At 61.3% G+C, this 105,235-nt stretch carries 89 protein-coding genes (1 of these 89 running past the window's edge); 45 read left to right on the top strand and 44 right to left on the bottom strand.

Annotated elements, in window-relative coordinates; genetic code table 11:
• Window positions 1-313: transposase (locus BLW21_RS15015; protein WP_139255233.1), on the top strand; the 313-nt coding region annotated here is incomplete at its 5' end.
• Between the two features lie 130 nt (window positions 314-443).
• Complete coding sequence (gene hrpB, locus BLW21_RS15010; RefSeq protein WP_092741501.1) at window positions 444-2,975, top strand: ATP-dependent helicase HrpB; 2,532 nt, start codon at window positions 444-446, stop codon at window positions 2,973-2,975.
• Between the two features lie 80 nt (window positions 2,976-3,055).
• On the opposite strand, the gene BLW21_RS15005 is transcribed toward hrpB, so the two are convergent.
• Entirely contained in the window at window positions 3,056-3,898 is an 843-nt protein-coding gene (locus BLW21_RS15005; protein WP_092741465.1) for an oxidoreductase, read from the bottom strand.
• A 213-nt stretch (window positions 3,899-4,111) separates the two neighbouring features.
• On the opposite strand from BLW21_RS15005, the gene guaB reads away from it, so the two are divergent.
• The 8 genes from guaB to BLW21_RS14965 all read left to right on the top strand — a co-directional run bounded on the left by guaB (window position 4,112) and on the right by BLW21_RS14965 (window position 14,524).
• Complete coding sequence (guaB, locus tag BLW21_RS15000; RefSeq protein WP_092741463.1) at window positions 4,112-5,584, top strand: IMP dehydrogenase; 1,473 nt, start codon at window positions 4,112-4,114, stop codon at window positions 5,582-5,584.
• Window positions 5,585-5,832: 248 nt separating this feature from the next.
• Complete coding sequence (locus BLW21_RS14995) at window positions 5,833-7,929, top strand: PP2C family protein-serine/threonine phosphatase (RefSeq protein WP_092741461.1); 2,097 nt, start codon at window positions 5,833-5,835, stop codon at window positions 7,927-7,929.
• 14 nt (window positions 7,930-7,943) lie between these two features.
• Entirely contained in the window at window positions 7,944-8,273 is a 330-nt protein-coding gene (locus BLW21_RS14990) for an STAS domain-containing protein (RefSeq protein ID WP_092741459.1), read from the top strand.
• A gap of 34 nt (window positions 8,274-8,307) precedes the next feature.
• The gene (locus tag BLW21_RS14985) at window positions 8,308-8,721 is read left to right on the top strand and encodes an ATP-binding protein (protein WP_092741457.1); all 414 of its coding nucleotides are present in this window, start codon (window positions 8,308-8,310) and stop codon (window positions 8,719-8,721) included.
• A 124-nt stretch (window positions 8,722-8,845) separates the two neighbouring features.
• Window positions 8,846-11,218: a peptidylprolyl isomerase gene (locus tag BLW21_RS14980; RefSeq protein WP_092741455.1), complete on the top strand. Its 2,373-nt coding sequence runs from the start codon at window positions 8,846-8,848 to the stop codon at window positions 11,216-11,218.
• A 289-nt stretch (window positions 11,219-11,507) separates the two neighbouring features.
• Window positions 11,508-12,896 (top strand): peptidylprolyl isomerase, encoded by a 1,389-nt coding sequence (locus tag BLW21_RS14975; protein ID WP_139255232.1) that lies wholly within the window; start codon window positions 11,508-11,510, stop codon window positions 12,894-12,896.
• Window positions 12,897-13,006: 110 nt separating this feature from the next.
• The gene (locus BLW21_RS14970; protein ID WP_092741453.1) at window positions 13,007-13,969 is read left to right on the top strand and encodes an AAA family ATPase; all 963 of its coding nucleotides are present in this window, start codon (window positions 13,007-13,009) and stop codon (window positions 13,967-13,969) included.
• A gap of 111 nt (window positions 13,970-14,080) precedes the next feature.
• A complete protein-coding gene (locus tag BLW21_RS14965; protein ID WP_092741451.1) occupies window positions 14,081-14,524 on the top strand; it encodes a hypothetical protein in 444 nt (147 codons plus the stop codon).
• Between the two features lie 114 nt (window positions 14,525-14,638).
• On the opposite strand, the gene BLW21_RS14960 is transcribed toward BLW21_RS14965, so the two are convergent.
• The gene (locus tag BLW21_RS14960; RefSeq protein ID WP_092741449.1) at window positions 14,639-15,523 is read right to left on the bottom strand and encodes an SDR family NAD(P)-dependent oxidoreductase; all 885 of its coding nucleotides are present in this window, start codon (window positions 15,521-15,523) and stop codon (window positions 14,639-14,641) included.
• 210 nt (window positions 15,524-15,733) lie between these two features.
• Here BLW21_RS14960 and BLW21_RS14955 point away from each other — a divergent pair, with 210 nt between their 5' ends.
• Window positions 15,734-16,312 (top strand): GNAT family N-acetyltransferase, encoded by a 579-nt coding sequence (locus tag BLW21_RS14955; RefSeq protein ID WP_175470988.1) that lies wholly within the window; start codon window positions 15,734-15,736, stop codon window positions 16,310-16,312.
• A 73-nt stretch (window positions 16,313-16,385) separates the two neighbouring features.
• Here the strand turns inward: BLW21_RS14955 and BLW21_RS14950 are convergent, their stop codons facing one another.
• Window positions 16,386-17,576: a hypothetical protein gene (locus BLW21_RS14950; RefSeq protein WP_139255231.1), complete on the bottom strand. Its 1,191-nt coding sequence runs from the start codon at window positions 17,574-17,576 to the stop codon at window positions 16,386-16,388.
• 206 nt (window positions 17,577-17,782) lie between these two features.
• On the opposite strand from BLW21_RS14950, the gene recA reads away from it, so the two are divergent.
• The 10 genes from recA to BLW21_RS14900 all read left to right on the top strand — a co-directional run bounded on the left by recA (window position 17,783) and on the right by BLW21_RS14900 (window position 26,497).
• A complete protein-coding gene (gene recA / locus BLW21_RS14945; protein WP_394331656.1) occupies window positions 17,783-18,943 on the top strand; it encodes a recombinase RecA in 1,161 nt (386 codons plus the stop codon).
• A 242-nt stretch (window positions 18,944-19,185) separates the two neighbouring features.
• Window positions 19,186-19,977, top strand: a complete 792-nt coding sequence (locus BLW21_RS14940; RefSeq protein ID WP_245711911.1) for a DUF3108 domain-containing protein — start codon at window positions 19,186-19,188, stop codon at window positions 19,975-19,977.
• Window positions 19,978-20,300: 323 nt separating this feature from the next.
• Complete coding sequence (locus BLW21_RS14935) at window positions 20,301-20,999, top strand: response regulator transcription factor (protein WP_245711914.1); 699 nt, start codon at window positions 20,301-20,303, stop codon at window positions 20,997-20,999.
• 39 nt (window positions 21,000-21,038) lie between these two features.
• A complete protein-coding gene (locus BLW21_RS14930; protein WP_092741439.1) occupies window positions 21,039-22,178 on the top strand; it encodes a sensor histidine kinase in 1,140 nt (379 codons plus the stop codon).
• 197 nt (window positions 22,179-22,375) lie between these two features.
• Complete coding sequence (locus BLW21_RS14925; protein WP_092741495.1) at window positions 22,376-23,089, top strand: RluA family pseudouridine synthase; 714 nt, start codon at window positions 22,376-22,378, stop codon at window positions 23,087-23,089.
• A 278-nt stretch (window positions 23,090-23,367) separates the two neighbouring features.
• The gene (gene rplM, locus BLW21_RS14920) at window positions 23,368-23,820 is read left to right on the top strand and encodes a 50S ribosomal protein L13 (protein ID WP_092741437.1); all 453 of its coding nucleotides are present in this window, start codon (window positions 23,368-23,370) and stop codon (window positions 23,818-23,820) included.
• A gap of 39 nt (window positions 23,821-23,859) precedes the next feature.
• Entirely contained in the window at window positions 23,860-24,246 is a 387-nt protein-coding gene (gene rpsI / locus BLW21_RS14915) for a 30S ribosomal protein S9 (protein WP_092741435.1), read from the top strand.
• 20 nt (window positions 24,247-24,266) lie between these two features.
• Complete coding sequence (gene rpsB, locus BLW21_RS14910) at window positions 24,267-25,034, top strand: 30S ribosomal protein S2 (RefSeq protein WP_092741433.1); 768 nt, start codon at window positions 24,267-24,269, stop codon at window positions 25,032-25,034.
• Between the two features lie 201 nt (window positions 25,035-25,235).
• Window positions 25,236-26,075, top strand: a complete 840-nt coding sequence (gene tsf / locus BLW21_RS14905; RefSeq protein ID WP_092741431.1) for a translation elongation factor Ts — start codon at window positions 25,236-25,238, stop codon at window positions 26,073-26,075.
• A gap of 164 nt (window positions 26,076-26,239) precedes the next feature.
• Entirely contained in the window at window positions 26,240-26,497 is a 258-nt protein-coding gene (locus BLW21_RS14900; RefSeq protein ID WP_139255230.1) for a hypothetical protein, read from the top strand.
• 13 nt (window positions 26,498-26,510) lie between these two features.
• Here the strand turns inward: BLW21_RS14900 and BLW21_RS14895 are convergent, their stop codons facing one another.
• The 6 genes from BLW21_RS14895 to BLW21_RS14870 form a co-directional block, all read right to left on the bottom strand.
• Window positions 26,511-27,548 (bottom strand): DUF3089 domain-containing protein, encoded by a 1,038-nt coding sequence (locus BLW21_RS14895; protein ID WP_092741427.1) that lies wholly within the window; start codon window positions 27,546-27,548, stop codon window positions 26,511-26,513.
• 168 nt (window positions 27,549-27,716) lie between these two features.
• Window positions 27,717-28,928, bottom strand: coding sequence for an SHOCT domain-containing protein (locus tag BLW21_RS14890; RefSeq protein WP_092741425.1), 1,212 nt, complete (start codon window positions 28,926-28,928; stop codon window positions 27,717-27,719).
• Window positions 28,929-28,951: 23 nt separating this feature from the next.
• Window positions 28,952-29,662, bottom strand: coding sequence for a magnesium transporter CorA family protein (locus BLW21_RS14885; protein ID WP_092741423.1), 711 nt, complete (start codon window positions 29,660-29,662; stop codon window positions 28,952-28,954).
• A 95-nt stretch (window positions 29,663-29,757) separates the two neighbouring features.
• Complete coding sequence (locus tag BLW21_RS14880) at window positions 29,758-30,003, bottom strand: hypothetical protein (protein ID WP_092741421.1); 246 nt, start codon at window positions 30,001-30,003, stop codon at window positions 29,758-29,760.
• Between the two features lie 171 nt (window positions 30,004-30,174).
• Complete coding sequence (locus BLW21_RS14875; protein ID WP_245711910.1) at window positions 30,175-31,167, bottom strand: YeiH family protein; 993 nt, start codon at window positions 31,165-31,167, stop codon at window positions 30,175-30,177.
• A 146-nt stretch (window positions 31,168-31,313) separates the two neighbouring features.
• A complete protein-coding gene (locus BLW21_RS14870; protein ID WP_092741419.1) occupies window positions 31,314-32,210 on the bottom strand; it encodes a LysR substrate-binding domain-containing protein in 897 nt (298 codons plus the stop codon).
• A gap of 164 nt (window positions 32,211-32,374) precedes the next feature.
• Between BLW21_RS14870 and BLW21_RS14865 the strand changes: the two genes are divergently transcribed.
• Window positions 32,375-34,435 (top strand): S9 family peptidase, encoded by a 2,061-nt coding sequence (locus BLW21_RS14865; protein ID WP_092741417.1) that lies wholly within the window; start codon window positions 32,375-32,377, stop codon window positions 34,433-34,435.
• A gap of 163 nt (window positions 34,436-34,598) precedes the next feature.
• Here BLW21_RS14865 and BLW21_RS14860 read toward each other — a convergent pair whose 3' ends face one another.
• Window positions 34,599-35,216 (bottom strand): fasciclin domain-containing protein, encoded by a 618-nt coding sequence (locus BLW21_RS14860; protein ID WP_245711909.1) that lies wholly within the window; start codon window positions 35,214-35,216, stop codon window positions 34,599-34,601.
• Between the two features lie 225 nt (window positions 35,217-35,441).
• On the opposite strand from BLW21_RS14860, the gene BLW21_RS14855 reads away from it, so the two are divergent.
• Window positions 35,442-36,932 (top strand): M28 family peptidase, encoded by a 1,491-nt coding sequence (locus BLW21_RS14855; protein ID WP_092741415.1) that lies wholly within the window; start codon window positions 35,442-35,444, stop codon window positions 36,930-36,932.
• Window positions 36,933-37,001: 69 nt separating this feature from the next.
• Here the strand turns inward: BLW21_RS14855 and BLW21_RS14850 are convergent, their stop codons facing one another.
• Window positions 37,002-39,161 (bottom strand): FUSC family protein, encoded by a 2,160-nt coding sequence (locus BLW21_RS14850; protein ID WP_092741413.1) that lies wholly within the window; start codon window positions 39,159-39,161, stop codon window positions 37,002-37,004.
• Between the two features lie 170 nt (window positions 39,162-39,331).
• On the opposite strand from BLW21_RS14850, the gene BLW21_RS14845 reads away from it, so the two are divergent.
• Together BLW21_RS14845 and BLW21_RS14840 are read left to right on the top strand one after the other, a co-directional pair.
• On the top strand, window positions 39,332-41,989 hold the full coding sequence (locus BLW21_RS14845) for a PAS domain-containing sensor histidine kinase (RefSeq protein ID WP_092741411.1): 2,658 nt from the start codon (window positions 39,332-39,334) through the stop codon (window positions 41,987-41,989).
• Between the two features lie 113 nt (window positions 41,990-42,102).
• Window positions 42,103-42,510, top strand: coding sequence for a response regulator (locus tag BLW21_RS14840; RefSeq protein WP_092741409.1), 408 nt, complete (start codon window positions 42,103-42,105; stop codon window positions 42,508-42,510).
• Window positions 42,511-42,522: 12 nt separating this feature from the next.
• On the opposite strand, the gene BLW21_RS14835 is transcribed toward BLW21_RS14840, so the two are convergent.
• Together BLW21_RS14835 and BLW21_RS14830 are read right to left on the bottom strand one after the other, a co-directional pair.
• Window positions 42,523-44,427, bottom strand: a complete 1,905-nt coding sequence (locus BLW21_RS14835; protein WP_092741407.1) for a MutS-related protein — start codon at window positions 44,425-44,427, stop codon at window positions 42,523-42,525.
• A gap of 45 nt (window positions 44,428-44,472) precedes the next feature.
• A complete protein-coding gene (locus tag BLW21_RS14830; RefSeq protein ID WP_092741405.1) occupies window positions 44,473-45,189 on the bottom strand; it encodes a hypothetical protein in 717 nt (238 codons plus the stop codon).
• Window positions 45,190-45,379: 190 nt separating this feature from the next.
• Here BLW21_RS14830 and BLW21_RS14825 point away from each other — a divergent pair, with 190 nt between their 5' ends.
• The gene (locus tag BLW21_RS14825) at window positions 45,380-46,174 is read left to right on the top strand and encodes an energy transducer TonB (protein WP_092741403.1); all 795 of its coding nucleotides are present in this window, start codon (window positions 45,380-45,382) and stop codon (window positions 46,172-46,174) included.
• Between the two features lie 107 nt (window positions 46,175-46,281).
• The gene (locus BLW21_RS14820) at window positions 46,282-47,844 is read left to right on the top strand and encodes a DNA integrity scanning protein DisA nucleotide-binding domain protein (RefSeq protein ID WP_092741401.1); all 1,563 of its coding nucleotides are present in this window, start codon (window positions 46,282-46,284) and stop codon (window positions 47,842-47,844) included.
• 160 nt (window positions 47,845-48,004) lie between these two features.
• Here the strand turns inward: BLW21_RS14820 and BLW21_RS14815 are convergent, their stop codons facing one another.
• The 8 genes from BLW21_RS14815 to BLW21_RS14785 all read right to left on the bottom strand — a co-directional run bounded on the left by BLW21_RS14815 (window position 48,005) and on the right by BLW21_RS14785 (window position 59,701).
• A complete protein-coding gene (locus BLW21_RS14815) occupies window positions 48,005-48,520 on the bottom strand; it encodes a DUF4442 domain-containing protein (RefSeq protein ID WP_092741399.1) in 516 nt (171 codons plus the stop codon).
• A 132-nt stretch (window positions 48,521-48,652) separates the two neighbouring features.
• Window positions 48,653-49,213 carry a PPC domain-containing DNA-binding protein gene (locus BLW21_RS14810; RefSeq protein WP_092741489.1) on the bottom strand — a complete coding sequence of 187 codons (561 nt, stop codon included), beginning with the start codon at window positions 49,211-49,213 and terminating at the stop codon, window positions 48,653-48,655.
• A 90-nt stretch (window positions 49,214-49,303) separates the two neighbouring features.
• A complete protein-coding gene (locus tag BLW21_RS14805) occupies window positions 49,304-51,283 on the bottom strand; it encodes a DUF3857 domain-containing protein (RefSeq protein ID WP_175470987.1) in 1,980 nt (659 codons plus the stop codon).
• A gap of 135 nt (window positions 51,284-51,418) precedes the next feature.
• Complete coding sequence (locus BLW21_RS14800) at window positions 51,419-53,374, bottom strand: DUF3857 domain-containing protein (RefSeq protein WP_175470986.1); 1,956 nt, start codon at window positions 53,372-53,374, stop codon at window positions 51,419-51,421.
• Complete coding sequence (locus BLW21_RS21220) at window positions 53,361-56,687, bottom strand: hypothetical protein (RefSeq protein WP_139255229.1); 3,327 nt, start codon at window positions 56,685-56,687, stop codon at window positions 53,361-53,363. Before BLW21_RS21220 ends, BLW21_RS14800 begins: the two co-directional genes overlap by 14 nt.
• 201 nt (window positions 56,688-56,888) lie before the next feature.
• Entirely contained in the window at window positions 56,889-58,130 is a 1,242-nt protein-coding gene (locus BLW21_RS14795; protein WP_139255228.1) for a DUF4097 domain-containing protein, read from the bottom strand.
• A 3-nt stretch (window positions 58,131-58,133) separates the two neighbouring features.
• On the bottom strand, window positions 58,134-58,883 hold the full coding sequence (locus BLW21_RS14790) for a hypothetical protein (RefSeq protein WP_092741391.1): 750 nt from the start codon (window positions 58,881-58,883) through the stop codon (window positions 58,134-58,136).
• A gap of 254 nt (window positions 58,884-59,137) precedes the next feature.
• A complete protein-coding gene (locus BLW21_RS14785; protein WP_092741389.1) occupies window positions 59,138-59,701 on the bottom strand; it encodes an RNA polymerase sigma factor in 564 nt (187 codons plus the stop codon).
• 204 nt (window positions 59,702-59,905) lie between these two features.
• Here BLW21_RS14785 and BLW21_RS14780 point away from each other — a divergent pair, with 204 nt between their 5' ends.
• Entirely contained in the window at window positions 59,906-60,460 is a 555-nt protein-coding gene (locus BLW21_RS14780) for a hypothetical protein (RefSeq protein WP_092741387.1), read from the top strand.
• A gap of 74 nt (window positions 60,461-60,534) precedes the next feature.
• Here BLW21_RS14780 and amaB read toward each other — a convergent pair whose 3' ends face one another.
• The 15 genes from amaB to dapF form a co-directional block, all read right to left on the bottom strand.
• A complete protein-coding gene (gene amaB, locus BLW21_RS14775) occupies window positions 60,535-62,133 on the bottom strand; it encodes an L-piperidine-6-carboxylate dehydrogenase (protein ID WP_245711908.1) in 1,599 nt (532 codons plus the stop codon).
• A gap of 92 nt (window positions 62,134-62,225) precedes the next feature.
• Complete coding sequence (locus BLW21_RS14770) at window positions 62,226-62,780, bottom strand: hypothetical protein (RefSeq protein WP_092741385.1); 555 nt, start codon at window positions 62,778-62,780, stop codon at window positions 62,226-62,228.
• Window positions 62,773-63,921: an AAA family ATPase gene (locus tag BLW21_RS14765; RefSeq protein ID WP_092741383.1), complete on the bottom strand. Its 1,149-nt coding sequence runs from the start codon at window positions 63,919-63,921 to the stop codon at window positions 62,773-62,775. Before BLW21_RS14765 ends, BLW21_RS14770 begins: the two co-directional genes overlap by 8 nt.
• A 119-nt stretch (window positions 63,922-64,040) precedes the next feature.
• Window positions 64,041-65,552, bottom strand: a complete 1,512-nt coding sequence (locus tag BLW21_RS14760) for a Do family serine endopeptidase (protein ID WP_245711907.1) — start codon at window positions 65,550-65,552, stop codon at window positions 64,041-64,043.
• A gap of 326 nt (window positions 65,553-65,878) precedes the next feature.
• Window positions 65,879-66,313: an Hsp20/alpha crystallin family protein gene (locus tag BLW21_RS14755; RefSeq protein WP_175470985.1), complete on the bottom strand. Its 435-nt coding sequence runs from the start codon at window positions 66,311-66,313 to the stop codon at window positions 65,879-65,881.
• Between the two features lie 198 nt (window positions 66,314-66,511).
• A complete protein-coding gene (locus BLW21_RS14750) occupies window positions 66,512-67,342 on the bottom strand; it encodes a hypothetical protein (protein ID WP_092741379.1) in 831 nt (276 codons plus the stop codon).
• A gap of 93 nt (window positions 67,343-67,435) precedes the next feature.
• Window positions 67,436-68,635, bottom strand: a complete 1,200-nt coding sequence (locus BLW21_RS14745; RefSeq protein WP_092741483.1) for a M20 metallopeptidase family protein — start codon at window positions 68,633-68,635, stop codon at window positions 67,436-67,438.
• 191 nt (window positions 68,636-68,826) lie between these two features.
• Complete coding sequence (locus tag BLW21_RS14740) at window positions 68,827-69,378, bottom strand: hypothetical protein (RefSeq protein ID WP_092741377.1); 552 nt, start codon at window positions 69,376-69,378, stop codon at window positions 68,827-68,829.
• A complete protein-coding gene (gene deoC / locus BLW21_RS14735; RefSeq protein ID WP_092741375.1) occupies window positions 69,344-70,045 on the bottom strand; it encodes a deoxyribose-phosphate aldolase in 702 nt (233 codons plus the stop codon). Before deoC ends, BLW21_RS14740 begins: the two co-directional genes overlap by 35 nt.
• A gap of 184 nt (window positions 70,046-70,229) precedes the next feature.
• Window positions 70,230-73,634, bottom strand: a complete 3,405-nt coding sequence (gene secA / locus BLW21_RS14730; protein WP_092741373.1) for a preprotein translocase subunit SecA — start codon at window positions 73,632-73,634, stop codon at window positions 70,230-70,232.
• A gap of 312 nt (window positions 73,635-73,946) precedes the next feature.
• Entirely contained in the window at window positions 73,947-75,125 is a 1,179-nt protein-coding gene (gene glf, locus BLW21_RS14725; protein WP_092741371.1) for a UDP-galactopyranose mutase, read from the bottom strand.
• A 175-nt stretch (window positions 75,126-75,300) separates the two neighbouring features.
• The gene (locus BLW21_RS14720) at window positions 75,301-76,494 is read right to left on the bottom strand and encodes a glycosyltransferase family 1 protein (RefSeq protein ID WP_139255227.1); all 1,194 of its coding nucleotides are present in this window, start codon (window positions 76,492-76,494) and stop codon (window positions 75,301-75,303) included.
• 216 nt (window positions 76,495-76,710) lie between these two features.
• Window positions 76,711-77,226, bottom strand: a complete 516-nt coding sequence (locus BLW21_RS14715; protein ID WP_092741369.1) for a GNAT family N-acetyltransferase — start codon at window positions 77,224-77,226, stop codon at window positions 76,711-76,713.
• Between the two features lie 10 nt (window positions 77,227-77,236).
• Entirely contained in the window at window positions 77,237-78,259 is a 1,023-nt protein-coding gene (locus tag BLW21_RS14710) for an ABC transporter ATP-binding protein (protein WP_092741367.1), read from the bottom strand.
• Between the two features lie 50 nt (window positions 78,260-78,309).
• The gene (dapF, locus tag BLW21_RS14705; RefSeq protein ID WP_092741365.1) at window positions 78,310-79,104 is read right to left on the bottom strand and encodes a diaminopimelate epimerase; all 795 of its coding nucleotides are present in this window, start codon (window positions 79,102-79,104) and stop codon (window positions 78,310-78,312) included.
• Window positions 79,105-79,224: 120 nt separating this feature from the next.
• Here dapF and BLW21_RS14700 point away from each other — a divergent pair, with 120 nt between their 5' ends.
• The 5 genes from BLW21_RS14700 to BLW21_RS14680 all read left to right on the top strand — a co-directional run bounded on the left by BLW21_RS14700 (window position 79,225) and on the right by BLW21_RS14680 (window position 84,772).
• Complete coding sequence (locus BLW21_RS14700) at window positions 79,225-80,109, top strand: class I SAM-dependent methyltransferase (protein ID WP_092741363.1); 885 nt, start codon at window positions 79,225-79,227, stop codon at window positions 80,107-80,109.
• A gap of 171 nt (window positions 80,110-80,280) precedes the next feature.
• Window positions 80,281-81,216 (top strand): Ppx/GppA phosphatase family protein, encoded by a 936-nt coding sequence (locus BLW21_RS14695; RefSeq protein WP_092741360.1) that lies wholly within the window; start codon window positions 80,281-80,283, stop codon window positions 81,214-81,216.
• A gap of 145 nt (window positions 81,217-81,361) precedes the next feature.
• Complete coding sequence (locus BLW21_RS14690; RefSeq protein ID WP_092741358.1) at window positions 81,362-82,429, top strand: Ldh family oxidoreductase; 1,068 nt, start codon at window positions 81,362-81,364, stop codon at window positions 82,427-82,429.
• Between the two features lie 108 nt (window positions 82,430-82,537).
• Window positions 82,538-83,029, top strand: coding sequence for a hypothetical protein (locus BLW21_RS14685; RefSeq protein ID WP_092741356.1), 492 nt, complete (start codon window positions 82,538-82,540; stop codon window positions 83,027-83,029).
• A 189-nt stretch (window positions 83,030-83,218) separates the two neighbouring features.
• The gene (locus BLW21_RS14680; protein ID WP_092741354.1) at window positions 83,219-84,772 is read left to right on the top strand and encodes a serine hydrolase; all 1,554 of its coding nucleotides are present in this window, start codon (window positions 83,219-83,221) and stop codon (window positions 84,770-84,772) included.
• A 159-nt stretch (window positions 84,773-84,931) separates the two neighbouring features.
• Here the strand turns inward: BLW21_RS14680 and BLW21_RS14675 are convergent, their stop codons facing one another.
• Window positions 84,932-85,978, bottom strand: coding sequence for an NAD(P)-dependent alcohol dehydrogenase (locus BLW21_RS14675; protein WP_092741352.1), 1,047 nt, complete (start codon window positions 85,976-85,978; stop codon window positions 84,932-84,934).
• A 169-nt stretch (window positions 85,979-86,147) separates the two neighbouring features.
• On the opposite strand from BLW21_RS14675, the gene BLW21_RS14670 reads away from it, so the two are divergent.
• Window positions 86,148-86,813, top strand: coding sequence for a cytochrome b/b6 domain-containing protein (locus tag BLW21_RS14670; RefSeq protein WP_092741350.1), 666 nt, complete (start codon window positions 86,148-86,150; stop codon window positions 86,811-86,813).
• 106 nt (window positions 86,814-86,919) lie between these two features.
• Here BLW21_RS14670 and BLW21_RS14665 read toward each other — a convergent pair whose 3' ends face one another.
• Together BLW21_RS14665 and BLW21_RS14660 are read right to left on the bottom strand one after the other, a co-directional pair.
• Entirely contained in the window at window positions 86,920-87,654 is a 735-nt protein-coding gene (locus tag BLW21_RS14665) for a DUF1990 domain-containing protein (protein ID WP_092741348.1), read from the bottom strand.
• Window positions 87,647-88,207: a DUF1990 domain-containing protein gene (locus BLW21_RS14660; protein ID WP_245711906.1), complete on the bottom strand. Its 561-nt coding sequence runs from the start codon at window positions 88,205-88,207 to the stop codon at window positions 87,647-87,649. Before BLW21_RS14660 ends, BLW21_RS14665 begins: the two co-directional genes overlap by 8 nt.
• Window positions 88,208-88,374: 167 nt before the next feature.
• On the opposite strand from BLW21_RS14660, the gene nfi reads away from it, so the two are divergent.
• A complete protein-coding gene (nfi, locus tag BLW21_RS14655) occupies window positions 88,375-89,058 on the top strand; it encodes a deoxyribonuclease V (RefSeq protein ID WP_092741346.1) in 684 nt (227 codons plus the stop codon).
• A 168-nt stretch (window positions 89,059-89,226) separates the two neighbouring features.
• On the opposite strand, the gene BLW21_RS14650 is transcribed toward nfi, so the two are convergent.
• On the bottom strand, window positions 89,227-90,132 hold the full coding sequence (locus BLW21_RS14650; protein ID WP_092741344.1) for a glutamate--tRNA ligase family protein: 906 nt from the start codon (window positions 90,130-90,132) through the stop codon (window positions 89,227-89,229).
• Window positions 90,133-90,280: 148 nt separating this feature from the next.
• Between BLW21_RS14650 and BLW21_RS14645 the strand changes: the two genes are divergently transcribed.
• The 5 genes from BLW21_RS14645 (at window position 90,281) to BLW21_RS14625 (ending at window position 95,971) form a co-directional block, all read left to right on the top strand.
• The gene (locus BLW21_RS14645; protein WP_092741342.1) at window positions 90,281-90,991 is read left to right on the top strand and encodes a pirin family protein; all 711 of its coding nucleotides are present in this window, start codon (window positions 90,281-90,283) and stop codon (window positions 90,989-90,991) included.
• A 132-nt stretch (window positions 90,992-91,123) separates the two neighbouring features.
• Complete coding sequence (locus tag BLW21_RS14640) at window positions 91,124-91,705, top strand: nitroreductase family protein (RefSeq protein ID WP_092741340.1); 582 nt, start codon at window positions 91,124-91,126, stop codon at window positions 91,703-91,705.
• Between the two features lie 213 nt (window positions 91,706-91,918).
• A complete protein-coding gene (locus BLW21_RS14635; RefSeq protein ID WP_092741338.1) occupies window positions 91,919-94,336 on the top strand; it encodes an alpha/beta hydrolase family protein in 2,418 nt (805 codons plus the stop codon).
• 54 nt (window positions 94,337-94,390) lie between these two features.
• The gene (locus BLW21_RS14630; protein ID WP_092741336.1) at window positions 94,391-95,323 is read left to right on the top strand and encodes a D-2-hydroxyacid dehydrogenase; all 933 of its coding nucleotides are present in this window, start codon (window positions 94,391-94,393) and stop codon (window positions 95,321-95,323) included.
• 84 nt (window positions 95,324-95,407) lie between these two features.
• Entirely contained in the window at window positions 95,408-95,971 is a 564-nt protein-coding gene (locus BLW21_RS14625; RefSeq protein WP_092741334.1) for a hypothetical protein, read from the top strand.
• Window positions 95,972-96,221: 250 nt separating this feature from the next.
• Here the strand turns inward: BLW21_RS14625 and BLW21_RS14620 are convergent, their stop codons facing one another.
• The 3 genes from BLW21_RS14620 to BLW21_RS14610 form a co-directional block, all read right to left on the bottom strand.
• Window positions 96,222-96,605, bottom strand: a complete 384-nt coding sequence (locus BLW21_RS14620) for a DUF3037 domain-containing protein (RefSeq protein ID WP_092741332.1) — start codon at window positions 96,603-96,605, stop codon at window positions 96,222-96,224.
• Window positions 96,592-97,377 (bottom strand): HipA family kinase, encoded by a 786-nt coding sequence (locus tag BLW21_RS14615; RefSeq protein WP_092741330.1) that lies wholly within the window; start codon window positions 97,375-97,377, stop codon window positions 96,592-96,594. The genes BLW21_RS14620 and BLW21_RS14615 overlap by 14 nt, the downstream gene beginning before the upstream one ends.
• A 243-nt stretch (window positions 97,378-97,620) precedes the next feature.
• Entirely contained in the window at window positions 97,621-98,793 is a 1,173-nt protein-coding gene (locus BLW21_RS14610) for an extracellular catalytic domain type 1 short-chain-length polyhydroxyalkanoate depolymerase (RefSeq protein ID WP_175470984.1), read from the bottom strand.
• A 250-nt stretch (window positions 98,794-99,043) separates the two neighbouring features.
• Between BLW21_RS14610 and BLW21_RS14605 the strand changes: the two genes are divergently transcribed.
• The 4 genes from BLW21_RS14605 to BLW21_RS14590 all read left to right on the top strand — a co-directional run bounded on the left by BLW21_RS14605 (window position 99,044) and on the right by BLW21_RS14590 (window position 101,535).
• A complete protein-coding gene (locus BLW21_RS14605; protein ID WP_092741326.1) occupies window positions 99,044-99,997 on the top strand; it encodes a 1-phosphofructokinase family hexose kinase in 954 nt (317 codons plus the stop codon).
• A 274-nt stretch (window positions 99,998-100,271) separates the two neighbouring features.
• Complete coding sequence (locus tag BLW21_RS14600) at window positions 100,272-100,673, top strand: NUDIX hydrolase (protein ID WP_092741324.1); 402 nt, start codon at window positions 100,272-100,274, stop codon at window positions 100,671-100,673.
• Window positions 100,674-100,801: 128 nt separating this feature from the next.
• Complete coding sequence (locus tag BLW21_RS14595) at window positions 100,802-101,089, top strand: hypothetical protein (protein ID WP_092741322.1); 288 nt, start codon at window positions 100,802-100,804, stop codon at window positions 101,087-101,089.
• Window positions 101,086-101,535 (top strand): type II toxin-antitoxin system VapC family toxin, encoded by a 450-nt coding sequence (locus BLW21_RS14590; RefSeq protein WP_092741320.1) that lies wholly within the window; start codon window positions 101,086-101,088, stop codon window positions 101,533-101,535. The genes BLW21_RS14595 and BLW21_RS14590 overlap by 4 nt, the downstream gene beginning before the upstream one ends.
• A 273-nt stretch (window positions 101,536-101,808) precedes the next feature.
• Here BLW21_RS14590 and BLW21_RS14585 read toward each other — a convergent pair whose 3' ends face one another.
• On the bottom strand, window positions 101,809-102,678 hold the full coding sequence (locus tag BLW21_RS14585) for a DUF4238 domain-containing protein (RefSeq protein WP_092741318.1): 870 nt from the start codon (window positions 102,676-102,678) through the stop codon (window positions 101,809-101,811).
• 189 nt (window positions 102,679-102,867) lie between these two features.
• Between BLW21_RS14585 and clpB the strand changes: the two genes are divergently transcribed.
• Window positions 102,868-105,235 carry the 5' portion of an ATP-dependent chaperone ClpB gene (clpB, locus tag BLW21_RS14580; protein WP_092741316.1) on the top strand. Its footprint extends 248 nt past the window's final position, so only the first 2,368 of its 2,616 coding nucleotides appear in the window; its start codon is at window positions 102,868-102,870; its stop codon lies beyond the right edge, outside the window.

The raw sequence follows: 105,235 nt of genomic DNA, 5'->3' as shown, positions 1-105,235 counted from the left end.
TTGCACCGTGCTACCGGAACTGCTGGCCGCCCTGCCCGAAAAGCCCGGCGCTGTGGTGGCCGATAAGGCCTACGACACGAACGCCGTGCTAGCGGCTGTGGCCGGGCAACACGCGCAAGCCGTGATTCCGCCTAAGGCCAACCGGATAGACCAGCGGGCCTATGATGAGAACCTGTATGCGGACCGCAACAAAGTCGAACGCTTCTTTGGCCGGCTTAAGGAGGCGCGGGGCTTTGCCATCCGCTACGAGAAAACCGCCACCTGCTTCTTAGCCGGCGCTCACCTGCTCGCCGCCCTCGATTGGCTCCGATGACTGTCCACACAGTCTAGGTTGAATTTCTCGCAGAGGTCCGCGGAGGGATGCGCAGAGGTTAAAAAGAGGCCCTCCTTTTACCTCTGCGCATCCCTCCGCGGACCTCTGCGAGAAAACAATGATTGAACCAATGCACCTTCCCGACCTGCCCATTACCGCCGCCCTGCCCGAGCTGCTCGCCACGCTCGAAACCCACCATGTGGCCGTGCTGCAGGCCCCACCGGGCGCGGGCAAAACCACCCTGGTACCGTTGGCACTGCTGGAAGCGGCCTGGTGCGCGGGCCAGAAAATAATTGTGCTGGAGCCCCGGCGGCTGGCGGCCCGGGCGGCGGCCACGCGCATGGCCCAGCTGCTGGGCGAACCCGTGGGCCAGACGGTGGGCTACCGCATGCGGCTGGAAAGCAAGATTTCTGCTAAAACCCGCATCGAAGTCGTCACCGAAATCATCCTCACCCGCCAGCTTCAGGACGACCCCGCGCTGGAAGGCGTAGCCGCGGTCCTATTCGACGAATTTCACGAGCGCAGCCTGCAGGCCGACCTGGGCTTGGCCCTGGCCCTCGATGCCCAACAGGTGTTGCGGCCTGATTTGCGGCTCTTGATCATGTCGGCCACGCTGGATGCCGACCGGCTGGGCCGCTGGCTGGCGGCACCCGTAGTGAGCAGCCTGGGCCGCATGTTTCCGGTTGAGACGCAGTACCTGAGCCCCCAACGGGCCGCCAGCGCCTCGCGCCGCCCCCACGAAAAGCTACAGGATTTGGTGCCGGTGCTCGTGCGCGAGGCCCTGCAAGCCCACCCCAGCGGCGACATACTGGTGTTTCTGCCCGGCCTGGCCGACCAGCGCCGGGTGGCCGCCAAGCTGGCCTCGCTACCCGACCATATCATTATCCACACGCTGCACGGCGAGTTGCCGGCCGAGCAGCAGGACGCCGCCCTGCGCCCCGCCCCGGCCGGCCGCCGCAAGGTGGTGCTGGCCACCAGCATTGCCGAAACCAGCCTTACTATTGAGGGCGTAAGCATCGTGGTAGATGGCGGCTTTGCCCGGATTCCGCGCTTCGAGCCGCGCACCGGCCTCACCACGTTGGGCACCGAGCCCGCCAGCCAGGCCGCCGCCGACCAGCGCCGGGGCCGCGCCGGCCGCTTGGGCCCCGGCACCTGCTACCGCCTCTGGACTGAAGCCGAATTCCGCGAGCTACCGCAGCACTTGCCGCCCGAAATCCTGACCGCCGACCTGAGCCCGCTGGCCCTAGAGCTGGCCTTGTGGGGTGCGTACGCGGCCGATAGTCTGCGCTGGCTGGACACGCCGCCGGCCCCGGCGCTGGCCCAGGCCCGCGAGCTGCTGGTGCGGTTGGAGGCTGTTACGCCGGCCGGGCCGCCCACCGCGCACGGCCGCGCCCTGGCGAGGCTGGGGCTGGCTCCGCGCCTGGCCCATCTGGTGGCCCGGGGGCAGCAAATCGGCCATGGGGCCACGGCCTGCGCGCTGGCTGCGCTGCTCACCGAGCGCGACATTCTGCGCCCCGCCGACGGCTCATTTGGCCCGCCCGACTTGCGCCTGCGCCTCGAAGCCCTGCACACCGGCCGTGCCCCGCTACCCGGCCTGCTGCCCGATGCGGCCGGCCTGCGCCGGGTGCGCGAGGCAGCCACCGTACTGCGTCAGCGGGCCGGCGCGAAGGGTGAAATCCAGCCTGATGCGGCTGGGCTGCTGGCCGCCCTCGCCTACCCCGACCGCCTGGCCCAGCGCGAAACACCCGAACGGGTACGCCTGCTCAGCGGCCAGCGAGCCACGCTGCCGGCCGAGTTCTTCGGGCAACAGGACCAGTTTTTTGCCGTGGCCGCCCTCGATGGCTATACTGCCCAGCCCCGCGCCAGCCTGGCCGCGCCCCTGAGCCGGGCCGAGCTGGAAGAGCATTTTGCTAGTCAGATAGAAACCCGCGACGAAGTGCGCTGGGATGAAGCCGCCGGCCGCGTAACAGCCCGCCGCCTGCGCCGCCTCGGGGCCCTAATGCTGTCCGATGTTCACTTGCCCAACCCCGACCCGGCCCTGGTAGCCGCGGCCCTGCTGAGCGCGGTGCAGGCCGGCGGAATAGCCGGGCTGCCCTGGAGCGAGGCGGCCGCGCAGCTGCGCGAACGGCTGGCTTTTGTCCATCATCACTTCCCCGGCAACTGGCCCGAGGTGTCGAATGAGGCACTGCTGGCGGAGCTAAACGACTGGCTGGGGCCCTACCTAACGGGCGTGAAGTCGATGGCTGAGCTGGGCCGGATTGACTTTCAGGAGGCGCTGCTGGGGCGGCTGCCGGGCGGCTGGGGCCAGCGCCAGGAACTGGACCGCCTCGCCCCCACCCACCTCGAAGTACCCACCGGCTCACGCATCCGCCTCGATTATGCTACACCCGAGACACCAGTGCTGGCCGTGCGCCTGCAGGAGGTGTTCGGCCTGCTCGACACGCCTACCGTGGGGGACGGCCGGGTCCCGCTCACGCTGCACCTGCTCTCGCCCGGCTACCGCCCGGCGCAGGTTACCCGCGACCTGCGCAGCTTCTGGACCAGCTCCTACTTCGAGGTGCGCAAGGAACTGCGCGGCCGCTACCCCAAGCACTACTGGCCCGAAAACCCGCTCGAAGCCCAGGCCGTGCGCGGCACCAAAAAGCAAAACGGCTTGCGTTGAGTGTAGAGCATAGAAAAAGCGTGTCATTCTGGGCGGAGCTCAGAATGACACGCTTTTTCTATGCTCTAAAAGAATAAAACCTAGCTTGGGAAATCGGCCGAATCACCGGTTTCTTCCACTTCGGCCAGTTCTTTTACCAAGGCGGTAAACTTCTCACGGGCACCTTTAACGGCGGCTTTGCCCAGCGGCAGGTGCAGGGGCGCGTCGCCCTCGGCGTGCACGAGGTCGTACATGATCTGGGCGGCGCGGTCGGGGTCGCCGGGCTGGTTGCCGCTGTAGCTCTGGATGCCTTTGAGGTTTTCGCCCACGGTGCTACGGTAGTCCTCAATATTGGTATCGACGTAGGTGGCCGAGGCACCGGCCCACTCGGTGCGGAAGCCGCTGGGCTCGATATTGGTGACTTTGATGCCGAGCGGCTTCACCTGCTGGGCCAGGCTTTCGCCGATGGCTTCGAGAGCAAACTTACTAGCGTTGTAAACGCCCACGCCGGGGAAGGTTTTCAGTCCGCCGATGCTGGTGATGTTGAGCACGTGGCCGCTTTTCCGCTCGCGCAAATGGGGCAGCACGGCTCGTAGCACGTGCAGCGGGCCGAATACGTTCACGTCGAACTGGCGGTGCACTTCTTCGGCATCGATTTCCTCGATGCTGCCCAGCGAGCCGTAACCGGCATTGTTTACGATAATGTCGAGATAACCGAGCTTGGCAATGGCATCGGCAATGGCTTTTTTAACCTGGGCCTCGTCGGTTACCTCCATCACAAAGCCATGGCCGTGGCCCTTGCTTTTTTTGGTAAACTCGTCGGCCTGCTCCTGCTTGCGGAAGGTGGCGGCTACTTTATCGCCCTTTTCGAGCAGCAAGTCGGCCAGGGAGGCCCCAAATCCGGAGCTGACGCCGGTAATAAACCAGTTTTTGGTAGTTGCCATGAGCTGATGTAGATAGGTAGTGGCCGCGCCGGAGTAGCGCGGCTGGGCCTTATAACTGCCAGAGCGGGCCCTAGGTTTTGCTGCCCGTAGCCCAAGGCCGGTTGTTACCTTTTAGGCTCCTTTCTGAAAAACCCGGTCGGCTCATAACCCGAAACCCAACTCTGCGCCTTAACTTTGACCCGCAACAAGCCACCTTCTTACTCTCTTGTTGCCATGGCCGACCACGCCGCCAAAATTGCCTTCGAGGCCCTTACCTACGACGATGTGCTGCTGCTGCCCGGCTACTCCGAGGTACTGCCCCGCGACGTTAGCACCGGCACCCCGCTCACCCGCCGCATCCGCCTGCAGCTGCCCTTCGTGTCGGCGGCCATGGATACCGTAACCGAGGCCGAAATGGCCATTGCCCTGGCCCAGGAAGGCGGTATCGGCATCATTCATAAAAACATGAGCATCCGGGCCCAGGCCGAGTTGGTGCGCCGCGTGAAGCGCTCGGAAAGCGGCATGATTCTCGACCCGTTCACGCTCACCGAAACTGCCACGCTGGCCGAGGCCAAGCAGCTGATGCGCGAGCACAACATTGGCGGCATTCCTATCATCGACGAGCAGCGCCACCTCAAGGGCATCCTCACCAACCGCGACCTGCGCTTCGAGAAGAACATGAGCCGGCCCGTGAGCGAGGTAATGACCACCATGCCGCTCGTAACGGCCAAAGCCGGTACCGAACTGGCCGCCGCCGAGGACATTCTGCAGGACTCCAAAGTGGAGAAGCTGCCCGTTGTTGACATGGAAGGCCGGCTGGTAGGTCTCATCACCTACAAAGACATCCGCAAGCGCCGCCGCACGCCCAATGCCAGCAAAGACGAGCAGGGCCGCTTGATGGTGGGTGCCGCCCTGGGCGTTACGGCCGACCTGATGGAGCGCGTCGCCGCCCTGCTGGAGGCCGGCGTCGATGTAGTAAGCCTGGATACGGCCCACGGCCACAGCAAGGGCGTGCTCGACGCCGTGCGCAGCCTCAAGCAGCAGTTTCCCGACCTCGAAGTTATTGCCGGCAACGTGGCCACCGCCGAGGGCGCCCGCGCCCTAGCCGATGCCGGGGCCGACGCCGTGAAAGTGGGCGTGGGTCCCGGCAGCATCTGCACTACCCGTATCGTGGCCGGCATTGGCGTACCCCAGCTTTCGGCAGTGCTCGAAGCGGCCCGCGGCCTCGAAGGCACCGGCGTACCGGTTATTGCCGACGGCGGCATCAAGTACTCGGGCGATGTGGTGAAGGCCCTGGCCGCCGGTGCCAGCACCGTGATGATTGGCTCGCTACTGGCCGGCACCGACGAAGCCCCCGGCGAGATGACCCTGTTTGAGGGCCGCAAGTACAAGAGCTACCGCGGCATGGGCTCGGTAGAGGCGATGGAGGAAGGCAGCAAGGACCGTTACTTTCAGGATGCCGAGGACGATGTGAAGAAGCTCGTGCCCGAGGGCATTGTGGGCCGGGTGCCCTACAAAGGACTGGCCGCCGAGGTGCTCTACCAACTAACGGGCGGCCTGCGCGCCGGCATGGGCTACTGCGGCACGCCCACCATCGAGGCGCTCCAGACGGCGCGCTTCGTGCGCATCACCGGAGCCGGCCTGCGCGAGTCGCACCCCCACGACGTGCAGATTACCCGCGAGTCGCCGAATTACAGCAGCCGCTAAAAGCCCGTCTTTAGTTTAAGTTTATGCCAATACCCCGGAGCCCCGCTTCCGGGGTATTCTTTTTAGTAACCAGCTGATACCAGCACCTTAACGCTGCCGGGCAAACGCGCTGGCCGGCCGACGCTGGGTCGGGTAATGGCCGGCTACCACGATGGAATTGTCCTAATAACAACGGGGCACGTATCTTGTCCTCCTATTTCCTTCCGCCGCACCCCTCGCCCGGGTCAGCTCTTCCTTATTTCGTCTGCATGTCCGTTCTTCGGAAACCTCTTCCCCTGCTGTCTGTAGCCGTGTTGTTGAGCTGGCTGGCGCTGCTGGCGGCCGCGCTGCTCTACGCGCACCCGGGGCTGGGCGGATGGCAGTTGCCTCAGACGGGCGGGATAGTTCTGGTATTGCAGGCCCTGTTTGTTGCTTTAGTTTTTCTGCGCGAGCGGATTGCCCCGGAGCGCCTGCGGGGAGTCGATTTCATTGGGCTATTGCGCCAGCTACTGCTGGGCTCGGCATTGCTGGCAGTAGCCGGCGTGGGGGCCCACAAATTGATGCAGTTATTGGTAGGCCCCGAAACCATTTCGGGCTCGGTGCTGAATACGGCATTCTATACGCTTAACCTGGGGCTGTTTGTGCTGCTACTGGCCCGTACAAACTATGCCTGGCGGGCACTGGTGCTGTTTCGGGCCACCGACCGATTGCGGCGGCAGTGGGTTGCATTCGAGGTAATGCTCGGTATTACGCTGTTGCTGCGGCTGCTGCCTTTCTCGCCTCCTGTCGCTTTATCATCGGCACTGCTGGGCGTGTTGGCCGCCTTTGGCGCTTACCTGAGCGGACGCCAGAAGTGGGTAGCCTACCTGAGCCGCCGCCAGAAGATTGAAGCCGTACTGCTGCAGCTGGCTGTAATCGGGGTGATGGGCGTTTTCGTGGCATACTTCACCTCCACGCAGCCTATACTGCGGTTGGTAGGGCCCGCCACCCAGAATAGTTTTCTGCTACTCAATGCCTTCTTCGCGGCGATGTACGCCCTAACGGGGCTGCTGGTAACGCTTTTCAACCTGCCCACGGCGGGCGTATTCGAGCAGAAGCGCGAGGAGATTTTGAGTATGCAACGCCTCACCCAGCTCATTCAGCGGGGCCAGACGACGGCCGAAGTGTACCAGATGTTCTTCGATTCAGCTATCCAGACCACCCGCGCCGATGCGGCCTGGCTGCACATTGAGGCCAACGCCGACGATGACCGCTACGACCTGTACCACCGGCTGCCCACCGACCAGGCCACCGCTATTCGGGAGTTGCTGACCGATTTCAACCTCGGCAACCTGGAATATTTCAACAACGACCTGTCGGGCGGCAGTTTTCGCCAGCTACACTTGCCCTTTGGCTCGCTGATGGTGATGCCGCTCAGCTCCAGCAAGCGCCAGTATGGCAATATTTACTTGTTGCAGGAACCAACGCAGGCCTTCGACCGCGAAAACCTGAGCATCCTGCAAACCTTCGCCAGCCAAACAGTACTAAGCATCGAAAACCTGCAGCTTATTCAGGCCTCGCTACGCACCCAGCGCGTGCAGGACGAGCTTAAGATTGCCTCGGCTGTTCAGGATAGCCTGATTCCAAAAAACCTACCGATTGATAACTGGTTTGAAATCAGCTCCTACGCGGTGGCTGCTACCGAAGTCGGGGGCGACTTTTACGACTTTTTGCACCTGCCGGGCCGACGACTGGCCGTGCTCATCGGCGACGTAAGTGGCAAGGGCGTTACGGCCGCTTTCCACGTGGCCCAGATGAAGGGCATTTTCCACGCCCTGATGCAGGAGAATCCGCTGGCCCGCACCGAACGGGAGAAATTTCCGGTGCCCAGCCAGTTCATGACCCAGGCCAACGACGCGCTGGGCCGTTGCCTCGAAAAATCGGCCTTTATTACGGCCTCGCTCTACATCATCGATTATGAGCATGGGGGCTTTGTGTTTGCCCGCGCCGGCCATTGCCACACGCTTTACTACCACTCCATCAAAGAGGAAGTATCGTACTTCCAGACGGCCGGGCTGGGGCTGGGCATCATCCGGCACGGTGGTTACGAGAAACACATCAAAAATCAGTTCTACGACTACAACCCCGGCGACGTAATGGTGATTTACACCGACGGCATTGTGGAAGCCCGCAACGCGGCCCAGGACGAATACGGCGAGGAACGCCTGCAGCGCATGTTGGAGGAGTCATATTATCTCGATGCCGACCAGATCAAGGCCCACATTCTGGCCGACCTGCACGAGTTCACCAGGGCCCAACCCATGCACGACGACCAGACGCTGCTCGTGATAAAATTCCGGTCGGCCCAACCCGAAGCCGGGCTTTAACGTAGCTTCAAGCCATGAAAATAACGCAACACACTACCGATACTACGCTCACGCTGGCCCTCAACGGGGAGTTGGACGCCAGCTCTTCCGTTTTGCTCGACACCGAGCTGAGCAAGCCTGAAATTCTGCGCACCCAGAAAGTGCTCATCGACTGCCAGCAACTGAACTATATCTCATCAGCGGGACTGGGGGTGTTCATCTCTCATTTGCAGACTTTCCAGGACGCCAATGTAAAGCTGGTGTTTTTCAATATGCAGGAAAAGGTGCGCAACGTATTCGAGATTCTGGGCCTCGATTCGCTGATGACCATTGTACCATCGGAAGCGGAAGCTACCGCCGTTTAAAGTTCCTAAACTGCTCTGCCCGCATCCCCAAGGCATGAAACAAGTCATTCGTATTAGCTGCAATCGTCGCAACTTAAAGGTGGTGCGCGATTTTGTGAGCGACTACTTGGCCGGGCAGCACCTATCGGAAGTACTCGTCAACCAGTTGGTATTAGCCGTTGATGAGGTGGTAGCCAACTTCATCATTCATGCAAATGCCGAAGATGAAAGGCAGTTTCTGGATGTGCGGATAGACGTGCGCGACCACGAGTTTGGCTTCGAGATTGAGGACGGGGCGCCTTCCAGTTACTCGCCTGGCTCGTATCAGGAGCCCGATTTGCGCGAATTTGTGCGCGTGGGCAAGAAGGGCGGCGTGGGCATGATGCTGGTCAACCGCATTATGGACCGGGTGGAGTACAGCACGACCGGTGAGCACACCGTCTGCCGCCTCTACAAGAGCCTGACCTGAACCAGCGGCACGGCCCGGGCAGCCTACCTCGGCCGCTGGGAAAAAATCCGTAAAATTGTAGTCCCCTCCTCCGGGCCGTTGGTCCGGCCCGGAACTACGCCCGCCGATTCCCTTCTTTCTTCATATGCACCACCGTTTTTTGTTTGCCGGCACTGCCGCGGCTGCCCTACTGGCCGGGTGCCAGGCTACCAAGCCCGCCACAACTGCCTCGGCCGCCACTGTTGAAACCCTGGGCACTACGGCCGTTCCAGCCGCGGAATTTGCCTACGTGTATCGTAAAAACAATGGCTCCGACCCTACCTTCGGCACCAAAGCCAGCGTCGAGGAATACCTCGACCTCTACACCAACTTCAAGCTGAAGGTGCTGGCCGCCGAACAGCGCGGCCTCGATACCACCCAGGCTTTCCGGCAGGAACTGGATGGCTACCGGCAGCAGTTGGCCCAGCCCTACCTCACCGAAAAAAGCGTAACCGACCAACTGGTGCGCGAGGCCTACGACCGCCTGAGCAAGGAAATCAGCGCCTCGCACCTGCTGGTAACCGTGGCCCCCGACGCGGCGCCCAAAGACACTCTCGCCGCCTACGAGAAGGCCATGAGCCTGCGCCGCCGCATTACGGAGGGCGGCGAGGACTTCAATGCAGTGGCCCGCGAGAATTCCGACGACCCTTCGGCCCGCGGTAGCAGCGGCAACGGTGGCAAGCTGGGCTACTTCACGGCCATGCAGATGGTGTATCCCTTCGAGTCGGCGGCTTACGCCACAACGGCCGGACAGGTATCGGCGCCGGTGCGCACCCGCTTCGGCTACCATTTGATTAAGGTGGACAACGTGCGGGCCGCCCAGGGCGAAATCAAAGTGGCTCACCTGATGGTGCGGGCCACGCCCGGCATGCCCGCCGCCGACTCGGCCACGGCCAAAAAGAAGGTGGACGAATTGTATGCCCGCCTGGCCCGTCGCAACGAAAACTGGGACAAGCTGGTTGGTCAGTTTTCGGAGGATGCCGGCTCGGCGCCCAACGGCGGCGAGCTGCCGGCCTTTGGCACCGGCCGCATGATTCCTTCGTTTGAGGAGGCCGCCTTTAAGCTGCAAAAGCCCGGCGATATTGCGCCGCCCGTGCAGACGCCCTACGGCTGGCACATCATCAAGCTACTAGAAAAGCAGCCCGTACCCTCGTTTGAAACCATGGAACCCACGCTCAAAAGCAAGGTTTCCAAAGATTCGCGCTCCGAGCTCAACCGCGCCGCCTTCCTCAAGCGGGTGCGCCGCGAAAACAACTTCGTGGAAGTGCCGGCCGTGAAGGAATACGTGCTGGCCAAGGCCGACACCTCACTGGTGAAGGGCCGTTTCGCTTACTCGGCTCCGGCCGCCGCCACCGGTAAAGCCAGCAAAACTATCACCGACAACGCGGCACTGTTCACCATTCAGGGCCAGCCTTACCTGGTGCAGGATTTTCTGACCTACGCCCAGCAGAGCCAGCGCCAGCGCCCGGCCGGGGCCGAGCCGCGCTTTGTTATGCAGCAGCTCTACGACCAGTACGTGGACCAGCGCCTGACCGAGTACGAAAAGTCCAACCTCGAAAACAAGTACGAGGACTACCGCATGCTGGTGAAGGAATACCGCGATGGTATTCTGCTGTTCCAGCTGATGGACGAAAAGGTGTGGAGCAAGGCCATTGAGGACACCGTGGGTCTGCAGCAGTTCTTCGCCGCCAACCAGGCCAGCTACCAGTGGGGCCCGCGGGTGCAGGCTACCGTCATCAGCGCGGCCACGCCTGTATTGCGGAGGCAGGCCCAGGACTACTTCCCCAACCCGGCTGAGTTAAAAACGACGGTTACAGCCAGCATCTACCTACCCGTTACGGAGGGCATTCCGGCCGTACTGAAGTTCCAGCCCCGTACTGCCACACTGCTGCCCGCCAGCAAAGCGGCGCTCGAAGAGCTGGCCGGCCGCATGCTGGAAGCCGACACTACGATGCTGGTGCATGCAACTGCTTCCAGCCGGGCCAAAGTGCCTGCCAAGCTAGCCGCTCAGCGCCAGGCTGCCGTGGAGCAGTACCTTGTTGGCCAGGGTGTGCGCGCTGGCCGGGTGAAGCTGATGAGCGGTAGCAGCAGCCAGGCCAAGCAGTATGCCACGGCTACCGATGTGCTGCTGCTGACCGTGCTGAGCCGCAACCCGACCCTGATTGAGCAGCGGCTCAACGAGAAAAGCCCGCTGGCCGTGCAAATTCAGCAGCGCAGCTTTGCCAAGGGCGAGAACAAGGTAGCCGACAAGTTCCTGACCAGCGCCCCCGGCCTGTACCAGACCGAAATGGATGGGCGCTTTTACGCGGTCATCATCGATAAGCAGCTGCCCGCCGGCCCCAAAGCCCTCAACGAAGCCCGCGGTCAGGCCACTTCCGACTACCAGAACTTCCTGGAAAAAGAGTGGCTGGAGCAGCTAAAGGCCCAGAATCCGGTAAAAATTAACCGGAGTGAGGTAGACAAGCTCATAACCAAGTAGTCGCCGCTTGTCCTGCTGAGCAACGCAAAGGACCTATACCGAAGCTAACTTCCAGAGAGAATAGCTTCGGTGTAGGTCCTTTGCGTTGCTCAGGAAGATAAATAGTAAGGCCCGGCGCCCTCCTGCCGATGCAACGTTTTACCCTAAAACGGGCTCCCGTAACCAGAGCAATGCGCGGTTTTTGCCGGTGCAAGGATTTATAACGAAATTTACGGGCGGCTTTCGGCGTTGAACCCTTTGCCAAACCTTTTCCAGGCATATTGCCGGGACGGGCATTAGAACCATATTCATGCGTATTTTTTTGCGAGTACCAGCCTTTAAAGCCCTGCTGAGCCTGACGTTGTTGGTTGTTTCTGCCTCGGCTGGCCACGCGCAGCTGGGCGTCGGCCGCCCGGTAGGCCGCACCATGGTCGACGGCATCATTGCCAAGGTCGACAATCAGATTGTGCTTAAGTCGGACCTGGAGGGTGTTTACAACCAGGAGCTGGCCCAAGCCGAGGGCAAGCCGCTACCGCCCGACACCAAGTGCAAGATTCTGCAGAGCCTGGCCCTCAATAAGCTGCTGCTGGCCAAAGCCGAAACCGACTCGGTGGTAGTGGACGATAACCAGGTGAAAAACGAGCTAGACCGCCGCATGGGCTATTTTGTGCAGCAGATTGGCTCGGAGCAGAAACTGGAGGAATATTACGGTAAGCCGCTCAAGCAAATCAAGGACGAGCTGCGTACGCAGGTGAAAGAACAGCTGATTCAGCAAAAAATGCAGGATCAGATTGCCGGCAAGGTGTCGGTGACGCCCCGCGAGGTGCGCCAGTACTTCGGCCGCATGCCCAAAGACAGCCTGCCCTATTATTCTTCAGAGGTAGAAGTAGGCCAGATTGTGAAGATAGCCCAGGTCAACAACAAGGTGAAGCAGGCCACTCAGGCCAAGCTCAACGAACTGCGGGCCCGCATCGTGGCCGGCGAGGATTTCGCCACATTGGCCAAGCAGTACTCGCAGGATCCCGGCTCGGCCGTGGAGGGCGGCTACCTGGGCTTTTTTAAGCGCCGCGAGCTGGTACCCGAATACGAGGCCGCCGCGTTGCGCCTGGAACCGGGTGGCATCTCGCCGGTTGTGGAGTCGCAGTTTGGCTTTCACGTCATCCAGCTTATCGAGCGCAAGGGCGACTCGTACAGCACGCGCCATATTCTGCTCAAGCCCGAAACCGGCACCACCGACACCAATGAGGCCTCAAAGGAGCTGGCCAAGCTGCGCCTGCGCGTTATGAGCGACAGCCTGACCTTCGCCAAGGCCGCCAAGGACAACTCCGACGACAAGCTGACCAGCGGCAACGGTGGCCTGCTGCAAAACCGTCGCGACGCCAGCACCTACCTGCCCCTCGACCAGCTCGACCCGGCCATTTTCTTCACCATTGATACGATGAAGGTAGGTAGCATCAGCCCGCCGCTGCCCTACCGCACCGAAGATGGCAAAGACGCCGTGCGCATTCTATACCTGAAATCGAACAGCCCGCCCCACCAGGCCAACCTCAACGACGACTACCAGAAGATTGCCGCCGCCGCCCTCAACCAGAAGAAAAACAAAGCCCTCGACGCCTGGTTTGCCCTCAACCGCGGCACCGTGTACCTCGAAGTAGACCCCGAGTACGCCGGCTGCCAGCTCCTGAATTCGATTAATTAGAGAAGTCAGGAGTTGGAAGCTAGGAGACAGAATGCCGTGCTTATACTATCGGCTTCTTTCTTGTACCAGATTCTAGCTCCTAGCTTCTAACCCCTAGCTCCTCCCCAAGAATGCTCTTCACCTCCGATAAAGAAGCCGCCGACGCGCTGGCTGCCGCTTACCAGCAGTTGCGCCGCGAAATCGGCAAAGTCATTATTGGGCAGGAAGACGTGGTAGAACTGGTGCTGACGGCCGTGTTTTCGCAGGGCCACTGCCTGCTGGTAGGTGTGCCCGGGCTGGCCAAAACGCTACTCATCCAAACAGTGGCTGACTCGCTGGACCTATCGTTCAACCGCGTCCAGTTCACGCCCGATCTGATGCCCTCCGACATTGTGGGCTCGGAAACGCTCAACAAGGAGCGTGACTTTCACTTTGTTCCGGGGCCGATTTTCGCCAACATCGTGCTGGCCGACGAAATCAACCGGACGCCGCCCAAAACCCAGGCCGCCCTGCTCGAGAGCATGCAGGAGTACGCCGTAACCGTGGCGGGCAAGCGCTACGCGCTGCCCCGCCCGTTCTTCGTGCTGGCCACCCAGAACCCCATTGAGCAGGAAGGCACCTACCCGCTGCCTGAGGCCCAGCTCGACCGGTTTATGTTCAACATCGAGCTGGACTATCCTAGCTATGAGGCGGAGCTGCAAATCGTAAAAAACACCACCTCGAACCGCCAGATAAAGGTGGAAAAGGTGTTGCATGCAGCCGAAATCCAGGCTTTCCAGCAACTGGTGCGCCGGGTGCCAGTAGCCGACAACGTGGTGGAGTATGCGGTGGGCCTGGTGCATAAAACCCGTCCGAATACTCCCCGGGCCGCTGCCCGCGCCAGCCAGCTGCTGGAGTGGGGCGCTGGTCCGCGCGCCTCGCAGCACCTCATTATGGGGGCCAAATGCCACGCGCTCATCCACGGTAAGTACTCGCCCGATATCGAGGACGTGCAGGCCGTGGCCCTGCCCATCCTACGCCACCGTCTCGTGCGCAACTTCAAGGCCGAAGCCGAGGGCATTACGGTGGACCAGTTGGTGAAAGAGTTACTTTGAACAGGTAGTAGGTGTTAGGGACTTAGGGCTTGAATGACGACTGTAGTCCTGCCCTTTATGCGTCCCAACATAGCATCTAAAACCTAAGCCCTTACTATCTAAGACCTAACCATGGAAGCAGCCGGTTACTACACGCAGTTTGAGCGCAACCTCGTCATCATCCTCAGCGGCCTCGATGCGGGCCTCAATATCAGCCCAACGGCCCTGAATGTATCGTTGCCGCTGGAAGTATACGTGCTGAGCCAGGTACTCAACCAGGGCGGCGGCCAGTTTCGCCTCTCCGAAAACCTTGCCCCCCGCGAGCAAGTGCGCGAGTTTCTGGCCCAGTTCCAGAGCCACGAAGCGCACAACGAAGCGCTGATGCAACGGATTCTGGCTGACAAAAGAAGCCTGATGCGCACTCCCGAAGGCCGCGTGCTGACCAAGGAAATGCTCATTCGCCGGCTCGAATACTTCAACGAAGCTGCCCGCCAGGTAAACGTGATGCGCAACCAGCACGCCCTTGGCAGCCCGCCCCAGTCGCGCTCCGGCGTAGGCCTACAAATCGTAAGCTAAGACCAGGTATTTCCGCTTTGCCGCTGTTGATAAACAGAACAGCCACCTCGCTTGAGGTGGCTGTTCTGTTTTTAGCCTTCCACAGAAATCCGTGCTAACTCGTGGTCCGGAAATTTAGGACATGGAAGCCGTAGCGTCTTCGCGCACTTTGGCATTGCCGGCTTTGCGGTGCGCTAACTTGAGGTGTTGCGGGGGCTGCTGCTTGAGGTGCGAAGGCACATCTTCGCCCGGCAGGCTCGTGGAAATCGTGACGCCACCATCGACGAAATAGGTAGCGCCGGTTACGTAGCTGGCTTCGTCGGAAGCCAGGAACAGGTACACGTTGGCAACTTCCTCGGGGGTACCGCGGCGACCCAGCGGCACGCCGTCGACAGTATTCTTCTCCATTTTCGCGTTCATCGGGCCGGTTTCCTTGTGGGTCCAGGCCGTATCGATGGGGCCGGGGCCGACGCAGTTGACGCGCACACCGTGCTTGGCCTGCTCCACCGCCAAACCCTTACTGAACGTCATTACCCACGCTTTTGTAGCTCCGTAAGGGGTAATCATAAGGGAACCCATGTGCCCGGCCTCGAAACCGGCCGACACAATAGTACCCTTGCTTTTTTGCAGCGCCGGCAGCGCCGACCGGGTCCTCATAAACACCGGGTAGATGTTGTTTTTAATCATGTACTCGAGTGCGTCTACCGGATACTTGTCCAGTTCGGCGGTGGCCGGGAATACGCCGGCATTGTTGATGAGTATATCGAGCCACCCGAACTCATCCACGGCCGCCTTCACGCAGGACTTGGCCGTATCCTGCCGCGAAATGTCGCCAAGGTAGCCGATGGCCCGGCCACCGCTGGCCAGGATTTCTTCTACCACGTCGCGCACGGGGTCCGAGTTTAGACCCACGACAACGACAGCCGCTCCTTCGCGGGCGAAGCGTTTGCAAATAGCTTCACCGATGCCCGAGCCGCCGCCCGTTACAATAGCTACTTTGTTCAAAAGTCTGCCTGCCATAACTGAGGTAAGTTTAGAAGCAAGAAAACAAACTTTGCCGGCCCGCCGCCGCGTAAATAGTGACTGATCGGTGGGTTGGTAAGGGTGTTTTTTGCACGACTATTACCGTGGTGGGTTTCCGGCGCCACGTTCTCCTCATCGATGTGGGCCACGCTTTGCGGCTCTGCGCTGCGTTTGTGCCGTCTGCTGTTCCAAATTATCAACGCCCCTTTGTCCGCCCCCACCTCTGCCCCCGACCCCGCCCCCCGGCTTACGCCCCGCCTGCTGCTGCGGCCCTACAATTTCGATGACGACAACAACGACGCGGCCGCTTTTTTTGCGCTGATTGCCGCCAACCGTAGCCGGCTGCGCCCGTCGTTTCCGAAACGCGAGGCAGCGGCCAGCTCGGTCGAGGCCAGCGCCCGGCTGCTGGCACAGTTCCGCCACGACTGGCGTACCGGCCGGCTCTACGTGCTTGGCATCTGGCACCACCCCGATGGCCGCTACCTCGGCGACATCAGCCTCAAGCCTAATTGGAATGCTCCCATCACCCTCGAAATCGGCTACTACCTGGATGCCGAGGCCGAGGGCCAGGGTTACGCCCGCGAGGCACTGGCGGCGGCCGTGGCCTTCGGCTTCAACACGCTTGGGGCCGCGCGCCTGCTCATTCGTTGCCTACCCGACAACCCGCGTAGCTCAGCTGTGGCCGAGGGGTTGGGTTTCCGCCTGCTACCGGTTCGCCCCCGCCCCTGGCTACAACGGGTACTGAGCGGTGGCCCGAATGTGCTGTATTATATACTGAAACGCTGAGTTGACGAGGCCAGCGGCTTGTACTATTGCGCTTGCAAAGGATGACCGGTAATTTCCCTTTGCAAGCGCATTCTTATTTCCTTACCCTGCCCCCAACATTCCCCAGCAGCCACTGCTGCCGGAAGTTAAGGTACACACCAAAGGAGAAATCGGTGGTTTTCTGCTGGAAATCATAAACCGGTTCGGCGCGCACAGTGAGGGCGGCAGCGTCGCCGAGCGAAAAGTCGCGCAGTAGCCGCAGGAACAACAGGCGGCGGTGCGGCTCTACGTAGCCGGGGTTCGAAACGGTGCGTGAAGCCGCCTGGTACAGGTCGCCGCCGAGGGGCGAAAGGAACCGCTGGCCCTGCCAGTAGCTGAGCATCACGTTCAGGAAGCGGGTTTCGGCCGTGGCGTTGAGGTACAGCCCCGTCCCGCGCTTATACGGCAGCTCGTAGGTAAACGACTTGTCGTAGAAGCCTACGCCATACGCCTGCAGGCGCAAAGCAGTTTGGCTATTGGGTAGCTGGTAACGGGCTTCGAGGCCGGTAGCGCCGTTGAAATAGGTTTGCAGCGGCTGGTCAACGGTATCAATCTGGCCGCCGCGGTGGGTAGCCGTGAACTGCACCGGCAGCGTAAGTAGCAGCGGGCTGCCTTCGGGCGTGAGGCGCACCGTGGCACTGAGGCCACCGGCAATTTCCTCCTGAAAGCTACTGTTGCGGTACTGTTGCCGCTGCCAGTCAACCCACACGTCGAGCAGTGCCAGCCGCGAGCCGCGGTAGCGGTACTGCAGGCCCTCTTCAAGTGGCCGCAGCATCACGCGCTCGAAATTGAGCAGCGGCTCGATATAGCCGTGGTTTAAGTGCGGCCGGATGTTGCCCAGCGTGATTTCGTGCGGCCCCTTAGCGTAGGTGGCCCGGAAGGTGGGGCGCACCTGCCGCAGCCGCGGCGTCCCGAAGTCCTTCCACAAGAACACGCCGCCTTCGAGGCGCAGGTTGGCCGTGGGGTAGTAAGCGAGCTGGGGGTTGAGTTGGGTGCCAAAGAGCGTATAGCCATCGGCAATAGAGTTGAAATACTCGTTGTCCTTGAAGAACGTGAAGGCTCGCAGGGAGAGGTGCAGGTCGCCGGCCGTGGGCGGAGTGCCATCGGCCGCGGGGGCCTCCGCAGGTCCCAGTAGGCTGGCGCCGAGGCGGCCGGCGCCCGGCATGCCGGCGGTAAAGGCTCGGTTATCGAGTTGGGCCAGCACCATAGTGCTGCTGCTCAGCCCGGCTAGCAACGTCAGTATCAAGGACCTGTAGGCGGGCTTAATTTCTAAAAATCTTAGCACAAAAAAATCTACTGAATTCAACGAATTTCTTTAGCATTGCGGGCACAAAATATAGTCGGCCGGCGTTACCAGATGCCAGCCCCCGGGGTCGCCTCAAGCGGTTGCATGGGCTGGTAAAAAGCCTTACTTTCACCAAACCTAAGCAAATCTACTTACCCCCTTTTCTGATGGCCTTAAACTCCAACAAAGCCGATAAGGCTGAGAAAGCTGACAAAGCCGACAAAGCCGATAGCAAAGACCTGACCCCGCAGCAACAGAAGCTGAAGGCGCTGGCGCTGACCCTCGAAAAGCTCGATAAGAACTACGGCAAGGGCACCGTCATGAAGCTCGACAACAGCCGGGTACTGCAGGACATTGAAGTTATCAGCACCGGCTCGCTCGGCCTCGATATTGCGCTCGGCGTGGGTGGTTTGCCCAAGGGTCGCGTGGTGGAAATATACGGCCCCGAGTCGTCGGGTAAAACCACGCTCACGATGCACTGCATTGCCGAAGCCCAGAAAAAGGGCGGCATTGCGGCCTTCATCGACGCCGAGCACGCCTTCGATCCGGTATACGCCCGCAAGCTCGGCATCGACACGGCCAACCTGCTGATTGCCCAGCCCGACAACGGCGAGCAGGCCCTCGAAATTGCCGACCAGTTGATTTCCAGCGGTGCCATCGATATCATCGTGATTGACTCCGTGGCCGCCCTCGTACCAAAAGGCGAGCTGGAAGGCGACATGGGCGACTCGAAGGTGGGCCTCCACGCCCGTCTCATGAGCCAGGCCCTGCGGAAGCTCACCGGCACTATCAACAAAACCGGCTGCTGCTGCATCTTCATCAACCAGCTGCGCGAGAAAATCGGCGTAATGTTCGGCTCGCCCGAAACCACCACCGGCGGTAATGCGCTCAAGTTCTACGCTTCGGTTCGCCTTGATATCCGCCGTATCGGCCAGATCAAGGAGGATAAGGACAACATCACGGGCAACCGCACCAAGGTGAAGGTGGCCAAGAACAAGGTGGCCCCGCCCTTCAAGGTGATTGAGTTCGATATTATCTACGGCGAAGGCATCTCCAAAGTGGGAGAAATCCTCGATCTGGGCGTCGATATGGGCATTATTGCTAAATCGGGCTCCTGGTTCAGCTACGATGGCAACCGCCTCGGCCAGGGCCGGGAGGGCGTAAAAACCATTCTGCAGGATAATCCCGAGCTGGCCGACAAAATCGAAGCCCAGATTCGGGCCAAGGTGAAGGGCAGCCCCGAGGAGGCCCTGGCGGCCTTGGATGAAGACCGCACCGTAGACGCCGAAGAAACGGTGGAGCCTGTAGAGGCTGAGGAAGAAGCATAAGCTTGTTTCTGCATTAAAAAAAAAGCTCCGCCGGTATCCGGGGGAGCTTTTTTTTTGATTGCCGGCAGCCGACTACCACGCGTGTCTGGCAACGTTGCCTTCGTTTCCCTGAGCCATATTTTCGCCCTGCCTAAAACCACCTATCTTTACTGGCACCGCTTTTGGAATGAATCGACCGATTCATCGTTTCTTACCTGCTCATGGTTACTCGCCGCCGGCTTCTGCTTCCACTTTTACTTTGTTTGCTGATTACGGGTCTGGCTGCTTTCGAACCCGCCGAAAAAACGGTTCGCTCGGCCGGCAACAACAGCTTCGATACGGGTGAAACCTTGCAGTATAAGGTCCACTACGGTCTTATTAATGCGGCCGACGCCACTATCGAGCTCGATGATAACCTGCACCGCATCAACGAGCGGCCCTGTTATCGGGCTACCGTTACGGGCCGCACCATCGGCTCATTCGACTATTTCCTGCGCATCCGCGACACCTGGCGCTCCTACATCGACACGGCCAGCATCCAGCCCCAGCGCTTCTTTCGCAACATTGAGGAGAACAACTACCGCAAGCGCGAAACTGTTGATTTCGATCATCAGCGGGACGTAGCCAGCGTCGAAAGCTACAAGAAGGACAAGAACGACGTGAAGCGCGGCACCTTCAAAGTCCCAAGCAACGTGCAGGACATCGTCAGCGGCTTTTACTACCTGCGCACGCTCAACTACGACCTGCGCCGGCCTGGTGAAGTTATTCGGGTGCAGGGCTTCTTCGACGAGGAAATGTTGCCAATGGACGTGATTTACAAGGGTCGCGAAACAGTTTCCACGAAAGCCGGTACCATTCGCGCTATCCGGTTGGTGCCTAAAATGCCTAAAAACAAGATATTCAAGGGCGAAAACGCGGTATCTGTCTACCTCTCCGACGACCAGAACAAGGTCCCGGTGCTTATTCAGGCCGATATGTTCGTGGGGGCCGTGAAAGTTGACCTCTACAAGTATAAAGGCCTGCGAAACCGGCTCAATATGGTAGCCCAGAACTAATGCATTTTATAAAGCGGCTCCCAATCGGGGCCGCTTTTTTTTCGCCCGGGCCAGTTGGCCAGACGGATTATGCTCACCTTTTGCGCTGCTTTTTTCCGATGCTGCTACCTGCCCCCGCCCGCTACCATCCAGTGCCGATACCCGCCGCCGGTACCGTTCCGGCCCGGCCGGGCGCGCTGGCCGATTTCGTGTGGCCCATTCCACAACCTTTGCCGCAAGGCAAGCGTCGCAGTTCAGGTAACGAAACGATAATACGCCGGTCAGGCCGGCCGGCTGTACTTTTATCGGCCCGCCTGCTCTTCTACCCTAAACCACCCCTACCCGTGCAACCAGCCACCAACCCCAATGCTTACAAGATTCTGGTAGTCGATGATGACCCCGATATCGTGGAGCTGCTCGAATACAACCTGCGCAAGGAAGGCTACGTGGTAGCCAGCGCCGCCGACGGCCGCCAGGCCCTGGAAGTGGCCCCCCAGTTCGGCCCCGACATTGTGCTGCTCGACGTGATGATGCCGAACCTCGACGGGATTGCTGCCTGCCGCCAGTTGCGCGAGCTGCCTAAGTTCAAGGATACCTACATCATTTTCCTGACAGCCCGGGCCGAGGAGTTTTCGGAAGTGGCCGCCTTTGATGCCGGCGCCGATGACTTCATTGCCAAACCCATCAAGCCCCGTGCCCTGCTCAGCCGCCTGGCCGCCTACGTGCGCCGCGACAAAGAACCCCAGCACATTTCCGATACTATCGAAATCAACGGCCTGACCATCGACCGCACAGGCTTTGCCGTGTATCAGGACGGACGCAAAATCACGCTTCCCAAAAAGGAATTCGAGTTGCTGGCCTTTTTGGCCGCCACGCCCCACAAGGTTTTCGGACGCGACGAGCTGCTGCAGAATATCTGGGGCAACGACGTGTTTGTGCTGGCCCGCACCGTGGATGTGCACGTGCGCAAAGTCCGCGAGAAAGTCGGCGACCACCACATCCAGACGATTAAGGGAGTTGGCTATAAATTCAACATAGACTAGGCTTTTAATCGGGATAAGAACCCAAAAACCTTCCTTCTCATGCGCCTGAACCTTTCTTCCCGGCTTATTGCGGTGCTGCTGTCGGGGCTGGTAGCGGTGGTGCTGACGGCACTGGCCTTCGTAGCGCCATCTATGTCGCTGGAGGAAGGAGTATTGGCCGCGGGCATTACGGTAGCGGCGTGTTTTCTGCTTATTTATCTGCTGTTTGAGGCCCTTATTTTTCGGGAAGTCAACAACATTTATGAGGGGTTGGAGCACGTCAAACGCAAGCAATTCCGGCGGCTGTCGAACAAGTTTTTGTTTCGGCCCGAGCCGCTGAAACGGATGCGCGACGAGATTCTGGAAATGGCCCAGCGCAAGCAGCAGGAAATCGACGAGCTGCGGCGGCTGCAGGAGTTGCGGCGCGAGTTTCTGGCCGATGTATCGCACGAGCTGAAAACGCCCATTTTTGCGGCCCAGGGCTTTGTGCATACCGTGCTGGAGGAGGAAGAAGACGCGGCCACCGGGGCCACCAGCGGCATGGACGCGGCCACGCGCCACAAGTTTCTGCGCAAAGCCGCCGCCAGCCTCGATGCCCTCGACCAACTAGTGCAGGATTTGGTAACCATTTCCCAGCTCGAAAAAGGCGTGCTGCGGATGCGCCGCCAGCCCTTCGACCTGGCCCAGCTGGTGCGCGACATTTTTGAGCAGCTGGAGCTGCAGGCCGCCCGCCGCCAGGTGCGCCTGGAGCTCCGGGTGATCCTCCCCGCTGAAGCTGCCGGGGTTGCAGCGCAAGCCGCCGCTGTTGCTGGTCCTGTATCCGTACTGGCCGACCGCGGCCGCATCCGCCAGGTACTCATCAACCTGATCGACAACGGCATCAAGTACGGCCGCGCGCAGGGCCAGGTAGTGGTAAGCCTGGAAGCCAGCGCCAAGAAAGTGCTGGTACAGGTGCGCGACGATGGCGAAGGCATTCCGAAACAGCACCAGCAGCGCATTTTCGAGCGGTTCTACCGCATCGATAAAAGCCGCGCCCGCGAATCGAGAGCGGCCGGTGGCTCGGGCCTGGGGCTGGCCATCAGCAAGCATATTGTGGAGGCACATAAGTCCATCATCCGGGTACACAGCGAGCCGGGCGCGGGCACCACGCTCGAATTCAAGCTACCGCGGCCAAAGCAGAGGTTAGTGGTTAGTGGTTAGTGGTTAGTGGTTAGTGGTTAGTGCAAGGAACGTCATTCTGAGCGAAGGCGCAGCCGGAGTCGAAGAATCTCTACCGCAATGGTATTCCAGTCGGCAGCAACGAAGTGGGAGAGATTCTTCGACTCCGGCTGCGCCTTCGCTCAGAATGACGTTCTTCTCACTTCTAACTTCTCTACCCCTTACCTTTGCAGCTCTATATGAAGCTGCCCAATTTCCAAGACCTGATTCTGTTTGAAGACGACGATTTCATCGTCATCAACAAGCCACCCTTCCTGGCCACGCTCGACGAGCGGTTCGGCGGGGCCCCCAATATTCTGCGCCTGGCCCGCGAGCACCACGACGACGTGCAGGCCTGCCACCGCCTCGACAAGGAAACCAGCGGCGCGCTGGCGCTGGCTAAAAACCCGGCCGCCTACCGCCACCTGGCCATGCAGTTCGAAGACCGGCAGGTGCGCAAGGTGTACCATGCCGTGGCCTGGGGCGTGCATCACTACGATGGCCTGCGCGTCGACCGCAGCATCGAAACCACAACCAAGGGCAAGGCCCGGCTGGCCTACAAGGGCAAGCCGGCCGTTACGCTGGTGCGCACGCTGGAGCCCTTCGCCCGCCACACACTGCTCGAATGCCAGCCTATTACGGGCCGTATGCACCAGATTCGGCTGCACTTGGCTTACCTGCAGGCCCCCATTGTGGGCGACACGATGTATGGCGGCGAGAACTTCTACCTGTCGACGCTCAAGAAAAAATTCAACGTGAAGCAGGGCGAAGAGGAACAGCCCTTTATCAAGCGCTTTGCCCTGCACGCCGCCCAGCTCACGTTCGCCAAACTCGATGGCGAGTCGGTGACCATTGAGGCCCCCTACCCCAAGGATTTCCGGGTGCTGGTAGAGAACATGCGGCAGTATGCGTAGGGGCTTGAGGGGGAAAACTGTCATTCTGAGTGGAGCGAAGAATCTCGCGTGCCATGGTAACTTCTAACGTTGGAGTTACCACGGCACGCGAGATTCTTCGCTCCGCTCAGAATGACAGTTCTGATTTTCTAACACCTTACCCGCTGCTTTCTCATTGCTTTTCAGACAATTATTAAGCGTCTGGCTTGAATATTTGCCGAAAGGCGGTAACTTTGTGTCCGTTTTGCCCCCACGGGCAGCGGCTTCTTCTTCATTTTCAAACGTTTATCTCCTCCCCAATGGATCATCTGAGCTTCAAGACGGTTGCCGTCAACAAAGCCAACGCCAACAAGGGCTGGGTTGTGGTTGACGCCGCCGACGCTACGTTGGGTCGGTTGTGCAGCCAGGTTGCCAACATGCTGCGTGGCAAGCACAAGCCCTCCTTCACGCCCAACTCGGATTGTGGCGACAACGTCATCGTCATCAATGCCGACAACCTGCGGGTAACGGGCAAGAAGATGACCGACAAAATCTACATCACCCACTCGGGCTACCCCGGCGGACAGAAGCGCATTAACCTGCGCGACAAGAAGGCCAAGGACTCGACCCGGGTGATTGAGCACGCTGTGCGTGGCATGTTGCAGGGCAACAAGCTGGGTGCCGAGCAGTTCCGCAACCTGTACGTGTACGCCGGTACCGAGCATCCGCACGAAGCTCAGCAGCCCAAGGCTCTTTCTTTCTCGCATCTGTAAGCCGCAACCCGGCTCCTTTTTTCTCTAATTCTCCACTTAATGGAAATCCTCAATACCTCTGGTAGAAGAAAAACCTCGGTGGCCCGCATTTACATGCAGGCCGGGCAAGGGAATATCACTATCAACGGCCGGGAAATGAAAGCCTACTTTGGCAATGAACTCCTGGAAAACATCGTGAACCAGCCTTTGGCTACTGTCGAGCAAGTCGGCCAGTACGACATCAAGGTAAACGTTCGTGGTGGTGGCATCTCGGCTCAGGCCGAAGCCATCCGTCTGGCCATCTCGAAAGCCCTCGTGGGCGACAACGCGGAGGTTCGCCCTGCCCTGAAAAAGGAAGGCTTCCTGACCCGCGACCCGCGCATGGTGGAACGCAAGAAATTCGGCAAGCGTAAAGCTCGTCGTTCGTTCCAGTTCTCGAAACGCTAATATTCCAGAGGAACCCTATCATGGCCCAGACTACCACCTATAAAGAATTGCTGGACGCCGGTTCGCATTTTGGTCACCTCACCCGCAAGTGGGACCCCAAAATGGCTCCGTACATCTTCATGGAGAAGAACGGCATCCACATCATCGACCTCAACAAAACGCTTGCCTCGCTTGAGCACGCGACCAGCGCTATTCGCAACATTGCGAAGAGCGGCCGCAAGATTATGTTCGTGGCGACCAAGAAGCAGGCGCAGGAAATTGTGACTGACGAAGCCAAGCGTCTGCACATGCCCTACGTGACCGACCGTTGGTTGGGCGGCCTGCTCACCAACTTCGCTACCGTTCGCAAGTCGCTGAAGAAGATGAGCACCATCGACAAGATGGTAAAGGAAAACACGGCGTACGCGGCCCTCGCTAAGCGCGAGCGGCTGATGCTGTCGCGCGAGCGGGAGAAGCTCGACCGGGTACTCGGTGGCATTGCCGACCTGAGCCGCCTGCCCTCGGCCCTGTTCGTGATTGACGTGAAGCGTGAGCACATTGCCGTGAAAGAAGCCCAGAAGTTGGGTATCCCGGTATTCGCTATCTGCGACACGAACTCGAACCCCGAGTCGGTGCAGTTCCCGATTCCAGCCAACGACGACGCCTCGAAGTCTATCCAGCTCATCGTGGGCATCATGGGTAAGGCTATCGAGGAAGGTCTGTCGGAGCGCAAGGTCGACAAAGAGGACGCCGACAAGAAGCAAGCTGAAGAAGAAGGCATCAAAGAAAAGCAGGACGCCGACGAATAGGCGCTTTTGTAGAAGCTAGAAGTCAGGAGCCAGGAGCTAGAATCAGAGGGAAACCGCCTGGCAAATTCTAGCTCTTAGCTCCTGACTTTTTTGCATCTACTCGCATCTGCTCTTTCATTCAATTCCAACATTTAGCTTTAAGCTACCAGCTTTATCCTTCGGGATTCTGACTTCTAGATTTAAGCTCCTAACTCCTACCAAATGGCCACAATTACCGCCGCTGACGTAAACAAGCTCCGCACCATGACCGGTGCCGGCATGATGGATTGCAAGAAAGCCCTCGTAGAGGCTGAAGGCGACTTCGAAGCTGCCCGCGACCTGCTCCGCAAGCAGGGCCAGAAAATTGCCGACAAGCGCGCCGAGAACGAAACGTCGGAAGGCGTGGTACTGGCCGCCGTAAGCGAGGATGGCACCAACGGCAAGCTGGTGTCGCTGGCCTGCGAAACCGAGCCGGTTTCGAAGGTTCCCGACTTCAAAGACCTGGCCCAGCGCATTCTGGCTACGGCCGTGAAGAGCGATGCTGCCTCGAAAGAAGAGCTGCTGGCCACCAAGCAGGACGACGGCCGCTCGCTGCAGGAGCACATCACCGACCTGATGGGCAAAATCGGCGAGAAGCTCGACGTAACGGCTTACGAGAACATCACGGCCGAGAAAGTGGCTTCCTACATCCACTCCGACAACAAGAAGGGGGTGCTCGTAGCCATGAAGAACGTAGGCGGTGCCGACGTTTCGACCGTGGGCCGCGACGTAGCCATGCAAATCGTAGCCATGAAGCCCGTTGCCCTCGATAAGGACGGCGTGGATTCGGCTACCGTAGAGCGCGAAATCGAAATTGGCAAAGAGCAGGCGCGCGCCGATGGCAAGCCCGAGGCGATGCTGGAGAAGATTGCCCAGGGCAAGCTCAACAAGTTCTACAAGGAGAACACCCTGCTCAACCAGGAGTTCGTGAAGGACAGCTCGATGACCATCGCCCAGCTGCTCGACAAGACCAGCAAAGGCCTGACGGTTTCCGACTTCAAGCGCGTAGCCATTGTTGGCTAGGTTTGATTTAGCTGTTAGCTGACAGCTTTTAGCTTTCCGTTCTAGCTTAATGAAAGAGCCCCGCTGGCAATATGCCGGCGGGGCCTTTTTGTATGCACACGCTATATTTGGCCCATATGACGGATGAGCGCAAGAAATTGTATCGGGAGCTAATTTATTGGGCTATGATTGATGTACGTTCCCAATGTTATCCAGGAAGCCACTTATCCAGTTTATGGAATGCGTTCAGCAACCGAAAAAGGGTTTGTTTTGCGCAGGCAGTTGCTAATTGGCTTCACAACCTTGCTTTTTATTCCGCTCTTGATTTCGAAGGCTTCCAAGAAGATTGGTTTTGGATGGAATACGCTGAATTTCGGCAGGAATTTCCAGCTAACCGTTGGCCACTTATGACACAAAGAACCATCGAAGAATTGCAAAAGTAACCGTGACGCTCCGCTACTTCGCCTGCCAAGCTCGCACGCGCGCTACGGCGTTCTGGCGGATGTTGGCGTAGAACAGGCCGTAATCGGCGATGTGGAAGGAGTGCCAGAGCTGGGGCTGGCCGGGCAGCAGGAAGCGCGGGTAGCCCGAGGGCTTGGGCGGATGCACCCACAGCAGGCCCTGGTGCACCTTGGCATCGACTACGCCCACATCCAGCCGCTTAAAATCCTGCCCTACCCCGCCGAGGTTGAGGCGGGCAGGCGCGGCCAGCGTGTCGAGCGTCCAGGTGAGCGGGTTAACGGCCACGCCGTTTTGGAAGGGCGGGTAGGCATTGCCCCAGGCCACGGTATTCCAGGCCACGTAGCAGCCGGTTTGGGTCGAGTCGGCGCAGGGACGTAGGGTCTGGTACTCGTCGGTTTTCACTTTGAAGCCGATGAGGTAGGCCGCCACCAGCTGCCGGCGCAACTGGGGGTCGTTGTCGAAAAACTCGTGTAGTAGCCGGGTGGCGTGCACGGTGCCCTGGCTGTGGCCAGCAATGATGATGGGGCGGCCCTGGTTGTAATTTGCCAGGTAATATTGGAAGGATGCTTTCACGTCGGAATACGCCAGGTCCAGCGCCTTTTGGCCGTTGGTACTCTGGTCATCCACGAAAAAGCTGTACAGCGTGGCCTGGCGGTAGCGGGGCGCATACACCCGGGCCGCCGCGTTGAAGGCCGAGGCTTGGCCCCGAATCACGTCGTCGTCGGTGAACTGGTTAAGCCGGTCGTTGCTGAGGCTGGCGTTCCATTGCTTGCGCCAGTAGTAAGTGGTAGGATGCACATAAAATACATCAGCTGCGGCCGTGTCCTGTTGGTCTTTGAACGACGTATTGCGCGGCACTGCATCGGCCGAGTCGCGACGCGTGGGCAGGGCAGCCCAGCTGGCCGGCTGCGCGTAGTCGGGCGTGGTGGGGTTTTCGTACTGGTCAAAATCCTTGCTTGGTTTAATGACTTTCAGGCAGGAACCGAGGCTAAGCAGCGCGACGAAGGACAGTAGAACAGGACGGATACGCATAGCAAGATTCGGGAGGTATAGCATGACGTGCTGAACGATGTAGGGGCGGGGCTTGCCCCCGCCCGCCGATAAACGGGAAACGTCAGGTTTGTTCAGCGGCCTTTGTCAAAAAAGCATCATGGTAGCGGCGGGCGGGGGCAAGCCCCGCCCCTGCATCGTTCAGGAATTTTAATCCCCGAACTCATTTTTCAGCAGCTTTTCCTGCCGGAGATACACGATTTTAAAGTTCTTATCGAAGCGGATCCGTATTTGGGCGCTGGTCCGCTGGATTTCCTGGCGCGACTGGCGAAAAGCTTTGCTGTCCTCCACGTAGGTGACTACCCGCGAGCCATCGGCCACCGGAGTCCCCACTTGCAGCGTACCGGGCTGAATGCTACTCTGGCCCTCCAGGAACTCGGGGAAGTGAGTTTTGGCCAGTTCGGCGTTGATGGCGGCCGGGGTCGTGCTCTGCATCAGATAGAACCGCTCGACCTGAGGCGCAAAGTAGGCCGAAGCCGTAAACGGTGCGGCCTGCAAATCGGCGTAGTAGCGTTGCATAATACTTTCGACGCGGGCCTTGGCGGCACCTTCCGACAGCACGGCCGGTATCTCGACCGGAGCCGGCGCGGCGGGCGCGGCCACTTCCGTCGCGGCCGTATCCGCAGGAATTGGGGTAGCTACGGGCGGAGCGATGGGAGCCACACGGATGGTTTCGGGCGCAGCAACGGGCGGCAGCTCAATCTGCTCGGTCTGGGGCCCTATTTCGGGCTGCACGGCCATCGAATCGGCCTCTGTGCGGGAGGTACTGGTCAGGCGTTCCGAGTCGCGGCCATCCATGAACAGATAGGCCACCAACCCGAACAGCGCCAGAATAGCCGCCACGACAACAATCGTCATCAGCGGGCTCTTGCGCGGAGCCGTGTAGGCATCCTGCTCCACGTATTCCTGCTCGTCGTTTCCACTGGGGCCGGCAGCGGGCGCATGGGTGATGGGTGGCAGCATGGGAGCCATTTCAACCGGCGCCACGGTCGTGGGCTCTGGTTGAAACAGTTCCGGAATGGGCTCCGGAATGGGCGGCACGGGAGGCAGCAGCGGTTCGGGCACCACGCTTATCGGGGCCGTAATGGGTGGCAGCACTAGTGGGGGCGGCACCTCGGCGGGCGCCCCGGGTACAGTGGGCTCGGGTGCCGATGGGTTGGTTATGCCCGCCTCCGACCCCGGCGACTCGGAAATGCTGGGGGCAGGGGACGCGGCCGTTTCGGATGGAGCGGGCGGGTTGGCAGCCGGCGCGAACACCAGCTTCTGCTTTAGCGTCTGGAACTCATCGTGCGTAATGGTACCGGCGTCGAGCCATTCCTTAAGCTGGCGGAGCGTGTCGAGAGGCGAAGGATCTTTCTCCATGATGAGGCGCGGCGGAAATAACGTTACTGACGGTCGAGGTTGAGCAGGCGGGCCCGCTGACGCTCCAACTGGGCCTGCCGCAGTTCCAGCAGCCGGGCGTTATCGAGCAGCTTCACCGAGTCGTCGGCCGATTTACGCTTATTATCACTGTTTTGCTGCTTGAGCTGCTCTATTTTATCGAGGTTGGACTTGGTGTTGCTGGCTAGGCTAGCGCGGCTTTTTTCCAGCTTCTCCTTCTCTTTGGTGGTGGCAGCCAGCTCCTTTTCGGCCGTTTCTATCCGCTCGCGGTAGGCCCGCTGGCGGGCAGCCGTGCCGAAGCTCTGCACGATGGTACGGAGGGAGGTAAACTCGCCGCTCGAAGCCGCCAGAAACGTGTCGGGGCCAGTAGCGGCCCACACCGACAGTTCCGAAACCGTGTCGGCCGGGGCTGTTACAGTCGAGTAGAGGTCGATGAGCTGGCCGCTAACGCTCGACATCGGCACCTGCTTGGCCATCATGTTATCGCGCTTGCCCACGCCAAACACGCCGTCGCCCTTCAGCTTGATATTATAGGTGTCCTTGAGCCAGCGCTGCCAGAAGTCGCGGGTCCAGTCGGCCGAGGCCTCGACCTCCACCTTCACAGCGTCGCGGCTGCGCTTATCGAAATTGACGCTGCTCGTGCGGGCCTCGTACAGCTGAGCCTGGGCCAGCGTAGCCGTGAGCAGCAGCGCCGGAAGTAGCAGTGGAAGTTTCATCTAGGAGAATGGCGGGGAAGTGAGGACAGAAAAGCAGACGCAACAAAGGACCGTGTCATGCTCAGCACGAATGCTTATGTACTAGGTCTGCGCAGTTAAATATCGTGGCGGTCGAAGGCGGCCTGCAAGTCGGTTTGCATAGCGGCAAAGCGCGCTACGGCGGCCTGGATGAACTCATCGTCGAGCAGGCGGTGAATGTCTTCCTCGCCGGTCAGGTCCAGTTCGCTCACTTTGTAGGTTTGCTCAAACGAGCCCTTTTCGAGCTTGATCAGGTACTTGCCATTCCAGCTGAAGAGCGTGATTTTGGCGTACGGATTGGGAATAATAGCAAGCTGGCGCATACGTAACGGGCAACGAGAGGAACGGCGCGAAGATACGCAGTCCGAGCCGGCCTCTCAGCGGTAAGCGCGAAGCCCCTGAAACCAGCACGGCAGCAGGGGCTTTCGGGTCGGAAGGGCGTTGGGTTTTGCCCGCGCAGATTGCCGCGCGCTACCCGCACTAGTGGCGCCTGCTTACAGCTGCACAATCACGTACAACGACACGGTCGAAACCACCACCCACAGCAGCACGCCCAGCGCAAACGGCCGGGGCCCCACGGCCTTGATGGTTTTAAACGACAGGCCCGCGCCAATAAAAAACAGCGTAACTACCAGGCCCAGGCGCGCCAGCTGCACCAGCCAGGGGCCCACAACCTGCGTGGCGGGCACGTAAGTATTCAGCAGCATGGCCCCAATAAAGCCCAGAATAAACCAGGGTAGTTTCACTTTCACGTCTGGCCGCTTGAAAAAGTAAGCGGTGCCCAGCGCCACCGGAATAATCCAGAGCGCCCGCGCCAGCTTCACGGTAGTGGCCACGCCCAGCGCCTCGGCCCCGTAGGCGGCCGCCGCGCCCACCACCGACGAGGTATCGTGGATGGCAATGGCGCACCACAAACCGAACTGATGCTGGCTGAGCGCCAGCGCGTGCCCGATGGGCGGAAAGACAAACAGCGCCACCGCGTTCAGCACGAACACCGTGCCCAGCGCCACCGACATTTCCTCATCCTTGGCGCCCACTACCGGCCCCACCGCGGCAATGGCCGAACCCCCGCAAATAGCAGTGCCGCAGGAAATCAGGTGCGTCACCACCCGGCCCAGCTTCAGCCAGCGGCCCGCAAAGTAGCCCAGCACCAGTGTACCGAAAATGGAGGCAATGGTGAACAGGATGCCTTCGCGGCCAGCCTGCACCGCAGCGTAGGCGTTCAGCCCGAAACCCAGCCCGATAACCGAGAACTGCAGCAGTTTAGCCGTGTATTTTTTGGTGAAGGCCGGGAACGGGTTGCCCAGCGTCTGGGCCAGCACCAGGCCCAGCGCCAGCGCCACCGGCGGCGAGGCCCACGGCGTGAGGCAGAACGCCAGCAGCAGCCCGAATACCACTTTCGGCAGCAGGCCGGGGCCCGGCTCCGGGGCCAAAGCGCCCGGGGCGGGAGCGGTAGTTTCAGGCGGGGCAAGCACTGTTTCAGGCATGGTTCGGGCAGTTAAATAACCCGCCCAAAGGTACGGCCGCCAGCCCCCATCCGATAATTTAAAATAGTTATGAAGTATAACTACAGGTTATATTGAATTGCTTGTTGATTTCGACCTTGACCTGGCCAAAAACTAAAAACCTCCTCCTACCCGTAGTGCTGCCGGGCGTAGCGCCAGAACAACTCGGCGGGGTGGCTCAGGGGTTGGCCCTGCACCCACAGGGCCTCGAACTGCCGGGGCAGGTGCAGGCCGGCAATGGGCACTTCTTCCAGTCGGTTCGCGGCCAGCTCCCGCGTCAGGGCCCGGCGCGACACGAAGCCCAGGGCGTCGGGGGCGGCTTCGAGGTAGGTTTTGATGGCCTCGGTGTTGTCGAAGTAGAAGGCCACGCGCAGGTCGGCGAGCCGGATTTTCTGCTCGCGCAGGGCGAATTCGAGCACTTCGAGGGTGCCCGAGCCCCGTTCGCGCAGCACCAGCGGGTGGGCCAGCGCCTCGGCCAGCGGCATTGGCGCGGGCGGCGGACCGGCGGGCGTGGCCCGGCGCACGGCCACCAGCTCGTCGGCCAGCAGGGGCTCGTAGTGCAGGTCGCGGCTCTTGGCGCGGCCCTCCACGAAGCCTAAATCGAGTTGGCCGGCCAGAAGCGCCTCGGCAATCTGCTCGGAGTTGGCATTACGTAGCGTCAGCTCGATTTGCGGGTAGCGGGCCTGGAAACCGGGTAGCAGGGCCGGGAGCTCGTACTGGGCCAGGGTGGTGCTGGCGCCCAGGCGCAGGCGGCCGGCGGCCTCGCCGCGTAGCCCCCGCAGCTGCTCGGCCAGCTGCTCGTGCCGGGCAGCCACCTCGTCGGCGTGGGCCAGTAGCAGCTCGCCGGCCGCCGTGAGGCTGATGCGGTTGCCGCGGCGCTCGAACAGCCGCTGCTGATAGGCGGTTTCCAGCTCGCGCACGTGCTTGGTAACGGCGGGCTGGCTGATGTACAGCTCGCGGGCGGCCTTGGTGAAGCTCAGGTGCCGGGCCACGGCCTGGAAAACCTGGAGGCGGAAGTCGGGCATGGCTGCAAGGTAGTAGCGCGAACCGAAGCGCCGGCTTCGCGTGTCGTTGAACGAGTCCGTTCGCAAGTCAGCACCAATACGCGAAGCTGGCGCTTCGCGCTACAGCCGCGTGGCACCTGCCTAAGTCTTGGTTATCTTGCCTGAAGTTTCCACCCGAAATCCTGATGATGCATAAACCGTTGCTAACTGCCCTGCTCCTGCTGCCCTTCGCGGCGGCGGCCCAGAATACCTACACGCCCGAACTGCTGCTGAAACTCGGCCGCCTGGGCGAAATGCAGGTGTCGCCGGACCAGAAAACGGTGGCTTACACCGTGACGCGCTACTCGCTGACCGATAACAAGGGCCAGTCGGATATCTGGACGGTGCCCACTGGCGGCGGCGCGGCCCGGCAGCTAACCAATACGCCCACCGTTTCCGAAAACACGCTCAACTGGCGTGCTGATGGTAAGCTGACGTTTATGAGCGCCGAAGGTGGTTCTGACCAACTCTACGTGCTGAACGCCGACGGCTCGGGCAAGCAGCTGCTGAGCGGCTTCGGAACCGAGGAAGGCGTGGCCAACCTCAAGTACGCGCCCAAGGGCAATTTTATCCTCTATACTCAGGATGTAAAAACCGGCAAATCGGTGCAGGACTGGTACCCGGACCTGCCCAAGGCTGACGCCAAAATCATCGACGACCTCAACTACCGCCACTGGAGCAGCTGGGACGACTTCAAGGTGTCGCACGTGTACTTCCAGCCCGTGGGCACCGATGGCAAGCCCGTAGGCAGCGGAAAGGATATTATGACCGGCGAGAAGTTCGACGCACCGTTGCAGCCCTTCGGTGGCAACGAGCAGCTGGCGTTTTCGCCCGACGGCTATTCTTTGGCCTACACCTCGCGCAAGCTCACGGGCAAGGCCGAGGCCGAAAGCACCAACTCCGACATCTACCTCTACGACATTCGTACGGGCCAGACGCGCAACCTGAGCGAGGGCCTGGGCGGCTACGACACCGAGCCGGTGTTCTCGCCCGACGGCTCCCAGGTGGCCTGGCTGAGCATGGCCACGCCCGGCTTCGAGTCGGACCGCAACGGCATTGTGGTGTATGATTTCAAGACCAAAAAACGCCAGGACGTGACAGCCGGCTCGGAGCAGGCGGCCGGCAACGTGCGCTGGAGCCCCGACGGCAAAACCATCTACTTCGCCAGTGCTTTGGCCGGCACCCAGCAGCTATTCTCGGTTTCCGCTAAGGGCGGCAAGGTGAAGCAACTGACCAAGGGCACCTTCAACTACAACAGCTTCGAGCTGGCCGGCAAGGATGCCGTTATCGTGAACAAAACCACCCAGGCCACGCCCGCCGACCTCGTGCGGGTGGACCTGAAATCGGGCCGCGAAACGCCCCTGACCACCATCAACCAGCAGGAACTGGCGGGCGTGAAAACGGGCCGGCTGGAGTCGCGGATGGTGGCCACCACCGACGGCAAGCAGATGCAGGTGTACGTGACCTTCCCGCCCGATTTCGACCCCAGCAAGAAATACCCGACCCTGCTGTACTGCCAGGGCGGCCCCCAGAGCCCGATTTCGCAGAGCTTCTCGTACCGCTGGAATTTCCAGTTGATGGCGGCCCAGGGCTACATTGTGGTGGCGCCCAACCGCCGCGGTCTGCCCGGCTTCGGCACCGAGTGGAACAACAGCATCTCGGGCGACTGGGGCGGCCAGCCCATCCGAGACTACCTCTCGGCCATCGACGCCGTGAGCCAGGAAGCCTACGTGGACAAGGACCGGCGCGGCTGCGTGGGCGCCAGCTACGGCGGCTACTCGGTGTACCAGCTGGCCGGCAAGCACGAGGGTCGCTTCAAGACGTTCATCGCCCATGCCGGCCTCTATAACCTCACGAGCTGGTACCCCAGCACCGAGGAAATGTTCTTCGCCAAGCACGACATCGGCGGCGCGCCCTGGGAAACGCCGCTCCACAAGAGCTACACCGAATTCAACCCCCAGCAGTTCGCTCAGAACTGGGATACACCCATCCTGGTCATCCACGGGGCCAAGGATTTCCGGGTGCCCGAGGGCCAGGGCATGGAAGCCTTCGGCACGGCTCAGCTGCGCGGCATCCCGAGCCGCTTCCTGTACTTCCCCAACGAGGGCCACTGGATTCAGAAGCCCCAGAACGCAGTGCTCTGGAACCGGGTGTTTTTTGAGTGGCTGGGCCGCACGTTGAAGCCCGAGGGCTCGGCGGGCAAGTAATATTGCCTGGCTAAAACCAAAAGCGCCCCCATGTGAATCATCACGTGGGGGCGCTTTTGGTTTTAGCAGAGGTCAGGAAACGCTATCATGCGCTTCCAATCCGATGGTTGAGCTACCCGGAAGAACTGGGAGCAAAACGCATCGGCTCAGCAATCAGGGAAATCTACTGGGGCATCAGCACCTGATTGATTACGTGGGTTACGCCGTTGCTCGACTTCACATCTGCCTTAACAACAGTAGCACCGTTGATCATGACGGTACCGCCGCTGATGCTTACTTTCAGCTTCTTGCCATCAACCGTAGTAACCTCCTGACCGTCCGTCAGGTCGGCGGCCATTACGCTGCCGGGCACTACGTGGTAGGTCAGGATGCTGGCCAGCTTCTCTTTGTTCTCGGGCTTAAGCAAGTCGTCGAGGGCACCGGCGGGCAGGGCCTCAAATGCTTCGTTGGTAGGGGCGAATACGGTGTAAGGACCGCCGCTAGTGGCTTTGTCGGCGAGGCCGGAAGCTTTGAGGGCGGTGGCAAGCGTGCTCATCTGCGGCACGGCCATAGCGTTTTCGGCCAGGTTTTTACCGCTCGTGTCGTCCATAGCCGTGCCATCGGTGCCCGCCATGGCGGGGTCGGTGGTCATTGCGCCGGTATCCGTCGTCGCCATGTCGGTAGTATCGGTGGCGGCAGTGTCGGCGGTGTTGGAGCAGCTGGCGCTACCGAATGCCAGCGACGAGGCGACAAATACGGTGGCCAAGGTGCGGAGCGGGAAGTTGAAGGGTGTCATTTTCATGGTGAAAGGATTTAAGTTTTTGATTTATAAGGCTTACAAAGTAAAACCCTACGCATATTGTTTATAAATCACCCTTGATTCAACTCACCTAAAAGTCGGCCACTTGCTAAAATAGCACGACCATGGGTGGTTTAAGTCTGAAAAATCCATTTTCAGGCAATCGGTCATTTTGGTGCGTACTAGTATCAGGCAGTATTTTTCCAGTCCATCCCTAAACCCGCATTCATGAACTCACGCTTACCCACTCTGCTACTTGCCGGCCTGCTACTGACGGCCACTGCTACATCGGCCCAGAAGAGCCGGCCGGGCACTGCAGCCAAAAATGCCGAATCGGCCATCAAGGAGGCCGACCTGAAGCGCGACCTGTTTGCGCTGGGTGGCGACAAATACCGGGGCCGGGAGGGCGGCACGCTCGACGAGCTACGCGCTTCGGCCTGGCTGGCCGAGCAGATGCGGGCCATCGGCATGCAGCCGGCCGGCGACGACGGCACATTTTTCCAGTGGTTCAACCTGCGGCGCACCCGCCTCACGCCCGCCAGCACCGTCAGCATCGGGGGCCGGACGCTGCGGCCGGGCCACGAGGCCGTGGTGGTGGCCCCCGTTGATGCCCAGTTGAAGGCTAAACTGGTATTTGTGGGCACGGGCACGCCGGCCGAACTGGCCAAGGCCAAAATAAAGGGTCGGGCGGTGGCCGTGCAGCTTTCGGGCGAACCCACCGACGGCATCAGCTACCGCCGCTACCTGTTTGGCAAGCTGCGCGAGCAGGCCGCCGAGCTAGCCCGGGCCGGGGCGGTAGCCGTGGTGTTTGTGTCGGATGATAAGGCCCAGGCCGTGTACGAGCACTGGAGCCATATTTTTGAGCGCGGCCGTTACGGCCTGCCCGCCGATGAGTCGTTGAAAATTATGGGCAGCCAGGTGCCGGTGGTGTGGCTACCGATGTCGGAGGCAGCGGCGCTCAGCAAGTCGGGCCAGGAGTTTGTGGCCGATTTGCGGGCCGAAACCTTCCTGTATCCGTCGGTGAACATTGTGGCCCGGCAGCCCGGCACCGATGCCCAGCTCAAAAGCCAGTACGTGCTCTTCAGCACCCACCAGGACCACGACGGCGTGCGGGCCGCAGTGGCGGGCGACTCTATTTACAACGGCGCCGACGACAACGCCACCGGTTGCGCGGCGCTACTGGCCATTATGCGGGCCTTCAAGCAGCAGCCAGCCAAGCGTTCGGCGCTGTTTGTGTACCACGGCGCCGAGGAGCGCGGCCTGCTGGGCTCGCGCTACTTCTCTAATAAGCCCACCGTGCCCCGCGAATCCATTGTGGCCGTGCTAAATGCCGAAATGATGGGCCGCAACGCCCCCGACTCGGCCGCCCTGCTGGGTTCCATTGCGCCCCACCTGAACTCCTCAGACCTCGTAAAAACCGCCCTGACCGCCAACCAGGTCGGTCCCCGGTTCAAGCTCGACACCGAGTGGGACAAGGCCACGCACCCCGAGGGCTGGTATTTCCGTTCCGACCACCTGCCCTACGCCCGCCTGGGTATCCCGGCCGTTATGTTCACCTCGCTGCTGCACGCCGACTACCACACGCCCCGCGACGAGCCCGCTACCATCGATTACGCCAAGCTGCGCCGCATGACGCAGTGGCTGTACCTGACCGGCTGGGCCGTGGCCAACCGCCCCGCCCCGCCCGCCCGCGAGCCGGGTTTCAAGCTGGAGCGATAACTGCTGAGTGCGTTATCAATGAGCAGAAAAGACCGTCATGCTAAGAGAAGCATGACGGTCTTTTCTGCCCTACCCCGCCACCGTTTCCGTTATCCGATTGATGTCGCCGCTGAGCTTCTGGATGAACTCGAGCTGCTCGCCGAGTTGGGCATCTTCTGTTTCGGCGGTGGGCGCCGGGGCGGGGGGAAACTCCTCGGGCACATCAGGCTCGCCTAAGCGGAGCAGGCCGCGCCGAAGCTGCTGCTGAGCCTGACGCAGCGTTTTGAGCCCCGCCGCCGATACGCCGGGGCGGATTTCATCGGCCAGCAGCGCCGAGGTAATGGCCGCCACGTTGGCCGCCAGAATGTGGTTGAGCACCACCAGCTCGTGCACCTCGGCCGGGTGGCGCTGCTTGGCCCGGGGCTCGGAAAGCATGCGCTGGAAAGCCGCGCCCAGGTTGGCCGAACTCACGTACACTTCCTTGCGGGTCAGCTTGTAATCGAGCAGGGCAATGGGCGAGCCCAGCAGCGCCTGCTGGAGCGTGCGCAGGTAGTTGAGGTTGGCCCGCAGCACCGGCCGCAGTACCCCCTGCAGCTGCTCCGACTCCCAGCGCGGAAACAGCGCGTAGCTCACCACGAAGGCAATGCTGCAGCCCAGCACGGTATCGAAAATACGCTCCTGCACCACCCGCACGTATCCCTGGCCCAGAAAGCTGAACAGGATGAGCACGAAGGGCGTCATGAACACGACTGTAACCAGGTAGTTGATGCGGGCGAAACTGAACGACACCACCATGAAGCCCACCATCAGGGCCAGCAGCAGCAGTTGGTCGGAAATCAGCCAGAGCATGACGGCCCCCAGCACCCCGCCCAGCAACGTGCCCATCACCCGCTGAATGTTGCGCTGCTTGGTGAGGCTGAAAGCCGGCTTGAGCATGTAGGTTATCGTCATCAGCACCCAATAACCGTGGTGGCCCGACAGGATTTCGGTGATGATGAAGCCGATGAGCGAGGCCACCAGCATGCGCAGCGCGTGCCGGAAAATGCCCGAGCGCATCGTGAGCTGGCCCGTGAGCTGGCGCAGGGTGAACTGCTGGTGCGCCACGAACCGGTCGAGGTCGAGGCTGCCCGTGCCGCTGGTTTGCAGTGGCCGGGCGGCCGGGGTGGCAATGGCCGCCTCGGCGGCGAAGTAGCCCTGCATGTCCTGAAGGCGCGCGACGAGGTTACGCAGGTTCACCAGCACCTTGCGCAGCGGCAGCACCGAGCCCGACTGCGCCGGGTCGGCCTCCAGGGCGTCGAGGCGGGCTTTGAGCTGGTTGAGGCCAGCCAGCGGATCGGAACCGGCCGCGTGGTAAGTATAGTTGCCCTGAATGGCGAACCCCACCCGCTCCAGCTCGGCGGCCAGGGCATCAATTTCCCCGGCAAACGCGTCGAGCAGGCCCCCAGCCTCGAAGCGGCGGTGCAGTTCGGCATAATCGTAGCTCGTAATGGTAATCTGCTCGTAGAGGTCCACCAGATCGACGAACGTGAGCACCAGCCGGCGGCCGGTATCGGAGGATTCGCTGACCAGCTGGCGGGTTTTGAACAGCAGTTCGCGCACGCCGTCCTGCTTCTCGCTCACGCGCACCTGCTGGGCCACCAGGCGGCGGTAGTCGGCCTCCAGGTTGGTGCCGCTGCGGTAGAACTCGGCTTTGAGGCGCAGAAAGCCGGCTACGGCCAGTACGGCCTCGCCCAGCGCCTGCTGGGCCTCGCGGTAGGGCCGCAGCCGGTTGAGGGCCAGCGCCAGCGCCAGGTACCAGAGCCCGCCGGCTACCACCAAACCGGCGTAGTTGAGCGAGTACCCCGGCGGTATCGGCTTGTCGAGCAGCAGAATCATAACCAGCAGGCCCGCCGTGCCCACGGCCCCGGCCCGGTTGCCGTACACGAGCAGCATAGTAAACCAGAAGCTGACTGCCACCACCAGCGCCCCCAGCAGCCACGGATACGGTTGCACCAGCCCCGTCAGCAGCGCCATCAGGCCGGTGAGCACCACGGCCGCCACGCCGCCGTTGCGCTTGTGCAGCGGCGGGCCGGGCGTGTCGGTCAGGCTCACGCACAGTGCCCCCACCGACATGGTTACGCCGGCCTGCAACTGTCCCAGCCAACCCAGCGCCAGGCCCGGCACCAGAATGGCCAGCGTGGTGCGCAGGCCGTCGGAAAACTCCTGGCTCGAGAAAAAGTAGCGCAGCTGGCGGGCTTGGTCGGCAAACATAAGCGGCGGCAAATGGGGTTCGGAAGGCCGGCGGCGGCGAGTAGTCCGGTGGCCCGGCCGCAAGTTGCAACCGCCCGCCCATATTCTGCCCCCGCAACGGCGGTAATCTGGCAGCTGGCGGGTATCTTCGGGCTCTTCCCTTTTGTTCAGTTTGATTTTCAGCTTCCTTTATGGCGGATAAGATGGTTCCGATGCTGCCGGCCGACGTGCCGGCTTCCGAGGACCTGCTGCTCGACCTGCTCGACGTGTCGCAGACTGGCCTGATTCTGTTCCGCCCGGTATATAGCGCGGCGGGGGCAGTTATTGTCGATCTGGCCTACGAATACCTCAACCCCGCCGCCCAACGCATGCTGGCGCAGCCGGCCCGGCCCACCGAGTCGTTTCTGAGCCTGTACCCCCACTCCCTCCCGACCGGTATTTTCGCCTTCTACTGCGAAGCGTTCCGGACTCCGGGCACCCAGCAGCGCCAGTTCGACTACCGCTACGAAGACCTCGACGGCTACTATTACCTCTCGGCCCGCCGCCACGGCCCGCTGTTGCTCGTCAGCTTCACCGACACCAACGACGCGCCCCGCACCGCTATTGAGGAGGCCCTGCGCCAGAGCCAGCAGGCCGAGCAGCAGGCCCGGGCAGCGGCCGAAACCGAGCGCAACTTATTACAGGCGCTGCTGGCCCAGGCCCCCGTGGCCATCTGCCTCTACCAAGGTGAGGAGTGCGTAATTGGGGCGGCCAACGAGATGATGTGCGCCATTTGGGGCTACCCGGCCGCCGCAGTGCTGGGCCAGCCCATGCTGGAAGCTATGCCCGAACTGCGGGGCCAGGGCTTCGACGGGCAAATCCGGGAGGTGCTCCGGACCCGGGTGGCCTTCCGGGGGCAGGAGGTGCCGGCCCGGCTGCGCGATTCCAGGGGCAATTTGGAGACGCGCTTTTTCAACTTTACCTATCAGCCGCTATATGATTCGGCGGGTCCCGCGGGTGGGGTGTTGGGTATCGTAGCCATTGCCGTGGACGTAACCGAGCAGGTGCTCGCGCGCCAGCAGGTACAGCATCTCAACGAGGAGCTGGCTGCCGCCAACGAGGAACTGGCCGCCATCAATGAGGAGTTGTATGCCGCTAACGAGGAGTACCAGACCGCCAACGTGCGCCTGCTGGATGCCCAGCTGCAGCTGCAGCGCCTCAACGAAGAGCTGGACAGCCGGGTAACGCGGCGCACCGGGGAGGTGCAGCAGGCGCTGGCTGAGGCCGAGCACCAGCGCGGCCAGGCCCGGCTGCAGCAAGAGCTGCTGGGCCAGATTCTGGGCCAGGTACCGGCCATTATCGTCACGTTCAGCGGCCCCGAGCATCGCTTCACCTTCTTTAATGAGCATTACCAAGTGCTGGCCGGTGGGCGCGCCGTGCTGGGCAAGCCCTGGGCCGAATGCCTGCCTGAGGCGGTGCCCCAGGGTCTGGTAGCCATGGCAAACGGCGTATACAATACCGGCCAGCCGCTGGTTACCCGCGAAACGCCCGCCGAACTGGCCCACGAGCCCGGCCAGCAGCGCTACTTCGATATCACGGCGCAGCCCTTGTTCGATGCGCAGCAACAGGTACGGGGGGTGCAGGTATTTGCCATGGAAGTAAGCGAGCGGGTGCTGGCTCGCCACGAGCGGGAAAGCCGCCAGCGCGAGCTACAAGCCATTTTCGAGCAGGTGCCAGTGCCCATCGTGATTATGCGCGGCCCCGAGCTGCGGGTGGAACTGGCCAACTCGGCCATGAGTACCCTGTGGGGCCGCGACCCCGCCACCACCCTGGGCCGCCCCTACTTCGAGGCCGTACCCGATACAGCCGGCCAGGGCTTCGAAGAAATTCTGGCTGGAGTGATGGAAACCGGCGAAACCTTTTTCATCAATGAAAGTCCGGTTCAGCTCGACCGCGCCCACACCGGCCAACCGTGCTTAGGCTACTTCAACTTCGCTTTTCAGGCCCTGCACGACGGAACAGCAACCATTAGTGGGCTGGTGGCCATTGGCACCGAAGTAACCGACCAGGTGGTGGCCCGCCAGCAGGTGCAGGAGCTCAACGAGCGGCTGGCCGCCATCAACGAGGAAATGCAGGCCACCAACCAGCAACTGGCCGACTCCAACCACCGCCTCAGCCGCACCAACGCCGACCTTGATACGTTCGTGTATTCGGCCTCGCACGACCTAAAATCGCCCATTACCAACGTGGAGGGGCTGCTGCTGGCCCTGCGCGAGCACCTGCCCGCCGCGGCCCGCGCCCAGGAGCCCGTACCCCAACTCCTGACCATGATGGAAGACGCCGTGGCCCGCTTCCAACAGACACTGGTCCACCTCACCGACGTGTCGCGCCTGCAGCAAACCACCTTCGACCAGCCGCCCGAAGCCGTGGACCTGCCCGCGCTGGTAGAAGCCGTGCGCCTGGATATGGGCCCCGAGCTGGACGCGGCGGGCGCCCTGCTCGAAACCGAGCTCGACGGCTGCCCAACCGTGCGGTTCTCGGCTAAAAACCTGCGCTCGGTGGTATACAACCTGCTCAGCAACGCTATTAAGTACCGTATGCCCCTGCGCCCGCCGCACGTGCGGCTGCACTGCCGGCACGTGGGCCAGCAGGTGGTGCTGGAAGTACACGACAATGGCCTGGGCCTGAGCGAAACCCAGCGGCAGGAGCTGTTTCAGCTGTTTCGGCGGCTGCACAACCACGTACCGGGCTCGGGCGTGGGCCTGTACATGGTGAAGAAAATAGTGGAAAATTCCGGCGGCAGCATTGAAGTGCGTAGCGAGCCGGGCGTGGGCACCACGTTTACCGTATTTTTACCCGCCACCGAGTAGCGTCTTCCCCTACCTGTTCCCGGCCAGGCTGTGCCGCCCGAAGTAAGTTGCCCCACACCCAACCATCGCCAACAAGTCGTTATCAACCAGCAGCACAACCACCACCCAACCCTATGGAAAAACTACCGAGTATTCTGCTGATTGACGACGACCAGACCAACAACTTTCTCAACGAGCTGCTACTTAACAAACTGGAAGTAGCCGAGCGCGTGCTGGTAGCCGAAAGCGGCACCGCGGCCCTCGGCCTGCTGGCCCAAGGTACCCCCGACGCGCCCGCCCTCATCCTGCTCGATGTAAACATGCCCGGCATGAGCGGCATGCAGTTTTTGGAAGCCTACCAGCAACTGCCCGCCGAGCAGCGCGGCGCCACGGTGGTGGTCATGCTCACGACCACCATGGATGCGCGCGACCTGGTTCGCCTCGATGAGCTGTCTATTGCCGGTCTGGTCAGCAAACCCCTCACCAAAGAAAAAGTAAGCGACCTGCTGCAGCTGCACTTCCAGCGGCAACTGGGCGCTTAAAGGCCTTGTAGCCTAAAAATCTACGTCTATTCCCATCAGTCGCATAAGCTGGCTGGCATTGAACGAGCGGCAGACGCCGGGCGTAAGGTGGTAGTCGAAGCGCAGGGTGCCGTCGGGGTTGAGGTAGGAGTTGAAGCTGACGTTGCGCACGTGCGCGGGCAGGTCGGCTTCGAGGGCCGCCAGCTCCAGGTCGTGGGTGCTGATAAGGCCGCTGGCGGCTCGCTCGCGCAGCTGATACACCAGCGCCCGGGCCCCGCGGTGGCGGTCGGCCGAGTTGGTGCCCTTCAGAATCTCATCGAGCAGGTAGAACACCGGGATAGGGCTTCGGCCGTTGGTAGACGCCGCGGCGGTAGCGGCCGGCGAACCCGCTTTATCATCGGCTTTCAACTCTTCCTTCTCCGTCAAATCCAGCAGCAGGCGCAGGCGCTTGAGTTCGGCATAGAACGAGGAGGTGCTTTCGGCTAGGTTGTCGTGGCTGCGCATGGCGGTGAACACCTGGGCCGGGCCGCAACGGAAGGTAGCGGCCGCCACTACGGCGCCGGACTGGGCCAGCACCAGATTCAGGCCCACGGTGCGCAGAAAGGTGCTTTTGCCGGCCATATTCGAGCCCGTTACAATCACCGTCTGGCCCGGGCCGGTGGTGGCAAAATCGTTGCGCACGCCCTCGCCGCCAAACAGCAGCGGGTGGCCCAGCGCGGCGGCTTCCACCGTCAGGGCCGGGGCCGACAGGTCGGGTTCGATGAAAGCGGGATTGGCGGCCCGGAAAGCGGCCAGACTCACCAGCGCATCCAGCTCGGCGGCCGCTTCGAGCAGCGGCTCCAGGCCGCCCGTAATGCGCCGCTTCCAGCGTTCCAGCTGCCAGATACCCCACAAATCCCAGAGCAGCAACGTATTTAGCGCGCCCGCTACGGCCGGGTTCTGGCGGGCCGAAAACCAGCCGGCAATGTTGCTCAAACGCTTGAGCAGCCGGGCGGCGGCCGTGTTGCCGGTTTCATGCAGCGTGCGGTACAGCCGTTGCAGAGTCGGGCTCTGCCAGCTGCCGGCTTCGAAGTGCTCCAGCTGGTCGTGGGCGGCCCGCAGTGCGTCGCGCATGGTGGTAGCATGCTCGTAGTAGCGGGCCCGCACCTGGCCAAAAGCGCTGTTGAGCGCCACCGCCGGTAGCAGCAGCAACAGCCACTGCGCCCCGTAGCCGCCGAGCATCAGCACCACGCCCGCCAGCCCCAGCAGCGGCAGCAGCCCCAGCAGCGGCAGCACCCAGCCACGGCCGGCAAAAAAATCGGGTTCGCGCAGCCAGCCGGCAAACTGGCGCGGGTCGGTTTCCTGGCGCGGATAGTGGCGGGCGCGGGCCTGCCACTCCTGGTGCCAGGCTACGTTGGGGGCCAGCTCGGCGGCGGCCTGTTGCCGCTCGCGCACCGTTTCGGGCGCAGCCGGAGCCAGTAGCCAGCCCGCCAGCCAGTCTTGCCCTAGCCGCGAAGTGCTGCGGTTGAGGAGCTGAAACAGCGAGTGGTCGCCGAATACGTCGAGGTCGGCGGCGTAGGGGTGCTGGGCATCGAGGTAGCGGCGGCCGGGGTCGAAGCCGGCCAGCTCGCCGGCCAGCCGGGCCAGCTCGCCCTGGTTGATTTGCGCCAGCAGCCGATGATGCTCGCGGCGGTAGCCCACGGCCTCGTGCCAGCGCACCAGGCCAATAAATACCAGGTAGGCTGCCAGCGCCAGCCCCAGCGCGGCGGCGGTCTGGCCCGCGCTCAGCAGCAGCCACAAGCCGGCCAGGGCTACCCCAAACACGGCCAGCCGCACCAGCGCCACGGCCCGGTGCCGGCCGGCAAAATAGCTTTCCTGCGCCGTATGGTGCTTTAGGTTCTCCTGGAAAAGGTCGGCGGGGTTTGGGTTGAGCGGATGGTAAGCGGCAGAATCGGGCACGGCAGCGGCTACTGATGAAGCAGCGAAGGTAAGGACTACAGGTGCCTAGTAGGTGAAGATGACGTTATTGGAACCAAAGTATGATACGGCTGGATAGACCAGCTTCTGCCCTGTCGAGTCCAGATACGTGTCAGCGTATGCATTATCGGCATACACTTTAAGCTGAATTGGCGTGCCTGGCAGCAATCCGGCGGCGCGAAGCAGAGAGAAAGGAACCGCATCAATATATCGATTGTTCCCTATGTTCGTTTCTCCACCAACCGACAGCGAATAATTGAGCGGCGAAACCGGGCCGGATTGAAAGAACAGCCGGTGTCGACGGGGCGGCAACCCCGGAATATTCTCTGTACCAACCACACCTTGCACGTACACGGAATCCGCCCCTACTTTCACATAGGCACTGGCAATGGTATAAGATGGCCTAACCCCTAGCTTCACCAGGGGTACTTCCTGGCCTTTTTGCGGCAGGTAGTTTATCATCCGATACGTGCCGATATAGGTCTTGGCAAAGGTCAGGGTTTGTGCCCTGGATGCTCCTCTCACCTTATAACGGCCATCGGGGTCCGTCGCGGTGCTGTCTACGGCAGTTTTCACTTGTATCGATTCCGTACTTATTCCGCTGCCGGCAACCACCGGCGTTCCGAATTCCGTGACCAACTCTACTTTGCCCGTTAACACTACGGCCGGGGGTAGTTTTTCCTTTGTGCAGCCTCCAAGCAGACCTACGCAGGCCAGTAAGCCACTTAACTTGCTGTTGTTCATAATTCCGAAGTTTCGTAGCGGAAGGCCGATTTTAAAGGCTGATGGGGTCGGAAACTACGAAAGATTCTCTTGGCCCAAAGCCGGGCAGTGGCGGGAACTGTACAACAGAAGCCCGAACTTGGTCGGCGGATGGTTCAGTTATTGTAGCTCTACCTGCCCTCATTAATCCTTATTTTGCCCTTTTGCCCTAATGAACTACTACTTCCGATTCCTACTGCTGGGGCTGTTGAGCAACGGCATCCTCGCGCCGGCCGCGGCCCAGCAGAAGCTCAAGTACCCCAAGGCCCCACCCGCCAGCGAAATCTACGACGCGGTGGAGAAGCCTGCCCAGCCCGCCGGTGGCCTCGAAGCCTTTGGTCAGTACCTAGTAGAAAACCAGCAGTACCCCACCGCCGCCCTGCAGGCTGGGGCGCAGGGCACCGTTACGGTTACGTTCGTGATTGAAAGAACCGGCTCCATTTCCAACGTGGCCGTGGTCCAGCCCCTGCACCCGCTCCTGGATGTCGAGGCCATCCGGCTGATAAAGGCGGCCCCGCGCTGGACGCCCGCCCAGCACCGCGGCGGCGTGGTGCGCCAGCGCGTTACGGTCCCCATCAGCTTCCAGATTCCCGGCGACGCTCCGGCAGCTCCGGCCGCGGGCACCCCCGCCGCGCCGAGCACCGCTGGGGCCACCACCCAGGTGGTCAGTGCCGACCAGCCCGCCCGTCCCGTGGGCGGCACGGAGGCCTTTTTCGAGTGGATTCAGCAGAACCAGAAGTACCCGGCCTTGGCCCTTCAGCGCAAAGTAGAAGGCCGGGTAATGATGGAATTCATCATCGAAAAGGACGGCTCGCTCACTGGTATAAAGCCCATTAAGCCGCTGGGCTCGGGCCTCGATGAGGAGGCTGTCCGGCTGTTGAAGGCGGCGCCCAAGTGGGAGCCCGCCTTATATAAAGGGCAGCCGGTAAAGCAAAAGATGGTGCTGCCGGTTGTGTTCTCGTTGTAAGCCCGGCAGTAGTGCTGCCCGCTTAGAGTAAAACGTGCCCCCAAGCATCCGCCTGCCACCTGGCCGGCCGCCGGCCATCGGGCTATTTCCGTTACTTTCCCGTCGTTATGTTGTCGCCTTTGCCGCTGCTTTCTGCCCCGCCCGTTGCCTTTGGCACACCCTTGCCGTTGCCCGCCAGCCACCCTATCTGGCCCTATCAGGCGCGGTTCCGGCAGGCAGCCCAAACGGTGGCCAACGGCCTGTTCGATGCCCTCGACGAAGACCTCGACCCCTACGTGTATCTGCTGGCGCTACCCCTGACGGCCGTGGGGCGCACGCATAACGACCTGTACGCGGCGGCCGAGTTCGAGCCCGCCGACTCAGCGGTGCCCGCCCACCATTTTGCGCAGGTACTGGAGCGGGGCCAAGCCCTGCAGCAGGCCCAAAACTGGCAGCCATCCGACCCCGACCTCGAAAGCGAGGACATGCAGCGGCGCAAGCAGTTTGGCCGGGGCGTGCGCCTGGCCGTGCAGGAAGTGCTCGACGCCGCCGACAAGCGGCTGTCGTTTGCCGGTTGGCCGGCCCAGATCGGCCGTTTTGCGGTGATGCCCGTACTGCGGCTCAACCGCAAGGTGTACAACAGCTACCCTTCGCTGCAGCCCAACCGCTACTATACCGATGGTCGCCAGCTGCCCCACTCGCTTATTCAGGCAGCCATTCTGCGCTTCAACGAAGACTGCATTAAGTCGCTGACCGAACCCGAACCAGGCTCGGGGCTGCTTATCCGTCCCCGCGACTCCGACGAGATTATCCGCTCGGCGGGCAAGCTGTTTATGGACACGCCGGCCCAGGATATGGGCATGAATCCGGCGGCCACCAAGCTGTTTGCCACCTGCAACACCATCTCCTCGTTGCGCTACGAGGGGGCCGAGGGCGTGGGCAAGCTGCTACTGGCCCGCCGCGGCCACCCCAACCTCTCGGAGGTATTCGCCCTTACCTGCCCCACCCCGCTCACCGATTACCGGGCCGTGCGCAAGTTGCTCGAAATGACGACCTCCGACGTGAGCCTGCTGGCCGACGGCGAAAACGTGTACGCGCTGGGCCGGCAAATCGGCCAGTACGACGCTGCGCGGGAGGACTTGTTCGTTATCAGCTTTATTACCCACTACGCCTGGGAATTTCAGCACGGCGGACAGGTGCTTATGCGCGCCCACTATGGCAACCCCAGCCTGCCCCGCGCCCGCCTCAACCGCACCAAGTTCCGCCGCGACCTGCGCCGCACGTTTGAGCTCACCGATTCGGCCAAAGTGGAAAAGCTCTGGGACGTGGTGCTCGAAGCCAGCCGCCAGAAGCACGGCACGCTGCTCGTCATTACCACCGAAGCCCTGGCCGAAGCCGACCGCCTCAAGCTGCAGTGCACGCTCATCGAGCCCGTGCCGCTCACCCCGCTCATTACCCGCCTCGTCACGGCCATCGACGGCGCCGTGCTCCTCGATCCGGACGCTTTTTGTTACTCCATCGGCGTGATTTTGGATGGCAAGGCCACCGGCCGCGGCACCAGCACCCGCGGTGCCCGCTACAACTCGGCCATTCGCTACGTCGAAAGCAGCCCCTATCCCTGCCTGGCTATTGTGGTGAGCGAAGACGGCCTGATGGACGTCATCACCAAAGAAGGCGTGGTTAGTGAATAGTGAACAGTGGGGACGAAACCGGCTGTCATCCCGAGCGAAGCGAAGGACCTTGTTACGCTAAAACGAGTCGTTGTTACGGTAGTTTATACGTGATAAGGTCCTTCGCTCCGCTTAGGATGACAGCCGGTTTCGTTCCCCACTGTTCACTATTCACTACCATTCACCGCTTCGCCCGGAACGACCACGTAATCCGGAATACGGCTACCGTGTCGCCGGTTTCGTCGAGGCCGGTGCTGGTGGCCAGCACGGTGCGGCCCTCGCCGGTGGCCCGGCTCTCGGCCACGGCCTGGCCGATGGCCGCCCCGTCGGGGCAGGTGAAGCGGATGAGGCCCACCGCTTTCTTGGTGAAATCGGCCTCCAGGCCCACGACTAGCATGGAAACCGGCGCGCCGCTCTGTACGTGCATCATGGCCAATAGGCCACTGGCCATTTCGGCGGCCATGCTCAGGCAGGCAAAGTAGATACTCCGGAACGGATTCTGCGTCAGGTACTTGTAGGGCACCGTGATGGTGCAGTGCGTTGGCTGTACTTCGGCCACGCGCAGGCCGGCCAGGTAGGCCATCGGCAGCTTGCGCAGCATAAATAGCTTCAGCTTGAGCGGGTTGCTGATGTCGCGGCGGAATTTCTCCAGGCGGGCAGCATCGGGCGCGGCAACGGCTGCGGGGTGGTCGGGCATGGCGAATGGGTTTTCTACAAGAAACGAAAATTACTCGTCATGCCGACTAATTAAGCAACCGGCTACCCACATAACCATCGCCCGGCAAGAAGCCAGCGTTCAAGTAGTTGCCCCTGCTTTGAGCCGGAAGAGCTATTTCTTACGGTTACGAACCGGGGCAGGTGCCTTGCTGGGGGCAGCTTCCGAAGCAGCCGGCCGCACTACCAACTCCTGGTAACCAAAGGTGGGGTCGGTTTCGCGCCGGAAATCCAGGGCCGGCAGCTCACCGATAACCAGCTCGGCGGTGGTGTAGATACTGTTGCCATCGAGCAGATGCCCACCCAATGTGCGGCCCGTCGAGTCGGCTACGGACAGGTGCAGGTGGCTGCCATTGACGGAGAGCGTACCGACCAGCGACACGATTTCAAAGTGCCCCTGGTACACCGTAGGGCCCTCCTGGTTGGCCAGCCGGAGGGTGGTCGTCGTTAGGCTGCCAACCCCCGTCAGGATGCAGGCGGCCCGCAGATTATGGACCTGCGCGAAGGCCAGCAGCTCGCGCCGCAAATCCTGTCCCGGCCGCAGCCGCAGGGCATACGTGCGCAACGGCGACGAAACAGCAGCAGCAGCAGAGGTAACGGGCATAGCGGCGGGAGTAGTTTGCGCAACGGCAGCGGTGGTGGCAAGCAACAGGGCCGCCAGCAGCAGTCGGGACATAAGCAGGGAGGTTGTGAAAGTGGGGAAGCTACTCTTTTTGACGAAGACCGTCATTCTTCGCTACGCTCTGAATGACGGTTAACTTTTCAACTACTTCTTTTCGAGCACCAGCACGACTTTGTTGAAATTGGCCGCCGCATTCACCACGTTGCGGAAAGGCTGAAAATCGGCTTTGGGCCAATAAACCTGGCGGTAGTACTCGCGAATGGTGACGGTGACCTGCTGGCCCTGCTGCGCGTAGCCCGATTTGAACAGGAACTCGGGGCCGGCGGCAGTCGGGCCGGCCTGCACGTCCATGTTCAAATCGGCGAGGTTGCGTACCTGGTAGCCGGGCGGCAGCGTGAACGTGATGGTGCGGTTGTAGCGGCGGTTGAACTCGTTTTCCACATCGTACTGCCGTTCTTCGCTCTGGTACAGCTCCGACTGGGGCCCCAGCAGCGTTCCAATTTTGAACAGATACTTAGGGCCGGCCCGGTCGAGCAGCGCCACCGACTCCAGGGTAGCATCCACGATAAACGGCTTTTCCAGCGGGTTCAGGCCACTTTCACCATTCGTCACGGTTATTTTTTGGAAAACCCCATCGGGCACATTGCTTTTGATGATGCCTTCCAGTACTTCCTGCCGCTTATCGTCGGGTACGAAGGCCAGAAAGGGCTGGATGGGTTGCGCCGAGTAGCCCCCCAGGGTTTCGCGAATAATGACGGTACTCTTGTCGAGGCTGGGCGCGAACTGCACACTAATGTCGAGGTCGTTCGGGCTCTGGTCGGCAATGGTGGTCGGGATGTCGCCGATGGTGCCCACGGCCGTTTCGGTGGTACCCAGCTGCACGCGGCGCACAAACAGCCCTTTGTTGGCCGTCCACTCGGCCGGAATCAGGGGCAGGCGGTAATCGGCCCGGCCGGGGGCCAGCCACTGTTTGGTAGCGGGCAGGTAGAACGCCGGATGCTCGATGTAATTCCAGGTGTCGAAGGCCTCATCAAAGGGCGTTTCGGTGCGGTCGGTGGTCATCACCAGCTCATTGGCAATATTGAGCCGACTCAGCACTGCCGCAAACAAGCGGGCGGACCCCATTTCGGAGGCGGCGCGGGCGGCCAGCACATCCGTCAGCTTTTCGGGGCCACTTTCGGCCCCCAGCTGCAGGTTGGTTTTGAGGTAGTTTTCCAGGGCTGGCAGCGGCTGATTGGCCGGTAGCTTCAGTTGCTTCAGCAGTTTATCCACGGCTTTCAACTCGTCTTTATTCCACTGGTAAACCCGCTCGTAGAGGTAACGGCTGGCATCGGCCCAGGTGAAGGCGCGCTGGCGGCCCTGGCTGGCGCTGTAGGCCAGCTTGTACTCCAGGCGCTGGCGTTGGGCAGCGGCGTTGGCAAAGCCCTCCTCGCGTAGCGCCGGCACGTTGCGCAGCGAAAGACCGATAACGCGCTTACCGTTGCGAACGGTGTCGGGCAGCAGGCCGCCGGGGTAGCGGTACATTTCGAAGGTCAGGTTTTCGGGCGTGATGAGCTCTACCCGCAGGTCGCGCACCGGCGCTTCGCTTTGCAGATAAATGCGGCCGAAATACTGCGCGGGCCGCTCGCGGACAAACAGGTACTCGATTTCACTGCCCTTCTCCACGCCATCCACCGCAAATACCTTGAAACCGCGGCCGCCATCTTCATCCTTGAGCTCCTTCATATTGCTCTCAGCCACATCCACAATTACGCCCCGGGGGCTAATGGTGCGGGCCTTAAGCTGCACAATGCGGCCGTTTTCCTGCGCGGGCAGGTAAATTTTGTTGAACCGCTCGATACCATCGGAGGAGTTCACGCGCACGATGCGGTGGTCGACCGAGTACAGGCGCAATTCCTGCCGGGCATCGAGGGCCAGCTCTTCGGCCCGGAAGTCGCGCAGCACCACGGCGGGCTGCTGGGCCTCGGCAGCCGTAAGGGTGGCGGGTTTGCGCCTGGCCTCCCAGTCGTAGCGGGCGTGGGTGAGGGCGGCGGGCAGGGCCTGCGCGTGCAGGAGCGCAGGCAGGAGCAGCAGCGCCAGTACCAGTGCCAGCAAGCGGCTGGCGGGGCTATACAGGTTCTTCACGAAGAGGGAAATGGAAAATGGTTCTATGCCGAACCTGGTTCCCAGGGCTAAAGCCCTGGGCTATTTAGCGGTTCATTTAGTTCCGTAGCCCAGGGCTTTAGCCCTGGGACTACTGGGGGTAGCTGGCAACTGAAATCAAGCCTTTTTGCGCTTGAGGATGATGGCGTCGCGGTAAGCGGCGTTGAGCTGGTCGACCACAGTGTTCCACTGGCTGAAACGAGCGGGCTCCAGCAGCAGGTAATCCACGTAGATTTCCTTCTGCTGAATGATTTTATTGCCCTGCCGCGAGTAGCGGATAGTGAAGCCCAGCATATCGGCGCGGCCCTCGGCGTTGGGCGGCAGGTAGGCCACCTCGTAGCCCTCGGGCACCTCGAACTCGGTGCGGAACAAGTTGGTCTGGTGGTAGTCGTTGACGCGGGCCAGGGTGCGCTTGGCGGGGTCGAGGCGGTCGGCGGCGTAGCGCTGGTCGAGGTTGAGGTTGACGTACACCTCATCGTCGAGCCGCTGCACGTAGTCCTGCAGGCGGTAGTCGTAGTCCACGGTCAGGGGCTGGTCGCGGGCGTCGAGGCTATGCACGGCGTACTGGTCGATAAAGAACTTGTTGTTGCCGCGCTCCAGCAGGCCTTTCACCACCTTGGCTTCCTCGGCGGGGTTGAGGCCGTCGAGGGCGTAGCTCTGGTTGACTTTGGCATAGCCGCTCAGTTGCAGCTGGCCGCGGCCGCGCAGGCCGGCGGCCCCATCGAGCACCACCACCGAGCTATCGACGGTGCGGCTGCGCTGGCGCGCCATTACGGGCACGGGCACCACCCGGCTGTGCTCGCCATCGAGCGCCAGCAGCGCATCCTTGCCCTGAATCATGGATGAAGGCATACCGTAGGGCGTGTACTTGCTGGTGGCATCGAGAAACACGTACTGGCCGGGGCGGGGCTCGTAGGTGGTAATCATGTGGTTATCGACGCCGGGCGTGGCCAAATCGGCGTAGCGGTAGGGCAGGTCGCGGGTGCCAATCCAGGTGCGGTATGATTTCACACCGGCCAGCCGCAGCATCTCGTGGAGCAGGTTGGCCATGTCCTTGCAGTCGCCGTAGCGGCTGGCGTACACCCGGCCGGCATCGTGCGGAATAAAGCCGCGCAGGCCGTTTTCGAAGGCGATGTAGCGCACGTGGTCCTGCACCCAGTAGTAGATGCGGGCCACCTTTTCGGGCTCGGTGCGCGCCCCAGCCGTGAGTGAGTCCACGACCTGGCGCAGGGCCGGGCTTTCCTGTTTGTCGAGGTTTTTCACGAAGCCCGCGTACAGGTTATACAGCTCGGGCACGCCGCCCAGCAGCCGGCGCGGCTGCCCGTTTACCTGCGCTTCCTCCACAAAATACACCAGGTGGGGCAGGTAGTATAGCAGCTCGGGCCCATCCGTTTCGTTGGGCATGGCCGGCAGGTTGTCGGCGGCCCAGCGGTGAATCACGTTAGCGCCCTTCTCCTGGCGGGTGTAGGTGACTTTACCGGCCGGAATGTTGAACTGCTTGGTGTTGAGGCGCACTGTGCGCGGGGCCGTAATGACGAGCTCGGCGTGCAGCATGGGCACGTGGCTGGCAAACTGGAAGGGCAGCAGAAACCGGGCGTCGGAGTGGCGCACGGTATAATCGGACACGGTGCGCACGCCGGGCACCACGGCCGGGTAGCCGAACTTCACTACCCGCACATCATCAAAGAAAATGCCCGGCCGGATATCAAACCGGTCCTTGAACTCGGTGACCTTGATGGCCTTGTAGCCGTTGCCGGCGGGCACCAGCGTGCGGGCCTCAATACTCTGGAGGCGGTTGAAATGGGAGCTGTAGACCTGGTCGGGCGCGTACATGGCCGACTGCGGCCCCAGATGCAGCATGTCGTAGTGGTGGCGGGCCAGCACCTGCACCGAGTCGCCTTTTACCTCCACCGTCAGCTCCTGCCGGTAGTCGAGGAACACGGCTTTTTCGGCGGGGTACTGCTGCCGGAGCTGGGCCAGCTGCGCCCCCGGATTCTGGGCCCACGCTGGCAGACTCAGCAGTAGCAGCAGCCAGAACGCCGGGGTGCGGCGGCTCGTTTTAGCGGCTTCCATAGAGGTAGGTATTCCAGTAGTTATCGGTGCGCAGGGGCTTCTTGCCCTGCGCATCATAGTACACCGTAGGGCCGGCCTTCTCGCCGCAGCGGTAGGTTTCCTCGCGTTCCAGGGTGCCATCGGGCCGGAAGTAGCGGGCGCGGCCGTGCAGTTCGTCGAAACGGTAGGGCTCCTCTTCCTGCACTTTACCGCTGGGGTAATAGGTAACTACTGCGCCATGCAGCTGGCCGTCGGCGTTATTTTCGAGGCGGCGGTATACCTGGCCCGAGCTGTAGTAGTAAGTGCGCGGTCCGGTCAGTTTCCCTTTCTGATACGTTTCGGTGGTCGCGGGTTTACCGTTGGCGAAGCGGATGCTGATATCCCCGGCGGGCTGGAGTGTGCCGGCCGGCGCACCGGGCCCACGGTAGCCGAGCAGCTCGCCGTTTTCGTACATTTTCTCCAGCAGCAGCTCGCCGCTCATGTTGTACACGCGCAACGACCCGTCGAGCTCGTTGTTGGTGTAATGGTCTACCCGCTCGGGCTGGCCGTTTTCAAAGAACACCTGCACCTCCCCTTCGCGCTGGCCGGCGCGGTAGCTCGCCTTGGTGTTCACTTTGCCCGAAGGGAAAAACGTAATCCACTCGCCCTCGGGCTGGCCGTTGCGGTACTGGCCCTGCTCCACCAGCTGGCCCGTGAGGGGGTGGTAGCGGCGGTACAGCCCCTCGCGCTTGCCCTGGTACAAGGTCGTGCTGATTTCGGTTTTACCGTTGGGCAGCAGCCATTTTTCGTCGCCCTGATACTGGTAACAGAGCCAGCCGCTGGCAATGCGGGGCTGGCCGCCGGGGTAGCGCAGCGTCAGCGCCTTGGTATCGGGCTCAATGGCGATGCGGTCGAGCACCTGCCCCGTCGAATCGAACGAAACGACACTCAGAGGCCGGTTGAACTGCAGCCACCGCTCCTGGGTGAGCTTTCCGCCGGGCGTGTAGTCGCGGGAGTAGCCGTGCAGATCTTCGCCATCCAGGTTGTATTCCTGGCTGAGCTGGCCCGTAGCATAGTATTCCTGCCAGGTACCGCGCTGTTCGCCGCCCTGGTAGTAGCCGGTGCGCCGGAGCTGGCCGTGGCCGAAAAACTGCTCGTACAAACCTTCCAGCACACCGGCCTGGTAATTGGCGCGCTGCTGCAGGCGACCGGTGCTGGTGTAGAGCTCCTCGCCCCCTTCCTGCTTGCCCTGCTGGTAGCGGCGCACGGCGCTCAGGCTGCCGTCGCGGCGGTACCAGCGCCACTCGCCGTTCAGTTTGCCATCGACATAAGAGCCGGTTACCCACGGTTTGCCATCGGGGTACTGCCCTTTGATGCTGGCCGGCCCCTTTGAAGCCACTGCATTCTGAATAAGCGGCTTGCCTACGGCATCAAAGTACGTTATGCGGGTTGCGCGGCCCTGCGTGTAATTAAACTCCGTACTGAGGCGGCCCTGGGCATCATAATCTTTGTAAATACCCTGCAGCTCGCCGGTAGCGGGGTCAAAGCTTCGGTCTTCGCTGGGCTTGCCGGAGGTGTAAAAAGTCTGCCAGCGGCCCACCTGCCGGCCTTTGTCGTAGCGGCCGGAATTGGCCAGCTGCCCGTTGGCGTGGAAATCCTGGTAGTCGCCGTGCAACTCGCCCTGCTCGTAGCCGCCCTTGCGCTCCAGCTGGCCGGTGGTGTAAAACACCTCAAACGGCCCCTGGCGCTGGTCGGCCACGTAGCCGAACTTGGTTTCTACCTTGCCATCGGGGTAGTAATTCACAGAGGGGCCTTCCAGCTTATCGGAGCGGTATATGGCCCGGCGCTGCAGCTTGCCGTCGGGGTAGTAGTACAGCGCTTCGCCATTGATGTCGCCGTTTTCGTAGGGTTCCACCCCGCTCAGCGCACCGCAGTAGTGGTATTTGTTCACCTTGCCCACAATGGCACCGGCCTGGTAAGTGCCTTCCACCATGCGCGCGCCATTGCTGAAATACTCCACGTAGCGGCCGTCGAACTTACCCTCGGCAGTGTAGTTCACCTCTTTCTGCAGGCGGCTGTTGGCATGGTACTCGCGCCAGGGCCCCACCGGCTTATCGGCCGCGTAGGTGCCTTCCTCCGTCACGCAGCCGGCTCCGTCAATTGTCAGCCAGGGGCCACGGCGGTTGGCCAGCGTGCCGCTCTGGTTGTCGGCTTCGCCGATGGCCACCAAGTCGCCGTCGGAAAACCAGCCCGGGCGGTAGGTACCGGCGGGCTGCCCGGCCACCTGCTGCCGGGCGCGCAGGCTCAGCAGCGCGCTACCGACGGCTTCGCTCATTTGAGCCACCTTTTTCTTGTTGGCATCTACCCACTTAGCCGCCCGCTTGTCATCGGCCGAATACAGGATCAGGTAGGTGAAGGCCGTCAGGTTATCGTCGCGGCGCAGGGCCTCCACAATGGGGCCATAGGCGCGCAGCCAAAGGTCGGTTTCGTTGGGGCCGGCCGCCGGAAACTTCTCTATCAGCAGCTGCGCCTGCTTTACGATGCTGGCATCAAATTTCACCTTGGATGTGTATTCTTTGCGCAGGGCTACACGGGAAGTCAGCAACAGGTCGAGTTCCTGAAACGCCTGGTTGGGTACGAAGGGCTTTTCGCGGTCCTTCTCCTCGACTTCCATCACGCCAGCGGCAATCTTTTCGGCCAACGACAGCACCTGCAAGCTGCTTTCGGCACCGGGCTCCAGCGCCAGGTAGGTCAGCAGGCTGATAAGGGCGCGGGCCGTCTGGCCCTGTTCCAGGGCCAGCCAGGCCAGCTGGTAGTGTGTGGCTTCGTGCAGCGGGTTTAGCTCCAAACTGCGCTGCCAGCTCAGCAGCGCCTCGGGCCGGCGCTTAAGCATGTCCAGGCTCACGCCCTGGTTGAAGTACAGGGGCTGGTTGTAGGGAAAGCGCCGCAGCCCGTCGGAATATGCCTGCAGGGCAGCGGCCTCATTCTTGAAGCTTTCCTCGGCATCGGCCAGCACCAGGTAGGGCTGGGCGCTGTGCTGGCGCAACGCAATGGCGCGCCGGCTGGTGGCAGCGGCCTCCGTAAACTGCTTGTTACGCAGGTAAGCCACCGATAAGTCGCCCAGCGTGCTCACGTAGCCCGAGTCGGAGGAAGGCACCAGCAGATACTCGCGGATGGCGCCGGCGTAGTCGCCCTTCTCAAACAGCGGTCCGGCCAGTTCGGTGGCCCGGGCAGCAGTGGGGAGGGTGGTAACGGGCCGGTTGGCGGCGGTAGAGGTGGCAGGCTGCTGAGCCAGCGCCATACCGGCGCTGCCGGTCCAGAGGCCCAGACACAGGCCGTACGTAGAAATGCGCATCAAGTATACCAGATAGAACACCTCATTGGCCCGACCGCCCCTGCGGTCTGCCGTTGATAGTTCCACAAGTATACTGGATTGGGCTGGCTTGAAAAAGTAAAAAGCCCGCCGGGGAATCCTATTTTTTCGAAGCCGGCAATGAGGCCACTACCCGCTCCGGACGCGCGCTTTCGGCCGGCTCATTGCCGGCCCGCCCTGGCTTCACTTATTAAAGCTCACGTTGCCGTAACGCACTTTAATATTCACGTTGCCCGCATTACGGGCCGTGGTGGCGCCGAATGTTCCCTGGGTGTCGCTCGAGGTAGGGCTGGTTTCTTCCGAGGCCACTTTCACCAGGCGCTTATCTACCAGCAGCTGGCCATGCTCGGTGTTCACGTCGAAGCCAAAGGCAGCCTCGTCGGGAAAGTTGAGCAGAATAGTGCTGTAGCCACCGTCGAGGGTAATCTGCCGGAAGTTGGGGCCGGTGTTGCGCACCTCAAAGCTCGGGCTGTACTGCACCTTCATATCCAACGCGCTATTGAGCTTATCGACGCTGAAGCGCGAATAGCCCGAGGTGCCGCGCAGGTTCTGTACCGTGCCCAGGGCCACGTCGCCGTACTTGCTGTGCACGGTCAGGTCGCCCACCAGCCCGATATCAATGTCGGAGTAGTTACTGCGCAACTCCACGCTGCCACCTTCCGTCAGGCGCACTTTGGCGTAAGAAGCGTCGATGACCGCCCGGCGGGCGAACGGTACGGCAGCACGGGCGTTTGTTAGCTTGAGGCTGTTGCGCGGGCCTTCCAGGCGGGCCGTGCGCAGGCGTCCGTACTCCACGGCCAGTTCGGTCGCCCCGGTCAGGTCGGCAGTCAGGTTGATTTCGCCGAAGGCATTGTGCAGGGCCAGTGGGTTGTTGGCAGGCACCCACACGGTATAGTTCACCTCGTAGAGCTTTACCTGACTGCGGCACTCGCGGGGCAGTTCGCCGAAGCGCGAGCGGGCCGAAACACCGCCCGTTTTGGGGTCGCGGGCCAGCAACTCAACCTCAATCATAGCCTGCAGCTCCTGCGCTTTCGCATCGGTGTCGGCCCGGGTAATAATGGTCACATCGGTGCGGATTTCGGGGCGGTTCCACACATTTACCTCTACCCGGCCGTAGCGGGTATCGAGGGTGTACAGCTTGGTGGGGTTGGTGGGAAACGTACGACTGATTTTGCGCACCTTTTCCACGGCCGGCGTGGCAGCGCCATCAGCTTGCGCAGGGCCCTGGGCGCTGCTCATGCGGGGCGTAGCAGGCCCCGCCTGGCCGGGCAGGGGTGCGGCAGCCGGCTCGCAGAAGTGCGTATCAGCGGGGCCAGCCGGGGTTAGTACCTGGGCCTGGGTAATGCCCAGGCCCAGGCTCAATAGAGCCGCCAACGCCAGCCGGCGTTGGCTGGCCCAGTCGCTTTTCGTCCTAAACCAAAGCATCAATTAAGGCAGGCGGCGGCTATCGGCCACCATGTAGGGTTGGGTATGGTACTCGCGGATTTGCTCGCGGGTGCGCAGCTGCTGGCCCAGCAAATCGAGCCGAATCTGCATGTTGCGGTTCATGGCCTCCAGCACCATTTCGGGCTCGGGGTTGCGGTAGAGCTCGGTTTTGAGCTGCTGATAATCCTCGTCGAGGGCAACCAGTTCCTGCTGCCAATCGGCCTGCGGCGCGTTGGCCCCAAACTCCTCGTCAACCTCGCGCAACTCCTGCTGGCGCTCTACCAACTGAGCAGTGTAGTAGGTTTCCATGCGCTGCACGGCACCAGCCAGACGCTGCTCGGGACCAGCCGAAACGGAAGAGGCCAACTCGGGCACCGTGTAGGGCGGCAGCTCAGCCTGGGCTTCGCCCGGCAGCGCTACCGAGGCGCTTGTATGAGCCCAGGTGCTGCCCTGGGGCTGCTGCCAGGCCCAGGTGCCCAGTAGTAGCAGCGTAGCTACGGCGGCGGCAATACCATAAGGGCGGGCCGAGCGTACGGCGGCGGTAGCATCGGTTGCCAACGCAGCCGGGGCTGCCGATGGAAACAGGGGCAGCACCCGCGAAGGCGCTGGTTCAGCAGCCAGCTCGGGGGCGGCAGGAGCCGCGTCCAGGTTCTGGGCAATGGCTTCCCACAGGTCCGGGCGCGGCTCAAACGCGTCGAAATCGGCGCGATGGTGGTCCACGAAGGTTTCCAGTCCGGGGTTGATGATGTTCATGGCGAAGGTGGTATCGGAACCGGGCGGCTGGTCGGGCAGGGGGTGGGCCAGCGCCGCACGGTGTTGAATATGCTAGGAGTAAAAAGTGTGGGAGATGAGTAGAATGTGGGGAACAGAAAAAACGTGCAGTATGTGAGAAGTAAATCCACCTACGTAAAAATGGCCGAAGCTAAACCAGCCTACAGTGCCACTATCCTATCGGCGCTCGGCGCACCTGCCGCATTCTATCATCCCGCTACACTGTCGTTTGGTTATCAGAGGCCGTGCTGGCGGGCCAGTTCGAGAAGCTTCTTACGGGCCCGGCTGTATTGGGATTTGGAAGTTGATTCGCTGATGCTGAGAATACCGGCAATTTCGGCGTGGTCGTAGCCTTCAAGCAGGTACAGCGTGAGTACCACGCGGTAGCCGTCGGGCAACTCCTGTACGCAGCGGCGCACCACATCGGCCCGCCAGCTGGTTATTTCCGGTTCCGGGCCGTGGTCGGTATCTTCGGCGGCGGCGCCATCGTGCTGCTCGCCCAGCGGCACTAGGCTCAGGCGCCGGTTGCGCAGGCAGTTGATGCTTTTGTTGATGACGATGCGCTTGAGCCAGGAGCCGAACGACGAGTCGCCCTTGTAGCTGTGCAGCTCCCGAAACGCGCTCAGAAAGGCCTCCTGCAGCACATCCTCGGCCTCGGCATAGTCGCCGGTGATGCGCAGCGAGGCGTTGAACATGGCTTTGGAGTAGCGCTTATAGATTTCGGCCTGGGCGCGCCGGTCGCCTAAGCGGCACCGCTCGACCAGCGGCGCGTTGATGTCGGTGTAAGCAAAGGCTTCCATAGGGTGTGGCAGCAGTAGCGGAACAGAAAAGTGGGAAAAGTAAATATCCCACTTTTCGGGCGAACCGGCACGGGCCGGCGGGCAAGCAGCACAAAGACCAGCAGCCGGGCCGGTAGTTGCACCTGCGACCCAAGTAGGTTCGGGCGAAGCCGGAAGTAGTGAGGCGCTGCTTACCTTTCTGCTCTCTTAAGCTATTGCCATCCTATGAAGTTTTTTTTAGCCTCGCTAATTATAATTGCCTGCCTGAGCACCTGCCAGAAACAGGACGCCACGCCCACTCCAGTTCCCGCGCCAGCTCCCGTTATTGATTTTGGCCCCAACGGCGGCATCACCCAGCGCGATGCTATCGGCTACCCGCAGGGCGACCCAGATCCGACCGACTGGACGCTGGATGATTCCTGGAATCAGCAGGAACAGGATCTGTTTAAAGAGCTGGGATTTAACTTGAATACGATGGCAATTAGCGGGGTTAAAGCCTCCAGAGTATTTGCTTGGCCTAATCCGGTCGGGGTGGGCCAAGTGAGGGTAAACTTTGAGAGCAACAACCCCGTGGCGCTGAGCTTTGTTGTAGTGGATGCCAAATACCGAGCAGTTCTGCCTTTGCAAACCTCTCCGAATCTCAGTCCTTACCGGCAGTATTTGCTCGACGTAAGTGGCAGCACCTTCCAACAGGGCAAGCTTTATCGTCTCTATTACGTGCTGTATGATGGCAAAGTCCTTCATTATAAAGGCCACGGCGACATCAAAATCGGCCTTTAACCGTTCTCAGCAGAACGCCAAACGGCCCGCCCGGTAAAACCAAGCGGGCCGTTTGGGTAAGACCAAAGCAGCAGTTACACGTCGAACTTGATGCCCTGGGCCAGCGGCAGCGTGGTGCTGTAGTTGATGGTGTTGGTCTGGCGGCGCATGTACACCTTCCAGGCATCGGAGCCGGATTCGCGGCCGCCGCCGGTTTCTTTTTCGCCGCCGAACGCGCCCCCGATTTCGGCGCCGCTCGTGCCGATGTTCACGTTGGCAATGCCGCAGTCGGAGCCGCCCTGGCTGAGGAAGGTTTCGGCCTCCCGCATGTTGAGCGTGAAGATGCTTGACGACAGGCCCTGGCGCACGCCGTTCTGCAGCTCAATGGCGGCGGTTACGTCGCCGCTGTACTTAATCAGATACAGAATGGGCGCAAACGTTTCGTCCTGCACCGTGGCGTACTCGTTCTTCGCCTCCACGATGGCGGGCGTTACGTAGGTGCCGGTTTCGTAGCCTTCGCCTTCGAGCAGCTCGCCGCCGATGAGCAGCTTGCCACCCTCTTTCTGCACGGCAGCCAGCGCGTTTTGGAAGCCGTTCACCGAATCCTTGTCAATCAGCGGGCCAACCAGCGTGCCGTCCTTTAGCGGGTGACCGATGGGCAGGTTGGGGTAGATTTTGAGCAGCCGAGCCTTCACGTCGTCGTAAATCGAGTCGTGGATGATGAGGCGGCGCGTGCTGGTGCAGCGCTGCCCGCAGGTGCCCACGGCCCCGAACACGATGCCCGGCATGGCAATGCTCAGGTCGGCGTGCTCGGTGAGGATGATAGCGTTGTTGCCGCCCAGCTCCAGCAGCGACTTACCCAGGCGGGCGCCTACAGCCTCGCCTACTTTCTTGCCCATCCGGGTGCTGCCGGTGGCCGACACCAGCGGCACGCGCCCATCGGCCGCCATCTTGGCTCCAATTTCGGCATCACCGATAATCAGGTTGAAAATGCCCTCGGGCAGCTCGTTTTCTTCCAGCACGCTCTTGATGATGTGCTGAATGGCGACGCCCGTGAGCGGGGTTTTCTCGGAGGGCTTCCAGATGCAGGTGTCGCCGCAGACGGCGGCCAGCATGGCGTTCCAGCTCCAGACGGCCACCGGGAAGTTGAAGGCCGAAATGATACCCACCACGCCCAGCGGGTGGTACTGCTCGTACATGCGGTGGGCGGGGCGCTCCGAGTGCATGGTCAGGCCGTGCAACTGGCGCGAAAGGCCCACGGCGAAGTCGCAGATGTCAATCATTTCCTGCACTTCGCCCAGGCCTTCCTGCAGGATTTTGCCCATCTCGTAGCTCACCAGCTTGCCCAAATCGTCCTTGTGGTCGCGGAGCTTGTTGCCAATCTGGCGCACGATTTCGCCGCGCTTGGGCGCTGGCACCAGCCGCCAGGTTTTGAAGGCCTCCTGGGCCTTGGTTACCACCTGCTCGTAGTCCTCGGCCGTAGCCATGGCCACGGTGCCGATTACCTTACCGTCGGCGGGCGAGTGGATGGTGCGGGTGTTTTTATTGTCGGTGCCGCCCCACTGCAGGCCGGTGCTCCAGGCGGCGTTGTGGGCCTGTACGCCCAGCTCGCGCAGTACCTGCCGAATGCCGTGGTGGTCGTGGTCCTGAACGTCGGTGCCGGTGGCAATGGCTTCTTCGAGTGCTTGCTTCATGGGGTGCAGAATATGGGTGGGGTTAGGATTAGGATAGAGCCGGGCAGCCGCAGCCGCCTCTTACAAAGCTAACAATTTAGATTAGGGGCTTTTTACCAGCCCGCCTGCCCGGCCTCCCCCAACCGCTCCGCCACAAAGGCCGCCAGCAGCCCGTAGGCCGGGGGCGAGCTACTACGCAAAGCCTTTAGCAACCCAACTATTTCCGGCTGCTCCTCGGCTTGAATACGCTTGGTGAACCCCAGAAAATCAGGCAGCAACTCGGGCAACCGGTGCGTCGTTGGGCTGAGCCCGGCCGCCTGCACGTTACCGTAAATCCAGCCGTCGCAGGCCGGGTCGAGCACGATGAGGTATTGGCTGGCTAGGTCGCGGTGCCTGTATACCACGAACAGGCAGCCCGGCTCCTCGCACTGTAGCACTACTTGGTCGAAGGGCTGGAGCTTGGGGATGGAAAACAGGTGCTTGTCGTTGTCTACCATCGCAATTACCAGCCGTGAGGTACCGTAACGCTCGGCCTGCTGGTGCAGCGCATCGCCCACTTTGGGCGCGCCTTTGATGTGGGTAATCAGCTTCTGTCGGTCGTAGAGCAACGTCCGCATCAGGGCCGTATCTACGTGGCATTCGGGCAAAAACAGAATAGAATCAGGCATACGAATTACTGCCAGGCGTAAAGCGGCTCAGATTATAAAACACGTCGATGCTGTCGTTTCTAATTTCCCGGACTTCTTCGTCACTGAGCTGCTTTACTTTCGTTTGATAATCTTCATAATACGCCAGGAAAATAGCTAGTTCTGCCTCCTGCCCTTCCTCCGGCAGCAGCTGTTCCATAATTTCCGTCACTAAATACGGACTGTGGGTAGCAATAAAAAATTGGTTGTTTTTGCTCTCGGCAATCTTGCGTCCCAGCATAGAAGTGTACACCGGAAACGTATGCGCCTCAGGCTCTTCGAACAGCAATACGGAGTCGTCATTGGATTCGATGGCAGCTAGGTAGAAAATAATTCGTTGAAGTGTGTCAGCTATGAGTGAATACGGTATTGTGGTAATAAATCCATCTTCGTTTTTTTGAACCTCAAACACACCATCAGCTACACGCATTGCAAAGTTCAAACCGTAGGGCTTAAACATAGCTCCAATTTCCTTTCTTAACCCAATTCCGTTGTGTTGCAATACATCTACCATATTTGATCCTAGCGGAGGTTTTAAGAAATTATTTTTATAACTCTTGCCATAAGCAATATCCTTCTCAAATTTATACTTCCGCACCAAAGGAATACTTTCTTCTATTGAGACTTCATCTCCATTCTTTTTACCATTACTAAAATAATAATCATAACTCACTATTTGATCTTTGTATTTATGCATAAATTTTCTTTCTTCCAAACTATCTTCGCCGGCAAATTCCTCTATATTTTCCCTATAATTAATTATTTTCTCCATAATTTCATTCTCTTTGCTAATACTATCGTTTGCAAAACATACATATACACCGTCATATTCTTTAGGGTTTGACACGGTAGCGAATCCTATATTAGATTGAACCCGTAAATCATCATTCCAATTATTGTCATAAAACATATTTCGAATATTCTCATAACGAATCTGCCCTTCCATAAACTTATCGTCTTCCTTATCAAAGAACATTCCTCCCAACAAGCTCATAGCCTCCAGAATATTCGATTTCCCTACATTGGGCATCCCGATAATCAGGTTGACCCGACGCGGGTTTATCGTCACATCTTTAATGGACTTGAAATTCTGAATGCGCAGGGTGTTGATGGCGTTTTCCATAGGGCGGACGGCTAGTACTCAAAGGTAATAAGTTCGGGCTGATGCGATGAGCAGCAAAAAGCCTCCGTTACGCTCGTAACGGAGGCTTTTTGCTGCGGTTGTTTACTCAGGGAGTCCGTCTACTGGCCCTGCCCGATAGGGTAGTAAGCCTTGCGGCCGTCGGGGTACACGCCTTCGACCAGCGCACCATCCGTTTCTTTGGCGGCTTCGAGCAGGCGCTGTACATCCTGGGGCTTCTCCACGCGGTTTTTGTCGATGCGGGTGATGATGAAGCCGTCGGCAATGCCGGTTTCGCGGAAGTTCGACTCGCGGATGCCGCTGATTTTAGCGCCGCCCTCAATACCTAACTTGCCCTGCTCCTGGCGCGTCACCGGGCTCAGGCTGGCCCCTTCGTACTTAATAGTCGTGGCGGCCGTTTCCCGAACCACATCGGTGGTGCCGGTGGCGTTGCGCAACGTGGCCGTAGCCGTGCGGTCGTTGCCCTCGCGCAGGTAGGCCACCTTAATTTTGTCGCCGGGGCGGAAGCGGGCCACCTGCTCCTGGAGCTGCGAGGCCGTGTTTACTTTCGCGCCGTTGATGGACGTAATCACGTCACCTTCCTTGAGGCCGGCTTCGGCGGCACTGCTGCCTTTACCGGCGCCTATCACGTACACTCCGCTCAGGGTTTTCAGCTTCTTTTCGGCGGCCAGCGTGGCATCAATCTCCCGAATCTGCACGCCCAGCAGGGCGCGCTGCACCACCTTATACTTCAGCAGGTCGTCAATCACCTTGCTCACAATTGAGCTGGGCACGGCAAACGAGTAGCCCACGAACGAGCCGGTTTGCGAAGCAATGGCCGAATTTATACCAATCAGGTCGCCGCTGAGATTAACCAACGCGCCGCCCGAGTTACCGGGGTTCACCACGGCGTCGGTCTGCAGAAACGACTCGATGCCCATGCCGTCTTCGCGGCGCAGGATGTTAATGTTGCGGCCTTTCGCCGAAATGATGCCGGCCGTTACGGTCGAGTTCAGGTTGAACGGGTTACCCACGGCCAGTACCCACTCGCCTACCTTTACATCATCGGAGTTGCCGTAGCGGATGAAGGGCAGGTTGTCGGCCTTCACCTTGAGCAGGGCGAGGTCGGTGTTGGGGTCTTTGCCCACCAGCTCGGCCTCGAACTTGCGCTTATCATCCATCACCACCTCAATTTTGCTGGCTTTGTCGATAACGTGGTTGTTGGTGACGATGTAACCGTTGGCGGCAATGATAACGCCCGAGCCCGACCCCTGCTGGGGCTGCTGCTGACGGCCCCGACCACGGTACTGGTCGAAATCGTCGCCGAAGAACTGGCGCAGGAACGGGTCCATGCGCATGGCGGCATCGTTCTGGCCAGCCTGGGGCGAGTACTCCGTCATCACGTGCACCACGGCCGGCGTTACGGTGGCGGCGGCGGCCGTAAAGTTCAGACCGTCGGGGATAGAGTAGGTGCTGCTTTTGAGGGCGCTGGTGTAGCGCATGTTGGGGTCGGCGGCCAGGGCTTGGGGCGAGTTGTCGCGCTCGGGTTCGAGCAGCTTGTAACCGCCCACGGCCACGCCTCCGCCCAGAATGGCGGAGCCCAGCAGGCCGAGCATCATTTGTTTTGCTTGCATGGGTAAGGAAACTTAAGGGTAAATAGCGAAAGTTGAATTTACAATGAAAAAGGCAGACAAGCCATCAAGTGGCCCGCTTGCTCCTTCTCCCGGTGCCTTTCTAACGTCAGATGCCTAGCTAATGGTGTCCGGTTGCACGGGCGTTCAAGGAATAAAACAGCCCGTTGGTAGATTGTTTTAGACGAGCGGTGCACGTTGAACGTGTCAGGAGCTTATCCAGGAAGCTGTTGGGGTTAACAGAAAACGATGTAGCAGCGTTGAAAAGCAGCCTCAACAACTTCCAGGTAAAAAGGGCGCCCAACCGGAGCGCCCTTTTTGCGAAACAACTAGCGTACCTCGATCTGCCATTTGCTCACCTTCCGGCTGTCGAAGGGTAGCACAAGATGGAGGATGCCATTGGTCAGTTCGGCGGCTATGGCCGTTACATCCACGGTATCGGGCAGGCGGAAGGTGCGCGCGAACTTGCCGTAGCCCGACTCGACACGGCGGAACTTCGGAGCATTTTCGGCGGCTTCCGGGGCTTTCCGCTCGCCACTGACAGTTAGGCGACCTTCCTGAAAGTCGATTTTCACGTCTTCTTTGGCCACGCCGGGCAGCACAAGCTGCAGCTGGAAGCCCTCGGGACCCTCCAGCACGTCGGCGGCGGGGTTGAACGAATCGGCCGGTTGGCTTTGGGCCGGCAGCGTATCGCGCAGCATCTCGTTGAGTGCCGAACTGAAGGAATTACGGGCCGGACGGTTGTTATACAGCAGCGTTGCCATAGTAGTAAGAAAAATAAAGTTAGGGTTGAACAGCCGATTAGCTAACCGGCGACACCCCTGTTCTCTAAATTCCGTACCAATGGTCAGCTGATGCCATATTGACATTAACTGTTCAACAGAATCAGCTATCTTCTTTTATAAATGCTTCAAATAGCTATAAAAGACAATTATTGAGTGTCAACATGACACCATATCCACTTAGTGCTGGGTGGGCAAGGGCTGCCGGTCGGCGTCGAGGGCGTGGCGGCCCAGCGTTACGCGCACATCGAGGCCGACGGTGGGCGTCAGCAGGTTGACCTTGCCGCCCGATACGGGGTTGCCGTTTTTATCAAACTGAACCAGCGCGTTGATATACCGGGTTTGCGAGGCCACCCAGGGCGTAAGGTCGAAGCGCGGCGACAGGCGCACGCCCACTTCGCCCCGCAGGTTCCCAAAATCCACGAACCGCTCTTTCAACTGGTCTTCATCGCGCTGAAAGCGCAGGTAGGCCAGCGCCTCGTAGGCCACGCGGGGCCGCAGCTTCACGGTAGCGCCCACGGTAAACTCGTGGTCGAGGCCCAGGCGCAGGCGGGCATGGGCGCGGCTTTGGGAGTCGAGCGTGTTGCCGGTCTGGATGCCGTACTCCACACCCAGGCGCTGGGAGAAATTCAGCGGGCCCAATGGAGCGCGGTGCCGCAGCAAAACGCCGGGAATAATATTACCCGGCAACCCCAGGTAGTCTCCGTCACCGTACCGACTATTTCCGTCGGGCACCGCGCGCAGAGTGGCGCCCCAGCTCCAGTTCGGTTTCCAGAAGTGCTCATAGCCCAGCCGCAGCTGGCCCGAATACACGTCGAGTCCCCCGCTATACTCCTGGCTGATGAGGGAAATGCCCACAAAAACGTAGTCGTTGCCATTGAGCGGCAGCTCCGCCTGCACTTCAGGAAGTACCGCCCAGTTGCCGGTATAGCGGCTCTGAGCGGCGGCGGGCTTAGCGGCCAGCGCCAGCAGGAGTGTGCCGACAGTGGCAGAAAGCAGAGGAAGACGCATAAAGAAGAAGCAAGTACCTGAAGAGCCGAAGCCGGCCCCTCAACATTACTGGAAAAAGCCGAAATACCGTCAGCCCGCGGAAGCCGTACCTGACTACTTTTCCGCCAGTTCGCGCAATGTCAGCCAGGCCATCAGGCCAGGGCCTACTTCCAGCGCGTGCGGGTCGACATCGAAGGTGGGCGTATGGACCGAGGCAGTAAGGCGGCCGCTGCCGTCGGCGGCGGCGGTGCCGAGGCGGTAGAAGCAGGCGCTGGCGGCCTGACTGAAGTAGGCGAAATCTTCAGCGGCCATCCATTGGTCGAGCTCCACCACGTTGTCGGCACCCAGATACTCGATGGCCGCCTGCTCGGTGCGGGCCGTGAGGGCGGGCTCGTTTTCGAGGTAGGGGTAGCCACGGCGGATTTCCAGCTCGCAGCTTGCGCCCATGCTTTCGGCCAAGCCTTCGCAGAGGCGGCGCAGGTGCTGGTGGGCCTCGTTGCGCCACTCCTCGTTCAGCGTCCGGAACGTGCCCTCCAGATACACCTCGTTGGGAATGACGTTGGTGGCGCCCTGGGCAATGACTTTGCCGAACGACAGCACGGAGGGCATCTTGGGGTTGGCGCGGCGGCTCACAATCTGCTGGGCGGCCACAATGATGTGGGCGGCTACCAGCACCGGGTCCACGTTCTGCTCGGGCATGGCACCGTGGCCGCCCTTACCGCGCACAGTCAGGTACAGCTCGTCGGTGCTGGCCATGTAGCGGCCGGCGCGCAGGCCTACTTTGCCGGCTGGCAGCATCGGAAATACGTGCTGACCCAGCACGCTGTTTGGTTTCGGGTTCTCAAGTACGCCCTCGGCAATCATCAGCGAAGCCCCACCAGGCAGTCGCTCCTCACCTGGCTGAAACATCAGCTTCACACTGCCCTCAAACTCGTCTTTCAGAGATACTAGAATACGGGCCGCGCCCAGCAGCGAGGCCGTATGTACGTCGTGGCCGCAGGCGTGCATCACGCCCGGGTTTTGCGACTTGTAGGGCACCTCGTTCTGCTCCGTAATGGGCAGCGCGTCCATATCGGCCCGTAACGCCACGGTGCGGGCACCGGGGTTGCGCCCCTCAATAACAGCTACCAGTCCGGTGCCGGCAATCGGTTGGGCCGGCAGCCCCAGCTTCTGCAGCTCGCCGGTTACGAAAGCCACTGTTTTGTGCTCCTCAAACGAGAGTTCGGGGTGCGCGTGCAGGTGCTGGCGCAGGGCTACAGTATCGGCCGCGGCTTCGGCTGCCAGCTGCTTTACGCGGGAGAGAAGGTGGTTCATAGGTTTGGGGCTGTTAGCCGATGGCACAATGTAGGGGCGGGGCTTGCCCCCGCCCGCCATCTGCACTGTTTCAACGATTCTGTTTACACTACGCTGTCCCGCTACTCAACGGAGCTGCTGGGACTCCTGGCGGTTCCGGTCAATGGCGGGCGGGGGCAAGCCCTGCCCCTACATCGTTCCGCTGCTCAATTTCAGTATCCCGTCTTATTGATAATCACCTGCATGGACTCCAGCTCGGCGCGCGGGGCCAGGGGGCGGATGCGCAACAGGGCCTGGGCGGCTTCGAGGCGCGTGAGGTAGTCGCCGACCTGCAGGCGGAAGACGGGGTTCTTGTAGGTGAGGTAATCGGTTTCTTCGGGGTAGCGGCTGATAATGGCCCGGCGTACGCTCATGGCCTTATCTTTTTCCAACCCCACATAGGCCAGAATCCGGTAGCCCTGGGCGTACTTCACGTTGCGGTTGGTGTAGGCCAAATCGCGCAGGCGCTGCTCTATCTGGGCATTTACCTGATTGGTGGGCGGCACGGGGCGGGCGCTGGGGGCTGGCACCGCAACGGCAGGTTTGGGCGCCGGAAACACCGGCCGAAACCGGCTCAGGTCTTCGGTCGGTAGCGGGGCCGCGCGGCGGGTAGTAGTATCGGGGGCCGGAGCGCTGGGGCCCGAGGCAGCGCAGGCACCCAACGACAGCAGGCCACAAAGCAGCAGCACGTTACGAGGTAGCGTGAGAGTCGTTGTTGGAGTCATAAGCAGCAGGTACAGTAGCGGGTTGGGCCAGCAAAGCTACGCCATCGGAGGCACCCAGGCGGTCGGCGCCGGCTGCCACGAGGGCCAGGGCGGCTTCGCGGGTACGGATGCCACCAGAGGCTTTCAGGCGGATATGGGTCGGCAGCGAAGCGCGCATCAGCTCGATGTCGGCCACCGAGGCGCCGCGGCTGGCAAAGCCGGTGCTGGTTTTCACGAAGTTGGCCCCGGCTTCGACGCACAGTCGGCAGGCCGTTACCATTTCGTCTTCCGTGAGCAAAGCCGTTTCGATTATCACTTTCAGCAATGCCCCGCGCATGCGGCACAGTTCGGCCAGCTGCCCGATTTCGTCCTCCACTTCGGCGTGCCGACCAGCCTTCAGCGCCCCGATATTCAGTACCATATCCAGCTCGGTAGCCCCGTCGTTGAGGGCCAGATGTCCTTCAAAAAACTTCACCTTGGCCAGCGAGTAACCCAGCGGAAACCCGATAACCGTGCACACGGCCACGCCCGACTCCTGCAGTGCTTCGGCAGCCTGACGCACATAGCAGGGCGGCACGCACACACTGGCAAAGTGGTGGGCTGCTGCTTCGGCGCAAAGCCGCGCAATCTGCTCCGGGGTGGCGTCGGGCTTCAGCAGGGTGTGGTCGATGTAGGGCGCAAGGTTCATATGGCAGGGATTTGTAGGACTGCTAAACGTAGGCTCCGAAACGAGATAGGCGAACAAAAACCTGCTGTCATCCTGAGCGCAGCGAAGGACCTTACTACGCTTGCCCGGTCGTAACGACGACTCGTGTCTACGTGATAAGGTCCTTCGTTGCGCTCAGGATGACAGCAGTCTTCTGATTTCCTGATTAGTCAATCAGTACGGCACGGTCATTCAGCAGGTCGTCTTCCACCTGTTTGAACTTCACATCGCGCAGAATGCGGCCGTCCATGTACTGCACGCTCACTTTATCGTTGCGGTTGGCCACTTTCTGCGACCGGACGGGCTGCTGCTTTTCCAGCAACTGCGGCATGGCGCCGTCCTGCTCCAGATCTTCGGGACCCGCACCGAGCGACACAGTGGAGGTTTCCTTCTCCATCGTGAGCTTGGGCTGGGGCGGGGCTACGGGCAGCTCGTCCTCGGTGAAGTACTCGAACTCGTCCTCGCCATCCTGGCCGGCCTGCATCGGCACATCAGCACGGAACAGGAACTGGATAGTGTCCTCGTTCACCTTGCTGATCATCAGCTTGAACAGCTCGAACGACTCGAATTTGTACACCAAAAGCGGGTCTTTCTGCTCGTACACGGCATTCTGCACCACCTGCTTCAGGTCGTCCATGGCGCGCAGGTGCTTGGTCCAGGCTTCGTCGATAACCGACAGCACCACGACCTTTTCCATTCCCCGGATTACCTCCTGGCCCTGGCTGGCCTGGGCGCGGCGCAGGTTGGCCACGGCCTGAATCTGCTTGCGGCCGTCGGTGAACGGCACGGCAATGTTTTCGTAGGGCGCGTTCTGGCTCAGCAAATCGTTGATGAGCGGCATGGCGTTGCTGCCGATAAACTCGTTCTTGCTGTGGTAATAGCCCAAGGCCTCGTCGTAGAGGAGCTGGGTGAGCTGGCCGGCCGTCATGCCTGTCAGCTGCTGGGCCGTCAGGTGGGTGTCGTAGCCGAAGATGCGGATGATGGCCAGTTGGAAGTCGTTGAAGTCGTTGCTGCCCTTATGGCCCACCACGATGTCTTCGCAGACGTCGTAAATCATGTTCCAGATGTCGAGCTCCAGCCGTTCGCCGTGCAGGGCGTTGCGGCGGCGCTTGTACACTACCTCACGCTGGGCGTTCATCACGTCGTCGTACTCGAGCAGACGCTTACGAATGCCGAAGTTGTTCTCCTCCACTTTCTTCTGGGCCCGCTCAATGGAGCTGGTAATCATCGAGTGCTGAATCACTTCGCCCTCTTCCAGACCCATGCGGTCCATGAGTTTGGCAATGCGGTCGGAGCCGAACAGGCGCATCAGGTTGTCTTCCAGGCTCACGAAGAACTGGCTGGAACCCGGGTCGCCCTGGCGGCCGGCGCGGCCCCGCAGCTGCCTATCAACGCGGCGGCTTTCGTGGCGCTCGGTGCCGATAATGGCTAGGCCGCCCGATTCCTTGCTGGTTTCGCGCAACTTGATGTCGGTGCCGCGGCCGGCCATGTTGGTGGCAATAGTGACGGTGCCCGGGAAACCCGCGCCGGCCACAATTTCGGCCTCGCGCTGGTTCTGCTTGGCGTTGAGTACCTGGTGGGCAATGCCCTTGAACTTGAGCATGCGGCTCACGAGCTCCGAAATTTCGACGCTCGTGGTACCGACCAGCACCGGCCGGCCGGCCTGCACCAGCTCCTGGATTTCGTCGGCCACGGCGTTGTACTTCTCGCGCACCGTTTTGTACACCTTATCGTGCTCGTCTTTGCGGGCAATGCCGCGGTTGGTGGGTATCACCACCACATCGAGCTTGTAGATTTCCCAGAACTCGCCGGCCTCGGTTTCGGCCGTACCCGTCATGCCGCCCAGCTTGTGGTACATGCGGAAGAAGTTCTGCAACGTCACCGTGGCGTAAGTCTGGGTCAGTTCCTCGACGCGCACGTTTTCCTTGGCCTCCAGGGCCTGGTGCAGGCCGTCGGAGTAGCGGCGGCCTTCCATTACGCGGCCGGTCTGCTCATCCACAATCTTCACTTTGCCATCCTCGGTGAGGATGTACTGGTCGTCGCGCTCGAACAGCGTGTAGGCCTTCAGCAACTGGCTGATAGTGTGCACCCGCTCCGACTGCTGCTGGAAGTTGTCCATCAGCTGCTCTTTGGCGTGCAGCTTTTCCTCCCCGTTCAGAGCGGCATTCTTCTCGATGTCGGCTATTTCGGAGCCTATGTCGGGCATAATGAACAGGCGCGGGTCTTCGCCCTCGCCGGTAATCAGGTCGAGGCCCTTTTCGGTCAACTCAATCTGGTTGTTCTTCTCGTCGATGGTGAAGTACAGCGGCTGGTCGGCCTGGGGCATCTGGCGCGAGTTGTCCTGCATGTAGAAGTTCTCCACCTTCTGCAGCGCGGCCCGCATGCCCGTTTCGCTCAAAAACTTAATCAGCGGCTTGCTTTTGGGCAGGCCGCGGTAGGCCCGGAACAGCGCCAGGCCGCCTTCTCCCTCCTTTGGGCCCACGTTGTTCTCTTTGATAAGCTTGCGGGCCTCCACGAGGTAGTTCTGCACCAGTTTTTTCTGGGCTTCCACTACTTTCTGAATCCGGGGCTTGAGCTGGTGGAACTCGTGTACGTCGCCGCGCGGAATGGGGCCGGAGATGATGAGTGGGGTCCGGGCGTCGTCAATCAGCACCGAGTCCACTTCGTCAATCATGGCGTAGTGGTGCTTGCGCTGCACCAGCTCCTGCGGGTCGCGGGCCATGTTGTCGCGCAGGTAGTCGAAGCCAAACTCGTTGTTGGTGCCGTAGGTGATGTCGGCCAGGTAGGCTTTGCGGCGGGCGTCGGTGTTGGGCTGGTGCTTGTCGATGCAGTCCACGGTAATGCCGTGAAACTCGAACAGCGGCGCATTCCACTCCGAGTCGCGCTTGGCTAGGTAGTCGTTCACCGTTACTAGGTGCACGCCACGCTTAGCCAGCGCATTTAGGAACGAGGGCAGCGTCGAAACCAGCGTTTTACCCTCACCAGTGGCCATTTCCGAAATCTTGCCCTGGTGCAGTACCACGCCGCCAATCAGCTGCACATCGTAGTGCACCATGTCCCAGGTAACTTCGGCGCCGGCGGCCAGCCACGTATTGCTCCAGATGGCCTTATCGCCCTCGATCGTGACGTTGGGCTTGCGGCTGGCGTACTCACGGTCGTACTCGGTGGCCGTTACCACAAGCTGCTTGTTTTCGGCGTAGCGGCGGGCGGTTTCCTTAGTAATAGCAAACGACAGGGGCAGCACTTCCATGAGCACCACTTCCAGCTCCTTGTTACGCTGCTTTTCCAGCACGTCAATCTGATCGAACAGATCCTCTTTCTGCAGAGCGTCGAGGCCCTCGACGTTCACGCGCTCATGCAAGGCAGTCAGCTGGTCGTCGGTCGTTTTAAGGTGCGCATTGATACGGGCGCGAACCTCGTCGGTGCGGGCACGGAGCTCATCGTCGCTGATAGGTGCCAGTTTGGCATATTCGGCGTTAATGAGCGCCACATACGGGACAATCTCCTTCAAGTCCTTATCGGCCTTGGACCCGAATAATTTGGCGACGGTCTTCCCTAAAAAATCAAGCATGTTTCGGTTACCTTAATTGAAACGCCGGGGCGCAGTTCAAATTTACGGCGTTTTTCGGGAATCACCCGGCTCTTTTCAAGCCACCGCGCCGCTCCTGTTCCGAAACGACAAGCGGCCCATCCTCAAAGATTGTGCGCATTCGGTTCGGCCGGCCGGCTTGTCAGGGTGGTTAGCTGTTAAGCCAAAAACGTCATCCTGAACGAAGCGCAGGACCTTGCCACCTCCGAACGGCCATACTAACGGCTCGTTTCGGTGCGATAAGGTCCTGCGCTTCGTTCAGGATGACGTTTTTGGCTTAACAGCTAACGAAGCTTACGGCTTGGCCGGGTCACGCGACACCAACTTGTCTACCAGCTCGGTGGAACCGAAAATGGCGGGCTGGGAGGGCTTCTCGTCGGCGGACTTCTCGGTGAGCTTCTTATACAGTGTGAGGGCTTGGGCTACTACCTGGTCCATGTTGTAGTACTTATAGGTAGCTAGGCGGCCCACGAAATGCACGTTGGGTGTCTGGTCGGCCAGCTTCTTGTACTGGTTATAGAGCTCGGCGTTTTCGAGGCGCGGCACGGGGTAATAGGGGTCGCCCTCGGCCTTAGGGTACTCGTACACGATGGCCGTTTTGGGGTGCTGCTGGCCGGTGAGGGCCTTGAACTCGGTGATGCGCGTGTACAGGTTGTCGTTGGGGTAGTTGACGACCGGCGCAGCCAGGTAGTTCTCGGTATTCAGCGTTTCGTGCTTGAATTCGAGCGAGCGGTAAGGCAGCTTGCCGTACTTGAAATCAAAGAACTCGTCCACCGGACCCGTGAAAATCATCTCCTTGAAAGGAATGAAGTCGATGATGTCGTGGTAATCGGTGTTAAGCATCACCTTAATGTTGGGGTGGTCCAGCAGGCGCTCGAACATGCGGGTATAGCCGTGCAGCGGCATGGCCTGGTAGGTATCGGTGAAGTAGCGGTCGTCGCGGTTGGTGCGGGTAGGCACGCGGCTGGTCACCGACTTGTCAAGCTCCGAGGGGTCCATGCCCCACTGCTTGCGGGTGTAATTGCGGAAGAATTTCTCGTACAGCTCGCGGCCCACCTTGCTCACCACCACGTCTTCCGACGTTTTGATAACCGGCACCTTCTCCGCCACCGACGCAAAAAACTCCTCTACTTCGAAGCTGTTGAGCTTAAGGCCGTAGAGCTTGTTGATGGTATCGAGGTTGATAGGCATCGGCACCATCTGGCCATCTACCGAAGCCAGCACGCGATGCTCGTAGGGGCGCCAGTCGGTGAAATCAGACAGGTACTCGAATACGTCCTTGGAGTTGGTGTGGAAGATGTGCGGGCCGTACTTATGCACCAGGATACCGTCCTCGTTGTAGTGGTCGTAGGCGTTGCCAGCAATATGGTTGCGCTTGTCAACAACCAGCACTTTTTTGTTGGAGCGTGTGGCCAGCCGCTCAGCCAGTACGCTACCGGCAAACCCGGCCCCTACTATCAGATAATCAAACATATACTGGTATTTGGAAGTGTGTTTTTGGGGCCTGGATTTTGGAACCCGAAGCCTAGGTTTGGAAGGTCGAAACCGGGACTTTAAGCCCGGCCCTATGAACAAACTAATCTGGGTTTTGATGCTACTTATTAGCAAATTCAGCCAAAAAATTTGGCTGACCTGCCTAAGCTCAACACTACTTCACGTTGATCCGCGCTTGCATCAAATCAACCATCTGCTGCCAGGTCTGGTCCCAGCTGATGGTGGCTAGGTAGTCATCGGTGCGCTGTTGCCAGTCGGCGTCATGGGTTTGGGTAAGGGCCGTGCTAATGGCTCGGCCGAACTCGTCGGCAGTGGCGGCAATCTGCACCAGGTTCAGCTCGCCGTAGGGCCGCACCACATCGCGGATGGGCGTGCTGACGACGGGCCGGCCGGCAGCCAAGTACTCGGGCGTTTTGGTGGGCGAAATGAACTTGGTGCTTTCGTTGTCGGCGAACAGCAGCGTGGCCACGTCCCAACCGGCCAGGTAAGTAGGTAGTTCCTGGTAATCTTTGCCGCCGAGGTAATGAATGTTGGCGCTCTTGGGCAGCGTAGCGGGGTCGATTTTGACCACTGGCCCGATAATGACAAACTGCCACTCGGGATGAGCCTCGGCCAGCTGGCCCAGCAATTCAATATCAAGCCGCTCATCAACCACGCCGAAGAAGCCGACGCGCGGGTGCGCGATACCAGCCTGGTCGGCGGGCTCGGGCAGTGGCAGGCGGGCCTGACCGAAATGGTTTTTGTCGATGCTGCTCGGGAAGGGGTGGGCGTCGGCGTGCTGCTGGCGCTTGGCCTCGTAGAGCGTGTGGCCGCCGGTGAACACGAGGTCGGACTTCCGGAATAGCTCCTGTTCACGCGTGCGCAGCTCGGGCGGCGCAAACTTGAAGTTGGCCAGCTCGTCCATGCAGTCGTACACCGTGAGGGCCGGCGCAAAACCGCCCGATTTGCCCAAAGCCATTGGGGTGTAGTACCAGAATAGATAGTTGGTCAGGTTCTGCTCCTGAAAAAACGCGTGCAGCAGCGTATTCTGCGCTTCGTCGGCCGCTGGGGCATCGTGGCGCAAGCGGGCGGGCAGGTGGGCCACTACCACTTGCAGGCCGTGGGGCCGCTCCTTCAACTCCAGATGAGGCTGCACTTGGTCGTTATCATGGTAGAAAGCATCCTCCACGTAAAATACGCGGCCGTGCTGGGCGAAGCGCGACATCAGGTGCTGAGGGCGCTGCCACACAAAATCCCAGTGCAGGTGGGCAAAACAGACAACGTCGGGCAGCGAGTAAGGGGCAGTTTGGGCAGCGTTGTCGGCTGGGGCAGAGCGCACGGGCACTTCCGCCGGCAGGGCAGATGACATAAAGAACGGGATAAATGATGGGGGAAGCCAGGCAACCACACAGGCCTTTCCGCTGCGCTTCCCTCGCCTATACGCCCGTCTTTTCAAAAAGATATTGTCGAGCTACTACTATTTTAGCTAGCCATCTGGGCTAAGTAAATTGGCTTGCTGTCGAGCTAAACTTTTCCGCACCGCCGCCGGTTATGCGGCTATTTGCTGCGCCTGGGCCGCAGTAGTTTACAGTAGGCACTGTAGCTCCACGGCGTCCTGCCAGCCGTCGGCGGTGCGCAGCCACTCGCGCCGCACGCCCACCCGCCCAAAACCCGCCGCCGCAAACAGCTGCAGACTAGCCTCGTTATCGGCCCCAATCGTGCAAAAAAGCTGATGCAGGCGCAGCACCTGCCGGGCGTAGGGTTGCAGCAGCTCCAGCGCGGCCCGGGCGTAGCCGTGCCGTCGGTGGCCGGCCAGCACCGTAATGCCCACGCCCGCCCGCTGGTGCAAAGGCTCGAAGCCGAATAAATCCAGCGTGCCCACCGCCGCTCCGCTGGCCGAATCTTCGAGTACCAGCCGCAGCTGGCGCACCTCAAAAAAATCGGCCGCCGCGCTATCCAGGTACTGCCGCAGCACGTGCCGCGACACGGGCGCCAGCGTATCCGACACGCCCCACACGGCCGGGTCGTTTTCCAGCTGATACAGGAAACCAAGGTCGTCGGCTTCCAGCGGGCGCAGGCGGATGAGGTCGGATTGGAGCATAAGGCAGTGCTTAGTTGGTAGTGCGTTGGGCTTGGCCGCTTATAAACGAGACCGGCGCACTCTCCGCCAGCTGCACGACCACCGCCTCTCCCGCCACTACCGATGCGGCCGGCAGGCGCACTCGTAGCAGCGTGGCAGGCAGCTGCACTTCGGCCTCGTAGTAGCTGCCCAGGAAACGCACGGCCCGCACGGTGCCGGCCGCGCCGGGGCTGCCGGCGGGGGCCAGGCGCAGGTTTTCGGGGCGCACGAGCAGCACCGGGCCGGGCAGGCGGCGGCGCGGGGCGGCCAGCAGGGCGCGCAGGTCGGGGCCTTCGAGGCGGTTGTAGTCGCCGAACAGGGCGGCGGCGTACTCGCTTACCGGCTGGCGGTACACCTGCTCGGGAGGGCCCTGCTGCACCAGTTGGCCGCGGTGCAACACCAGAATTTCATCGGCCCAGGGCAGCGTGTCGGTGGGGTCGTGCGAAACGAGCAGGCAGGTAATGCCCAACTCCTCCCCCACTTCGCGGATGACGGTCTGGAGCTGTTGCTTGTGGGTGCGGTCGAGGTTGGAAAAGGGCTCGTCGAGTAGCAGCAGGCGCGGGGCCGAGAGCAGCAGCCGCGCCAGCGCCACCCGCTGCTGCTCGCCGCCCGAAAGCTGGTCGGTGCGCCGGGCCATGAGCGGGCTGATGCGGCAGACCTCGTACACGGCCTGCGCCTCGGTGGCGGGCCGCTTGCTGGCGTAGCGCAGCACCTGCTCGACCCGCAGCGACTTAGGCAAATCGGACTTCTGCGACAGATATACGATGCCCGGATGCCCCGGCACCAGCACCTCCTGGGGGCCGCGCACCCGGCGGCCGGCAAAATGCACCTCCCCCGCCGTGGGCTGCACCAGCCCGGCAATTACCTGCAGCAACGTGCTCTTCCCCGCCCCCGACTCGCCCGCCAGCGCCAGCTTACGGCCGGCCGGCTGTTCGAAGCTGATGCCGCTTAGTACTGCCTGGCCATGCTCTCCCAGGCTGATGTTGTGGACAGTAAGGAAGTCAGGTTCGGGCATGGTCAATAGAACAATCTGTACCGCGTAAATCTGTTTCGCGGTACCAGCGCCTACACCTCCCCTTCGAATACGAAGGTAGCGGGGCCGCTGAGGTAAACGTTGGTGAACGAGCCGTCGGGGTGCGCCTCGAACGCTACCTGCAGCTCGCCGCCGGGCGTGCGCAGACGCACGGGGCTGGCCGCGCCGTGCCGGGAAGCGGCCAGCGCCACGGCCGTGACTCCCGTGCCGCAGCTCAGCGTTTCGTCCTCTACGCCGCGTTCGTAGGTGCGCACCGGCCAGGGCTGGTCGGGCGTGGCGGGCACCTCCACGAAGTTCACGTTGGTGCCTTTTTCGCGGAACAGCTCGCCGTCGCGCAGGATCCGGCCCTCGGTTACCACATCCAGCCCAGACAAGCTGCCGGCCGGCTGGAAACAGACGAGGTGGGGCGAGCCGGTGTCGAGGAACACGCCGTAATCGTCGATTTCCTGCTGGCCGCGCACGTCCTGCATGCGCAGGTGCACGGTCCCATCGACCGCCACGCGGGCTTCGTGGGGGCCGTCGATGGCCAGGAAGCGGGTGTCGGTTTCGATGACGCCCAATTGCTGGGCAAAGGCCACTGTGCAGCGGCCGCCGTTGCCGCACATCGAGCCCAGATGGCCATCGGCATTGAAATACACCATCTCGAAATCGTAGTCCGGGTGCTGGCGCAACAGAATCAGCCCGTCGGCCCCGATGCCGCGGCGCCGGTCGCAGAGGTGGCGCACCAGCTGGTGGTCGGCGGCATCGAACTGGTTGGCACGGTCATCGACCATTACGAAGTCGTTGCCGGTACCTTGGTATTTGCAGAAGTGCAGCGTGGTGCTCATGGGGCAAAGGTAGAGAACCGTGAATAATGGCGAACGTCATTCTGAGCGAAGCGGAGCGTAGTCGAAGAATGACGTTCTCTCACTGTTCACTATCTCCGGTTCCATACCTTTACGCCCAGCATGTATACATTTCTTACCACGAGCCCCTGGGCCGATTACGAGCTGCTCGACGCGGGCAACTTCGAGAAGCTGGAGCGTTTCGGCCAGCACATTCTGGCCCGCCCCGAGCCCCAGGCCATCTGGGACCCGCACCTGCCGGCTTCGGAGTGGCAGCGCGCCAACGCCATTTTCACCCGCGAAAAAGGCAGTCAGGAGCGCGGCCAATGGAAAATAAAGCCCGGCACGCCCGAGCAGTGGCATATTAATTACGAGCGGCCCGATGGGCTGAAGCTGCGTTTCCGGCTGGGCATGTCGTCGTTCAAGCACGTGGGGCTGTTTCCGGAGCAGGACCCCAACTGGCAGTTCATCTACAACGAAACGCGGCGGCGCAAGGTGGCCCAGCCGCGGGTGCTCAACCTGTTTGCCTACACCGGGGCCGCCACGCTGGCCGCCCGCGCCGCCGGCGCCGACGTAACCCACCTCGACTCGGTGAAGCAGGTCAACTTCTGGGCCCGCGACAACATGGAAGCCTCGGGCATTGACGGCGTGCGCTGGCTGGTAGAAGACGCCATGAAGTACGTGAAGCGCGAAGTGAAGCGCGGCAGCAAATACCAGGGCCTCATCCTCGACCCGCCCGCCTACGGCCGCGGCCCCAACGGCGAAAAGTGGCAGCTCGAAGACGAGCTCAACGAAATGCTCAAGCTCTGCCAGCAGCTGCTCGACCCCGAAGACCATTTCTTCCTCGTCAACCTCTATTCGCTTGGTTTCTCGGCCCTGATTCTCGACAACCTGGTGAGCGAAATCTTCCCCACCATGCGCGACAAGCGGGAAATCGGGGAAATCTACCTCCACGACGCCGGCGCCCGCAAGCTGCCCCTGGGCACCTTCTGCCGGTTCGCCACGTAGCAGGTTTTTGGCTGATTAGGAACGTCATGCTGAGCGAAGCCGAAGCATCTCGCGTGCAGTGGTAACCCACTCAGTAGGAATTACTTTGGCATGCGAGATGCTTCGACTTCGCTCAGCATGACGTTCTTATTGGACCGCCAAAAACTATAAATCACCAACCAAGATCCAACCATGCAGCACCGCCGCCTTGCCCTGATTGACCTGGGTACCAACACATTTCACCTTCTGATTGTGGAGATGCCCGAAGCTGGCCATTCGCAGCCGCACACGCTGTTGCGGACCAAAGTAGGCGTACGGCTGGGCGAGGGCGGCATCAGCGCGGGCCGCATTGCCGAGCCGGCCTACGAGCGGGCTTTGCACGCGCTACTCGGCTTCCGCGAGGAAATTGAGCTGCACCAGGTGACCGATGTGCGGGCTACGGCCACCAGCGCTATGCGCGTAACCGAAAACGGCCCTGAGCTGGTCAAAGATATTTTTGAGCAGACCGGGATTCAGGTCGAGGTGATTGGCGGCGACCGGGAGGCGGAGCTGATTTGCGCCGGCGTGCGCCAGGCCGTGCCGCTGGGGTCCGAGTGCCACCTCATTATGGACATCGGTGGTGGCTCGGTGGAGTTCATTCTGGCCGACGACACCACTATTTTCTGGAAACGCAGCTTCGAAATCGGGGCCCAGCGCCTGCTCGACAAGTTTTTTCCGGAGCCCAGCGGCATCATGCCCGCCGAAGCTATGGTGGCCGAGCAGCAGTACCTGGCCGAAGTGCTGGCCCCGCTAACAGCCGCCCTGGCCGAGTTTCCGCCCACGAGCCTGATTGGCGCCTCGGGCAGTTTCGACAGTCTGGCCGACATGCAGCTGGGCCAGCTGCGCACCGAAGCCGAGCTGCCACCGAGCACCGAATTGGCCCTTAGCAGCTTCCGCCACAGCTACACCCAGCTGCTCAGCCTCAACCACGAGCAGCGCCAGGCCCTGCCCGGCATCCTGCCCATGCGCGCCGACATGCTGGTGGTAGCCGCCATTCTGATTGACTATGTGCTGCAGCTGACCGGCCTGACCCGCATCCGCACCTCGGCTTATGCTTTGAAGGAAGGTCTGCTGGCTGAAATGCTGTAGCAGCCCCGGACGTCCCAGGGCTGAAGCCCTGGGCTACGGAGCGAACCGGTATCTCCACTCTTTCTCTCCACCTTCCGCCTACCCGCACCGCTCCGTAGTCCAGGGCTTCAGCCCTGGGAACTGTGGGCCACTTCCCCTCCCGCCCATGACTACCACGCTTCCTTACGCCCAACTCTTCGCCTTTGCCGAAGCCGTATTCCGCAGCATGGGCTGTCCCGAAGAAGATGCTTTGCTGGCTACCGAAACACTGCTTTCAGCGGATTTGCGGGGGGTAGATTCGCACGGCGTGGCCCGGCTGATTGGCTACGTGCGCCTCTGGGAAGCCGGCCGTATCAACACCACGCCCCGGGTGGGCGTCACCTACGAAACGCCCAGCACGGCCGTGGTGGATGGCGACGGCGGCCTGGGGCTGGTAGTGGGGCCGCGGGCCATGCGCGTAGCCATGGAAAAGGCCCGGCAGGTGGGCACCGGCTGGGTTTCGGTGAAGAACTCCAACCACTTCGGCATCGCCGGCTACCACGCCATGCTTCCGCTGGCCCACGACATGATTGGCGTGGCCATGACCAATGCCTCGCCCCTGGTAGCGCCTACCCACTCGCTGGAGCGCCTGCTGGGCACCAACCCGATTGCCGTAGCCGTGCCCGCCGCCGAGCAGCCCGATTTCGTGCTCGACATGGCCACCACCACCGCCGCCAACGGCAAGCTCGAAATTGCCCAGCGCAAGCAGCAGCCCATTCCCGAAGGCTGGGCCCAGGACGCGGCCGGCAACGGCTCGACTGACCCCAACGCCGTGAAAAACGGCGGGGCCCTGCTGCCGCTGGGCGGGGCCACCGGCTCACACAAGGGCTACGGGCTGGGCGCGGTGGTCGATATTTTCTCGGCCGTACTCAGCGGAGCTAATTATGGGCCCTGGGTGCCGCCGTTCGTGGCTTTTCTGCAGCCGGCGGCCAACCCCGTAGGCCAGGGCCTGGGCCACTTTTTCGGGGCCATGCGGGTCGATGCCTTCCGGCCCGCCGCCGAGTTCAAGGCCGACATGGACAACTGGATTGCCACCTTCCGGGCCGCCCGCGCCACGGAGGGCCAGCGCGTGCTCATCCCCGGCGACCCGGAGCGCGAAACCGCCGCCATACGCCTGCTGGACGGCATTCCGCTGCTGGAACCGGTGCTGCGCGACCTGGAAAGCCTGGGCCAGAAGTTTGGGGTACAGCTGTAGTGGCTGGCGGATGTAGAGACGCAAGATGTTGCGTCTCTACATCGTTCTGGCAAGGCAACAGCCGTTTTTTCCGTAGCTTCTGGGCTGATTCTTGTTCCACCGGCTTCCATGAAACGCTTTCTTCCCCTGTTGCTGCTGCCGTTGCTGGGGGCGGCTCCCGTTGCTCCCTCCGCGCCGCCGGCCGCCCCGGTTCGCCACCTCACACTGCGCATCGATGGCAAGAATGTGCCCGCCGATACGCTTAGCTCGCGCTTTTTCCTTAGCGAAGACCGGGCCCTGCGCCTCAACATCGTGCGCGCCGACGACCCCGACGGGCAGGGGCTCAATATCATCATCGACCGGTTTCCCATCAAAGTCGATACCTACAAGTTTCAGGAAATCCTGAGCGGCCGCAACCGCGACGCCTCCTACCGCTACAACGCCATATCGGCCTACTCCAAATCGTGCTCCGACAATCCCGGTCAGGTGGTGATTACCGGCGTGAATGCCGAGCGTCATTGGATACGCGGCACCTACCGCTGCCAGGTGTGCGAAGTCGGCCGTGGCGCCCGCCGCTTCACCTTGGAGGGCGAATTTGAGTTTCCGGTGGAGAAAGAATAGCCCGGAAGACTACATGATAAGCTGATGAATAAAAGAACATCATGCTGAGCGAAGTCGAAGCATCTCTACTGCTGATGTTGCAATAGTAAACCCAATCGTCAGGAGTTACTTTTACAACGAAGCGGGCGAGATGCTTCGCTTCGCTCTGCATGACGTTCTTTTATTCCCAAATCCCACTATTACCTCCCAATGCCCTCTTCTACTTTCCTCCGACTAACCGCCGCGGCCCTGCTGCTGGGCGCGACGACGGCCACTCAGGCGCAAACAACGGCTCCAACGACCCCTAACCGCTTCCTCACCGACAGCCTCGACAGCTACGTGCGGCGCGGCATGCGGCTCTGGAACATTCCGGGGCTGGCCGTGGTGGTGGTGAAGGACGGGCAGATGGTGGTGCAGAAGGGCTATGGCGTGCGCGAAGTGGGCAAGCCGGCCCTCGTGGATGAGCAGACGCTGTTCATGATTGCCTCCAACACCAAGCTGTTTACCGGCACGGCGCTGGCCAAGCTCGATGGCGAAAAGAAAATCAGCCTCGACGACCGCGTCACCAAGTATCTGCCCGATTTCCGGCTCTACGATTCTACCAGCACCCGCCTCGTCACGGTGCGCGACCTGCTGAGCCACCACCTCGGTTTCAAAACGTTTCAGGGCGACTTCAGCTTCTTCAAATCCAACCTGGAGCGCGCCGACATTGTGCGCCGGATGCGGCTGATGCAGCCCACCCGCGAGTTCCGCAAGGACTACGGCTACTGCAACTCGGGCTTCGTGGCGGCCGGCGAGGTGATTCCGGCCGTTACCGGCGGCACGAGCTGGGAGGATTACGTGCGCCAGAACCTGCTGCAGCCGCTGGGCATGAAAAGCACCTTCGTTTCGTCGCTCGAATTCGCCAAGCAGCCCAACATTGCCACGGCTTATTCCAACACCTTCGGGCCGCTGGCTAAGGTGCAGTTTGATAACTGGGACAACATGGGCCCCTGCGCCAGCATGGCCTCCAACGTAACGGACCTGACCCATTGGCTGCGTTTCCAACTCGATAGCGGCCGCTACGAGGGCCGGCAGGTGCTGCCCTGGGCGGCACTACGCAAAACGCGCGATGCCAACACCATCATCAGCAGCCGCAAGTCGCCGCTGTTTCCTACCCATTTCGTGACGTATGCGCTGGGCGTGGAATCGGCTGATTACAACGGCCGGCAGGTGTACTGGCACACGGGCGGCGCGTCGGGGCAGGTAAGCAACGTGTGCTTCGTGCCCGAGGCGGGCCTGGGCCTGGCCGTACTCACCAACAACGACAACCAGAGCTTCTTCGAGGCGCTGCGCTACCAGATTCTCGACGCCTACCTGGGCGTGCCCTACATCGATAGGAGCGCCCAGCTGCTGGCCCGCCGCCGCGCCGGCGAGCTAGCAGCCGGCCCCGACCCCACGCTGGCCCTGGCCGCCCGCGTGGCCAAAAAAGCCAAGGCCCCGCTGCCCCTCAAAGCCTACGTGGGCGAGTTCGACAACCCGCTGTTCGGCCGCATCCAGGTAACCCAGAAAGGCAAGCAGCTCCTCGTGACGCTGCCCACCCACCCCGGCCTCACCGCCACGCTCGACTACATGGACGGCCAAGAGTTCCGCGCCACTTACTCCGACCTCGTGTTCGGCGTGCTGCCGGCCAAGTTCGAAGTGGAAAACGGTAAGGTCAAGTCTCTTGAAATGCGCGCTAACGACTACGTGGAACAGGACCCGTACGTATTCGTGAAGCATTAATCAGCAGCCCGACCGATGTCTCGGCGTTGAACGACCTTGTCACATACGGTGTCAGATGTTCAGCGATGAGACGCAAATATGCGTCTCTACAGCAACCCACAAAAGAGAGAGCCAACGAACTGAATCGTTGGCTCTCTTTTTTGTGTGTAATCAGCAGGGCTACCCTTTCAGGCTTTCCATGTCAATCACGAAGCGGTACTTTACGTCGGACTTCATCATGCGCTCGTATGCCTCGTTGATGTAGTCGATGTTGATGACTTCCACGTCGCTCATCACGTTGTGCTCGGCACAGAAATCCAGCATATCCTGGGTTTCCTGGATGCCGCCGATGAGCGAGCCGGCAATGCGGCGGCGCTTAGCAATCAGGTTGAAAGCGTGCAGCTGAGCGGCTTCCGGCGGTACGCCGAGCAGCACCATCGTGCCATCGAGGCGCAGGCTGGCCACGTAGGGCATCAGATCGATGGGAGCCGATACAGTGTTGATAATCAGGTCGAAGTAGTTATTAATGCCTTCCATCGCGCCCTTCTCCTTGGTCACCACAAACTTGTGGGCGCCGAGGGCTTTAGCATCGGCTTCCTTGCCGGGCGAGGTGCTGAGCACGGTGACTTCGCAGCCCATGGCGGCGGCGAATTTAACGGCCATGTGGCCGAGGCCGCCCAGGCCGATAACCGCTACCCGGTCGCCGGCTTTGGCATTCCACTGGCGCAACGGCGACCAAGTGGTGATGCCGGCGCACAGCAGCGGGGCCACGCGCGACAAATCAAGCTTATCGGACACGCGGAGCACGAATTTCTCGGTTACCACGATGTTGTTTGAGTAGCCGCCCTGGGTTACCGAGCCGTCTTTGTCGGTGGCGCTGTAGGTGCCCACGAAACCGTTGTCGCAGTACTGCTCCAGGCCTTCGTTGCATTCGGCGCAGTGCTGGCACGAGTCGACCATGCAGCCAACGCCGGCCAAATCGCCCACTTTAAAGTTCTTTACATGGGCACCGACTTCCGTTACGCGGCCCACAATTTCGTGCCCGGGCACCATCGGGAACATCGAACTACCCCACTCGTTGCGGGCCTGGTGAATATCGGAGTGGCAGACGCCGCAGAAAAGAATGTCCATGCGCACATCGTGGGGGCCCACGTCGCGGCGCTCGAAACTGAAGGGGGCAAGGGGTTCGTTGGCGGCGGGAGCCGCATAGCCTTTGGCTGAAATCATAACAAGAGAAATAAGCGTCGGAACAGAGGGATCCGAGCGTGGAGAGTAAAACCGCAGTCGGCTCTAAATTGTTGCGCGGCGGCCGTTTTGTACGGCAGCAGGTCAAAAATTCGCCGACCTCGGCGTACCTTCCCCAACCAAATACTTCTTTCCTCTTTTTGCCTATCCCATGGCCGCTGTCCAGCCCGTTTCCACCATCTCCACCACCCACTCCGGCCCCAGGCACAACTCGCTAGGCCTGCGCATCTGGCACTGGGCTAATTCGGGCTTGGTGCTGTTTCAGTTGATGACGATACTGTTTCTGTTCGTAATCGTGAAGGTAAAAACGCTGGCTCCCGAGTTCAGCCAGGTACTGGCCGAAAAGGGTGTGAACCTGCCGGCCCAGGAGTTGCGCGGGCTCACCCGCATTGTGGCCCACCGCATCTGGGACTGGCACATCTGGGCCGGCATCACCATTGCCTGCCTGCTGGCGTTCCGGGTGCTGGTGAGCTTCCGGCAGCGCGGCGGTCAGCGCACGGCGGCTAAACTAGCGGCTATAAAGGCCCGCGAGGCGCGGGGCGAAGCCGGCGCCACGAAGGCCCGCTGGGTGCGCTACAGCTATCGGGCGTTCTACGTTATCCTGGCCATTATGGTGTCTACGGGCCTCATTCTGGTGTTCGAGGACTACTTCCCCAGCATCGAGCACCTGATGAAAGAAATCCACGAGTACACGATGTACGCCGTTATTGCCTTCGTAGTGGCGCACATTGTGGGCGTCTTCCGGGCTGAGGTAACCGAGGAGCCCGGCGTAGTGTCGGCCATGATTAATGGCGGCGAACCGGCGGAAATTTCTTAGTAGCTGTTAGCTAAAAAACGTCATCCTGAGCAAAGCAAAGGACCTTAGCACGCCGAAACGACCATTATCAGGAGTCGTTTCGGCGTGCTAAGGTCCTTTGCTTTGCTCAGGACGAAGGCTGATTCTTCTCCAGCTGCTCCTGCGCCTCGTCGTGGGCGGAAATTGGTTCTACTACCGGGCCGGTGGCGGCCGGCGCCAGCCAGCCCTTCTGCAGCATTTGTTCCACCTGCGCCTTCAGCCGCTCCAGCGACTGGCGGGAGAAGCGCACCTGCAACCGGCGACCGAAGAGCTTGAAGCCCAGCCAGTAGAAGGGGTTACGGATGCGGCCGGTTTGCGACACAGCGTGGATGTGGCACCACACGCGGCCGGTTGCCAGGTTTTTGTGCACAATGAACTCAATCTGCCCCCGCTCGAAATGGCCCTCGAGGGTGCGGTAGTTGTAGCCCCACACCTGCTCCTGGCCTCCACCGCCGGGCAGCGTCCGGGTTTCATCAGTTACGCCCCCGATGCGCACGCCGAACCAGAACGAGAAGCCCAGAAAGCCGGCCCGCAGTACCATCACGCGTTGCGCCAACGGCTGATCGGGCAGGAAGATGCCGGTGATAAGGCCGGGTGGCGGAAACGAGTAGCGGCGCAGCACCTCGCAGGCCGCGGCCCAGGAGCCTTGCGCCACGGGCGGGCCAGGCGCTTCGGGTGGCAACTCGGTTTCGTAATTGTCTACGCGCCAGCCGGTGGCGGCAGTATAGTCGGCCATCAGGTCGGGGTCGAAGTTGTAACCGGCCTGCGTGAACGCGTCGAGGCGGGCTTGCTGGCGGGCAGTGAGGGCAGGACGGTCAGGCATTGGTAACGGGGGTTTCATCCTGTTTAATGGTTTCTACCTGCACCGGGACTAGCTGCAAGCCGCCGCAGTAGTCGGCTACCCGCTGGCAGAAGGTTTCCCAGGTTTGCTGTTGCACCCGCCGGCCCAGGCCCAGCGTGTCGTAGGTAAAGGCCACCAGCCCGTCGCGCGAGCGGGCCCAGGAGTGAATTTCGAAGCGCATGGTAGCGGGCAGCGTAGCGTGAGGCCGCAACGAAAATCGGATGCGGCCGGCTTCGGGGTGGCTTTCGAGCGTGGCCAGCTCGAAGAAATCTGCGCCTACTTCGGTTACACGCACGTCGCCGTTCCAGGGGCCCAGAATTTTGATGTTATACTCGTCGCCCACTGCCAGGCAGTCATGTGCCCCCTTCGACTTCTCAAAGTCAGCCAGCAGGTCGGGCGAGAAATCAGGGAGGTGGCACTCGATATAGCGGAGCAGTTCTTCGGCCGGCTGGCGCGGGTGCTGCACATCTACCCAGTAGCGCCGCTCGAAAAGCGGGCCACTGCCGGTGTGGGCGGGTTGTTCGGGCTTAGGCATGGCAATCAATGGAAAGGTTTTCTGCATGAACGGCCCCGGCCGTAGCGGGTTCCTGGAAAAAGCCGCCTGCTCTCAGGCAGGCCCGCCCGAAACGGACGGGGGCGTATTCTGGGGCAACCCCGCGCCCGCGCAGGCAGTACAACCGATTCACCCCGCACCTCCTTTTCATGGCCTACTTCCGCCCCCCCGGCCCCGCCCCCGACCCGCAGCTGGTACGCGAGTTTACCCAACTGCAGGACCAACTGCGCAATCAGGTGCGCTTGGCGCCACCCGCCGGCGAGCTGCGCTACATTGCCGGCTGCGACTCCTCATTCCCGACCCCCGATACGGTGCTGTCGGTGTTTGTGGTGCTGGAGCTGCCTTCATTGGGGTTCATCGAGAAAGTGTACCACGTTGGGCCCGTACCGCTACCCTACATTCCGGGGCTGCTTTCGTTCCGCGAAGCGCCCAACCTGCTGCGGGCCTACGCCAAGCTGCGCCGCCAGCCCGATATTATCATGGTTGATGGCCACGGCATTGCCCACCCGCGCCGCATGGGCATTGCAGCCCACTTGGGGGTTGAACTGGATGTACCTACATTCGGAGTAGCCAAGCAGCGCCTCACGGGCCTCTACGAGGAGCCCGCCCTCACCAAGGGCAGCATTACGCCGCTCACCGATAAAAGCGGCGAGCTGCTGGGCCAGGTCATCCGCAGCAAAGACAAGGTGAAGCCGCTGTTCGTGAGCCCCGGCCACCTGTGCGACCAGGCTACCGCCACTCGCCTCACGCTGGCCTGCCTGCGCGGCTACAAACTACCCGAACCCACCCGCCTCGCCGACCACTGGGCCGAGGAGTTCAAAAAGGAGTTGTGAACAGTGAACAGTGAACAGTGAACAGTGAACAGTGAACAGTGATGGTACGTCATTCTGAGCGTGGCGAAGAATCTGTGCCGCTTCGTTTAGACAAAAATTCAACGAAGCGGGAGATTCTTCGCCACGCTCAGAACCACGTTTTATGGCTGCTTGCGGAATGCACTGGCCTCACTCAGCGGCAGCTACCAGTTCCGCCAACGATTCTCCCGCTCCCGGCGGCAGCCCCAGCAGCGCAGCCACGGTGCCATATACAAGTTGGGGCGAGCCGGCTTCGGCCAGAATACCGCGCTGCTGGCTGGTTTGGGTTGATTTAGAGAGTTTTTGGCCGGCCACATCCAGTAGCAGGCCGTGGTGCAGAAACTGGGTTTGGGCGAAACCAGCATGGTCCGGAAGCAAGCCGGCCAGCCACAGCTGAGCCGCCGTGCTGGCCCGCAAGTCCTGGCCCCGCACAATGAAGTTCACGCCCAGTCGCTGGTCATCCACCACCGATGCCACCTGGTACGCCGCGGCGCCATCCTTTTTGCGCACCACAAAATCGCCCAGTGCCCGAGCCAGCGCCACGGTTTGCGGACCCTGCGCTAAATCGGGCCACGTTACTGTAGTGGCGGGCGGCACGCGGGCCCGCCAGGCAATGGTGGGCGCATCGAAAGGCAGCTCCAATGTCTGGCAGGTGCCGGGGTAGTGGCCGTTGGGCGCGGCGGCGCGGGCCAGCGCGGTGCGCGAGCAGCCGCAGGCGTAGAAAAGCGCCGGGTGGGCAGCGCGGGCAGTCTGCAACACGGCCTCGTACTCGGCCAGGCGGGGCTGCTGCGAATAATGGCGCTCGAAATCGTCGGGGCCACTGGGGCCGTGGTCGTAATCGAGGCCCAGCCAGGTTAGGGTTTGAAAGATGTTGGCCAGATAAACAGGCCGGAACCGGGCGCGGTCCAAGTCGTCGATGCGCAGGTGCAGCGTGCCGCCGGCCCGGCGTGTAAGTAGCCAGGTAAGCGTGAAGTTGACCGCGTTGCCCAGATGCAGAAACCCGCTGGGCGTGGGCGCGAGCCGCGAAACAACAGGAGCAGACGGAAACTGGCGCATAGGGCAGGAAAGCTGACGATGGCAAAGTACGCATAGCGGCTGCAAGCGGGCTTACGTTAGCACACCTTCTCGTTAAGGAAACTATTTTTGCCATAATCGATGTATGTACATATATTTGCATCATCAACTCTTCTAGCTCCTGTTTCTTATGAAAACCGTTCTGCACCCGGCCGACTCGCGAGGCCACGCCAACCACGGCTGGCTCGACTCCCACCACAGCTTTAGCTTCGGCGGCTACCACAATCCCGAGCGCATGCACTTCGGCGTACTCCGGGTGCTCAACGACGACATTGTGGCCGGCGGTCGGGGCTTCGGAGCTCACCCCCACGACAACATGGAAATCATCAGCATTCCGCTCGGCGGCACGTTGGAGCACGGCGACAACGCTGGCAACCACGGCCTCATCCGGCCCGGCGATGTGCAGGTGATGAGCGCGGGCACGGGCATTGCGCACAGCGAAAAAAACCACAGCAGCACGGAGGAAGTACGGTTTCTGCAAATCTGGCTTTTCCCCGATCAGCGCAACGTGGCCCCCCGCTACGACCAGCAGCACTTCGCGGCCGAGGGCCGGCACAACCAGTTTCAGCAGGTACTCTCGCCCTCGCCCGACGATGCCGGCGTGTGGGTGCACCAGCAGGCCTGGTTTCACCGCGCCGACCTGGACGCCGGCCACGCGGCCGACTACCAGCTGAAAAAAGAGGGCAACGGCCTGTATGTATTTGTGCTGGAAGGAAAAGCCACCGTGGCCGGCCAGGCCCTGCAGCGCCGCGACGGGTTTGGCCTGTGGGAAACCAAGTCGGTAGCCATCAAGGCTGATACTGACACCCAGCTGCTGCTGATGGAAATACCGATGCGCTAAGGTTCGGCTGGCGCTGATTGGCTGTAGCGCTGTTGGTTTACAGCAACTGGCCAGTCAGCGCCTCCATCGGGCAGAATGCCCCAACCGGAAAAATCAGCGCCCCCGGGAGCAGCCATCGCAAAGCACCAATTTATGAGCAGAACTGCCACTACCACCTTCCCCGTGCTCGACGTTATCCGGCAGCGCTGGAGCCCCCGGGCTTTTGCCGACCAGCCGGTGCCCGAGCAGGCGCTGCAGCAACTCTTCGAAGCCGCCGCCTGGGCCCCCAGCGCCATGAACGAGCAGCCCTGGCGCTACCTCTACGCCCACCGGGCCGATGAGGCAGCCTTCCGGCAGCTGTTCGACTGCCTGCTGCCCGGCAACCAACCCTGGGCCCGCCACGCGCCGGTATTGGTGCTGGCGCTGGCCAAAACCACTTTTTCCAACGACACGCCCAACGCGGCCGCCCTCCACGACTTGGGCATGGCCAACAGCCATCTGATTCTGGAGGCTACGGCCCTGGGTCTGCACGGCCACTTTATGGGCGGCTTCGATGCCGACAAAGCCCGGGAGGCATTCGGGCTACCTGCCAACCTGCAGCCCGTAGTGATAATGGCCCTGGGCTACCTGGGCCGGGCGGAGCAATTAGACGAGCCTTTCCTGAGCCGCGAGCAGGCCCCGCGCCAGCGCCGCTCGGTTGCTGCTTTCGCCTTTCCTGGCCAATTGCCCAGCTAACTCACCAGCCAGCAGCCAGTACTTTCGCAGTTAATTACTATTTCTTGTTCCGCATTTACAAGCCCCGCCAATCTGGTGGGGCTTTTGTTTTTCATTTAAACGCTTATCTGGAATAATATAAAACTATGACAGCTAGCTATTTATTCAATCCATTAGCGAATCCGGCGAAATCTGCCGTTTTTTGTCGGTATATTCTGGTGAGTGGCTTTTACGATGAAAGTACAGATTTTAGCGTTGGCGCTGAGCGCCCTGACGGCGGGTCCGATTTTGGCCCAGTTACTACCCTACCAGCTACCGCCCCGCCCCCTGGTGGCGCTGGCCGATGCGCCACCCATTCCCCGGGTCAGCTTCTCGCCCAACGCCGAATGGCTGTTGCAGCTCGATATGCAGGAGCGCCCCACGGTGCTAGACCAGAGCCAGTCCGAGCTGCGCTTGGCCGGGCTGCGCATCAACACGGCCGTTAACAGCCGTAGCCGCGCAGCCCATGTGCGGGCGTTACGGCTGCGGCAGTTGCCCAAAGGCCTGGAGCTGCTGGTGCAGGGCCTGCCGGCTAACGCCCGCATCAACAACCTGCAATGGTCGCCCGATAACACGAAGATAGCCTTCACCCATAGTACCCGTGACCATCTGGAGCTGTGGGTCGTCGATGTCGCCTCGGCCTCGGCACGGCTGATACCCAACATCTTCCTGAACGGGGCGCTGGGCATGCCCTACGAGTGGATTTCCGACAGCAAAACGCTGATTGTAAGAGCCGTAGTGGGCGGCCGGGGCGCCGCACCGGTAGCAGCGCCGGCCGAGGTCCGCCGCCGCTACGAGTACCCCGTTGGAACCCCGCTCGACGAGCAGATACTCGGCTACTACGCCCTGAGCCAGGTGGTGCGGGTAGGCCTTGATGGGCGCATGGCCCCACTGGGCCAGCCAGGCCTGATTGGCCAGGCCTCGCCCTCGCCCGATGGCCGCTTTGTGCTGGTGCGCACCTACCACCGCCCCTACCCCAACACGCTGCCGCTCGACCGTTTCCCGCAGCGGGTGCAGGTACTGGCCGTGGATGGGCTGCTGGATAAGCAGCTGGCCGAGTTGCCTGCCGTCGACTCGCTGCCTGCCGGTCCGGATGCCGTACCGACCGGACCACGCGAGTTTAGCTGGCGCGAGGATGCCCCCAATACCCTATTTTGGGTGGAAGCCCGCGATGGCGGCAACCCGGCCCAGGTGGCCCCGGTGCGCGACCAGCTTCTAACGCTGGCCGCCCCTTTCGAGGAGCCGGGCCGCCAGCTGGTGGCCCTGCCGGTGCGCTTTAAGCGTATGTACTGGAGCAGCGAGCAGCTGACGCTGGTCGAAGGAATGCGCCTGACCGACCGCCGACAGTTCATCTGGCCGCTGGATGTGGCCACCAAAACCCTGCAGGCACCGCTGCTCACATATTCGGCCCGGGATGCCTACGCCCACCCGGGCACCCTGGTACTGCGGCCCAACGCCCAGGGCCGGCGGGTGTTGCTCACCGACCGCAGCGGCACGGGCGTGTACCTTTTCGGAGCAGGGGCATCGGGCGAGGGCGACCGGCCCTTCGTAGATGAGTTGAACGTGCGCACCCGCGCCAGCCTGCGCTGGTGGCGTTCCGAAGCGCCATACTATGAGTTGCCCGTAGCCATTGTCGATCCGGCGAAGCGCATCTTTATCACGCGGCGCGAATCCGACCAGCAGTCGCCCAACTACTACCTGCGCACCGGCCCGAAGCTGGTCGCCATCACCCAGTTCGCCGACCCCTACGCGGGCCTGGGCAGCTTGCCCCGCCCGCAGCCAATACGTTATCAGCGGCCCGACGGCCGCCCGCTTACGGCTACGCTTTACCTGCCGGCCGGCTACCAGACCAGCGACGGCCCGCTGCCTACTATTATGGAGGTTAGTCCGGCCGTGTTCCATGACAGCACCGCCACTGGCCAGGTGCGCGGCTCCCGGCACTCGTTTGCCCGCTACGGCTGGGGCTCGCCCCTGTACTGGACGGCCCAGGGCTACGCCGTGCTGCAGGACGTAGCCCTGCCAACATTTCCTGCCAACAACGCAGTAACCCCGGCTGCCTACACCCAGCAGCTGACCCAGGCCACGGGCGCGGCGCTGGCAGAAGGTCGCCGCCTGGGTCTTATTGATACATCCCGGCTGGTGGTGGTGGGCCAGGGTCCGGGGGCCTTGCTGGCCACCAGCCTGCTGGCGGACTCGCGCTTGTTCAAGGCCGGCATCGTGCTGACCGGCCTGCACAACCAGCCATTGCCCATGCGGCTGCCTGGCGAGGAGCAGCCACTGGCCCTGCCCGGGCCTGTACTGGGCTACGCCGATGTGCTGGTGCCCCCCTTCAGCCTGCCCGATACGCTGCGCCGGCCACTGCTGGTGTTGCCCGCCGGTTTCGAAGGTGTGCCAGCCAGCCTGGCAACCCGCACCGAGCAGCTTTACAGCGAGTTACAGCGCCTGGGCGGCAAGGGCGTGAGCTACGCCACGCTGCCCGGCGAGACCCACGGCTACACGGCCCGCGAATCGTTGATGCAGCTGCTGGCCCAAATGAATACCTGGTTCGATACCTACATCAAGCCCACCGCAGCTTCGCAACCGACAACCACCCTACCCACTACCTCCAAGTAAAACTGAGTTGCGCCCGGTGCAACCTCACGGCCGTAGCGGGTAGTATAGGGGCGTATGCACCTATTTGTTTATTCTGATTTCTCGGCCGCTGCCCGCGCCGAGCTTACCCGGCAGCTACCGGCCGGCCTCGACGTTGAGTTTGCCACCGACCGGCACAGCGCCCAACCACCGGCGGCGCTGCAAACGGCCGGGCTGCTGCTGGGCAACCCACCCGCCTCCTGGCTCACGCCGCTGCCACCCCAGCTCCGGTTCTGGCAGATAGATTCGGCCGGCATTCATCAGTACCAAGAGCTACGGCCAGATTTTCTGGTGGCCAACATGGGCGACCTATTTGCCTGGCCCTGCGCCGAAACGATGGTAGCCGGGCTGCTGGCGCTACTGCGCGGAGTGCCTCAGCTGGCCGTGTGGCAAACCCGGCGGCATTGGGAAGGGGGCGCGTTCCGGCAGCGGCTGGGGGTGCTACGGGGCCGGCGGGTGCTGGTGCTAGGCCGCGGCAGCATCGGGCTGGCGGTGGCCCAGCAGCTTGTCGGCTTTGGGTGCGCGGTGCAGTTTGTGGCCCGCACCGACCCGCAGGCCCAGTTGCATACCCACGCCGAAGTACTGGCCACCCTGCCCGCCACCGATATTGTGGTAAACTGCCTGCCGGGCAGCGCCACCGGCTACGTATCGGCCGAGTTGCTGGCCGCCCTGCCCCCGCACGCCCTGTACGCCAGCGTGGGCCGGGGCTCGACTACCGACGAGCCGGCTCTGCTGGCTGCCCTGCAGGCCGGCCGCCTGGCCGGGGCCGTGCTCGACGTAACGGCCCAGGAGCCGCTGCCGTCTGACAACCCGCTCTGGGGTCTGCCGCAGGTGCTGCTCACCCAGCACACCGGCGGTGGCTACCCCGAAGAAGAAGCCGACCGTATGAAGGTATTTCTGCGCAACCTGGGCCACTGGCAGCGGGGCGAGCCGCTGGAAAATGCAGTAACACTGGGTCGCGGCTATTAGCCGCGGGCCGGGGGGCGCACAACCCCGGAGCGGGCGGCAGAGTAGGAAGAACAGATCTTTTCATCCGTTATCCAGCTGCTGCCCATGGAAACCATCCGTACGTTCACCGCCGACTCCGAACCCGACCTTTGGGCGCAGGTAGCCACCGATATGGCTAGCCAACCCGACCTGTTCGACTACCGCGTCGACCTCTGCCAGCCCCCTTACCGGGTGCGGCTAGAGCTGGATATTGATTTGGGCGGCGGCTTCGAGGGCGGCTATGAGCTGACTACCCTCCGGGCTGTAGTACCCGGCCAGCCGGCCCTGCGCTTCGCCCTGCACGAGCAGGACTGGGTGCACGAAATCGGTAAGCTGCTGGGCCTGGAAGACGTGGAGTTGGGCTACGCCGAGCTGGACCAGGCGTTCATCATCACCACCAACGACGCCAACACCCTGCGCCGCCTGCTCGCCGACTCAGCTGTGCATCAGACACTGCTGCACCACCCCTCGGCCCGTTTCACGCTGGCTCCCGACTCGGCTGCGCCCGACGCGCCGCTGCTGCTCACGTTTAGCCTGGAGCGGGCCGTGGTTGAGCCGGAGCAGTTGCGGGAGCTGTACAAGTTACTGCTCCGCATGCTGCAACAGCTGGCCCCGCAAACCTCCGCCTGATTTGCTGGCTGGCAGTTCAGTAGCGGGCAACCTAGTCGCGCCTTCGCACTTCGGCTGCTAAAAGGCTCTTTGAATCAGCCGAAGAGGCGCGCTGGAAGGATGTAGAGACGCCTAGTTGCGTCTTACCGGCTGCTCATCGGGCCTGTTTTGTTCAACGACGAGACGCAACTAGACGTCTCTACCTTCTGCAACCAACCAACTCAGACGGCTTTCAATGCCTGACTGGCGGCTTTGCAGCCGATGCCGGTACTCAGAGCACCAGTTGGCGGTAGAGCTGCTCCAGTGTGGCGGCCGGGTCGTGGCAGAGGCCGGGGTGCACGGGCGAGGTTTGCACAACGGTGCTACGGGTGGCCGTGAGCCAGCGGAAGCGCGAGGCCACGGCAAACTGCCCGATGGGCCCGCCCTCACGCCGACCCGCGCAAATGCGCTCGAAGGCTCGCAGCCGGGCCCGCAGGTCGTCGAAATCCAGCTGGTGCGCGGGGCCCGCAAAGGCCTGCAGGCGTGCTTCGGGCAGCTGGCAGCGGGTTTCCAGGAAGCCCTGGGAGGCGCAGTACAGAATCACGCCCACGTTCAGGAATTCTTCGCGCTCTACGCGGGGCACCACCCGCAGCACGGCATACTCAAACAAGTGCATGGCGGGCGGCTTCAGCTTCGGCAACGAAGGTGGCGGAATCGGCAAGGCGGGCCGTGAGGAACTGCACGTACCGGGCCCGCTGCTCGGCAGCCGGCACATCGGGTTCCTGCAGCCAGTCGTCGGGCACCAGGGCCACAATGGCCTCGATAACGGCGGGCGTGAGGCGGGCGCGGCCTTCGGCGTCGGCCCAGGGCAGCTCGGTGGCCTGGGGCAGCAGCACGTGGTCTTTCACCTGCGGAAACGGCCGCGGCCTGGGCGCCGCCCAACCGGCTCCGGCGTGGTGCACGTACAGGGCCGCGCCGTGGTCGATGAGCCACAGTTCGCGGTGCCACATGAGCAGGTTGGTGTTGCGGGCCGTGCGGTCGACGTTCAGCGTCAGGCAGTCCAGCCACACAATAAGCGAGGCCAGTTGGGGCTCGATGTCGAGCAGCAGCGGGTCGAAGGTGCCGGCGCCGGCCAGAAAGTGTAGGCCCAGGTTCAGGCCGGTGCTGAAGCGCAGCAAATCCTGGATTTCCTCGTCGGGCTCGGTGCGGCCGAAGGCTTCGTTGAGGTTGACGAACACCAGCTCGGGCATGCGCAAACCCAATTGCCGGGCCAGCTCGCCCACCACCAGCTCGGCAATGAGCGCCTTCAGCCCCTGCCCCGCCCCCCGGAACTTGAGCACGTACAGAAAGTTGTCGTCGGCCTCTACCAGCGCGGGCAGCGAGCCACCTTCGCGCAGTGGCACCACGTAACGCGTCACCTCCACGGTGCGCAAAGCAAGCTCAGGCATAATTTACGTTTAGGATTGCAGGAGCGTCAGGCAGCGCGCAGCGAAGAATAACGTATGCTGACGTTGTTACAGTAACTGACGTTACGCCGTTGCCTGTAGCGCGAACTTTGTAGTTCGCGTCCGGGCGCCGTTCAACTGGCTTCATCGGCGCCCGGACGCGAACTACAAAGTTCGCGCTACAGCAGATAGTAAGCTAACATCAGCCCGCGAGATTCTTCGCTGCGCGCTGCCTGACGCTCGGTTTTACTCGGCCGCTTTCACCAGCTGCCGGTACAGCGTCTGGCCTTTTACTTCGGCCCGCAGCCAGTAGCTGCCAGCGGCCCAGCCGGTCGTAGAGAGCAGCAGGCTGCCATCGGGGCCGCGCCGGAAAGTGGCGGGCACGGTGCGGCCCGCAGCATCGGAAACGCGCACCCGGCTGGTTTCCAGCGGGCCCAGCGTCGAGCGGATGCTGACCTGGTTGCGGGCTGGGTTGGGAGCCAGCAGCAGCCCGGCCGAGTTGCGCAGCGTGGCCGGAGCCGTGGCCGTAAGCAGTCCGCCGAGCTGGTAGCGGCGCAGAAACTGCCAGACTACTTTGCTGGCATCAATGTCGCGGTTGGTGACGCCGATGTTGACCGGCGCGCCGGGCCAGGTGTGGCCGCCCCCAATGATGCGGTAGTGTTCGACCACGCTGCCGTTGCGTCCGCCACTGAAGACCTGCCGCTCGGCCGTGCTGCCGTCGGTGGTATTGGTGTTGGGCACCTGGGTGATGACGGGCGTGGGGCTGCAGCCGTTGCGCTGCGCCCAGGCGGCCATCAGCTCCGGAATGGGCACGAAGGTGCCGTTGCCCTCGTAGGGCACGGTGCCGTCGGCAGTGCCGTGGATCTCCAGCACCGGCACCGCCCGCACGGGGGCGCAGTCGGCCAGGTGGCTGGTTATCATGCTGCCGGTTACCGAGGCAATGGCGGCAATGCGGCTGTTGAGCCGGCAGGCCAGCTCGTAGCTCATGAAACCGCCGTTGCTCATGCCGGTGCTGTACAGCCGCTGCGGATTAACGCGGTACTGAGCGCTGATGGAGTCGATGAGGGCGCCGAGGAAGCCCACATCGTCGGGGCCGCCGGCGGCATAGGGCAGAAACGTGTTCCAGAACCGCTGGCCGGTGGGGGCCAGCGTGCCGTTGGGGTGCACGATGAGGAAATTGGCCGTGTCGGCAATGGCGCGGAAGTCGCCGTACTGCTCCTGCTCGGCGGCGTTGGAGCCGAAGCCGTGCAGGTTGAGCAGCAGCGGCACAGGCCGGGTGCCGTCGTAGGCCTTGGGCACGTAGAGGCGGTAGTCGCGCACTGCGCCTTCGAAGCGGATGGAGCCGGTGATGGTTCGTTGGGCTTGGGCCCGGGGCGCGAGGGCCAGCAACAGGCCCGTCAGCAGGAGTAGTGGACGCATCATAAGGAAAGAAGGAAAAAGGGACGGTACCGCCGCCATGCGGGGGGCGGCCAACACGGCGGTTCTATACTAGACGCGAAAACTCGTGCTATGTTTGGCCGTTGGTACGAGTTGCGCCTTTCAAGAACGACGTAGGGGCGGCACTTGCCCCTGCCCGCCGCTCCAGCGGTAATCGTCCGACGGTGGTCGTTCAACGGCGGGCGGCGACAAGCCCCTACGTCATTCTCCTGTTTCTATCACTCTCTCGCCTATGGCCCGCATCGTCACGCTCACGCTCAACCCCACGGTGGATAAAAGCACCACCGCCGACCATATTATCCCCGACCAAAAGCTGCGTTGCGAAGCGCCCAGGTTCGAGCCCGGCGGCGGTGGCATCAACGTGAGCCGGGCACTGCGGCGGCTGGGTTCCAACTCGGTGGCCGTGTTCCCGGTGGGCGGCCCCAGCGGCCAGTTGCTGCGCCAGCTGCTGAGCGACGAGCACATCGAGCAGCACCCCATTGAGGTGGAGGGCTGGACCCGCGAGAACTTCATCGTGGTCGATGCCTCCACCAGCCAGCAGTACCGCTTTGGAATGCCCGGCACCCCGCTACGGCCCGAAGAGCAGCAGCAGGTGCTGCAGGCGCTGCAGGAGCTCCCCGAGCCGCCCGAGTTTCTAGTCATCAGCGGCAGCCTGCCGCCCGGCGTCGAGCCCGAGCTGCTGGCCCGCATTGCCCGCGCCGCCCGCGAGCTGGGCGTGAAAGTGGTGGCCGACACCTCGGGCCCGGCCCTGGCGGCGCTACTCGATGCGGGCGTGTACCTGGCCAAGCCCAATGTGGGCGAGCTCAGCAAAATGCAGGGCGTGGAAGAGCTCGACAGCCAGGCCGTAGCCGGGGCCGCCCGGCAGCTGGTGCAGGCCGGCAAGTGCGAAATCGTGGTGGTATCTATGGGCCCTCAGGGGGCCTGCGTGGTATCGGCCGAGGGCGCCGATTACGTGCCCGCACCGTCGGTAAAAAAACGCAGCACCGTGGGCGCCGGCGACAGCATGGTAGCCGGCCTGGTACATGGCCTGAGCGAGGGCCGCAGCCTGCGCGAAACGGCCCGCCTAGGCGTAGCCTGCGGCACGGCCGCCACCATGAACCCCGGCACCGAGCTGTTCCGCAAAGCCGATGTGGACCGCCTCTACCAGTGGCTGCTGCAAACCATGCCGGCAGCGGTTGGGGCATAGTTGTTAGTTGTTAGTTGTCAGAATAGAACGTCATGCTGAGCTTGTCGAAGCATCTCTACCGCTTCGTTGGATTACCATTGCAACGAAGCGGTAGAGATGCTTCGACAAGCTCAGCATGACGTTCTGTATATCTCTACCATACCTCCCCCGCCATGTCCTACCCTCCTAAAAAACCCGAACTGCCCGCCTGGGTGTTTCTGGCGCTACGCTTCGGCTCGGTGGCGCTGGTAGCGGCGGTGGCCTACTTCGTAGTGCGCTGCTCCTAACCATTGCCATGCCGCTCATCGACAAGATAGCCTGGCTGCACCTGCCCGAGGGCCGCGTGCTCAGCACCCGCAGCCGGGGCAAAGACCGGTACTACCTGCCCGGCGGCAAGCGCAAGCCCGGCGAAACCGACGCCCAGACGCTGTTGCGCGAAATCCGGGAGGAACTAACCGTGGAACTGCTGCCCACCAGCCTGCACCCGCGCGGCGTGTTCACGGCCCCTGCCCACGGCCACGCCCCCGATGTGCTGGTGCAGATGACGCTTTACGCAGCCGCCTACACCGGCACGCTGCAACCCGCCGCCGAAATCGAGGAAGTTGTCTGGCTCACCTACCGCCACCGCCCCCAGGTTTCGGCCGTCGACCAGCTGATTTTCGACTGGCTGCACGAGCGGGGCGAACTGCTGGCCTAACTGCCCGGGCAATCGGTTGGGCCGCTGCCCCCGCCGCTGGCACTATACCACAGCTTCTACCCTACGACCGCCCCAACTGCCGCCCGCGCCGCTAAAACGATACCCCAGCTTTTCCGTAGCTTAGTAGTATGAAATTCGCAATAGAATTGGAGGTTCCGGATGAGCAAGCTGCTGCCGCTCTTCATTGGCTGCAAAGCATTCCTCAAGGCTTGGTTGCCAAGTTTCGGGGCAAGCAGCGCCTGCCAGGCGAAGTAGCGCTGCCAGAAGCGGGAGGGAGCGAAGACCTATCAGAGGCAGAGCAGAACCGTTTGCTGCACGAGGTATTCGGTTCGTGGAAATCGGAGGAGAGCGGTGAGGAAATGGTGCGCCGCATCTACGCCGACCGCCAAGACCAGCCGCGTGAAGTGGACCTATGAGCCGCTATCTGCTCGATACTAATATCTGCATCCACTTGATGAAGGGCGACTTCGACCTTGATAACAAGGTCGAACAAGTGGGCCTACGCAACTGCTTCATCAGTGAACTGACGATTGCTGAATTGCTCTATGGCATCGCCAATAGCGCCCCTGACCGGCAGGCCAGCAACCGCCTGAAACTAGACAAGTTTCTGCGTCTCTTTCCCAAAACCCGCCGGCTGGCCCTTGCAGACGTTCTAGAAACTTATGCGGCGCAAAAAGCACAGTTGAAGCGCATCGGTCGGCTACAAGGCGAGTTCGATATGCTCATTGGCAGCACGGCGCTGGCATTTGGGCTGACGTTGGTAACGCGCAACACGCGGCATTTTGCTGATATACTAGGCCTTGCCTTGGAAGACTGGGTTGCCGAGCAGCAGGCCGCCGACGAATCGGTCAACGCAAAGTAACCGCCCCCCCGCCCGCTGCCCCCGCCGCTGAAGAAACTAGAGCTTCTGCCCCATGGCCGCCACCGCCGCCCGCCATACCCGCCACCTAGGCGAAGCTCAGGATTCTGCCCTAGTTTAGCATCTGTACTTTGCCCCCTCCCTAGCCACTTGCAACAGTTGCCACTTCGCGGAGCTGGGCGGCAGGCGGACGGGCAGGGAAATAGACTGGCAATATGTAATCCATGTCCCACCTGTTATTGGTATTATTCAGCATGTAATTTCTATCTATATTAACTATCTATTAACAGCTAAGAATATATTTTCGAAAAATTTATCTGTAAACTCATGTTTGTCTTTTTTATATAAGCTAATCATAAATTTTAAATATTCTCCTCTCTTACAACACACAAATCTTTTAGCGAGATGTATCTGAGCAAGGTCTTTATCGATAGAAAACATGTCAGGCAACTGTTTAAGGCCATTAGTTTTTGAATAAATAACTGTTCTTTGCGATGACAATGGAAATATAAATTCACCATTAATATTATCAGCAATAGTAGCAGGATTAAATATGATAGGGAAATCGCCAAGAATAGGAAATCCTCCTTCCTGATAAGTTATATTCCATTTGTTGGCATCATAGGATTCGTTAGTCATAGAGCCTAGACCCATTGCAGCCATAAATGGACGTAGCATTTGCCATACTACAGGCTCTTGCATCATAATCTCTTCGATTTCCTTGGATTTCTCCTCGTTATTACTAACTACATTCAAACCAAAATCCTCGATTTTCATTCGCCGAACAATGGTCTTATATACATCGTCTAAAGCAGGATTACGCCATCTCATTATTTCGACAAAGAACTTAAGTCTAACTATTATATCAGAACTCAAAATCCTGTCTTTATGACTGGAATTCTCTATCAAAGCAACAACGGGGGCTAACGTAGATTCTAAATGAGAATACATATTTTCAATAAAGAGACTTTTCTCCCCATGTATATCGATTAAGTTTTTATTCTTCTCATAGAAATTGTTTTCAGGCCGGCTTCGTCTAAATATATCTAATTTCTTATCATAAACAGTAAAGAATCCTTTTTCATCAGTGAAACCTCTTAGATAGAATTGAGGAAGATAATGATGCTTTTTAGAATTAGTTGACATAAAAAGAGATTTCTGAATGTATGAGATTTATTCTACGGAAGCAATAAATACAATGTCATTCTGACTGATTTATTTTCTGAACATTCGTAATATTCGCCAAAAAGTCCGAAAAACCACTTGCGCACCCCATTTGCTAGTCCCTTCGTAGCCACTTCCTCACCCGAAGCACCCAACTAGCGACTAACCAAAATGGACTTTAAAAACTTCACCATCAAGGCACAGGAGGCCGTGCAGAAGGCCACCGAAATAGCCGGGGGCAACCAGCAGCAGGCCGTTGAAACGGGCCATTTACTGAAGGGCCTCTTCCGGAGCGACGAAAGCGTCTTCTCGTTTCTGGCCAATAAGCTGGGCGCCAACCTTAATATTCTCACGCCGCGCCTCGATACCCTAGTGGCCGCCTACCCCAAGGTGAGCGGCGGCTCGCCCTACTTCGCCAACGAGGCCGCCGCCGCCGTGCAGCGCGCTACCGCCGCAATGAAGGACATGGGCGACGAGTTCGTGTCCGTCGAGCACCTGCTGCTGGGCATCCTCGGCGGTAAAGATGCCGTGGCCACCCTGCTCAAAGACACCGGTTTTAACGGCAAGGACCTCAAGGCCGCCATCCAAGAGCTGCGCGGCGGGCGCAAAGTCACGAGCCAGAGCGCCGAAGACCAGTACCAGAGCCTCAACCGCTACGCCGTGAACCTCAACGAGCAGGTGCGGCGCGGCAAGATGGACCCCGTGATTGGCCGCGACGAGGAAATCCGCCGCGTGCTGCAAATCCTCTCGCGCCGCACCAAAAACAACCCCGTGCTGCTCGGCGAGCCCGGCGTGGGCAAAACCGCCATCGTGGAGGGCCTGGCCCAGCGCATCGTGGCCGGCGACGTGCCCGAAAACCTGCGCGACAAAGTCATCATGAGCCTCGACATGGGCCTGCTGGTAGCAGGGGCCAAGTACAAGGGCGAGTTTGAGGAGCGCCTCAAGGCCGTCATCAAGGAAGTGACCGATTCCGACGGCCAGATTGTGCTCTTCATTGACGAGATGCACACCCTCATCGGGGCCGGCGGCGGGGGCGAGGGCGCCATGGATGCCGCCAACCTGCTTAAGCCCGCCCTGGCGCGCGGCGAGCTGCACGCCATCGGGGCCACCACGCTCAAGGAATACCAGAAGTACATCGAGAAGGACAAGGCCCTGGAGCGCCGTTTCCAGGCCGTGATGGTGGATGAGCCGACCATTGCGGACGCCATCAGCATCATGCGCGGCATCAAGGAGAAGTACGAGCTCCACCACGGCGTGCGCATCACCGACGACGCCGTCATTGCCGCCGTCGAGCTGAGCTCGCGCTACATCACCGACCGTTTCCTGCCCGACAAGGCCATCGACCTTATGGACGAGGCCGCCGCCAAGCTGCGCATCGAACTCAACTCCATGCCCGTGGAGCTGGATGAGATTCTGCGCCGCATCATGCAGCTGGAAATTGAGCGCGAGGCCATCCGTCGCGAGGAAAACCACGACCGCGAGGCCGTGCTCAACAAGGATATTGCCGACTTGAGCTCGCGCCGCGACGAGCTGAAGGCCCAGTGGGAAAACGAGAAAGCGGCCCTCACCGGCATCCAGACCGAAAAGGAGAATATTGAGCGCTTCAAGCTGGAAGCCGACCAGGCCGAGCGCCAGGGCGACTACGGCCGCGTAGCCGAGCTGCGCTACGGCAAGATTCAGGAAGCCGAAGCCCGCCTCAAGGAGCTGCAGGCCCAGGCCGAAGCCGATAAGGGCAAGGAAGGCGGCTCAATGCTCCAGGAAGTGGTCACCCATGAGGACATTGCCGAGGTGGTGGCCAAGTGGACCGGCATTCCGGTGAACAAGATGCTGCAATCGGACCGCGAGAAGCTGCTGAGCTTGGAAGCCGAGTTGGGCAAGCGCGTAGCCGGCCAGAGCGAAGCCATTGCCGCCATCAGCGACGCCGTGCGCCGCTCCCGGGCCGGCCTCCAGGACCCCAAGCGGCCCATCGGCTCGTTTATTTTCCTGGGCACCACCGGCGTGGGCAAAACCGAACTGGCCAAGGCCCTGGCCGAGTACCTGTTCAACGATGAAAACGCCATGGTGCGCATCGACATGAGCGAGTTTCAGGAGCGCCACGCCGTATCACGCCTCATCGGGGCGCCTCCCGGCTACGTGGGCTACGACGAGGGCGGCCAGCTCACGGAGGCCGTGCGCCGCAAGCCCTACTCGGTAGTGCTGCTCGACGAAATCGAGAAGGCCCACCCCGACGTGTTCAACATCCTGCTGCAAGTGCTCGACGACGGCCGCCTCACCGACAACAAGGGCCGGGTGGCGAACTTCAAGAACACCATCATCATCATGACCTCGAACACGGGGGCCGACATCATTCAGCACAATTTCAAGGAGCTGAACGAGTACAACCACGAGGAAGTGGTGGACCGCACCCGCAACGAAGTGGTGGAGCGCCTCAAGCAGCACATGCGCCCCGAGTTCCTGAACCGCATCGACGAAATCGTGATGTTCCAGCCCCTCAAGCGCAAGGAAATCCGCAAAATCGTGGACATCCAGTTCCGCCAGA

It is taken from the genome of Hymenobacter psychrophilus, assembly GCF_900107135.1.
In the GTDB taxonomy this organism is placed as follows: domain Bacteria; phylum Bacteroidota; class Bacteroidia; order Cytophagales; family Hymenobacteraceae; genus Hymenobacter; species Hymenobacter psychrophilus.
This window is presented reverse-complemented; position numbering and strand designations above follow the sequence as displayed.

What these genes read in the sequence shown, in the direction of transcription:
- hrpB (WP_092741501.1), top strand. Translation starts at nt 444, where the DNA reads ATGCACCTTCCCGACCTGCCCATTACCGCCGCCCTGCCCGAGCTGCTC.
- BLW21_RS15005 (WP_092741465.1), bottom strand. Translation starts at nt 3,898, where the DNA reads ATGGCAACTACCAAAAACTGGTTTATTACCGGCGTCAGCTCCGGATTT.
- guaB (WP_092741463.1), top strand. Translation starts at nt 4,112, where the DNA reads ATGGCCGACCACGCCGCCAAAATTGCCTTCGAGGCCCTTACCTACGAC.
- BLW21_RS14995 (WP_092741461.1), top strand. Translation starts at nt 5,833, where the DNA reads ATGTCCGTTCTTCGGAAACCTCTTCCCCTGCTGTCTGTAGCCGTGTTG.
- BLW21_RS14990 (WP_092741459.1), top strand. Translation starts at nt 7,944, where the DNA reads ATGAAAATAACGCAACACACTACCGATACTACGCTCACGCTGGCCCTC.
- BLW21_RS14985 (WP_092741457.1), top strand. Translation starts at nt 8,308, where the DNA reads ATGAAACAAGTCATTCGTATTAGCTGCAATCGTCGCAACTTAAAGGTG.
- BLW21_RS14980 (WP_092741455.1), top strand. Translation starts at nt 8,846, where the DNA reads ATGCACCACCGTTTTTTGTTTGCCGGCACTGCCGCGGCTGCCCTACTG.
- BLW21_RS14975 (WP_139255232.1), top strand. Translation starts at nt 11,508, where the DNA reads ATGCGTATTTTTTTGCGAGTACCAGCCTTTAAAGCCCTGCTGAGCCTG.
- BLW21_RS14970 (WP_092741453.1), top strand. Translation starts at nt 13,007, where the DNA reads ATGCTCTTCACCTCCGATAAAGAAGCCGCCGACGCGCTGGCTGCCGCT.
- BLW21_RS14965 (WP_092741451.1), top strand. Translation starts at nt 14,081, where the DNA reads ATGGAAGCAGCCGGTTACTACACGCAGTTTGAGCGCAACCTCGTCATC.
- BLW21_RS14960 (WP_092741449.1), bottom strand. Translation starts at nt 15,523, where the DNA reads ATGGCAGGCAGACTTTTGAACAAAGTAGCTATTGTAACGGGCGGCGGC.
- recA (WP_394331656.1), top strand. Translation starts at nt 17,783, where the DNA reads ATGGCCTTAAACTCCAACAAAGCCGATAAGGCTGAGAAAGCTGACAAA.
- BLW21_RS14930 (WP_092741439.1), top strand. Translation starts at nt 21,039, where the DNA reads ATGCGCCTGAACCTTTCTTCCCGGCTTATTGCGGTGCTGCTGTCGGGG.
- BLW21_RS14925 (WP_092741495.1), top strand. Translation starts at nt 22,376, where the DNA reads ATGAAGCTGCCCAATTTCCAAGACCTGATTCTGTTTGAAGACGACGAT.
- rplM (WP_092741437.1), top strand. Translation starts at nt 23,368, where the DNA reads ATGGATCATCTGAGCTTCAAGACGGTTGCCGTCAACAAAGCCAACGCC.
- rpsI (WP_092741435.1), top strand. Translation starts at nt 23,860, where the DNA reads ATGGAAATCCTCAATACCTCTGGTAGAAGAAAAACCTCGGTGGCCCGC.
- rpsB (WP_092741433.1), top strand. Translation starts at nt 24,267, where the DNA reads ATGGCCCAGACTACCACCTATAAAGAATTGCTGGACGCCGGTTCGCAT.
- tsf (WP_092741431.1), top strand. Translation starts at nt 25,236, where the DNA reads ATGGCCACAATTACCGCCGCTGACGTAAACAAGCTCCGCACCATGACC.
- BLW21_RS14900 (WP_139255230.1), top strand. Translation starts at nt 26,240, where the DNA reads ATGATTGATGTACGTTCCCAATGTTATCCAGGAAGCCACTTATCCAGT.
- BLW21_RS14895 (WP_092741427.1), bottom strand. Translation starts at nt 27,548, where the DNA reads ATGCGTATCCGTCCTGTTCTACTGTCCTTCGTCGCGCTGCTTAGCCTC.
- BLW21_RS14890 (WP_092741425.1), bottom strand. Translation starts at nt 28,928, where the DNA reads ATGGAGAAAGATCCTTCGCCTCTCGACACGCTCCGCCAGCTTAAGGAA.
- BLW21_RS14885 (WP_092741423.1), bottom strand. Translation starts at nt 29,662, where the DNA reads ATGAAACTTCCACTGCTACTTCCGGCGCTGCTGCTCACGGCTACGCTG.
- BLW21_RS14880 (WP_092741421.1), bottom strand. Translation starts at nt 30,003, where the DNA reads ATGCGCCAGCTTGCTATTATTCCCAATCCGTACGCCAAAATCACGCTC.
- BLW21_RS14875 (WP_245711910.1), bottom strand. Translation starts at nt 31,167, where the DNA reads ATGCCTGAAACAGTGCTTGCCCCGCCTGAAACTACCGCTCCCGCCCCG.
- BLW21_RS14870 (WP_092741419.1), bottom strand. Translation starts at nt 32,210, where the DNA reads ATGCCCGACTTCCGCCTCCAGGTTTTCCAGGCCGTGGCCCGGCACCTG.
- BLW21_RS14865 (WP_092741417.1), top strand. Translation starts at nt 32,375, where the DNA reads ATGATGCATAAACCGTTGCTAACTGCCCTGCTCCTGCTGCCCTTCGCG.
- BLW21_RS14860 (WP_245711909.1), bottom strand. Translation starts at nt 35,216, where the DNA reads ATGAAAATGACACCCTTCAACTTCCCGCTCCGCACCTTGGCCACCGTA.
- BLW21_RS14855 (WP_092741415.1), top strand. Translation starts at nt 35,442, where the DNA reads ATGAACTCACGCTTACCCACTCTGCTACTTGCCGGCCTGCTACTGACG.
- BLW21_RS14850 (WP_092741413.1), bottom strand. Translation starts at nt 39,161, where the DNA reads ATGTTTGCCGACCAAGCCCGCCAGCTGCGCTACTTTTTCTCGAGCCAG.
- BLW21_RS14845 (WP_092741411.1), top strand. Translation starts at nt 39,332, where the DNA reads ATGGCGGATAAGATGGTTCCGATGCTGCCGGCCGACGTGCCGGCTTCC.
- BLW21_RS14840 (WP_092741409.1), top strand. Translation starts at nt 42,103, where the DNA reads ATGGAAAAACTACCGAGTATTCTGCTGATTGACGACGACCAGACCAAC.
- BLW21_RS14830 (WP_092741405.1), bottom strand. Translation starts at nt 45,189, where the DNA reads ATGAACAACAGCAAGTTAAGTGGCTTACTGGCCTGCGTAGGTCTGCTT.
- BLW21_RS14825 (WP_092741403.1), top strand. Translation starts at nt 45,380, where the DNA reads ATGAACTACTACTTCCGATTCCTACTGCTGGGGCTGTTGAGCAACGGC.
- BLW21_RS14820 (WP_092741401.1), top strand. Translation starts at nt 46,282, where the DNA reads ATGTTGTCGCCTTTGCCGCTGCTTTCTGCCCCGCCCGTTGCCTTTGGC.
- BLW21_RS14815 (WP_092741399.1), bottom strand. Translation starts at nt 48,520, where the DNA reads ATGCCCGACCACCCCGCAGCCGTTGCCGCGCCCGATGCTGCCCGCCTG.
- BLW21_RS14810 (WP_092741489.1), bottom strand. Translation starts at nt 49,213, where the DNA reads ATGTCCCGACTGCTGCTGGCGGCCCTGTTGCTTGCCACCACCGCTGCC.
- BLW21_RS14800 (WP_175470986.1), bottom strand. Translation starts at nt 53,374, where the DNA reads ATGGAAGCCGCTAAAACGAGCCGCCGCACCCCGGCGTTCTGGCTGCTG.
- BLW21_RS21220 (WP_139255229.1), bottom strand. Translation starts at nt 56,687, where the DNA reads ATGCGCATTTCTACGTACGGCCTGTGTCTGGGCCTCTGGACCGGCAGC.
- BLW21_RS14795 (WP_139255228.1), bottom strand. Translation starts at nt 58,130, where the DNA reads ATGCTTTGGTTTAGGACGAAAAGCGACTGGGCCAGCCAACGCCGGCTG.
- BLW21_RS14790 (WP_092741391.1), bottom strand. Translation starts at nt 58,883, where the DNA reads ATGAACATCATCAACCCCGGACTGGAAACCTTCGTGGACCACCATCGC.
- BLW21_RS14785 (WP_092741389.1), bottom strand. Translation starts at nt 59,701, where the DNA reads ATGGAAGCCTTTGCTTACACCGACATCAACGCGCCGCTGGTCGAGCGG.
- BLW21_RS14780 (WP_092741387.1), top strand. Translation starts at nt 59,906, where the DNA reads ATGAAGTTTTTTTTAGCCTCGCTAATTATAATTGCCTGCCTGAGCACC.
- amaB (WP_245711908.1), bottom strand. Translation starts at nt 62,133, where the DNA reads ATGAAGCAAGCACTCGAAGAAGCCATTGCCACCGGCACCGACGTTCAG.
- BLW21_RS14770 (WP_092741385.1), bottom strand. Translation starts at nt 62,780, where the DNA reads ATGCCTGATTCTATTCTGTTTTTGCCCGAATGCCACGTAGATACGGCC.
- BLW21_RS14765 (WP_092741383.1), bottom strand. Translation starts at nt 63,921, where the DNA reads ATGGAAAACGCCATCAACACCCTGCGCATTCAGAATTTCAAGTCCATT.
- BLW21_RS14760 (WP_245711907.1), bottom strand. Translation starts at nt 65,552, where the DNA reads ATGCAAGCAAAACAAATGATGCTCGGCCTGCTGGGCTCCGCCATTCTG.
- BLW21_RS14755 (WP_175470985.1), bottom strand. Translation starts at nt 66,313, where the DNA reads ATGGCAACGCTGCTGTATAACAACCGTCCGGCCCGTAATTCCTTCAGT.
- BLW21_RS14750 (WP_092741379.1), bottom strand. Translation starts at nt 67,342, where the DNA reads ATGCGTCTTCCTCTGCTTTCTGCCACTGTCGGCACACTCCTGCTGGCG.
- BLW21_RS14745 (WP_092741483.1), bottom strand. Translation starts at nt 68,635, where the DNA reads ATGAACCACCTTCTCTCCCGCGTAAAGCAGCTGGCAGCCGAAGCCGCG.
- BLW21_RS14740 (WP_092741377.1), bottom strand. Translation starts at nt 69,378, where the DNA reads ATGACTCCAACAACGACTCTCACGCTACCTCGTAACGTGCTGCTGCTT.
- deoC (WP_092741375.1), bottom strand. Translation starts at nt 70,045, where the DNA reads ATGAACCTTGCGCCCTACATCGACCACACCCTGCTGAAGCCCGACGCC.
- secA (WP_092741373.1), bottom strand. Translation starts at nt 73,634, where the DNA reads ATGCTTGATTTTTTAGGGAAGACCGTCGCCAAATTATTCGGGTCCAAG.
- glf (WP_092741371.1), bottom strand. Translation starts at nt 75,125, where the DNA reads ATGTTTGATTATCTGATAGTAGGGGCCGGGTTTGCCGGTAGCGTACTG.
- BLW21_RS14720 (WP_139255227.1), bottom strand. Translation starts at nt 76,494, where the DNA reads ATGTCATCTGCCCTGCCGGCGGAAGTGCCCGTGCGCTCTGCCCCAGCC.
- BLW21_RS14715 (WP_092741369.1), bottom strand. Translation starts at nt 77,226, where the DNA reads ATGCTCCAATCCGACCTCATCCGCCTGCGCCCGCTGGAAGCCGACGAC.
- BLW21_RS14710 (WP_092741367.1), bottom strand. Translation starts at nt 78,259, where the DNA reads ATGCCCGAACCTGACTTCCTTACTGTCCACAACATCAGCCTGGGAGAG.
- dapF (WP_092741365.1), bottom strand. Translation starts at nt 79,104, where the DNA reads ATGAGCACCACGCTGCACTTCTGCAAATACCAAGGTACCGGCAACGAC.
- BLW21_RS14700 (WP_092741363.1), top strand. Translation starts at nt 79,225, where the DNA reads ATGTATACATTTCTTACCACGAGCCCCTGGGCCGATTACGAGCTGCTC.
- BLW21_RS14695 (WP_092741360.1), top strand. Translation starts at nt 80,281, where the DNA reads ATGCAGCACCGCCGCCTTGCCCTGATTGACCTGGGTACCAACACATTT.
- BLW21_RS14690 (WP_092741358.1), top strand. Translation starts at nt 81,362, where the DNA reads ATGACTACCACGCTTCCTTACGCCCAACTCTTCGCCTTTGCCGAAGCC.
- BLW21_RS14685 (WP_092741356.1), top strand. Translation starts at nt 82,538, where the DNA reads ATGAAACGCTTTCTTCCCCTGTTGCTGCTGCCGTTGCTGGGGGCGGCT.
- BLW21_RS14680 (WP_092741354.1), top strand. Translation starts at nt 83,219, where the DNA reads ATGCCCTCTTCTACTTTCCTCCGACTAACCGCCGCGGCCCTGCTGCTG.
- BLW21_RS14675 (WP_092741352.1), bottom strand. Translation starts at nt 85,978, where the DNA reads ATGATTTCAGCCAAAGGCTATGCGGCTCCCGCCGCCAACGAACCCCTT.
- BLW21_RS14670 (WP_092741350.1), top strand. Translation starts at nt 86,148, where the DNA reads ATGGCCGCTGTCCAGCCCGTTTCCACCATCTCCACCACCCACTCCGGC.
- BLW21_RS14665 (WP_092741348.1), bottom strand. Translation starts at nt 87,654, where the DNA reads ATGCCTGACCGTCCTGCCCTCACTGCCCGCCAGCAAGCCCGCCTCGAC.
- BLW21_RS14660 (WP_245711906.1), bottom strand. Translation starts at nt 88,207, where the DNA reads ATGCCTAAGCCCGAACAACCCGCCCACACCGGCAGTGGCCCGCTTTTC.
- nfi (WP_092741346.1), top strand. Translation starts at nt 88,375, where the DNA reads ATGGCCTACTTCCGCCCCCCCGGCCCCGCCCCCGACCCGCAGCTGGTA.
- BLW21_RS14650 (WP_092741344.1), bottom strand. Translation starts at nt 90,132, where the DNA reads ATGCGCCAGTTTCCGTCTGCTCCTGTTGTTTCGCGGCTCGCGCCCACG.
- BLW21_RS14645 (WP_092741342.1), top strand. Translation starts at nt 90,281, where the DNA reads ATGAAAACCGTTCTGCACCCGGCCGACTCGCGAGGCCACGCCAACCAC.
- BLW21_RS14640 (WP_092741340.1), top strand. Translation starts at nt 91,124, where the DNA reads ATGAGCAGAACTGCCACTACCACCTTCCCCGTGCTCGACGTTATCCGG.
- BLW21_RS14635 (WP_092741338.1), top strand. Translation starts at nt 91,919, where the DNA reads ATGAAAGTACAGATTTTAGCGTTGGCGCTGAGCGCCCTGACGGCGGGT.
- BLW21_RS14630 (WP_092741336.1), top strand. Translation starts at nt 94,391, where the DNA reads ATGCACCTATTTGTTTATTCTGATTTCTCGGCCGCTGCCCGCGCCGAG.
- BLW21_RS14625 (WP_092741334.1), top strand. Translation starts at nt 95,408, where the DNA reads ATGGAAACCATCCGTACGTTCACCGCCGACTCCGAACCCGACCTTTGG.
- BLW21_RS14620 (WP_092741332.1), bottom strand. Translation starts at nt 96,605, where the DNA reads ATGCACTTGTTTGAGTATGCCGTGCTGCGGGTGGTGCCCCGCGTAGAG.
- BLW21_RS14615 (WP_092741330.1), bottom strand. Translation starts at nt 97,377, where the DNA reads ATGCCTGAGCTTGCTTTGCGCACCGTGGAGGTGACGCGTTACGTGGTG.
- BLW21_RS14610 (WP_175470984.1), bottom strand. Translation starts at nt 98,793, where the DNA reads ATGCGTCCACTACTCCTGCTGACGGGCCTGTTGCTGGCCCTCGCGCCC.
- BLW21_RS14605 (WP_092741326.1), top strand. Translation starts at nt 99,044, where the DNA reads ATGGCCCGCATCGTCACGCTCACGCTCAACCCCACGGTGGATAAAAGC.
- BLW21_RS14600 (WP_092741324.1), top strand. Translation starts at nt 100,272, where the DNA reads ATGCCGCTCATCGACAAGATAGCCTGGCTGCACCTGCCCGAGGGCCGC.
- BLW21_RS14595 (WP_092741322.1), top strand. Translation starts at nt 100,802, where the DNA reads ATGAAATTCGCAATAGAATTGGAGGTTCCGGATGAGCAAGCTGCTGCC.
- BLW21_RS14590 (WP_092741320.1), top strand. Translation starts at nt 101,086, where the DNA reads ATGAGCCGCTATCTGCTCGATACTAATATCTGCATCCACTTGATGAAG.
- BLW21_RS14585 (WP_092741318.1), bottom strand. Translation starts at nt 102,678, where the DNA reads ATGTCAACTAATTCTAAAAAGCATCATTATCTTCCTCAATTCTATCTA.